Source organism: Hafnia sp. CBA7124, assembly GCF_002355555.1.
Taxonomy (GTDB): Bacteria; Pseudomonadota; Gammaproteobacteria; order Enterobacterales; family Enterobacteriaceae; genus Hafnia; species Hafnia alvei.
On record NZ_AP017469.1, the window covers coordinates 1,957,867 to 2,073,209 of the forward strand.

At 48.1% G+C, this 115,343-nt stretch carries 112 protein-coding genes, 2 tRNA genes and 1 other RNA gene (2 of these 115 only partly in view); 63 read left to right on the top strand and 52 right to left on the bottom strand.

Annotated elements, in window-relative coordinates; all coding sequences use genetic code 11:
• A protein-coding gene (locus CPY98_RS08965; RefSeq protein WP_096387425.1) for a VOC family protein crosses the window boundary here: on the top strand, positions 1-303 show its 3' portion. The gene continues 261 nt to the left of window position 1, outside the view; only the last 303 of its 564 coding nucleotides appear in the window; its start codon lies off the left edge, out of view; it ends in the stop codon at positions 301-303.
• 63 nt (positions 304-366) lie between these two features.
• Here CPY98_RS08965 and CPY98_RS08970 read toward each other — a convergent pair whose 3' ends face one another.
• Positions 367-1,509 (bottom strand): MalY/PatB family protein, encoded by a 1,143-nt coding sequence (locus CPY98_RS08970; RefSeq protein ID WP_096387428.1) that lies wholly within the window; start codon positions 1,507-1,509, stop codon positions 367-369.
• A gap of 273 nt (positions 1,510-1,782) precedes the next feature.
• Here CPY98_RS08970 and cutC point away from each other — a divergent pair, with 273 nt between their 5' ends.
• Positions 1,783-2,541, top strand: coding sequence for a copper homeostasis protein CutC (gene cutC / locus CPY98_RS08975; protein WP_025801903.1), 759 nt, complete (start codon positions 1,783-1,785; stop codon positions 2,539-2,541).
• Between the two features lie 110 nt (positions 2,542-2,651).
• Here cutC and cmoB read toward each other — a convergent pair whose 3' ends face one another.
• Entirely contained in the window at positions 2,652-3,623 is a 972-nt protein-coding gene (gene cmoB, locus CPY98_RS08980) for a tRNA 5-methoxyuridine(34)/uridine 5-oxyacetic acid(34) synthase CmoB (protein WP_046457724.1), read from the bottom strand.
• Positions 3,620-4,411: a carboxy-S-adenosyl-L-methionine synthase CmoA gene (gene cmoA / locus CPY98_RS08985; protein ID WP_043493328.1), complete on the bottom strand. Its 792-nt coding sequence runs from the start codon at positions 4,409-4,411 to the stop codon at positions 3,620-3,622. Before cmoA ends, cmoB begins: the two co-directional genes overlap by 4 nt.
• A 295-nt stretch (positions 4,412-4,706) precedes the next feature.
• On the opposite strand from cmoA, the gene CPY98_RS08990 reads away from it, so the two are divergent.
• Positions 4,707-6,065, top strand: coding sequence for an amino acid permease (locus CPY98_RS08990; RefSeq protein WP_043493014.1), 1,359 nt, complete (start codon positions 4,707-4,709; stop codon positions 6,063-6,065).
• A gap of 604 nt (positions 6,066-6,669) precedes the next feature.
• On the opposite strand, the gene CPY98_RS08995 is transcribed toward CPY98_RS08990, so the two are convergent.
• The 3 genes from CPY98_RS08995 to CPY98_RS09005 all read right to left on the bottom strand — a co-directional run bounded on the left by CPY98_RS08995 (position 6,670) and on the right by CPY98_RS09005 (position 9,263).
• Positions 6,670-7,065: an MAPEG family protein gene (locus CPY98_RS08995; protein ID WP_096387431.1), complete on the bottom strand. Its 396-nt coding sequence runs from the start codon at positions 7,063-7,065 to the stop codon at positions 6,670-6,672.
• 156 nt (positions 7,066-7,221) lie between these two features.
• On the bottom strand, positions 7,222-8,040 hold the full coding sequence (locus tag CPY98_RS09000; protein WP_096387433.1) for a DUF72 domain-containing protein: 819 nt from the start codon (positions 8,038-8,040) through the stop codon (positions 7,222-7,224).
• A gap of 116 nt (positions 8,041-8,156) precedes the next feature.
• Complete coding sequence (locus tag CPY98_RS09005; protein WP_043493016.1) at positions 8,157-9,263, bottom strand: SDR family oxidoreductase; 1,107 nt, start codon at positions 9,261-9,263, stop codon at positions 8,157-8,159.
• 820 nt (positions 9,264-10,083) lie between these two features.
• On the opposite strand from CPY98_RS09005, the gene CPY98_RS09010 reads away from it, so the two are divergent.
• From CPY98_RS09010 to ruvB, 7 genes are all read left to right on the top strand, one after another.
• A complete protein-coding gene (locus tag CPY98_RS09010; RefSeq protein ID WP_040045114.1) occupies positions 10,084-10,287 on the top strand; it encodes an FmdB family zinc ribbon protein in 204 nt (67 codons plus the stop codon).
• Positions 10,288-10,392: 105 nt separating this feature from the next.
• Positions 10,393-12,183, top strand: a complete 1,791-nt coding sequence (gene aspS, locus CPY98_RS09015; protein WP_043493017.1) for an aspartate--tRNA ligase — start codon at positions 10,393-10,395, stop codon at positions 12,181-12,183.
• Positions 12,183-12,617: a dihydroneopterin triphosphate diphosphatase gene (nudB, locus tag CPY98_RS09020; protein WP_025801922.1), complete on the top strand. Its 435-nt coding sequence runs from the start codon at positions 12,183-12,185 to the stop codon at positions 12,615-12,617. Before aspS ends, nudB begins: the two co-directional genes overlap by 1 nt.
• 119 nt (positions 12,618-12,736) lie before the next feature.
• The gene (locus CPY98_RS09025) at positions 12,737-13,483 is read left to right on the top strand and encodes a YebC/PmpR family DNA-binding transcriptional regulator (RefSeq protein WP_025801924.1); all 747 of its coding nucleotides are present in this window, start codon (positions 12,737-12,739) and stop codon (positions 13,481-13,483) included.
• A complete protein-coding gene (ruvC, locus tag CPY98_RS09030) occupies positions 13,480-14,001 on the top strand; it encodes a crossover junction endodeoxyribonuclease RuvC (protein WP_025801926.1) in 522 nt (173 codons plus the stop codon). The genes CPY98_RS09025 and ruvC overlap by 4 nt, the downstream gene beginning before the upstream one ends.
• A gap of 101 nt (positions 14,002-14,102) precedes the next feature.
• The gene (ruvA, locus tag CPY98_RS09035; protein WP_025801928.1) at positions 14,103-14,717 is read left to right on the top strand and encodes a Holliday junction branch migration protein RuvA; all 615 of its coding nucleotides are present in this window, start codon (positions 14,103-14,105) and stop codon (positions 14,715-14,717) included.
• 22 nt (positions 14,718-14,739) lie between these two features.
• Entirely contained in the window at positions 14,740-15,744 is a 1,005-nt protein-coding gene (gene ruvB, locus CPY98_RS09040; protein ID WP_025801930.1) for a Holliday junction branch migration DNA helicase RuvB, read from the top strand.
• Positions 15,745-15,833: 89 nt separating this feature from the next.
• Here the strand turns inward: ruvB and znuB are convergent, their stop codons facing one another.
• Both znuB and znuC read right to left on the bottom strand, forming a co-directional pair.
• Positions 15,834-16,619, bottom strand: coding sequence for a zinc ABC transporter permease subunit ZnuB (gene znuB / locus CPY98_RS09045; RefSeq protein WP_096387435.1), 786 nt, complete (start codon positions 16,617-16,619; stop codon positions 15,834-15,836).
• Positions 16,616-17,401 carry a zinc ABC transporter ATP-binding protein ZnuC gene (gene znuC / locus CPY98_RS09050; protein ID WP_025801934.1) on the bottom strand — a complete coding sequence of 262 codons (786 nt, stop codon included), beginning with the start codon at positions 17,399-17,401 and terminating at the stop codon, positions 16,616-16,618. Before znuC ends, znuB begins: the two co-directional genes overlap by 4 nt.
• A 73-nt stretch (positions 17,402-17,474) precedes the next feature.
• Between znuC and znuA the strand changes: the two genes are divergently transcribed.
• The 3 genes from znuA to lpxM all read left to right on the top strand — a co-directional run bounded on the left by znuA (position 17,475) and on the right by lpxM (position 20,952).
• Positions 17,475-18,485 (top strand): zinc ABC transporter substrate-binding protein ZnuA, encoded by a 1,011-nt coding sequence (gene znuA, locus CPY98_RS09055; RefSeq protein WP_040045182.1) that lies wholly within the window; start codon positions 17,475-17,477, stop codon positions 18,483-18,485.
• Positions 18,486-18,498: 13 nt separating this feature from the next.
• Positions 18,499-19,824, top strand: coding sequence for a murein DD-endopeptidase MepM (mepM, locus tag CPY98_RS09060; protein WP_043493021.1), 1,326 nt, complete (start codon positions 18,499-18,501; stop codon positions 19,822-19,824).
• Between the two features lie 165 nt (positions 19,825-19,989).
• A complete protein-coding gene (lpxM, locus tag CPY98_RS09065) occupies positions 19,990-20,952 on the top strand; it encodes a lauroyl-Kdo(2)-lipid IV(A) myristoyltransferase (protein WP_025801940.1) in 963 nt (320 codons plus the stop codon).
• An 84-nt stretch (positions 20,953-21,036) separates the two neighbouring features.
• Here lpxM and pyk read toward each other — a convergent pair whose 3' ends face one another.
• The gene (gene pyk, locus CPY98_RS09070) at positions 21,037-22,479 is read right to left on the bottom strand and encodes a pyruvate kinase (protein ID WP_096387437.1); all 1,443 of its coding nucleotides are present in this window, start codon (positions 22,477-22,479) and stop codon (positions 21,037-21,039) included.
• 315 nt (positions 22,480-22,794) lie between these two features.
• Positions 22,795-23,664, bottom strand: coding sequence for a MurR/RpiR family transcriptional regulator (locus CPY98_RS09075; RefSeq protein ID WP_025801944.1), 870 nt, complete (start codon positions 23,662-23,664; stop codon positions 22,795-22,797).
• A gap of 477 nt (positions 23,665-24,141) precedes the next feature.
• Between CPY98_RS09075 and zwf the strand changes: the two genes are divergently transcribed.
• From zwf to mdtI, 6 genes are all read left to right on the top strand, one after another.
• Entirely contained in the window at positions 24,142-25,617 is a 1,476-nt protein-coding gene (gene zwf, locus CPY98_RS09080) for a glucose-6-phosphate dehydrogenase (protein WP_025801946.1), read from the top strand.
• A gap of 143 nt (positions 25,618-25,760) precedes the next feature.
• Entirely contained in the window at positions 25,761-26,456 is a 696-nt protein-coding gene (gene pgl / locus CPY98_RS09085) for a 6-phosphogluconolactonase (RefSeq protein WP_096387439.1), read from the top strand.
• A gap of 7 nt (positions 26,457-26,463) precedes the next feature.
• On the top strand, positions 26,464-28,278 hold the full coding sequence (edd, locus tag CPY98_RS09090; RefSeq protein WP_025801950.1) for a phosphogluconate dehydratase: 1,815 nt from the start codon (positions 26,464-26,466) through the stop codon (positions 28,276-28,278).
• Between the two features lie 171 nt (positions 28,279-28,449).
• A complete protein-coding gene (locus tag CPY98_RS09095; RefSeq protein ID WP_025801952.1) occupies positions 28,450-29,091 on the top strand; it encodes a bifunctional 4-hydroxy-2-oxoglutarate aldolase/2-dehydro-3-deoxy-phosphogluconate aldolase in 642 nt (213 codons plus the stop codon).
• Positions 29,092-29,712: 621 nt separating this feature from the next.
• The gene (gene mdtJ / locus CPY98_RS09100) at positions 29,713-30,141 is read left to right on the top strand and encodes a multidrug/spermidine efflux SMR transporter subunit MdtJ (protein WP_043493029.1); all 429 of its coding nucleotides are present in this window, start codon (positions 29,713-29,715) and stop codon (positions 30,139-30,141) included.
• Complete coding sequence (gene mdtI / locus CPY98_RS09105) at positions 30,128-30,457, top strand: multidrug/spermidine efflux SMR transporter subunit MdtI (RefSeq protein WP_025801956.1); 330 nt, start codon at positions 30,128-30,130, stop codon at positions 30,455-30,457. The genes mdtJ and mdtI overlap by 14 nt, the downstream gene beginning before the upstream one ends.
• 60 nt (positions 30,458-30,517) lie before the next feature.
• Here the strand turns inward: mdtI and CPY98_RS09110 are convergent, their stop codons facing one another.
• Positions 30,518-30,862: a RidA family protein gene (locus CPY98_RS09110; protein ID WP_096387441.1), complete on the bottom strand. Its 345-nt coding sequence runs from the start codon at positions 30,860-30,862 to the stop codon at positions 30,518-30,520.
• A 137-nt stretch (positions 30,863-30,999) separates the two neighbouring features.
• On the opposite strand from CPY98_RS09110, the gene CPY98_RS09115 reads away from it, so the two are divergent.
• The 4 genes from CPY98_RS09115 (at position 31,000) to CPY98_RS09130 (ending at position 34,928) form a co-directional block, all read left to right on the top strand.
• On the top strand, positions 31,000-31,317 hold the full coding sequence (locus CPY98_RS09115) for a monooxygenase (protein ID WP_025801959.1): 318 nt from the start codon (positions 31,000-31,002) through the stop codon (positions 31,315-31,317).
• A 135-nt stretch (positions 31,318-31,452) separates the two neighbouring features.
• Positions 31,453-33,372: an ATP-dependent DNA helicase gene (locus CPY98_RS09120; protein WP_096387443.1), complete on the top strand. Its 1,920-nt coding sequence runs from the start codon at positions 31,453-31,455 to the stop codon at positions 33,370-33,372.
• Between the two features lie 176 nt (positions 33,373-33,548).
• On the top strand, positions 33,549-34,250 hold the full coding sequence (gene tsaB / locus CPY98_RS09125; RefSeq protein WP_043493332.1) for a tRNA (adenosine(37)-N6)-threonylcarbamoyltransferase complex dimerization subunit type 1 TsaB: 702 nt from the start codon (positions 33,549-33,551) through the stop codon (positions 34,248-34,250).
• Positions 34,251-34,316: 66 nt separating this feature from the next.
• Positions 34,317-34,928 (top strand): Slp family lipoprotein, encoded by a 612-nt coding sequence (locus tag CPY98_RS09130; RefSeq protein WP_043493031.1) that lies wholly within the window; start codon positions 34,317-34,319, stop codon positions 34,926-34,928.
• Positions 34,929-35,006: 78 nt separating this feature from the next.
• Here the strand turns inward: CPY98_RS09130 and rluF are convergent, their stop codons facing one another.
• The gene (gene rluF / locus CPY98_RS09135; RefSeq protein ID WP_046450201.1) at positions 35,007-35,885 is read right to left on the bottom strand and encodes a 23S rRNA pseudouridine(2604) synthase RluF; all 879 of its coding nucleotides are present in this window, start codon (positions 35,883-35,885) and stop codon (positions 35,007-35,009) included.
• A gap of 458 nt (positions 35,886-36,343) precedes the next feature.
• Between rluF and fadD the strand changes: the two genes are divergently transcribed.
• Entirely contained in the window at positions 36,344-38,029 is a 1,686-nt protein-coding gene (gene fadD / locus CPY98_RS09140) for a long-chain-fatty-acid--CoA ligase FadD (protein ID WP_025801968.1), read from the top strand.
• A 119-nt stretch (positions 38,030-38,148) separates the two neighbouring features.
• Positions 38,149-39,264, top strand: coding sequence for a ribonuclease D (gene rnd, locus CPY98_RS09145; protein ID WP_046450202.1), 1,116 nt, complete (start codon positions 38,149-38,151; stop codon positions 39,262-39,264).
• A gap of 267 nt (positions 39,265-39,531) precedes the next feature.
• Here the strand turns inward: rnd and minE are convergent, their stop codons facing one another.
• Genes minE through minC form a run of 3 tightly spaced genes read right to left on the bottom strand, consistent with a single transcriptional unit; the run spans position 39,532 to position 41,326 of the window.
• Positions 39,532-39,801, bottom strand: coding sequence for a cell division topological specificity factor MinE (gene minE / locus CPY98_RS09150; RefSeq protein WP_004090202.1), 270 nt, complete (start codon positions 39,799-39,801; stop codon positions 39,532-39,534).
• 3 nt (positions 39,802-39,804) lie between these two features.
• Positions 39,805-40,617, bottom strand: a complete 813-nt coding sequence (minD, locus tag CPY98_RS09155; RefSeq protein ID WP_025801973.1) for a septum site-determining protein MinD — start codon at positions 40,615-40,617, stop codon at positions 39,805-39,807.
• 25 nt (positions 40,618-40,642) lie between these two features.
• Positions 40,643-41,326, bottom strand: coding sequence for a septum site-determining protein MinC (gene minC / locus CPY98_RS09160; RefSeq protein ID WP_025801975.1), 684 nt, complete (start codon positions 41,324-41,326; stop codon positions 40,643-40,645).
• A 136-nt stretch (positions 41,327-41,462) separates the two neighbouring features.
• Here minC and CPY98_RS09165 point away from each other — a divergent pair, with 136 nt between their 5' ends.
• The 3 genes from CPY98_RS09165 (at position 41,463) to CPY98_RS09175 (ending at position 43,192) form a co-directional block, all read left to right on the top strand.
• Positions 41,463-41,747 (top strand): YcgL domain-containing protein, encoded by a 285-nt coding sequence (locus tag CPY98_RS09165; RefSeq protein WP_025801977.1) that lies wholly within the window; start codon positions 41,463-41,465, stop codon positions 41,745-41,747.
• A gap of 220 nt (positions 41,748-41,967) precedes the next feature.
• Positions 41,968-42,624, top strand: a complete 657-nt coding sequence (locus CPY98_RS09170) for a fumarylacetoacetate hydrolase family protein (RefSeq protein WP_096387445.1) — start codon at positions 41,968-41,970, stop codon at positions 42,622-42,624.
• 106 nt (positions 42,625-42,730) lie between these two features.
• Complete coding sequence (locus CPY98_RS09175) at positions 42,731-43,192, top strand: YcgN family cysteine cluster protein (protein ID WP_025801981.1); 462 nt, start codon at positions 42,731-42,733, stop codon at positions 43,190-43,192.
• Between the two features lie 3 nt (positions 43,193-43,195).
• Here the strand turns inward: CPY98_RS09175 and CPY98_RS09180 are convergent, their stop codons facing one another.
• Positions 43,196-43,828, bottom strand: coding sequence for a serine acetyltransferase (locus CPY98_RS09180; protein WP_080723940.1), 633 nt, complete (start codon positions 43,826-43,828; stop codon positions 43,196-43,198).
• Between the two features lie 609 nt (positions 43,829-44,437).
• Between CPY98_RS09180 and CPY98_RS09185 the strand changes: the two genes are divergently transcribed.
• Together CPY98_RS09185 and CPY98_RS09190 are read left to right on the top strand one after the other, a co-directional pair.
• A complete protein-coding gene (locus tag CPY98_RS09185; protein ID WP_040045101.1) occupies positions 44,438-44,953 on the top strand; it encodes a membrane protein in 516 nt (171 codons plus the stop codon).
• 12 nt (positions 44,954-44,965) lie between these two features.
• The gene (locus CPY98_RS09190) at positions 44,966-45,511 is read left to right on the top strand and encodes a DUF5384 family protein (protein WP_046359021.1); all 546 of its coding nucleotides are present in this window, start codon (positions 44,966-44,968) and stop codon (positions 45,509-45,511) included.
• 128 nt (positions 45,512-45,639) lie between these two features.
• Here the strand turns inward: CPY98_RS09190 and CPY98_RS09195 are convergent, their stop codons facing one another.
• The 3 genes from CPY98_RS09195 to nhaB form a co-directional block, all read right to left on the bottom strand.
• The gene (locus tag CPY98_RS09195; RefSeq protein ID WP_025801989.1) at positions 45,640-45,831 is read right to left on the bottom strand and encodes a hypothetical protein; all 192 of its coding nucleotides are present in this window, start codon (positions 45,829-45,831) and stop codon (positions 45,640-45,642) included.
• A gap of 182 nt (positions 45,832-46,013) precedes the next feature.
• Positions 46,014-46,544, bottom strand: a complete 531-nt coding sequence (gene dsbB, locus CPY98_RS09200) for a disulfide bond formation protein DsbB (RefSeq protein WP_025801991.1) — start codon at positions 46,542-46,544, stop codon at positions 46,014-46,016.
• Positions 46,545-46,654: 110 nt separating this feature from the next.
• Entirely contained in the window at positions 46,655-48,232 is a 1,578-nt protein-coding gene (gene nhaB, locus CPY98_RS09205; protein WP_096387447.1) for a sodium/proton antiporter NhaB, read from the bottom strand.
• Positions 48,233-48,478: 246 nt separating this feature from the next.
• Here nhaB and CPY98_RS21065 point away from each other — a divergent pair, with 246 nt between their 5' ends.
• Positions 48,479-48,610: a hypothetical protein gene (locus tag CPY98_RS21065; protein ID WP_004090179.1), complete on the top strand. Its 132-nt coding sequence runs from the start codon at positions 48,479-48,481 to the stop codon at positions 48,608-48,610.
• A 61-nt stretch (positions 48,611-48,671) separates the two neighbouring features.
• Here CPY98_RS21065 and CPY98_RS09210 read toward each other — a convergent pair whose 3' ends face one another.
• Positions 48,672-48,959, bottom strand: a complete 288-nt coding sequence (locus CPY98_RS09210; RefSeq protein WP_025801995.1) for a hypothetical protein — start codon at positions 48,957-48,959, stop codon at positions 48,672-48,674.
• 298 nt (positions 48,960-49,257) lie between these two features.
• Here CPY98_RS09210 and fadR point away from each other — a divergent pair, with 298 nt between their 5' ends.
• A complete protein-coding gene (fadR, locus tag CPY98_RS09215; protein WP_025801997.1) occupies positions 49,258-49,977 on the top strand; it encodes a fatty acid metabolism transcriptional regulator FadR in 720 nt (239 codons plus the stop codon).
• A gap of 74 nt (positions 49,978-50,051) precedes the next feature.
• On the opposite strand, the gene CPY98_RS09220 is transcribed toward fadR, so the two are convergent.
• Positions 50,052-51,587, bottom strand: coding sequence for a SpoVR family protein (locus CPY98_RS09220; protein WP_043493042.1), 1,536 nt, complete (start codon positions 51,585-51,587; stop codon positions 50,052-50,054).
• A 700-nt stretch (positions 51,588-52,287) separates the two neighbouring features.
• Here CPY98_RS09220 and CPY98_RS09225 point away from each other — a divergent pair.
• Positions 52,288-53,592 carry a D-amino acid dehydrogenase gene (locus CPY98_RS09225; RefSeq protein WP_096387449.1) on the top strand — a complete coding sequence of 435 codons (1,305 nt, stop codon included), beginning with the start codon at positions 52,288-52,290 and terminating at the stop codon, positions 53,590-53,592.
• An 89-nt stretch (positions 53,593-53,681) separates the two neighbouring features.
• Positions 53,682-54,752 carry a catabolic alanine racemase DadX gene (gene dadX / locus CPY98_RS09230; RefSeq protein WP_046450206.1) on the top strand — a complete coding sequence of 357 codons (1,071 nt, stop codon included), beginning with the start codon at positions 53,682-53,684 and terminating at the stop codon, positions 54,750-54,752.
• A gap of 22 nt (positions 54,753-54,774) precedes the next feature.
• On the opposite strand, the gene CPY98_RS09235 is transcribed toward dadX, so the two are convergent.
• From CPY98_RS09235 to CPY98_RS09245, 3 genes are all read right to left on the bottom strand, one after another.
• Positions 54,775-55,974 (bottom strand): multidrug effflux MFS transporter, encoded by a 1,200-nt coding sequence (locus CPY98_RS09235; RefSeq protein ID WP_096387451.1) that lies wholly within the window; start codon positions 55,972-55,974, stop codon positions 54,775-54,777.
• A gap of 74 nt (positions 55,975-56,048) precedes the next feature.
• The gene (locus tag CPY98_RS09240; RefSeq protein WP_096387453.1) at positions 56,049-56,618 is read right to left on the bottom strand and encodes a 3'-5' exonuclease; all 570 of its coding nucleotides are present in this window, start codon (positions 56,616-56,618) and stop codon (positions 56,049-56,051) included.
• Between the two features lie 86 nt (positions 56,619-56,704).
• On the bottom strand, positions 56,705-56,920 hold the full coding sequence (locus tag CPY98_RS09245) for a YccJ family protein (protein WP_025802010.1): 216 nt from the start codon (positions 56,918-56,920) through the stop codon (positions 56,705-56,707).
• Between the two features lie 224 nt (positions 56,921-57,144).
• Between CPY98_RS09245 and CPY98_RS09250 the strand changes: the two genes are divergently transcribed.
• Positions 57,145-57,387, top strand: coding sequence for a YceK/YidQ family lipoprotein (locus tag CPY98_RS09250; protein WP_043493050.1), 243 nt, complete (start codon positions 57,145-57,147; stop codon positions 57,385-57,387).
• Positions 57,388-57,411: 24 nt separating this feature from the next.
• Here the strand turns inward: CPY98_RS09250 and CPY98_RS09255 are convergent, their stop codons facing one another.
• Positions 57,412-57,666: a hypothetical protein gene (locus tag CPY98_RS09255; RefSeq protein ID WP_040045089.1), complete on the bottom strand. Its 255-nt coding sequence runs from the start codon at positions 57,664-57,666 to the stop codon at positions 57,412-57,414.
• Between the two features lie 419 nt (positions 57,667-58,085).
• Here CPY98_RS09255 and ompC point away from each other — a divergent pair, with 419 nt between their 5' ends.
• Complete coding sequence (ompC, locus tag CPY98_RS09260; RefSeq protein ID WP_025802016.1) at positions 58,086-59,189, top strand: porin OmpC; 1,104 nt, start codon at positions 58,086-58,088, stop codon at positions 59,187-59,189.
• Positions 59,190-59,267: 78 nt separating this feature from the next.
• On the opposite strand, the gene CPY98_RS09265 is transcribed toward ompC, so the two are convergent.
• From CPY98_RS09265 to CPY98_RS09275, 3 genes are all read right to left on the bottom strand, one after another.
• Positions 59,268-61,043, bottom strand: coding sequence for an ABC transporter ATP-binding protein/permease (locus tag CPY98_RS09265; protein WP_043493051.1), 1,776 nt, complete (start codon positions 61,041-61,043; stop codon positions 59,268-59,270).
• 185 nt (positions 61,044-61,228) lie between these two features.
• Positions 61,229-62,506 carry a YeaH/YhbH family protein gene (locus tag CPY98_RS09270; RefSeq protein WP_040045087.1) on the bottom strand — a complete coding sequence of 426 codons (1,278 nt, stop codon included), beginning with the start codon at positions 62,504-62,506 and terminating at the stop codon, positions 61,229-61,231.
• Between the two features lie 106 nt (positions 62,507-62,612).
• A complete protein-coding gene (locus CPY98_RS09275; protein WP_025802022.1) occupies positions 62,613-64,547 on the bottom strand; it encodes a PrkA family serine protein kinase in 1,935 nt (644 codons plus the stop codon).
• 474 nt (positions 64,548-65,021) lie between these two features.
• On the opposite strand from CPY98_RS09275, the gene CPY98_RS09280 reads away from it, so the two are divergent.
• The gene (locus CPY98_RS09280) at positions 65,022-65,765 is read left to right on the top strand and encodes a MipA/OmpV family protein (protein ID WP_025802023.1); all 744 of its coding nucleotides are present in this window, start codon (positions 65,022-65,024) and stop codon (positions 65,763-65,765) included.
• A gap of 82 nt (positions 65,766-65,847) precedes the next feature.
• Here the strand turns inward: CPY98_RS09280 and CPY98_RS09285 are convergent, their stop codons facing one another.
• Positions 65,848-66,720, bottom strand: a complete 873-nt coding sequence (locus tag CPY98_RS09285) for a D-hexose-6-phosphate mutarotase (protein ID WP_096388735.1) — start codon at positions 66,718-66,720, stop codon at positions 65,848-65,850.
• Between the two features lie 101 nt (positions 66,721-66,821).
• The gene (gene gapA / locus CPY98_RS09290; protein ID WP_038502170.1) at positions 66,822-67,817 is read right to left on the bottom strand and encodes a glyceraldehyde-3-phosphate dehydrogenase; all 996 of its coding nucleotides are present in this window, start codon (positions 67,815-67,817) and stop codon (positions 66,822-66,824) included.
• A 357-nt stretch (positions 67,818-68,174) separates the two neighbouring features.
• On the opposite strand from gapA, the gene msrB reads away from it, so the two are divergent.
• Both msrB and CPY98_RS09305 read left to right on the top strand, forming a co-directional pair.
• On the top strand, positions 68,175-68,588 hold the full coding sequence (gene msrB / locus CPY98_RS09300; protein WP_025802027.1) for a peptide-methionine (R)-S-oxide reductase MsrB: 414 nt from the start codon (positions 68,175-68,177) through the stop codon (positions 68,586-68,588).
• Positions 68,589-68,665: 77 nt separating this feature from the next.
• Positions 68,666-68,941, top strand: a complete 276-nt coding sequence (locus tag CPY98_RS09305) for a YeaC family protein (RefSeq protein WP_025802029.1) — start codon at positions 68,666-68,668, stop codon at positions 68,939-68,941.
• A gap of 103 nt (positions 68,942-69,044) precedes the next feature.
• Here the strand turns inward: CPY98_RS09305 and pncA are convergent, their stop codons facing one another.
• The 3 genes from pncA to sppA all read right to left on the bottom strand — a co-directional run bounded on the left by pncA (position 69,045) and on the right by sppA (position 72,745).
• Complete coding sequence (gene pncA, locus CPY98_RS09310) at positions 69,045-69,674, bottom strand: bifunctional nicotinamidase/pyrazinamidase (protein WP_043493053.1); 630 nt, start codon at positions 69,672-69,674, stop codon at positions 69,045-69,047.
• Between the two features lie 25 nt (positions 69,675-69,699).
• A complete protein-coding gene (ansA, locus tag CPY98_RS09315) occupies positions 69,700-70,716 on the bottom strand; it encodes an asparaginase (RefSeq protein ID WP_025802033.1) in 1,017 nt (338 codons plus the stop codon).
• A gap of 178 nt (positions 70,717-70,894) precedes the next feature.
• On the bottom strand, positions 70,895-72,745 hold the full coding sequence (sppA, locus tag CPY98_RS09320; RefSeq protein ID WP_096387456.1) for a signal peptide peptidase SppA: 1,851 nt from the start codon (positions 72,743-72,745) through the stop codon (positions 70,895-70,897).
• Positions 72,746-73,041: 296 nt separating this feature from the next.
• Here sppA and CPY98_RS09325 point away from each other — a divergent pair, with 296 nt between their 5' ends.
• The 5 genes from CPY98_RS09325 (at position 73,042) to CPY98_RS09345 (ending at position 78,208) form a co-directional block, all read left to right on the top strand.
• Entirely contained in the window at positions 73,042-73,590 is a 549-nt protein-coding gene (locus CPY98_RS09325; protein ID WP_043493056.1) for an NAD(P)H nitroreductase, read from the top strand.
• 223 nt (positions 73,591-73,813) lie between these two features.
• Complete coding sequence (selD, locus tag CPY98_RS09330; RefSeq protein ID WP_096387458.1) at positions 73,814-74,857, top strand: selenide, water dikinase SelD; 1,044 nt, start codon at positions 73,814-73,816, stop codon at positions 74,855-74,857.
• Positions 74,857-75,990 (top strand): tRNA 2-selenouridine(34) synthase MnmH, encoded by a 1,134-nt coding sequence (gene mnmH / locus CPY98_RS09335; RefSeq protein WP_096387460.1) that lies wholly within the window; start codon positions 74,857-74,859, stop codon positions 75,988-75,990. The genes selD and mnmH overlap by 1 nt, the downstream gene beginning before the upstream one ends.
• Positions 75,990-77,909 carry a DNA topoisomerase III gene (locus CPY98_RS09340; protein ID WP_025802043.1) on the top strand — a complete coding sequence of 640 codons (1,920 nt, stop codon included), beginning with the start codon at positions 75,990-75,992 and terminating at the stop codon, positions 77,907-77,909. The genes mnmH and CPY98_RS09340 overlap by 1 nt, the downstream gene beginning before the upstream one ends.
• The gene (locus tag CPY98_RS09345; protein WP_046450212.1) at positions 77,906-78,208 is read left to right on the top strand and encodes a DUF1496 domain-containing protein; all 303 of its coding nucleotides are present in this window, start codon (positions 77,906-77,908) and stop codon (positions 78,206-78,208) included. Before CPY98_RS09340 ends, CPY98_RS09345 begins: the two co-directional genes overlap by 4 nt.
• Before the next feature lie 100 nt (positions 78,209-78,308).
• On the opposite strand, the gene CPY98_RS09350 is transcribed toward CPY98_RS09345, so the two are convergent.
• The 8 genes from CPY98_RS09350 to CPY98_RS09385 all read right to left on the bottom strand — a co-directional run bounded on the left by CPY98_RS09350 (position 78,309) and on the right by CPY98_RS09385 (position 82,339).
• Positions 78,309-78,740, bottom strand: a complete 432-nt coding sequence (locus tag CPY98_RS09350; protein ID WP_038502171.1) for a pyrimidine (deoxy)nucleoside triphosphate diphosphatase — start codon at positions 78,738-78,740, stop codon at positions 78,309-78,311.
• Between the two features lie 5 nt (positions 78,741-78,745).
• Positions 78,746-79,555 carry an exodeoxyribonuclease III gene (gene xthA / locus CPY98_RS09355; RefSeq protein ID WP_096387462.1) on the bottom strand — a complete coding sequence of 270 codons (810 nt, stop codon included), beginning with the start codon at positions 79,553-79,555 and terminating at the stop codon, positions 78,746-78,748.
• A gap of 106 nt (positions 79,556-79,661) precedes the next feature.
• The gene (locus CPY98_RS09360; protein ID WP_043493061.1) at positions 79,662-80,231 is read right to left on the bottom strand and encodes a TIGR00730 family Rossman fold protein; all 570 of its coding nucleotides are present in this window, start codon (positions 80,229-80,231) and stop codon (positions 79,662-79,664) included.
• Between the two features lie 145 nt (positions 80,232-80,376).
• A non-coding RNA gene (locus tag CPY98_RS09365) (RtT sRNA) lies at positions 80,377-80,503 on the bottom strand.
• A gap of 40 nt (positions 80,504-80,543) precedes the next feature.
• Positions 80,544-80,628, bottom strand: a tRNA-Tyr gene (locus CPY98_RS09370).
• A gap of 85 nt (positions 80,629-80,713) precedes the next feature.
• Positions 80,714-80,798: transfer RNA gene (locus CPY98_RS09375), tRNA-Tyr, on the bottom strand.
• Between the two features lie 154 nt (positions 80,799-80,952).
• Complete coding sequence (gene purU, locus CPY98_RS09380; RefSeq protein ID WP_025801178.1) at positions 80,953-81,801, bottom strand: formyltetrahydrofolate deformylase; 849 nt, start codon at positions 81,799-81,801, stop codon at positions 80,953-80,955.
• Between the two features lie 43 nt (positions 81,802-81,844).
• Positions 81,845-82,339: a YchJ family protein gene (locus CPY98_RS09385; RefSeq protein WP_046359037.1), complete on the bottom strand. Its 495-nt coding sequence runs from the start codon at positions 82,337-82,339 to the stop codon at positions 81,845-81,847.
• Positions 82,340-82,583: 244 nt separating this feature from the next.
• On the opposite strand from CPY98_RS09385, the gene rssB reads away from it, so the two are divergent.
• Both rssB and galU read left to right on the top strand, forming a co-directional pair.
• Entirely contained in the window at positions 82,584-83,603 is a 1,020-nt protein-coding gene (gene rssB, locus CPY98_RS09390; protein WP_025801180.1) for a two-component system response regulator RssB, read from the top strand.
• A 214-nt stretch (positions 83,604-83,817) separates the two neighbouring features.
• Positions 83,818-84,729: a UTP--glucose-1-phosphate uridylyltransferase GalU gene (gene galU / locus CPY98_RS09395; protein ID WP_025801181.1), complete on the top strand. Its 912-nt coding sequence runs from the start codon at positions 83,818-83,820 to the stop codon at positions 84,727-84,729.
• A 798-nt stretch (positions 84,730-85,527) separates the two neighbouring features.
• Here the strand turns inward: galU and hns are convergent.
• On the bottom strand, positions 85,528-85,935 hold the full coding sequence (hns, locus tag CPY98_RS09400) for a histone-like nucleoid-structuring protein H-NS (protein WP_025801182.1): 408 nt from the start codon (positions 85,933-85,935) through the stop codon (positions 85,528-85,530).
• A gap of 611 nt (positions 85,936-86,546) precedes the next feature.
• On the opposite strand from hns, the gene CPY98_RS09405 reads away from it, so the two are divergent.
• Positions 86,547-87,122 (top strand): thymidine kinase, encoded by a 576-nt coding sequence (locus CPY98_RS09405; RefSeq protein WP_038502798.1) that lies wholly within the window; start codon positions 86,547-86,549, stop codon positions 87,120-87,122.
• Positions 87,123-87,537: 415 nt separating this feature from the next.
• Here the strand turns inward: CPY98_RS09405 and adhE are convergent, their stop codons facing one another.
• Entirely contained in the window at positions 87,538-90,207 is a 2,670-nt protein-coding gene (gene adhE / locus CPY98_RS09410) for a bifunctional acetaldehyde-CoA/alcohol dehydrogenase (RefSeq protein ID WP_025801183.1), read from the bottom strand.
• A gap of 594 nt (positions 90,208-90,801) precedes the next feature.
• Here adhE and CPY98_RS09415 point away from each other — a divergent pair.
• From CPY98_RS09415 to ycfP, 12 genes are all read left to right on the top strand, one after another.
• On the top strand, positions 90,802-91,446 hold the full coding sequence (locus CPY98_RS09415) for a YchE family NAAT transporter (RefSeq protein WP_025801184.1): 645 nt from the start codon (positions 90,802-90,804) through the stop codon (positions 91,444-91,446).
• Positions 91,447-92,196: 750 nt separating this feature from the next.
• Complete coding sequence (gene oppA, locus CPY98_RS09420) at positions 92,197-93,834, top strand: oligopeptide ABC transporter substrate-binding protein OppA (RefSeq protein ID WP_025801185.1); 1,638 nt, start codon at positions 92,197-92,199, stop codon at positions 93,832-93,834.
• 136 nt (positions 93,835-93,970) lie between these two features.
• Positions 93,971-94,891 carry an oligopeptide ABC transporter permease OppB gene (oppB, locus tag CPY98_RS09425; protein ID WP_025801186.1) on the top strand — a complete coding sequence of 307 codons (921 nt, stop codon included), beginning with the start codon at positions 93,971-93,973 and terminating at the stop codon, positions 94,889-94,891.
• Positions 94,892-94,906: 15 nt separating this feature from the next.
• Entirely contained in the window at positions 94,907-95,815 is a 909-nt protein-coding gene (oppC, locus tag CPY98_RS09430) for an oligopeptide ABC transporter permease OppC (protein ID WP_025801187.1), read from the top strand.
• 10 nt (positions 95,816-95,825) lie between these two features.
• Positions 95,826-96,815 carry an ABC transporter ATP-binding protein gene (locus CPY98_RS09435; protein WP_096387464.1) on the top strand — a complete coding sequence of 330 codons (990 nt, stop codon included), beginning with the start codon at positions 95,826-95,828 and terminating at the stop codon, positions 96,813-96,815.
• A complete protein-coding gene (oppF, locus tag CPY98_RS09440; protein WP_096387465.1) occupies positions 96,812-97,810 on the top strand; it encodes a murein tripeptide/oligopeptide ABC transporter ATP binding protein OppF in 999 nt (332 codons plus the stop codon). Before CPY98_RS09435 ends, oppF begins: the two co-directional genes overlap by 4 nt.
• A 189-nt stretch (positions 97,811-97,999) precedes the next feature.
• Positions 98,000-98,350, top strand: a complete 351-nt coding sequence (gene hinT, locus CPY98_RS09445) for a purine nucleoside phosphoramidase (RefSeq protein ID WP_025801190.1) — start codon at positions 98,000-98,002, stop codon at positions 98,348-98,350.
• 54 nt (positions 98,351-98,404) lie between these two features.
• Entirely contained in the window at positions 98,405-98,794 is a 390-nt protein-coding gene (locus CPY98_RS09450; protein WP_025801191.1) for a YcfL family protein, read from the top strand.
• Between the two features lie 30 nt (positions 98,795-98,824).
• On the top strand, positions 98,825-99,424 hold the full coding sequence (lpoB, locus tag CPY98_RS09455) for a penicillin-binding protein activator LpoB (protein WP_096387467.1): 600 nt from the start codon (positions 98,825-98,827) through the stop codon (positions 99,422-99,424).
• Between the two features lie 4 nt (positions 99,425-99,428).
• The gene (locus CPY98_RS09460) at positions 99,429-100,295 is read left to right on the top strand and encodes a phosphotransferase (protein WP_096387469.1); all 867 of its coding nucleotides are present in this window, start codon (positions 99,429-99,431) and stop codon (positions 100,293-100,295) included.
• A gap of 145 nt (positions 100,296-100,440) precedes the next feature.
• Positions 100,441-101,460, top strand: coding sequence for a beta-N-acetylhexosaminidase (gene nagZ / locus CPY98_RS09465; RefSeq protein ID WP_096387471.1), 1,020 nt, complete (start codon positions 100,441-100,443; stop codon positions 101,458-101,460).
• A gap of 68 nt (positions 101,461-101,528) precedes the next feature.
• A complete protein-coding gene (gene ycfP / locus CPY98_RS09470; RefSeq protein ID WP_025801195.1) occupies positions 101,529-102,071 on the top strand; it encodes an alpha/beta hydrolase YcfP in 543 nt (180 codons plus the stop codon).
• Between the two features lie 59 nt (positions 102,072-102,130).
• Here ycfP and potD read toward each other — a convergent pair whose 3' ends face one another.
• Positions 102,131-103,195, bottom strand: a complete 1,065-nt coding sequence (potD, locus tag CPY98_RS09475) for a spermidine/putrescine ABC transporter substrate-binding protein PotD (RefSeq protein WP_040045059.1) — start codon at positions 103,193-103,195, stop codon at positions 102,131-102,133.
• Positions 103,196-103,417: 222 nt separating this feature from the next.
• A complete protein-coding gene (cadB, locus tag CPY98_RS09485; protein ID WP_025801198.1) occupies positions 103,418-104,767 on the bottom strand; it encodes a cadaverine/lysine antiporter in 1,350 nt (449 codons plus the stop codon).
• Positions 104,768-105,100: 333 nt separating this feature from the next.
• On the opposite strand from cadB, the gene CPY98_RS09490 reads away from it, so the two are divergent.
• Both CPY98_RS09490 and CPY98_RS09495 read left to right on the top strand, forming a co-directional pair.
• Entirely contained in the window at positions 105,101-105,502 is a 402-nt protein-coding gene (locus tag CPY98_RS09490) for a MerR family transcriptional regulator (RefSeq protein ID WP_096387475.1), read from the top strand.
• A complete protein-coding gene (locus tag CPY98_RS09495) occupies positions 105,471-105,857 on the top strand; it encodes a carboxymuconolactone decarboxylase family protein (RefSeq protein WP_172863840.1) in 387 nt (128 codons plus the stop codon). The genes CPY98_RS09490 and CPY98_RS09495 overlap by 32 nt, the downstream gene beginning before the upstream one ends.
• A gap of 136 nt (positions 105,858-105,993) precedes the next feature.
• On the opposite strand, the gene potC is transcribed toward CPY98_RS09495, so the two are convergent.
• The 3 genes from potC to potA are packed head-to-tail and all read right to left on the bottom strand — an operon-like array spanning position 105,994 to position 108,753.
• Complete coding sequence (gene potC, locus CPY98_RS09500) at positions 105,994-106,773, bottom strand: spermidine/putrescine ABC transporter permease PotC (protein WP_025801202.1); 780 nt, start codon at positions 106,771-106,773, stop codon at positions 105,994-105,996.
• Complete coding sequence (gene potB / locus CPY98_RS09505; RefSeq protein ID WP_043493075.1) at positions 106,770-107,630, bottom strand: spermidine/putrescine ABC transporter permease PotB; 861 nt, start codon at positions 107,628-107,630, stop codon at positions 106,770-106,772. Before potB ends, potC begins: the two co-directional genes overlap by 4 nt.
• Positions 107,614-108,753: a spermidine/putrescine ABC transporter ATP-binding protein PotA gene (gene potA / locus CPY98_RS09510; RefSeq protein ID WP_043493077.1), complete on the bottom strand. Its 1,140-nt coding sequence runs from the start codon at positions 108,751-108,753 to the stop codon at positions 107,614-107,616. The genes potB and potA overlap by 17 nt, the downstream gene beginning before the upstream one ends.
• Positions 108,754-109,347: 594 nt before the next feature.
• Here potA and pepT point away from each other — a divergent pair.
• Complete coding sequence (gene pepT, locus CPY98_RS09515) at positions 109,348-110,580, top strand: peptidase T (protein WP_025801205.1); 1,233 nt, start codon at positions 109,348-109,350, stop codon at positions 110,578-110,580.
• Positions 110,581-110,652: 72 nt separating this feature from the next.
• Here pepT and CPY98_RS09520 read toward each other — a convergent pair whose 3' ends face one another.
• Both CPY98_RS09520 and CPY98_RS09525 read right to left on the bottom strand, forming a co-directional pair.
• Positions 110,653-110,967, bottom strand: a complete 315-nt coding sequence (locus CPY98_RS09520) for a putative quinol monooxygenase (protein WP_025801206.1) — start codon at positions 110,965-110,967, stop codon at positions 110,653-110,655.
• A 9-nt stretch (positions 110,968-110,976) separates the two neighbouring features.
• Positions 110,977-111,564: an NAD(P)H-dependent oxidoreductase gene (locus CPY98_RS09525; RefSeq protein ID WP_025801207.1), complete on the bottom strand. Its 588-nt coding sequence runs from the start codon at positions 111,562-111,564 to the stop codon at positions 110,977-110,979.
• A gap of 329 nt (positions 111,565-111,893) precedes the next feature.
• Here CPY98_RS09525 and dkgB point away from each other — a divergent pair, with 329 nt between their 5' ends.
• Positions 111,894-112,694, top strand: a complete 801-nt coding sequence (dkgB, locus tag CPY98_RS09530) for a 2,5-didehydrogluconate reductase DkgB (RefSeq protein ID WP_096388737.1) — start codon at positions 111,894-111,896, stop codon at positions 112,692-112,694.
• Between the two features lie 87 nt (positions 112,695-112,781).
• Here dkgB and CPY98_RS09535 read toward each other — a convergent pair whose 3' ends face one another.
• The gene (locus CPY98_RS09535) at positions 112,782-114,722 is read right to left on the bottom strand and encodes an exoribonuclease II (RefSeq protein ID WP_043493079.1); all 1,941 of its coding nucleotides are present in this window, start codon (positions 114,720-114,722) and stop codon (positions 112,782-112,784) included.
• A gap of 139 nt (positions 114,723-114,861) precedes the next feature.
• Positions 114,862-115,343 carry the end of a peroxidase gene (locus CPY98_RS09540; protein ID WP_096387477.1) on the bottom strand. Its footprint extends 631 nt past the window's final position, so the window shows 482 of its 1,113 coding nt (coding positions 632-1,113); the start codon falls outside the window, past its right edge; it ends in the stop codon at positions 114,862-114,864.

Consider the following 115,343-nt stretch of genomic DNA (forward strand, 5'->3'; position numbering starts at 1 on the left):
GTAGGCCCGTGGCTGGTTGACTGTGTGGAGCTGCCTTATCCGGGTGAGAAACGCTATCCACACGAAGGCTGGGAGCATGTTGAATTGGTGATTGGTGGCGATCCGGCAACGTTGCATCCGCGCGCTCTAGAATTGCTGTCAGACTCGGCACTGCTGGCGCCGGGCATCAAGTTGAAATTCAGCAGTCCCAAAGGGGAACAAGAACGTTTGCCAAACCCGACGTTGGCGGTCACTGACGGTGAAGTGACGATAAAATTCCATCCTCATTCTATTCGTGAAATTGTAGCGAGCGAACAGCAGTAAGCTGCAGTTCAACGTAAAAAAGCGCCATTCCGTTGCGGGATATGGCGCTTTTTTTATGGGAAATTACAGCGCGTTGATGGCATTTTCCATGCGGTCGAGCGCTTTGTTCAGCAGGTCGCGATGGCAGCCAAAATTGATGCGCACAAATTTAGCATCACCGAAATCCGCACCCGGTGACAGACCGACGCCGGCCTGTTCGAAGAAGGCATGTGGATTATCAACCGGCAGTTCGGATGCATCGACCCACGCTAAATAGGTGGCGGCGAGATTAACCGTAGACAGGCCTTTCATGGCATTAATGCGCTTCACCAGCAGGTCGCGGTTGCCACGCAGATAATCAAGCTGTGCGTCAAGCCACGGCTGCCCATCACGGTAGGCTGCTTCAGCGGCAACGTAGGCCAAAATATCCACATTAGGAACTAGCCCTGCGCGTTCTGTGTTGAAACGGTCGCGGAGGTTTTTATTCGGGATAATGGCAATAGTCGCGCCGAGTCCGGCAATGTTATAGGTTTTTGATGGTGCCATTAGCGTGATGCTGCGCTGGGCTGCATCGTCGCTCAGAGAGGCGATAGGAATATGTTTTACACCGGGCTCTAGCAGCAGATCGCAATGAATTTCATCAGAACAAATAACGAGATCGTGACGCTGAGCAAAGGCGAGCTGAGCTTCAAGTTCTTCACGTGTATAAACCGTGCCGCCTGGGTTATGCGGGTTGCATAGCATCATTAATTTTTCATTGCCAGTGAGCCGTTGCTCAGCGCTGTCTAAATCCATGACCCAGCGTTGATCGCGTAGCTTCACCGGAATTGACAGCTGTTGACGATGGGCAAAGCGGGATGATTTAACAAACGGCGGATAGATTGGGAAGGGGGCCAGCGTGTGCTGCTGAGGATCGGTAAAGGCACGAACGCTTAGGTTCAAGCCGCAAACCATACCCGGTAAGAAGACTAGCCATTCAGGTTTTACATCCCACTGATATAAATTGCGCATGCGCTCAATAAATATACTCACCAATTCTTGTGATGGATCACCGTAGCCAAATACGCCCTCAGCAACGCGTTTTTGCAGTGCATCAATAACAGCCGGTGGGGAACGGAAATCGGTATCAGCGACCCACATCGGAATGATGTCTTTGTTCGCATATTTGTTCCATTTCTGGCTATCACTGTGACTTCTGTCGACCCATTCATCAAAATTGAATGTCATAGTATTCATCCTTTAGTAGGCTTAGTTCCTGCCCCAGTAGGCAATAGTAAAACAGACGGTAAAAACGTCATGGCGATGATTAATGTGCGTTTTTCTGCCGGTTTGCATGAGTGTTCTTAAGCGTATCAAGAGTTCGTTACTGGGAACGATACTTATCACGTTTTTTTGTCAGCCTACGCGAGAAGGTTCCACTTTCTCAAGTGTCATTACGTTGGAATGAAAAGTTTTCACGTAACGTAGTCTGTTTTGGCGGTTTTTTTTGGAGGTTTTTTCATTATGAAATTGGAAATTTGTTGCTTCGGGGTGGAATGTGCCCTGACGGCGGAGCGCGCAGGTGCAGATCGTATCGAGCTTTGCGCAAGCCAGTTAGACGGTGGTTTAACGCCAAGCTACGGGACCTTGAAACTGGCTCGTGATAAGGTTTCTATTCCCGTACATCCGATTATTCGTCCGCGCGGCGGAGATTTTTGCTACAGCTATACTGAATTTGAAGTGATGAAAAATGACATGGCGATGATCCGCGATATGGGATTCCCCGGCGCTGTCATCGGCATGTTAGATGCTGAAGGGCATATTGATTTGCCAAGAATGCGTGAGCTGATGCAGCTGAGCGGTAATATGGCGATCACGTTCCATCGTGCTTTTGATATGTGCGTGAGCCCACTCGTTGCGTTGAGCCAGTTGACCGATTTAGGGATTGCGCGCATTCTGACATCGGGTCAGCAGCAAAGCGCAGAAGTTGGCTTACCGTTGCTTAAAGAGTTGCTGAATGAAACCCAAGGGCCGGTGATTATGGCGGGTGCTGGGGTGCGTTTAACTAACCTGCATAAATTCCAAGAGATTGGTTTGACTGAAGTACATAGTTCTGCGGGCCATATGGTGCCGTCAGAAATGCGCTACCGTAAAGCGGGAGTGACGATGTGCTCAGACAGTGAGTTTGATGAGTTTACGCATTATTGCGTCGATGGCGAAGTGGTCGAAGCAATGAAAACCGCGCTAAGTCTCGGTGAACCGTATCCACGTTCTGCATAACGCAGAGGTGTGTTGAGCAGTTCCAGTAGAAGTAGTACGAATTTTAGTGGATGTCTCACTAAACAGTATGGCCCCAACAATTGTTGTTGGGGCTTTTTTTCGTTTAATGCTTAGGGTTTACGCGCCACGATGACCGCACGGATAGGGGCAGGATAGCCTTCTACGGTTTTCGTCTGATCATTAGGGTCAAGGAACTCCGCCAATGATTCGCTGATCATCCAGTCGGTGCGGCGCTGCTCGTCCAGCGTAGTCACGCAAGAATCAACGATGCGGACATCCACAAAACCGCATTTTTCGAGCCATTTTACCAAGGCCTTTGCCGAAGGAATAAAATAGACGTTGCGCATTTGCGCGTAGCGGTCGCCGGGCACCAAGACCTGATTTTCATCGCCTTCGATGACCAATGTTTCAAGCACCAGTTCGCCATCTTTAACCAGCTGGTTTTTTAACTGATAGAGGTGATCAAGTGGGGAACGACGATGGTAGAGCACGCCCATCGAGAACACGGTGTCAAAGGCAGCCAACTCCGGCAGTTGTTCAATGCCAAGTGGGAGTAAGTGTGCCCGTTGATCGCCACCTAATAGTTTGCGCACAGCTTCAAACTGGCACAGGAAAAGCTGCATGGGATCGATGCCCACAGCAAAATGGGCACCGGCACCAATCATGCGCCACAGGTGATAGCCACTGCCGCAGCCAACATCAAGGATAGTGCGGCCTTCCAACGGGGAAATATGCGGCAAAACACGTTCCCATTTCCAATCAGAGCGCCATTCGGTATTGATATGAATGCCGTACAAATCGAATGGGCCCTTACGCCACGGCATTAGCGCGCGCAGCATTTTTTCGATGCCTTCTTTTTGCCCTGGGCCGAGCTCAGGTTCCGCTTGAGCACTGACGCCGTGAAGTAAATCTAAAGTATGAGGTGTGATTTCGGGAAGGCGATCGACGGCGTTAAACCAATCTTTAAATTTTCCGTGCAGCGACTCGCGCTGCCACGCGGCCAGCTGTGCCGGTAACACTTCCAGCCAGTGGCTGAGCGGACTATTGGCAATACGCTGATAAAAATTACCAAACTCGATCATGCGACGACGTCTCCTTTCACGGCTAACAAGGAGCCGAAGTTAAAGCATTGGAACCAGATTTCTGCGTGCTCAAATCCGGCCTGATTCAGGCGATTTTTATGGGTTTCTACCGAGTCTGTCAGCATCACATTTTCTAGCATGCTGCGCTTCTGGCTGATTTCTAGTTCGCTATAGCCGTTGGCACGTTTGAAGTCGTGGTGCATGTTAAATAGCAGTTCGCCGAGCGTTTTATCTTCAAAATTAAACTTCTCGGAGAGGACCAATACACCACCCGGCAATAGTCCCTGATAGATTTTATTCAGCAGCGATTGGCGCTCTTCGGGAGCTAAAAATTGCAGCGTGAAATTGAGAACCACCATCGAGGCGTTTTCAATATGAATATTTTGAATATCGGCTTCGATAACGTCGACGGGGGTCTGGGCGCGGAAAGCGTCTATATGGCGGCGGCAGCGCTCCACCATCGCAGGGGAGTTATCCACGGCGATAATCTGGCATCCTTCGGCGTGAATATTGCGTCGCATAGATAACGTCGCTGCGCCCAACGAACAGCCCAAGTCATACACGTTAGTATTTGGCTGTGCAAAACGTTCTGCCAACATCCCGATCATTGAGATGATGTTGGAATAACCCGGCACCGAGCGCTGGATCATATCGGGAAAAACTTCAGCGACGCGCTCGTCAAAAGTCCAATCGCCGAGCTTAGCAATCGGGGCCGAGAAAAGCGTATCGCGGTCAACGCCTTTCTTATCATCAAAAGTGTTATCAGAATGAGTATCGCGGTTTGACATAAACAGATGCATGCGGTTTCAACAAAGGGCGCACATTTTATCAGATAAACCCCTGCTAGGGCTATTCCCTTGCGAGGAAGAGGGTTGTGAGGGCGGCGATAGTGCATTGATAGCGTTAATAAGCGCGTTGACGAATGGATAAACTGGCAACAACCAGTTCGCTTAGCATGAACTTTGGCTTGATTGCAATAGGTCGGAAGTGATACAAAGCAGCCCGCAATGTAAATAAAATAATACGATGCGCCACGATTCAGCGTTCACACAGCGCGAATGACGCTATCGCACAGAGGATAAAATGGGCGATCTGCAACAAGAAGAAACCCTACAACGGGGATTAAAAAATAGACACATCCAACTGATTGCACTCGGAGGTGCGGTTGGTACGGGGCTATTTTTGGGTATTGCGCAAACCATTAAAATGGCAGGCCCGTCGGTGCTGCTGGGTTACGCTATTGGTGGCTTTATCGCATTTTTAATCATGCGCCAACTGGGTGAAATGGTGGTTGAAGAGCCAGTAGCAGGTTCATTTAGCCACTTTGCCTATAAGTACTGGGGAAGTTTTGCCGGTTTCTTAGCGGGCTGGAATTACTGGGTTATGTTCGTGCTGGTCGGAATGGCGGAACTAACTGCGGTGGGCATCTACATCCAATATTGGTGGCCGGATATTCCAACGTGGGTGTCGGCGGCTGGCTTCTTTGTGATCATCAATATCGTCAATTTGGTCAACGTTCGCGTATACGGTGAAACTGAGTTTTGGTTTGCGATCATCAAAGTCGGTGCAATTATTGGCATGATTGTCTTTGGTGCATGGATGTTAGCCTCCGGTTCTGGCGGCCCGCAGGCAAGCATCACTAACCTATGGACCCAAGGCGGCTTTTTACCGAATGGTTGGCATGGCTTAATCATGGCTATGGCGGTAATTATGTTCTCCTTTGGTGGTCTTGAGCTGGTAGGGATTACTGCCGCAGAGGCAAGCGAACCGCGCAAAAGCATTCCTAAAGCCACCAATCAGGTGGTCTACCGTATTCTGATTTTCTATATCGGCTCACTGACCGTTTTGCTGTCTCTCTATCCGTGGCAAAACGTTGTGCAGGGCGGAAGCCCGTTTGTCATGATTTTCCATGCGCTGGATAGCAACTGGGTAGCTACCGCGTTAAATATCGTGGTTCTTACCGCTGCGCTGTCTGTTTATAACAGCTGTGTGTATTCTAACAGCCGTATGCTGTTTGGATTAGCAAAGCAAGGTAATGCGCCAGCGGCATTGACGAAAGTGAACCGCCGTGGCGTACCGATTCTGTCAATTGGTCTTTCTGCCTTAACAACGTCAGCGGTAGTTTTGATTAACTATATTATGCCGGGTGAGGCTTTTGAACTGTTGATGGCGCTGGTGGTATCTACGCTGGTTATTAACTGGGTGATGATCTGTATGGCTCACCTCAAGTTCAAAGCGGTCAAAAATCAGCAGGGCGTAGCAACCGCGTTCAAAGCGCTTTGGTATCCGTATGGTAATTACTTATGTTTGGCTTTCTTGGGGCTAATTCTGGTGATCATGTATATGACACCGGGGATTCGGATTTCAGTGATCCTGCTTCCAATTTGGGTAGCTGTTCTGTGGATCGGATTCATGCTTTCTCGTAAGAAAAACAAAGCGTAACCTGCGAATCTCTGAGCAAAAGGCTATCTTCGGATGGCCTTTTTTGTTAAGTCATTTGGCTGAAAATAAAAAACCTCGCGGGTATGCGAGGTTTTTTATTTTGTGACTGCGGCTGGTGACCGCCGTGCACGTTAGTATTCTTCAACTACACAAATATAAGGCGGCAGAGCGAGCAAGTCAATTTATTGACGGTTACAACAAACTTAATAAATTTTACCATAAATACTGGTTGTATATACAGTGTCGTGGCATATAATCATTTCTGTTGGAATGAATAACGTGCTTTGAGCCGCAATCGGGCAACGAGTTTCAAGCCCTAGCCAATAGCGAGTGGTGTCGATTGGTGCCTTAACTCAAGGAAGCACGTTAGTATTTTTCAACAATCCGATGGCTGATAGGCAGCGGAAAGGCAAAGCCATCGTTAGTGCTCCTGACTAGGAGAGAGCGTATGAAATTTCTAGAACTTCTTACCGTTCTTGCAAAGTTCATGGTTGCTGCGTTGCAACTGCTTGAAACAGCATTGAGATTTATTAGCTGATTTGGGTCGCATCTAAGGAGGAGAGGGAACTCTCCTCCTTTAACAAAAATAGGTGACTGAGATGCCTTAATCTAAGGTAAGCATCTGATCCCACGGCAGATAAAACAGATTAGCGATCACCATCAGTACTAGAGATATATAGGTCGCACTCATTCCCGAGCGACGCCAGCGAATTTCACGGTGACGTAAACCGTAGGAATGCATTAGCCGACCCGCGATCAGTAAAATTCCGCATACGTGGATCATCCAAATCAGTGAACCATTCATTTCCATCATCACCAGCAGTATCGCGGCAATAGGAATGTATTCAACGGCATTGCCATGTACGCGAATTGCGGTTTGTAGCTCATAAAAACCGCCGTCACCGTAGGCAACGCGATACTGCATACGCAGTTTAACAACGTTCAAAGATAGCTTGATCAACAACAGTGCGCCGAGCACGACATAAAGCGCGCTTACCATTTTTAGCTCCATTGCCCAATAATTTACCTACGGATGAATAATAGCGGGCCCAAAGAGCATTGTCCTTAGGAAATATCGTTGTAAGTAAAATAGTTAGCTCGTTAAAGCATCAGTCAGTTTGGGGTTGTGATGCAGGTATTGAAAATTCGCCGCCGATCAAAACATATCTGCTTGCAAAGGCCAATCGGGTTGAGGCGGTAAATTGCGGATGTGTTTGGCAAGAAGTGGCCAAAGCGCTCGTGCCTGCTGTGGTGCATCGGTGCAGTCTGGTGTATGAATGAAAAGGTAGGGCGTATTGGTACTACTCCATTCCGCCAATTTATTTCCCCATTGATCCAACCAGCGACGATTGTCATCTAGCACATCGCCTCCGACAAAACGGATGAGCGGGTTTTCAGCCGTTAAAACAGCATGTACGGGAAGTTTTGGTTTCTTTTGCTGTGCATCACGAACTGCCGAAGTATGCGGTACGGCATGATGAACGGGTCTGCTATCTAACATCACGCGGTTTATTTTCCGCTCATAAAGCCCACGGTTAAGCGCACGCTCAGCATCGCCTTTAGCAAAGAAGTCGGGGTGACGAACTTCAACGCCGTAGGTGAACTCTGTTGGCAGTGAGTCTAAAAATTGCCATAGGCGGGGTAAAAATTGTGGCGAAAATGCAGCAGGAAGCTGTAACCAAAACTGCCCGATGCGCGAATGAACTGGAGAGAGGCTGCTAAAGAAATCCTGCAGATGGTCGTCACAATGGGTTAATGCGGCCTGATGGCTTATCGCGGATGGAAATTTGAAGCAAAACCGAAAATTATCCTGAGTCATATCGCGCCAGCGTCGTGATAGTTCCTGTTTGGGCAGCGCGTAAAACGTGGTGTTGCCTTCAACACAGTTGAAGTATTGGCTGTAATCCGCAAGATCGTTAAGCCCGATTTTATGCCAGGCTGCGTGTTGCCACTGTGGAAGGCCGATATATATCATGATGTCGATATCTCTCCAGAAGAAATGCTGGGGAAATATAACATAAAATGAATATTAGCGGGCTAGGCAAAAACGTAAATAGGCTTAATTATATAAGCCCATTTACAATGCGTGTATTATTTGAAATCTACGACCATTTGCTCAGGTATCGATTGATTTGCCGTGGTGGCAACGCATTTAGCCACATAGTCGGTAAATCGAGGCGGCGCAGATATTCCAAGCCCGAGTAATTTTTCGTTAGAAAAACGAACATTAAGAATTGAGAACTCACCATAGAGGCGCATCGCTCGCAACATCAATCGCTCGTTACATTGTCCAAATATACCTTTAAAGCTTTTTCTGGATTTAACTAATTCGATATATTCTACTTGTTCATAAGAGAGATTAACCGGTTTTGTTTCTGTTGCCTGGGCAATAGCACTGTCTATTTCACCGAAAGTGACACTGCCAGCTTCGCCCGCTGAAATATGAAATATTTTTTCATTCATATTCTCTTTTTGTAGGAGAAGAAGAAGGGCATCGGCACAGTAATCAACGGGAATAACATCAATCTTATCATCCATTGAACACATAAATTTGCCCAACATTAGCGCCATACGGAATACCCAGAATATGCTGGTGGACGGTTTACAGCCTTGCTCGCTGTGGCCAACAATAATGGAAGGCCTTGCAATCACTAACGGTAAATCAGGACACTCTGCCAGCATACGGTTTTCGATAACAGACTTTGAATAGGTGTACTGAACCAGATGTTCGTTTTCATCTTTTAACGTCAGGCTTTCGGTGACGACAGAGCCAGCCTCTGGCACACATGACATCGCAGTGCCAACATGAACGAATCGCTGGAGTTTCGCGTATTTAGACATGTGAGTGGCGAATTTTAATGTGCCTTCAACGTTTACTTTCCAAATGAGAGGGTTTTCGCCAAACGAAGCGATAGCTGCGCTATTAATAACGTGAGTTATATTGTTTAATCTTTCATCGTGAATAAAACCATCAGGGTCAGAAAGATCGCCGATGAGAATATTATCACTCGTTAATTTTTCTAATGTTTTTTCAGTGCAACCAAAATTAACCAGATTCTTTTTTATCCTAGCTAAAGCATTTTGCGAATTATCTGAGCGTACTAAAAGAAGAAGAGATACTGGCTTGTCATCAAGCAATACTTTTGCGAGTACGGCACCGCCTAAAAAGCCCGTTGCCCCAGTAATAAGTAGATTCATTTTTTCATTTCCAATGCTAGATAAGATATTCGAGAGTATTTTATTCCTGAATGGTTAAACGATTAGTAAATGAAAAAAGGGAGTCATTGCTATTTAATCTGAGTTTTATTTATTTTAATTAATTTTCTGTACACTTTTCAGTATATAAAAATATAAATATTTTATTTGTATTCGTTACTTACAAAATAATGTCGCGTTTGTTGGTTTTTGACATATCTATTTAACCTTGGTTGAACTATCTATCGGATTGAATCGGTAGGTGCCCTCTGCGTCATGTGATTAAGATGCACGCCTATTAGTGTGTCGATAAATTCGCTATTTTGATTTTTAGATCTATCGATGATGCATGCGGCTATGGGGTCTATGGATGCTATTCTATTTCAATGAAGTCATGCTGCTGGTCTTGTGGTGAGATCGCTTCGCGAATGAAAGTTTATTGTACTTATTTGATTCTTATCAAATCGTAGACCTCCATCATGGCGCAAAAATGGGAACTCGCTCATTATCAGTATGTAGAAATAGCCAGTAAAGCGGTGGCGGTGTAACAGGGTTTTAGCTCAAAGATAACGCGAACTAAGCCCATTAAACGTAACGGGATGTGGCTACGGCTCGGTAGCGATATTCTGTAATTCGTTAATTTAAAAAGAAAATGCATTGTATCAATAAGTTAACAAACAGTGCTGCATCGAATGCAGAGAATATAAACTGTTTTGATAAGGTGGCGAGAATCCGCGCAAAGTGCGCGTCTGCTCTTATCGCAGCGGCGAATTTCCTTTATAATAGCCGCCTTTTTTCATCGAACATGTAATCTATCACTGCTATGCCGATCTACGAATACGCTTGTAGCGAATGCAATCATCAGTTAGAGAAATTGCAAAAAATGGCCGATGCGCCGTTGGTTGATTGTCCGGCGTGTGGCAGACCGACGCTGAAAAAACGCGTTTCTGCTGCGGGTTTCCAACTCAAGGGAACCGGATGGTATGCCACTGACTTCAAGCCGAAGTCAGGAAAATCAGAGAATTAGCACGACTCGAGTTTAAAATTATAGGGCTGCACAGGCAGCACCCATCCGGGTATATGCTCGGATGTGGCATCGGTGAAGTACATAAGAAAGCCAAAGGATATCGTTATGCGTACTAATTATTGCGGGCAGTTGAATTTGTCCCATGAGGGTCAGGAAGTCACGCTTTGCGGTTGGGTACATCGCCGCCGCGATCTGGGTGGTTTAATCTTCATCGATCTGCGTGACCGTGAAGGCGTGGTACAGGTATTCTTCGATCCTGATCATAAAGAAGCGTTCCAGCAAGCTTCAGAGCTGCGTAACGAGTTCTGCGTGCAAATCACGGGTACCGTTCGTGCGCGTCCAGATAGCCAAAAAAATAAAGACATGTCCACCGGTGAAGTGGAAGTGTTTGGTCATGCTCTGACAATCATTAACCGTTCAGAACCCCTGCCGTTAGACTTCAACCAGACTAACAGCGAAGAAAACCGCCTGAAGTATCGTTATCTTGATCTGCGTCGCCCTGAGATGGCACAGCGTCTGAAAACGCGTGCGCGCATTACTGCGTTTGTGCGTCGTTTCATGGATAACCACGGTTTCCTAGATATCGAAACCCCGATGCTGACCAAGGCAACGCCTGAAGGTGCTCGTGATTATCTGGTACCAAGCCGCGTGCATAAAGGTAAATTCTACGCGCTGCCACAGTCTCCACAGCTGTTTAAACAGCTGCTGATGATGTCTGGCTTTGACCGTTATTATCAGATCGTTAAGTGCTTCCGTGATGAAGACCTGCGCGCTGACCGCCAGCCTGAATTCACCCAGATCGATGTGGAAACTTCTTTCATGAGCGCAGAACAAGTGCGTGAAGTGATGGAAGAACTCGCTCGTTCTCTGTGGCAGGAAATCAAAGGCGTCGATCTGGGTAAATTCCCTGTTATGACGTTTGCTGAAGCGATGCGTCGTTATGGCTCCGACAAACCAGACCTGCGCAACCCGCTGGAGCTGGTTGACGTTGCTGATTTGGTGAAGGACGTTGATTTTAAAGTCTTCTCCGGCCCAGCTAACGATCCTAAAGGTCGCGTCATTGCATTACGTGTACCGGGTGGCGCACACCTGACGCGTAAAATCATTGATGAATACGGCCAGTTTGTCGGTATCTATGGCGCTAAAGGTTTGGCATGGATGAAGGTCAATGACCGTACCGCAGGAATGGAAGGGGTTCAAAGCCCAATTGCTAAGTTCCTGAATGCTGAAGTTTTAGAATCCATTCTGGAACGTACCGGCGCACAAAATGAAGATATTCTGTTCTTCGGCGCAGATACTAGCAAGATAGCCACCGATGCTATGGGCGCGCTGCGTCTGAAAGTGGGTCGTGAGCTGAAAATCACTAACGAAAACAGCTGGGCACCGCTGTGGGTTGTTGATTTCCCAATGTTCGAAGACGATGGTGAAGGCGGTTTAGCTGCGATGCACCATCCGTTTACCGCGCCTCGCGATATCTCTCCAGCTGAGCTGAAAGCACATCCAGTTGGCGCTATTGCTAACGCCTATGACATGGTCATGAACGGCTATGAAGTGGGCGGTGGTTCTGTGCGTATTCATAACGGTGAAATGCAGGAAACCGTATTCGGTATTCTGGGGATTACCGAGCAGGAACAACGTGACAAGTTTGGCTTCCTGCTGGACGCGCTGAAATATGGTACGCCTCCACATGCAGGTCTGGCATTTGGTCTGGATCGTCTGGTGATGTTGTTAACCGGTACCGATAATATCCGTGATGTTATCGCATTCCCTAAAACAACGGCTGCAGCTGACCCGCTGACCGATGCGCCAAGCTTTGCAAATCCTGCATCGTTGCAGGAACTCTCTATCTCTGTGGTTGCCAAAAAAGGCAGCGCAGACGACGCAGAGAAAGCCTAATGGCATATAAGCGTCCTGAGTCGATTCTGGTGGTCATTTATGCCCGCCAGAGTGGTCGGGTGCTGATGTTACAGCGGCGCGACGATCCTGATTTCTGGCAGTCGGTGACCGGCAGTTTAGAAGAGGGTGAATCTGCGCCGCACGCCGCACAGCGTGAAGTAAAGGAAGAAGTCGGTATTGATATTTCAGGTGAAAGCCTGTCATTGATGGACTGTCAGCACTGTGTGGAGTTTGAGTTATTTGCGCATTTGCGCCATCGCTATGCACCCGGTGTAACGCGCAATTTGGAGCACTGGTTCTGTTTGGCGCTGCCGTCAGAGAGAGAAATTCCGCTGACGGAACATCTGGCTTATCAATGGCTAGACGTTGAGCAGGCTGCCCAGCTCACCAAATCGTGGAGCAACCGGCAGGCGATTGAAGAACTCGTTCATTGATTAAGTGCCTGTGTGGCAAGCCGTGTTGAGCCAATAAGCTTGGCGGTTTGTCACTATTCATCCTAACAGGCGTAAAGTTTGTCATTTTTAAAGCCCTACGGCTTTTACCGGAGAAACATATGGCAGGTCATAGTAAGTGGGCCAACACGAAACACCGTAAAGCTGCGCAGGATTCTAAGCGCGGTAAAATCTTCACCAAAATTATTCGCGAGCTGGTTACCGCCGCGAAATTAGGTGGTGGTGATCCGGGTGCGAACCCACGTCTGCGCGCAGCAATTGATAAAGCGCTGTCTAACAACATGACCCGCGATACGTTGAACCGTGCAATCGCGCGTGGTGTGGGCGGTGATGATGATACCAATATGGAAACCATCATCTATGAAGGTTACGGTCCTGGCGGTTCTGCGATTATGGTGGAATGTCTGAGTGACAACCGTAACCGTACCGTGGCTGAAGTGCGTCATGCCTTCACTAAAACCGGCGGTAACTTAGGCACTGACGGTTCAGTTTCTTATCTGTTTGCCAAAAAAGGTGTGATTTCCTACGCACCGGGCCTAGATGAAGATACCGTGATGGATGCCGCGCTGGAAGCTGGTGCTGATGACGTTGTCACCTATGACGACGGCGCTATCGACGTGTTCACTCCGTGGGAAACCTTCGGTGAAGTGAAAGATGCGTTAGATGCTGCCGGTCTGGTTGCCGAATCTGCTGAAGTTTCTATGATCCCTTCTACTAAGGCAGAAATGGACGAAGAAACCGCACCAAAACTGATGCGCCTGATCGACATGCTGGAAGATTGTGATGATGTGCAGGAAGTTTATCACAACGGTGAGGTTTCCGACGAGGTTGCGGCTACTCTGGAATGAGTATCATCCTCGGGATTGACCCTGGTTCGCGGATCACAGGCTATGGCGTGATCCGCCAAGTAGGGCGAAAGCTCGAATATCTCGGCAGCGGGTGCATCCGCACCTCTGTCGATGATTTACCTACACGTCTCAAGCTGGTGTATGCCGGCGTCAGCGAAATTATTGCTCAGTTCCAGCCCGATATTTTTGCCATTGAACAGGTCTTTATGGCTAAAAATGCCGATTCAGCCTTAAAGCTGGGTCAGGCTCGCGGCGCTGCTATTGTGGCCGCGGTGAACGTTGATTTGCCGGTGTTTGAATATGCGGCGCGACAAATCAAACAAACTGTGGTTGGAACGGGGGCGGCCGAGAAATCGCAGGTTCAGCATATGGTGCGTTCTTTGCTGAAGCTGTCGGCGAGCCCACAGGCCGATGCAGCCGATGCGCTGGCTGTGGCAATCACGCATTGTCATGTCAGCCAAAATGCGCTGAGAGCCAGCCCAACGCGCTTAAACTTAGCGCGCGGGCGTTTAAAGTAAATTAGGTATCGAACTCAATGGGCTGGATATTCATCCAGCCTTTTTTATGGTATAAGCTGTAAGCCATAATGAAAGAGTTAACATTTTAAGAGGAATTGCGCGTGATAGGTCGTCTCAGAGGTATTGTTCTGGAAAAACAGCCGCCGGAAGTGCTGCTGGAAGCCAACGGCGTAGGTTATGAAGTCCATATGCCGATGACCTGTTTTTATGAACTGCCTGATGTTGGTCAGGAAGCCATTATTTTCACCCATTTTGTGGTGCGTGAAGATGCGCAGTTGCTGTACGGATTTAATAATAAACAAGAGCGCGCATTGTTCCGCGAGCTGATTAAAGTCAATGGCGTTGGGCCAAAACTGGCGCTGGCCATTTTGTCCGGCATGTCAGCTCAGCAGTTTGTTACCGCCATCGAACGTGAAGAAGTTAGCACGCTGGTGAAATTACCCGGCGTGGGTAAGAAAACGGCGGAGCGTCTAGTGGTTGAAATGAAGGATCGCTTTAAAGGCTTAACCGGCGACCTGTTTAATAACCACAGTGAACTGCCAATGCCAGAAGCGAAGAAACCGGCCGCTGAAATTGATGCTGAAGGTGAAGCTGTTGCAGCGCTGATTGCGCTGGGCTATAAACCGCAAGAAGCGAGCCGGATGATCAGCAAAATTGCCAAACCAGATGCTGATAGCGAAACATTAATTCGTGATGCACTGCGCGCGGCGCTGTGATCGCCAGTGAGGTAAATGAAGGATGATTGAAGCTGACCGTCTGATTACTGCGGAAGTGCAAAGCGAAGAAGAAATTATCGATCGCGCTATCCGCCCCAAAAGCCTATCAGAATACGTTGGGCAACCACAGGTGCGTGGTCAGATGGAGATTTTCATCAAAGCGGCCAAACTGCGCGGCGATGCGCTCGATCACCTGTTGATCTTCGGCCCTCCAGGGTTGGGGAAAACCACCTTGGCTAATATTGTCGCCAATGAGATGGGCGTGAATTTGCGCACAACTTCTGGCCCCGTGTTAGAAAAAGCGGGCGATTTAGCCGCTATGCTAACGAACCTCGAGCCTCATGATGTTTTGTTTATCGATGAGATCCACCGTTTGTCTCCGGTGGTTGAGGAGATTTTGTATCCAGCGATGGAAGATTATCAGCTTGATATCATGATCGGCGAAGGGCCTGCGGCACGTTCTATTAAGATCGACCTACCTCCTTTCACGCTCGTGGGGGCAACGACGCGAGCGGGCTCACTAACCTCTCCGTTACGCGACCGATTCGGTATTGTGCAGCGCTTAGAGTTTTATCAGGTTGCCGATTTACAACATATCGTTGGCCGCAGCGCACAATGCCTCGGTTTGTCATTGACGGAAGAGGGCGCACATGAAGTGGCGCGTCGATCTCGCGGTACACCGCGTATTGCTAACCGTTTATTACGTCGTGTGAGGGACTACGCCGAAGTTTGCGCCGATGGCAATATCAATGGTGACGTGGCGACGCAGGCGCTCAATATGCTGGACGTTGATGCCGAAGGCTTCGACTACATGGATAGAAAGCTGCTGCTGGCGGTGATTGATAAATTTATGGGTGGGCCAGTGGGGCTCGACAACCTTGCGGCGGCTATCGGTGAAGAGCGTGAAACTATTGAAGACGTATTGGAGCCTTACCTCATTCAACAGGGTTTCTTACAGCGCACGCCGCGTGGCCGCATGGCGACCAACCACGCCTATAAACATTTTGGTCTGACCCGAGAAGAATAGCCGCTTTTAAAGCTCAGTTTCTTGCGTCGAAAAAAAAGCCCGAGCATATTGAGTGTCTCGGGCTTTTTTATACCTGCAACGTTAACGTTCTACACGCTCTGTTTTTTACTCAGGCTGAGAATGAACATTGCGGTTGCGCACAGCACCACGGACGGCCCAGCAGGCGTATCGTAGAAGGCGGAAAATGTGAGCCCGCCAGTCACGGCTAAAATACCGATGATAACGGCAATGCCGGCCATTTGCTCTGGCGTGCGTGAGAAACGGCGCGCTGTGGCAGCAGGGATAATCAGCAGTGAGGTGATGATTAATGCGCCCACGAATTTCATTGCCAAGCCGATGGTTAGCGCGGTAACTAGCATTAATATCATCCGTACACGTTCGAGGTTAACGCCGTCTACGTGGGCAAGTTCTGGGCTGATTGTTACCGAAAGCAGCGGTCGCCATTGCCACCATAAGATACCCAGTACGATGGCGACACCAATGGCAATCATAATAATATCGTCATAGGTGACGGAAAGTAGATCGCCGAATAAATACGCCATCAAATCTACGCGTACGTTTGACATTAAAGCGACAACTACCAAGCCCAGCGACAGCGCGCTGTGAGCCATGATACCGAGCAGGGTATCAACGCCGAGCGTCGGGCGTCGTTCCAGCCATACAAGGCCAATGGCCAGCAGCAGTGTCACGACGATAACGGCAAAGAAAGGATTCACGTTCAACAGTAGGCCAAACGCAACGCCTAGCAGGGACGCGTGCGCTAGCGTATCGCCAAAATATGACATACGGCGCCACACGACAAACGATCCCAGTGGGCCAGCGGTTAACGCCAGCAATGCGCCTGCGATCCAGCCGGGGAGAAGTAACTCAATCATTGCGGCTGGCTCCCATTACTTTTCAACACAATTTTTCCCTGTAGATCGTGACGATGATTATGATGATGGCGATAAATCGCGAGTTGTTCCGCACCGCGGTTGCCAAACATCGCGATAAACTCAGGGTGCATCGACACCACTTCTGGCGTTCCTGAACAGCAAATATGTTGGTTTAAACACAATACTTCGTCCGTTTTTGCCATCACTAAATGTAAATCGTGCGACACCATCAGTACTGAGCAATTAAGTTCTTGTCTTAGCTGGTTGATTAAATCGTACAGCGCCAGTTGCCCGTTAACGTCAACGCCAGCGGTAGGTTCATCCAATACCAATAAATCAGGCTTATTGAGCAACGCGCGCGCCAGCAAAACCCGCTGGTTTTCGCCGCCAGAGAGTTTTTGCATCGGTTGATTGAGCAGATGAGCGGCATGTACACGCTTCAATGCAGGCAATACATCTTCTTTTTTTACACCGGGACGCAAGCGCATGAATCGGCTGACGGTTAACGGCAGCGTTGCATCGAGATGCAGTTTTTGCGGCACATAGCCAATGGTGAGCTTTTCTGCGGTGGTAATCGTGCCTGAAGTGGGTTTTATCAACCCTAGCACGACGCGAACCAGCGTAGACTTTCCGGCACCATTAGGCCCCAGCAGCGTCAGAATGCGTCCGGGCTTGAGATCGAGAGATATGTGAGAAAGCACATTGCGAGCCCCGAAGCTCACCGTGATGTCTTTCAGCGATACCAAACTATTATTGTTTTGAACTGTATTTTGACTCGACATGTTTTTGCATATTGCAGAATGGATGAAATGTTATAATATAACGATCACCCAAATTGAAGAAGAGAATTTTGACATGATACACAAAAAAGCCTGGTTTAAGCGCACTATTATTGCTGCTGCACTGGTAACAAGCGCCGGGATCAGCTGCGCACAGGCTGCGGTATTAACCTCAATCCGTCCTTTAGGATTTATCGCTTCGGCAATTGCTGATGGGGTCACAACAACGGAAGTTTTGCTTCCAGATGGGGCGTCACCGCATGATTATGCACTCAAGCCATCCGACATCAAACGTTTGCGTGAAGCTGACTTAGTAGTATGGGTAGGGCCAGAAATGGAGGCTTTCCTGACAAAACCGGTTCAACAGCTCGAAAATAACAAGAATCTGATGCTGACAGGGCTGCCAGCCGTTCACAGCCTGCTCATGGCCGGTGATGATGATGACGATCATGACCATAAAGCGCATGCAGCAGAAAGCAATGTAGAAAAATCCGAAAAATCTGCTACACATAATGTTACAAATGGCGCTGAGACTGGTTCAGAAGAGCATCATGATCACGATCATGGGCAATATAACCTGCATATTTGGCTCTCTCCAGCCATTGCAAAACAGATAGCGATAGCGATACACGACAAATTATTGTTACAAAGCCCACAAAACAAAGACAAACTGGATGTCAACCTACGTAAATTCGAGGAACAACTAGAGCAGACAGAAAAAAATGTTGGTATGATGCTGCGGCCTGTGCAAGGTAAAGGGTATTTTGTTTTTCATGATGCCTATGGTTACTTCGAGAAAACCTTTGGTTTGACTCCTTTAGGTCACTTCACGGTCAATCCCGAGATTCAGCCTGGCGCACAGCGTTTACATCAAATTCGAACACAGTTGGTTGAGCAGAAAGCCGTTTGCGTTTTCGCTGAGCCACAGTTCAGGCCAGCAGTAATCTCAGCGGTTGCGCAGGGGACAAAAGTCCGCCAGGGAACCTTAGATCCCTTGGGTAGCGCGATCGCACTGGGTGCTGATAGTTACATGAGGTTCTTAACTCAGCTATCACAACAGTATTCAAGCTGCCTGAACGGAGATTAAGAGGAATATCCGAGTGCAGCAGATAGCGCGATCTATCGCCCTAGCGTATAACAACTTGCCCCGACCACATCGGGTTATGCTAGGGTCACTGACCGTCATCACGTTGGCCGTCTCTATTTGGCGGCCATTCGTTTACCAACCGAATATCGATAGCGATAGCGCCTCTGCCAAAATTGTCCCGTTGGATAATAAACAGTTGCGAACGCTCGTTCCTGAAGCCAGTGAGCCACTGGACCAACCCGCCCCAGAAGATGAAGTTCCTACCGACGAATTAGACGACAAAGCCGATAACGATTCGGGTACCCATGATTACGTGGTTTCTACCGGTGATACGCTTGGCAGCATTTTGACCCAGTTTGGCATTGATATGTCAGAGGTGTCCGCACTTGCTAAGCAAAATCCCGCACTGCGTAACCTCAAGATTGGCCAAACGCTTTCGTGGGTCGTCAATGATGCAGGCGAACTGCAACAGCTGACTTGGGAAGTGAATCGTCGCGAAACACGTACCTATAATCTGGTGAACGGCAACTTCAAAGAAGCCGTGGAGTCTCAGCAGGGTGAGTGGAAAAATAAAGTTGTCACGGGAACACTGAACGGAAGCTTCGTCAATAGCGCACGAGCCGCAGGCCTGAGCCGTTCAGAAGTGAATGCCGTGATCAAGGCGCTTCAGTGGCAGATGGATTTCCGTAAATTGCAGAAGGGCGATCAATTTTCCGTGCTGATGTCGCGTGAAGAGTTGAATGGCCGCAGTGAGCAGAGCCAACTACTGGGGGTAAGAATGCGCTCCGGTGGTAAAGATTATTACGCCGTGCGCGCAGATGATGGCAAATTCTATGATCGTCAGGGCAGTGGTTTAGCGAAAGGCTTTATGCGTTTCCCAACCACCAAACAATTCCGCGTATCCTCTAACTTTAATCCGCGCCGTGTGAATCCGGTAACAGGACGTGTTGCTCCACACAAAGGTGTAGATTTCGCGATGCCGGTGGGAACACCTGTATTAGCCGTTGGTGATGGTGAAGTGGTTATCGCTAAACGCAGCGGCGCGGCGGGCAACTACGTGGTTATCCGTCACGGTCGCCAATATACGACGCGCTTTATGCACCTGAAAAAAATTCTGGTTAAGCCGGGGCAAAAAGTAAAACGCGGCGACCGCATCGCGCTGTCGGGCAATACCGGACGTTCTACTGGGCCGCACCTGCATTATGAATTCTGGCTGAATAATCAGGCAGTGAATCCATTAACGGCGCAGCTTCCTCGCTCTGATGGACTGTCTGGCAAAGATCGCCGTGAGTACTTAGCTCAGGTTCGTCAGGTTGTTCCGCAACTCCAGCTAGATTAAGATTAGGAATCGTTTATAACAGCCGGCTATAACCGGCTGTTTTTCTTTGTGCTATTTATTTATGCGCAAATTTTTATCGGTTGTTCTATGTCCAAGACTTATATCAAGCCGTATTGAAACCACTTGGGTATATAATTAGCTGATATTTTATTAAAGAGCTTTTGTATGGAAAAAGAACAACGTTCAAATGTGGAGTTTATCCCGCAGTTTGAAAAAAGCTTCCTACTGCCTAAATACTGGGGTGCGTGGGTAGGCGTTGGTACGATGGTCGCGATGGCCTATTTGCCGGTGCGTCTGAGAGATCCGATCCTTGCTACCGTTGGGCGCTGGGCTGGAAAACTCGCAGGTGGAGCACGACGTCGTGCAAGAATTAACCTGTTGTACTGCTTTCCAGAATTAACCGAAGCTCAGCGTGAAGACATTATCGATCGAATGTTCGAACGCGCAGGGCAGTCTATGTTTTTAATGGCCGAACTGACGCTGCGCGACCCACAACGCGTGCTAAAACGCACTCGCTGGCATGGCATGGAGCATATCGAAGCCCTGCGTGAGAGCGGTAAGAATGCCATCTTTTTAGTGCCACACGGTTGGGCCGTTGATATCCCCGCGATGTTGCTAGCTGCACAGGGCCAGCCTATGGCCGCAATGTTCCATAATCAAAAGAATAAGATGGTGGACTGGCTGTGGAATACCTGTCGTCGGCGTTTTGGTGGGCGTATGCACGCGCGCGACGACGGCATTAAGCCTTTCATCAGCTCGGTGCGGCATGGTTACTGGGGCTATTATCTGCCAGACCAAGATCATGGTGCGGAACATAGCGAGTTTGTCGATTTCTTCGCTACGTATAAAGCTACGCTGCCTGCGATTGGGCGTTTGATGAAGCTTTGTCGTGCTCAGGTTATTCCTCTTTTCCCGGTGTATGACGGCAAAACAAGCATGTTGGATATCTATATCCGTCCACCGATGGATGATATTGCTGATATGAATGAGCACGATATGGCTCGCCGCATGAACGAAGAAGTTGAGTTACTGATGGGGCCGCATCCGGAGCAATATACGTGGATCCTGAAGCTGCTAAAAACCCGCAAGCCGGGAGAAATTGAGCCGTACAAGCGAAAAGACTTATAAGTTTCGCCTAAGTTTTATAAGTTGAACCCAAAAGAAAAGGGGCGCAATTGAATTGCGCCCCTTCGTTATTTCTTTTATCGCGCTTTATTCAACGCGCAGGATTCGGCTGGTATTGGTGCTGCCGATGGTGCCCATCACATCACCTTGGGTCACGATAACGAGATCGCCCGAAACCAAGAAGCCCTTATCACGCAGCAGATTTGCTGCATGCTGAGCTGCCGCCACGCCGTCGCTGATACTGTCGAAGTAAACGGGCGTTACCCCGCGATACAGCGCTGTCAGGTTCAAGGTGCGTTCGCGATGAGACATGGCAAAGATTGGCAAGCCAGAACTGATGCGAGACATCATCAGCGCCGTACGGCCTGATTCGGTCATGGCGATGATCGCGGTAACGCCCTTCAGGTGGTTAGCCGCGTACATGCTAGACATCGCAATCGCTTCTTCGATATTGTCGAACTGTACGTCTAAACGGTGCTTAGAAACGTTAATGCTAGGGATTTTTTCAGCACCCAAACATACGCGCGCCATGGCAGCAACTGTTTCAGCAGGGTATTGCCCCGCTGCCGTTTCTGCCGACAGCATGACCGCATCAGTACCGTCCAGCACGGCGTTAGCCACGTCCATGACCTCAGCGCGTGTAGGCATTGGGTTGGTGATCATCGACTCCATCATTTGGGTCGCAGTGATAACGGAGCGGTTTAATTTGCGTGCGCGGCGGATCAGCTGTTTTTGAATGCCTACCAGCTCTGGATCGCCAATTTCGACGCCCAAGTCGCCACGAGCAACCATCACGACGTCGGAGGCTAAGATGATGTCATCCATCGCTTCTTCACTGCATACCGCTTCGGCACGTTCAACTTTAGCCACGATCTTGGCATCACAACCAGCATCGCGTGCAAGGCGGCGCGCGTAGTTAATGTCTTCGCCGGTGCGAGGGAAAGAAACTGCCAGATAATCGACAGAAATTTTTGCCGCAGTAGCGATATCAGCGATGTCTTTTTCGGTTAAGGCTTCAGCAGACAGACCGCCGCCTAATTTGTTGATCCCTTTGTTATTGGAGAGAGGGCCACCGACGGTCACTTCGGTAAACACTTTGCTGCCTTTAACTTCGAGGACTTTGAGCTGCACGCGACCATCGTCGAGCAACAGAATGTCGCCGGGAACCACGTCTTCCGGCAGGCGTTTGTAGTCGATGCCGACTTTCTCTTTATCGCCTTCACCGGTGGTGAGATCGGCGTCGAGTAGGAATTTGTCGCCGATGTTAAGGAATACTTTGCCTTCTTTGAAGGTGGATACGCGGATTTTCGGACCCTGTAGGTCTCCGAGGATGGCAACATGTCGTCCTAGTTTTGCTGCAATTTCACGGACTTTATTGGCGCGAGCAAGATGATCTTCAGCTGTACCATGAGAGAAATTGAGACGTACGACGTTAGCACCAGCTGAAATAATCTTCTCTAGATTATTATCGCGGTCGGTTGCTGGGCCTAAGGTTGTTACGATCTTGGTTCTTCTGAGCCGTCTGGACATGTGTAACTCCGTTGACATGTGAAGCATTGGTGTTGGTGCCAATACAACGAACAGGCAGTTGATTACGCATCCACGTAACCCGATTATCTTAAGCTGGCGTCGCTGTTAACTCGTAGCAGCGACGTTCTTATGCTTAAAAATCACTGGGTAGATCAACTCATCAAGCCTGCTCGCATGAAACCGCAAAAGAAAGCATGCGGTTGATAAATACCCGTCTCTTCATTATCTAGCAGAAAATGACAGGTTGTTTTTATGTTTTGGTGCCTGATTGACGTAAAACGCGTACTTTATATCTTGGCCTAGCCGATCACCGATTTAATCAAAATGGTGGGGCAGCGCCAGTCCCTTATCAAAGCGCGATTCTTTCAGCGCTTCTTTGACTCGCTTCAAGTTATCTCTGAATTTTGCGCCTCTGCGCAAGGTAAAGCCAGTTGCCAGTGCATCGATCAGCGTCAATTGAGCAATTCTCGACACCATTGGCATGTAGACATCGGTGTCTTCTGGCACATCCAGAATTAAGGGTAGGGTAGCTTCCAGAGCAAGCGGCGTGTCGCGAGAGGTAATGGCAATCACGGTGGCGTCATTTTCGCGTGCTAAATGTGCCATTTCGACCAAACTTTTGGTACGGCCTGTGTGGGAGATAAGCACCACAACATCGCCTTCGTTCGAATTCATGCAGCTCATTCTTTGCATGACGATGTCATCAAAATAAACCACAGGAATGTTAAACCGAAAGAATTTATTCATGGCATCATGAGCAACGGCGGCGGATGCACCTAGACCAAAGAACGAGATTTTCTTGGCCTGAGTGAGCAGATCAACGGCGCGATTAACCGCGGCCATATCAAGGTTATTCTTGGCCATTTCAAGGCTAGCCATCGCAGATTCGAATATTTTGCTGGTATAAGCATCAACGCTGTCAGTCTCTTCTACGTTTCGATTGACATACGGCGTCCCATTAGCAAGGCTCTGTGCGAGATGAAGTTTAAAATCGGGGAAGCCTTTGGTTTCTAAACGACGACAAAAACGGTTTACCGTGGGTTCACTGACATCAGCCATTTTCGCCAGCGTCGCAATGCTCGAGTGAATTGCGGTCTGCGGTGCAGCCAAGATAACCTCGGCAACTTTGCGCTCGGATTTACTGAGTTGGTCCAGGTTGGCCTGAATTTTGTCCAGCGTATTCATATACACATTCACTCATGGATTGTATGCCCGTCATCTTTCAAATTGCAGGTGTGTTGGCTGCTCTCGTGCGCCCTAATCCCTTACTCCGGTAAGCTCATTGGGTGTTTTTCACTCGCCGCTTTCCTGCATTTTGACATCTATTGAGCAAAACGATTTCAAAGAAAGGAGAAATCTATGATTGTTTGATGAAAATATACTACGAGCCACAACTGCTTTGCAGCGAGATGATGCCGCTTCGTGGGCTTTTTTTACCAGAGTATGACGTGTGTCTAACTTTCGATATGGTAATATTGCTTCAGTTTTGACGGAAAATTACATAATGTATCTGTCATTACGCGGTCTGCGGCGGGATCAACGAAAATTTCATACCATTTATGGTTGTTTTTTCGGCAAAAAAGCATGTTTACTGGCTATAGTCAAAAATAGTACATTAATTATGTAATAAAATTACAAGCATCCTGCAACGAGGAGATGAACATGGCGGTTACGTCAACAGCACAGGCCTGTGACCTGGTCATTTTCGGCGCCAAGGGCGATTTAGCCCGCCGTAAACTGCTGCCTTCCCTGTACCAATTAGAAAAAGCCGGTCATATCCATCCGGACACTCGTATCATCGGCGTAGGTCGCGCTGATTGGGATAAAGACGCCTACACTAAGGTCGTCCGTGAAGCTCTGGACACCTTCTTGAAGGAAAAGGTTGATGAAGAACTGTGGACGACGCTCAGCGCGCGTCTGGATTTCTGTAACCTTGACGTCAATGACACTCAGCACTTCAAAAATCTGGCAAAAATGCTGGATCAGAAGAAACGCGTCACCATCAACTACTTTGCGATGCCACCAAGTACTTTCGGCGCTATCTGCCAAGGTTTGGGTGCATCCGGTCTGAATAAAGATCCAAGCCGCATCGTGATGGAAAAGCCTCTCGGTACGGATTTGGAATCCTCACGCGCCATCAATAATCAGGTGGCTGAATTCTTCGACGAGTCACAGGTTTACCGTATTGACCACTATTTGGGCAAAGAAACGGTGCTTAACCTGCTGGCGCTGCGTTTTGCTAACTCCCTGTTTGCGAATAACTGGGACAACAGCATGATCGACAGCGTGCAGATCACCGTCGCGGAAGAAGTGGGCATTGAAGGTCGCTGGGGCTACTTTGATAAAGCGGGCCAGATGCGCGACATGATTCAAAACCATCTGTTGCAAATTTTGACCATGATTGCCATGTCACCACCGGCGGATCTCTCTACTGACCGCATTCGTGATGAAAAGGTCAAAGTGCTGCGTTCACTACGTCGTATCAACCATTCTAACGTGCGTGATACCACGGTGCGTGGCCAATATACCGCAGGCTTTGTTCAAGGCAAAAAAGTACCAGGATATCTGGAGGAAGAAGGGGCGAACAAAACCAGTAATACGGAAACCTTCGTCTCTATTCGCGTTGATATCGATAACTGGCGCTGGGCTGGCGTTCCGTTCTATCTACGTACCGGTAAACGTCTGCCATCAAAATGTTCTGAAGTGGTTATTTACTTTAAGAACCCGCCTCTCAACCTGTTCAGCGACTCTTACCAAGAGCTGCCGCAGAACAAACTGACGATCCGCTTACAGCCTGATGAAGGCGTACAGATTGACATCCTGAACAAGGTGCCTGGTCTGGAACATAAGCATCGTTTGCAAACCACTAAACTGGATCTGAGCTTCTCCGATACTTTCCATCAAGAGCATTTAGCCGATGCCTATGAGCGTTTGCTGTTGGAAACCATGCGTGGGATCCAAGCACTGTTCGTGCGTCGCGATGAAGTAGAAGAAGCCTGGAAGTGGGTCGACTCCATTATGGAAGCGTGGGCCGCTGATAATGAATCTCCTAAACCATACCAAGCCGGTACCTGGGGCCCTGTTGCCTCTGTTGCGATGATCAGTCGCGATGGCCGTGCATGGAATGAATTCGAATAACGTTACAACGTTATTTGATCGCAAAGCATCACGGAGGGAACGCCCTCCGTGTGTTGAGATTCATACCCGGCATATTTGAAGTCGCACCGGTGTTGGCTGCACTCCAATTATTTTGGGTATAGAACAGTTTAGGAGAGGTTGAAATGGCACAGTTTAAAGAATTTACGAGCGCACAGGCGCTCAACGAACAGTTTGCTGAGGAAATAGCCGCAGCTCTGAGCCACAGCATTAGCGCTCAGGGAGAAGCCAGTCTAGTCGTGTCGGGTGGTCGTACACCACTAGGACTGTTCGAGGCGTTAACTCAGCAAGCCATTGAGTGGAGCAAGGTCAGCATCACCTTAGCGGATGAGCGTTGGGTCGAGGCAAATGATGATTCCAGTAACGAAAAGCTGGTTCGAGAACATTTGCTGAAGGGCCACGCCGCAACCGCGAAGTTTGTTGGTTTGAAGAATAGTCATGCCACCCCGTTTGCCGGAGCCGCAGACACCGAACGTGCGTTGCAATCTATTGCTCGTCCGTTTGACGTTGTGATCCTCGGCATGGGTGATGATGGCCATACCGCTTCACTCTTCCCTGGGGCAGAGAATCTGTTCCCAGCTCTCGCGATGGATTCTGGCCGAGTCTGCATGGGGATGACCCCGCTGACCGCGCCACTCGATCGTATCACCCTAACACTTCCGGCTCTGCTCAATAGCCGCCATATCTACCTGCATGTGGTAGGTGGCAGCAAGCGTGATGTTTATCAGCGCGCAATTCAGGGTACGGATGTGAATGAGATGCCGATCCGCGCAGTGTTACATCAAACACAAACGCCGGTCGACGTCTACTGGACGGCATGAGGCAGCAATGAACCCAACAGTATCCCGAGTTACTCAACGCATTATTGAACGCTCCCGCGACAGCCGTGCGGCCTATCTGGCCAAAATCGAAAAAGCGCGCAGCAAGAAGGTACATCGTTCTCAGTTAGCCTGCGGCAACTTGGCACACGGTTTCGCCGCTTGTGGTCAGGATGATAAAGCGTCTCTGACCAGCATGATCAAGAGCAATATCGGTATCGTGACCTCGTATAACGATATGCTTTCGGCGCACCAACCCTATGAAACCTACCCAGAGCAGATCAAAGCTGCGCTGCATTCGGTTGGAGCAGTAGGGCAAGTGGCCGCTGGCGTACCTGCGATGTGCGATGGTGTAACTCAGGGACAGGACGGCATGGAGCTCTCATTAATGAGCCGCGAAGTGATTGCCATGTCCGCCGCTGTGGGTCTTTCGCACAATATGTTTGACGGCGCGCTGTATCTTGGCGTGTGCGACAAAATTGTGCCGGGTCTGTTTATGGCCGCGATGTCTTTCGGCCATTTACCGACCCTGTTCGTGCCAGCCGGTCCAATGCCGAGCGGTTTGCCTAACAAAGAAAAGGTTCGTGTTCGCCAACTGTACGCAGAAGGCAAGCTGGGCCGTGATGCGCTGCTTGAAGCTGAAGCAGCGTCTTACCATGCGCCAGGCACCTGTACTTTTTATGGTACGGCGAACTCCAACCAGATGGTGATTGAAGTGATGGGCCTGCATTTGCCGGGTTCATCTTTCGTTCAGCCAGATATGCCATTACGCGCCGCATTAACCGATGCGGCAGCGCGTCAGGTGACTCGCATGACGGAGACAAGCGGCAATTACATGCCTGTTGGCCGCATGGTTGACGAGAAAGTCATCGTGAACGGCATTATCGCTCTGCTAGCAACCGGTGGTTCTACCAACCACACCATGCATTTGGTGGCGATGGCGCGTGCTGCAGGCATTCATATTAATTGGGATGATTTCTCTGACCTGTCTGACGTGGTGCCATTGATGTGCCGCATCTATCCAAACGGTCCAGCAGATATCAACCATTTCCAAGCGGCAGGCGGCGTGCCTGTGCTGGTCAAAGAGCTGTTGAAAGGCGGCTTGCTGCATGAAGATGTTGAAACCGTTGCTGGCCACGGTTTAAGCCGTTATACCCAGGAGCCTTTCTTGGAAGAGGGCAAGCTGGTATATCGTCCAGGTCCTGAAAAATCCCACGACAGCAATGTCATTGCTAGCTTCGCATCACCGTTTGAATCCCACGGTGGTACAAAAGTGCTGACGGGTAACTTAGGCCGCGCCGTGATGAAAACCTCCGCCGTGCCTGCAGATAATCAAATCATTGAAGCCCCTGCGGTGGTATTCCATAGCCAGCACGACGTGGTTCCTGCGTTTGAAGCCGGTAAACTGGACAAAGACTGTGTGGTCGTGGTGCGTTATCAAGGCCCACGCGCTATCGGTATGCCTGAACTGCACAAGCTGATGCCACCATTGGGCGTTCTGATGGATCGCGGGCTGAAAGTGGCATTAGTCACCGATGGCCGTTTGTCTGGCGCTTCTGGCAAAGTCCCATCAGCCATCCATGTTACCCCTGAGGCCTATTCAGGTGGTCTGCTGGCGAAAGTCCGTGACGGCGATATGGTTCGCGTTAACGGCAAAACCGGCGAGCTCACTTTGCTGGTGGATGAGGCTGAATTGGCGAGTCGTGAACTGGTTCATCCTGATTTGTCTGAGCTGCACGATGGCTCAGGTCGTGAGATGTTTGCCGCGCTGCGTGAACAGCTCTCCGGTGCCGAAGAAGGCGCTAGCTGCATTAAATTCTATTAATTCTATGACGCGGGCTTAATGCGAGCTCGCGTTAATGATTCTTTTTGGCGTTGTGTACCTTAGATTATGCGTTCCGCATCAAGAAAGAGGGGTAGGGCAAGGTTTTCCTGTTTGAAAACAACAACGCCAGCCATAAACCATGCCGCAAGGCACCATGGAGATAATAAGCAGATGAAAAACTGGAAAGTAAGCGCCGAGTCAATCATGACAGCCGGCCCGGTTGTACCTGTAATCGTTATTAAAAAAATTGAGCAGGCTGTGCCTTTGGCTAAAGCGCTGGTTGCCGGTGGCGTTCGTGTGCTGGAAGTGACCCTGCGTACTGAGTGTGCGGTTGAGGCTATTCGCCTGATCGCCAAAGAAGTTCCAGAAGCTATCGTAGGCGCGGGTACCGTTACCAACGCTAAGCAGCTGGCTGACGTCACCGAAGCCGGTGCTCAGTTTGCTATCAGCCCTGGCCTAACCGCTGATCTGCTGAAAGCAGCAACTGCCGGTTCAATCCCACTGATCCCAGGTATTAGCACCGTTTCAGAACTGATGCTGGGTATGGATCACGGCTTGAAAGAATTCAAATTCTTCCCAGCTGAAGCCAACGGCGGCGTTAAAGCATTGCAGGCTATCGCAGGCCCATTCTCTCACGTCCGTTTCTGCCCAACCGGTGGTATCAACCCACAAAACTATCGTGACTATCTGGCACTGAAAAGCGTGCTGTGCATCGGTGGTTCTTGGTTGATCCCTAACGATGCGTTGGACAACGGCGACTACGCACGTATCACTGAACTGGCTAAAGAAGCGGTTGCAGGCGCGAAAGCGTAAAATATTTTGACCATTTTTTGTGAGCACAAAAAGCGTTGTTTTATGCACGCTGCATAATAGTTAAGCAAAGCTAACTCGTTGAGGCTCCACAGAAGTCAAGCCATCCATTTAGGGTGGCTTTCTTTTTTAATTACCTAACTTGCTTATTTATATTCATTTTTCTGTGAAAACTTGCAAAAAGGCGGTTTGCTTAATAAAATTGCCTATGATACAAATAATGCAGTTAATTAAACCTGATGAGGACACTGAACAAACCGTATGGTAGGGAGTAGGTACGGGGGGAAGATGTAAACTATTATGAAAACTCACAATCGCTTGATGATTAAAACTTCTACATATCTCTTATTCATTTCTACAACGCTTTCTAGTGAACATCACTGGTGTAGCGAGCTTTAGCTTCTTTCTCCACTTACGGTAGCTGATAAAACCAGCGACTCAGCCAGATGTTGTCTGCGTTTATCCTAACCGAATAATTCTTACCGATCCGTATTTAACATCGGAACGCCAATAATGGTTTTCTGCAATGTTATTTAGCCTTACTGCGCCTATTTACGAGCCTGATTGGGTTAAATATTAAAAAATAACGGGTCGAATAAAAAATAAAACTCTGTGGAGAGAAAAATGATTTATTGGATCTTTTTGGCATGTGCCATCGCGGCCGAAATTATCGGTACGCTATCAATGAAGTGGGCGAGTCTGAGCGGCGGCATGACGGGAAATATCGTTATGCTAGTTATGATCACCATCTCTTATATCTTACTTTCTTTTGCGGTGAAGCGTGTTGCCTTAGGCGTTGCTTATGCCCTGTGGGAAGGTATCGGTATTCTGTTTATTACCTTGTTCAGCGTACTGTGGTTTGACGAAAGTATGTCCCTGATGAAATTGATGGGCTTGGTTACGCTGATTGCGGGTATCGCGCTGGTTAAATCGGGTACGGTAAAAACTAAAAAACCATCTGCCAAAACAGGTGAACAGAAAAGCGCCGTAGCGATGAAGAACAAACCTGCGCAAACAAAAACTAACGTAGGAGGCAATCATGCAACAGCTTGAGTGGTTCCATATCGCGTGGTTAGCATTTGCTGTCGTATTAGAAATTTTAGCTAATATCTTCCTGAAATGGTCAGACGGTTTCCGCCGTATTTGGATGGGGTTGCTGTCGTTGGCCGCGGTGTTAGGTGCATTTAGCTCCTTGTCACAGGCGGTAAAAGGTATCGAACTGTCCGTAGCATATGCGCTGTGGGGCGGTTTTGGTATCGCGGCCACGGTGGCTGCCGGCTGGATACTGTTCGGTCAGCGTTTGAATAAAAAAGGTTGGGCGGGGTTAACCCTGCTGCTGGCTGGCATGATTATGATTAAGCTGGCGTAACGACAGATTAGCCATACAAAAAAGCCGCTCAATATGCTGAGCGGCTTTTTTTTGCGCGCATTAACGTGCCGCGACAATCTTGATTTCAACTTTGTATTTAGGGTTCATCAATTTGGCCTGAACGGTACAGCGCACTGGCGCTTTGCCTGCGGGCACCCAAGCATCCCACGCGGCGTTCATCGCCTGAAAATCGTCGCCATCAGCCAAGAAAATGGTGGCATCAAGAATGCGGGTTTTATCCGTGCCCAGCTGATTCAAGATCATATCAATAGCGGCTAATGCGTTGGCGGTCTGTGACGTTGCATCATCGTCCAGATTTTCAGGAACGCTGGTGTAATAGATAGTGTCGTTGAAGACAGTGGCGTCAGACCAGCGCTTTTCTGGATTGATACGTTCGATAGACATTAGTAACTCCTTGTAGGTTCTACAACATGACAATCCGTTGAGTATATAGAAAACGGATGAAAAACACTGCTTTCAGTGGCAAGTATGTGGCATTCTCAAAGAGAGAGACAGGAACTGAAAAACATAAGGAGTCACAGATGACCGTATTATTGCAAATCGATTTTAAAATGCCGGGAGAAATGCTAGGTGATCGCTTGGCCGAAATGGCAACGCCGTTGGCGCAGAGCATCACGCAAGAGCCGGGTTTTATCTCAAAAATCTGGACTGAAAATGTAGATGCCGGTGAAGCCGGTGGTATTTACCTGTTCAGCGACAAAACGAGCGCAGAGCAATACGCAGCTATGCACATCAAACGTGTGGCACAGATGGGCGCGACCGATATTCGCAGCCGCATTTTTGATATTAACGTTCCTCTGACGCATATCACGCGTGGCAATCTTAAACCGGCAAGCTAAGCGATATTCGTATTGATGTGTCTATCAAGGCCGCCTTTGGGCGGCCTTAGTCATATAGAGGCTGCGTCAAAGTAGGTGGTTGTTACTGCCAACACTTGGCATAATCACGCCTTCACAAAAAGAAAGAGAGGCTGTGTGACAGACGATTTCGCGCCCGATGGCATCCTAACTAAAGCGATACGGGGTTTTAAACCGCGTGAAGCACAACAACATATGGCCGAAGCTGTCACCAAAGCGATTCAATTCAAAGAAGAGTTAGTGGTTGAAGCGGGAACCGGAACTGGGAAAACCTATGCTTATTTGGTTCCCGCCCTGCGTTCTGGCGCAAAGGTGATTATCTCTACCGGTTCTAAAGCGCTACAGGATCAGCTCTATGCCCGCGATTTGCCCACCGTTCGTGATGCGTTAAAGTTCACGGGAAAACTGGCTTTACTGAAAGGGCGTTCGAACTATTTGTGTCTTGAACGTTTAGAACAGCAATCAATGGTTGGCGGCGAACTGGCTTCCGATGCGTTATCCGATCTTATGCACCTGCGCGGATGGTCAATCCAAACGGAAGACGGTGACGTGAGTAACTGCCATGGCGTATCGGAAGACAGTACGATATGGCCGCTCGTCACCAGCACTAATGACAACTGTTTGGGCAGCGACTGTCCACAATACAAAGATTGTTTCGTCGTTAAAGCGCGTCGTCGCGCGATGGATGCTGACATCATCGTGGTTAACCATCATCTATTTTTAGCCGATCTGGTGGTGAAAGAAACCGGATTTGGCGAGCTTATCCCCGACGCTGATGTCATGATCTTCGATGAAGCCCATCAGCTACCTGATATCGCCAGCCAGTATTTCGGCCAGCAACTGACCAGCCGCCAACTGATGGATTTGGCCAAAGACATTACGATTGCCTACCGCACGGAAGTCCGCGACACCGCACAGCTGCAAAAATGTGCCGACAGATTAAGCCAGAGCGCCCAAGATTTTCGCTTGGCGTTGGGCGATCCCGGCTATCGCGGGAATTTACGCGAGGCTTTAGCATTGCCAGAAGTGCAGCGTGCGCTGGTGTTGCTCGATGATGCTTTAGAGCTCTGCTATGACGTAGTGAAAATGTCCCTCGGTCGTTCAGCGTTACTCGATGCCGCTTTTGAGCGAGCCACGCTGTATCGTAACCGCTTGAAGCGCCTGCGCGATGTGTCGATTCCGGGCTATAGCTATTGGTATGAATGCAACTCACGCCATTTTGTCATGGCGCTCACGCCGCTCACCGTGGCGGAAAAATTCAGTGAAGTCATGAAAGAGAAGCCAGGTTCCTGGATCTTCACCTCTGCAACGCTGGCGGTGAACGACGATGTTTCTCATTTCACGGCGCGGCTAGGTTTAAATAAAGCCAAAAGCTTATTACTACCGAGCCCGTTTGATTACGCCAACCAAGCGATGCTGTGTGTGCCTCGCTTTTTACCCACGCCGAATCAGCGCGGTGCGTCGCGACAACTGGCGCGAATGTTAAGGCCGGTAATTGAGGCTAACGAAGGGCGCTGCTTCTTCTTGTGTACGTCACACGCCATGATGCGTGATTTAGCCGAAGAGTTTCGAGCGACTATGACGCTGCCAGTACTATTGCAAGGTGAAACCAGTAAGCCTCGTTTACTGGCCGAGTTCGTTGCTGCGGGAAACGCATTGTTAGTTGCCACCAGCAGTTTCTGGGAAGGTGTGGACGTGCGCGGTGATACATTATCCTGCGTCATTATCGATAAGCTCCCGTTTACCTCACCGGACGATCCGTTGCTCAAAGCGCGAATCGAAGACTGCCGTATTCGCGGCGGCGATCCTTTTGCTGAAGTGCAATTGCCTGATGCGGTAATAACGCTCAAACAGGGGGTGGGGCGTTTAATTCGCGATACCAGCGATCGTGGCGTAGTGATTATTTGCGATAACCGCTTAGTCATGCGCCCCTATGGTGAAGTTTTCCTGAATAGCTTACCGCCTGCGCCGCGAACGCGAGATCTGAATAAGGTGATTACGTTCCTTAAAGCCGGTAGCCAACCCGCGGCCGATTAACATTTCTCAATGAGATGGAGCACCGTGAGGTGTTTCATCTCTGTTCCGCAGCGAGCTTTTTGCTCATCTCGATTTATTCAGCGCAGCAAACCCTTCAGAAGCATCAAAACACAGGCTGTGCTATGATCCGCATCCTGATTTTTCTTTATTCATTTACTGTCCCGCCCGAGGTTGGCATGTCCACGCGAATTTTAGCGATCGATACGGCAACAGAAGCCTGTTCTGTTGCACTCTGGAATAATGGCGAAAAACATGCGCTGTTTGAAATCTGTCCACGCGAGCATACGCAGCGTATTTTGCCCATGGTGCAGCAGGTGTTGGCTGAATCAGGCGTTACGCTGAATCAGCTGGACGCATTGGCTTTTGGCCGTGGTCCGGGCAGTTTTACCGGCGTGCGTATTGGTATCGGCATTGCTCAAGGGTTAGCGATGGGGGCTGAACTGCCGATGATTGGCGTTTCCACTCTGGCCACCATGGCGCAGGGCGCGTTTCGCGTAACCGGCGCCACTCAGGTATTAGCCGCTATTGATGCCCGCATGGGTGAAGTCTATTGGGGACAATACCAGCGACAAGATAATGGTGTGTGGGTAGGAGAGAGCACCGAAGCCGTGCTAACGCCCGATCGTGCACAGCAGAATATCATGGCGCTAAGCGGCGACTGGGCACACGTTGGAACCGGTTGGGGTACTTATCCTGATATGGCTTCTGATACCGCCATTCGCTTGATTGACGGTCAAATGTTGCTTCCACAGGCTGAAGATATGCTACCTCTTGCGCTGGCCGATTTTGCCTCAGGCAACGTCACCGCGGTAGAAAATGCACAGCCAACTTATTTACGTAATGAAGTGACATGGAAAAAACTACCGGGGCGTGAATAATTCAGGCAACTTCTGTCTAAACTAATAGTCATAAGAACAAGATAGTGAGTTTTTGGAGAATAAAATATGCCTGCAATGCAATGGGTTCGTCGGTTAGTCAGCGTGGCGATCGTTTGTAGCCCGCTGTTGTTGTCTGGGTGTGTCACGATCCCGGACTCAATCAAAGGCACGTCGGCCACGCCGCAGCAGAATTTCGTTGCGGTTCATAACGCGCCGGATTTGTATGTTGGGCAGGAATCACGCTTTGGCGGTACCGTGGTTAACGTGATTAACCAGAAAGACGCCACGATGTTAGAGATTGCGGTGATGCCATTGGACGACACCGCAAGGCCTATCCTGAACCAGCCTTCGGTTGGGCGTTTGATTGCCAAAAGTGCCACATTCTTGGATCCGGTTGATTTCAAAGGTCAGCTAGTGACGGTCGTTGGGCCGCTTACCGGCAGCGTCGACGGTAAAATAGGCAAGACGCCGTATACCTTTGTTACGATGGACGTGCAGGGCTATCAGCGCTGGCATGTCACTCAGGAAATCGTGATGCCGCCACAGCCGTTTGGACCGTGGGATTATGGTTATGGTGCCTACGGTCGCGGTGGCTTCTGGGGGCCCGGCTTTGGTCCCGGCTGGGGTTGGTATAACCCAGGCCCTGCCAGAGTGCAAAGCGTGGTAACAGAGAATTAATCTGCTCACGCGTTTAACCCTCTACGGATTAAAACAAAGCCCCGATTTCGGGGCTTTGTCATTTTAGGTGCTTGCTGATTAACGGCCTTTTTTCTTACGCCCAGGCTGGGTAAAGCGCTTACGTGAAGCGGCATCTCCCGCACCTTTCGCGGCGGTTTTTGGCCCTTTAGCCGGGGCGCTTTTAGCTGCCGCGGGTTTTGCCTTCGGTTTCGCTTTCTTCGCTGGTTTGGCTTCAGAAGAAGAGTCTTCAATAGACTTAAACAGTTCGATAAGTTCATCGTCGGTCAAGTCTCGCCATTCGCCCAGTGGCAGGCCAGCAAGGCTGACGTTCATGATTCGGGTACGTTCGAGCTTGGTAACCTCGAAGCCAAAATGTTCACACATCCGGCGAATTTGGCGGTTCAAGCCCTGAACTAAGGTGATACGAAACACAAAGGGCGCTTCTTTTTTCACTTTGCACTTCTTCGTTACCGTACCGAGAATCGGTACTCCCGCGCCCATGCCACGAATAAATTCATCGGTTACCGGTTTATTCACGGTGACCAGATACTCTTTTTCATGATCATTACCGGCGCGCAGAATTTTATTGACTAGATCGCCGTGGTTGGTGAGGAAGATGATGCCCTGTGAATCTTTGTCTAAGCGACCAATGGGAAAAACGCGGGTGCTGTGATTGACGTAATCCACGATATTATCTTTCTCACCGTTCTCCGTGGTGCTCACAATGCCAACGGGTTTGTTGAGCGCAATGAGAACAAGGTCGTCGGCGTCACGGGGTTCAATCAACTGGCCATTAACTTTCACGACGTCACCCGCGAAAACCTGATCGCCAATTCCGGCACGTTTACCGTTAATAAAAACATGCCCTTGTTCAATGTAGCGATCGGCGTCGCGTCGTGAGCAAATGCCACTTTCACTGATGTATTTGTTCAGACGAGTCGATGAGTTGGTCAGCATGGTTCCCTCCGATAAAAAGCGGAATATACATGAGTTGAGCTCCGATACGAACCGTGATTTATCACTTCTTGAAATAATGAGTGTTGCATTGATCACCGTCGCCATCTAGGTAAGCAATTACAGCGGAAAAAATAAGCTAATTGGTGTTTTCTTGGACTAAAAAATTCGCTAATTTTACAAAAAGTTACTCTTTTTGGTATTATATCCACAGCGGCCATGAGGCCGCTTTTTGCTTTTATAGCGGCTAGCCGATCTCAATATATGCTGGGTAAGACCGGGGCGAGGCCATTTTAGTGATGCATATCGCAACCTGAAAATTGTTTACACATGAACTGGTACGCTGAGTTAAAATTTTGTTAAACATTAGATATTGTTCTGTTGTTTCTCATGGCTAACGGTTCGGGTGTGCGATGCAAACGATGCTTAAACAAGATAACAATAATTACGGGAGAACGACCTTGGAAAAGGTTTGGCTGAAACGATATCCGGCAGATGTCCCTGCGGAAATCGATCCTGATCAATACACCTCTCTGGTGGAGATGTTCGAGCAGTCGGTGGCGCGTTTTGCTGACCAGCCTGCGTTCATCAACATGGGGCAGGTGATGACCTTCCGTAAGCTTGAAGAGCGCAGCCGTGCATTTGCGGCCTATTTGCAAAATGAGCTAGGGCTGAAGAAGGGCGACCGCGTTGCGCTGATGATGCCTAATCTGCTGCAATATCCGATCGCGCTGTTTGGTGTGCTACGCGCCGGAATGGTTGTGGTTAACGTTAACCCGCTTTACACCCCGCGAGAATTAGAACATCAGCTGAATGACAGCGGTGCGAGCGCGATTGTGATCGTCTCTAACTTTGCGCATACGCTGGAGAAAGTCGTCTTTAATACGCAGGTGAAGCATGTCATTTTGACCCGTATGGGCGATCAGCTGTCGGCGGCAAAAGGGACGTTGGTAAACTTTGTGGTGAAGTATATTAAGCGGCTGGTGCCCAAATATAACTTGCCCGATGCGATTTCTTTCCGCTCGGCGTTACAACGTGGGCGGCGCCAACAGTACATCAAGCCAGATATCACCAATAATGACCTCGCATTTTTGCAATACACCGGCGGTACTACCGGCGTTGCGAAAGGCGCGATGCTAACGCATCGAAATATGCAGGCTAATCTGATCCAATCGCGTGCGGCATATGGCCCATTGCTGAATGAAGGCCATGAGTTGGTGGTGACGGCGCTGCCGCTTTACCACATTTTTGCTTTAACCGTGAACTGCCTGCTGTTTATTGAGATGGGTGGCTGCAATCTGATGATCACCAACCCACGCGATATTCCTGCCGTGGTGAAAGAGCTCAGCCGCTATCCATTTACGGCGTTAACGGGTGTGAATACGCTGTTTAATGCGTTGCTGAATAACGAAGATTTCCGCGAATTGGATTTCTCCACGTTACGCTTGTCTGTCGGCGGCGGGATGTCAGTTCAGCGTTCGGTAGCCGAAAAGTGGGAAAAATTAACCGGACGCCATTTGCTGGAAGGATATGGATTAACGGAGTGCGCGCCATTGGTTTCTGGCAATCCGTACGACTTGAAGCACTATAGCGGCAGCATAGGCCTTCCGGTTCCTTCTACCGATGTGCGTTTGGTCGATGATAATGGCAATGAAGTCCCACACGGTGAAGCAGGGGAACTGCAGGTGAAAGGGCCACAGGTTATGCTTGGTTACTGGCAGCGTCCTGAGGCGACCGACGAAATTCTTAAAGACGGTTGGCTATCTACCGGCGATGTTGTCACCATTGATGACGAGGGCTTCTTACGCATTGTCGATCGCAAAAAAGATATGATATTAGTATCTGGTTTCAATGTTTATCCGAATGAAATCGAAGAAGTGGTCTCAATGCATGATAAAGTGCTTGAGTGCGCGGCAATCGGTGTTCCAAACGGGGCTTCTGGCGAGATGGTTAAAATCTGCGTTGTGAAGAAAGATCCCTCTCTGACTCGCGATGAGCTGATTGCACACTGTCGTAAGCATCTCACGGGCTATAAAGTTCCTAAGAAGGTGGAGTTTTACGATGAGTTGCCAAAGTCTAACGTAGGGAAAATCCTACGCAGAAAATTGCGTGAGGAGCAAGCGGCCTCGCAGGAAAGCGCCGTATAGCTTCTCATTATTCTGAGCCGATAAACGTTGACGCCGGTTGTTACCGGCGTCGTTGTTTGTACCGACTAACTCGGCTGGCGTTGTGATGATGCCAGAAATATGAAAATGAGAATGATGTTTTGAATTATCAGTTGATTACCACCAGTAGCGAACTTAAGCAGGTTTGCGAGCAAGCAAGCCGCCACACTTACATTGCGCTAGACACCGAATTTGTCCGTACCCGCACCTACTATCCTCAGTTAGGCCTAATTCAGCTTTTTGATGGCGAAACGCTGTCGCTGATCGACCCGTTGCCAATTACCGACTGGCAGCCCTTCGTTGAACTGCTGAAAAATCCAGACGTCACAAAGTTACTGCATGCGGGTAGCGAAGATCTGGAGGTTTTTATCCATGATTTTCAGACGCTGCCAACGCCAATGATTGATACGCAGATTTTAGCTGCCTTTACGGGTCGCCCGCTTTCCTGTGGGTTTGCCGCGATGGTGAATGAGTATTTACAGGTTGAATTAGACAAAAGCGAATCCCGCACTGACTGGTTAGCGCGTCCACTAACCGAGCGCCAATGTGAGTACGCTGCCGCTGATGTGTTCTATCTGTTGCCGCTTGCACATAAGCTTATTGCGGAAGTGGCTGAGGCTGGCTGGACGGATGCCGCAAATGACGAATGCTTGGCCCTGTGTCGTCGTCGCCAAGAAGTAGTGGATCCTACCTTAGCCTATCGTGATATTACTAACGCTTGGCAGCTGCGTACGCGTCAGCTAGCGTGTTTACAGAAACTGGCTGAGTGGCGTATCAATCAAGCTAGACAGCGTGACATGGCGGTTAATTTCGTGGTACGTGAAGAGAACCTGTGGCAGGTTGCGCGCTATCTACCGACCTCTCAAGGCGAACTAGGCGAGCTGGGGTTGAGTGGCCCTGAGATCCGTTTCCACGGTAAAACGCTGGTGGCTATGGTAGCTGAGTCTGCCAATATCCCTGAGTCTGAATGGCCACAGCCGGTTGAACGATTGGTTGATCACAGTGGCTATAAGCATGCGTTTAAAGAGCTAAAAGCCGTAGTGCAAAACGCGGCTGAACGTAGCGGATTAACGGCGGAGCTGATCGCTTCGCGTAGACAAATAAACGCACTGCTAAGCTGGCACTGGAAGCTGAAAGAAGAACAGCCAGATTTACTTCAAGGCTGGAGAGCGGATTTGCTTGGCGAGCAGGTTAGGGCCATTTTGGCTACCTTGTGATCGTCTTGGTAGTCGAACAATATAAATAAAGACAGCTATTAGCTGTCTTTATTTTTTACGAACATATCAGAAAATGAATCAATAATATAAAAACAAAACTTATAGAAAGTAGTCTATGTGAATATTCTCAATATTCATTGGTGCATTAATTAATATTAGGAATAATCTTGATAATAGCTATTTTTGAGATAATTACTTATTAAAAGGTCTGTTTATATATACAGGCGTTCCCTTATATTTCTATAAGAGAACGTCAGAATGATAAAATCATTTAGCTGCTTCTTCTGCTTCAGGCAAGGTAACATTAAGCTCTAATACCGAAATATCATCGCCTTTTTGTTCAAACTGTACCGTCAGCATTTCTGGATCTATCTGCACGTATTTGCAGATTACAGCCAAGATATCTCGTTTTAACTGGGGCAAATATTGTGGCTCACTATCACCGCGACGTCGCTCCGCAACAATAATTTGCAGCCGTTCCTTGGCTATATTGGCTGTCGGCTTTTTGCGCGACAGGAAGAAATCAAGTAATGCCATGTTTTATCCCCCGAACAGGCGTTTCAGGAAGCCTTTTTTCTCTTCTTCAACAAATCGGAATGCACGTTCTTCGCCCAGCAAGCGATCGACCATGTCTTGGTAAGCCTGACCGGCGTCTGACTCTTTATCCAGTATAACAGGTTCGCCTTGGTTTGATGCGCGCAGTACGGATGGGCTTTCTGGGATCACGCCAACCAACGGGATGCGCAGAATATCTAACACATCTTCCATGCTCAGCATGTCACCACGGCTCACGCGGCCTGGGTTGTAGCGAGTCAGCAGCAGATGCTCTTTGATTGGATCTTCGCCTTTTTCTGCACGGCGAGATTTTGACGCCAAAATGCCGAGGATGCGGTCAGAGTCACGTACAGACGACACTTCTGGGTTAGTGGTAATGATGGCTTCATCAGCGAAATACAGCGCCATTAGTGCGCCAGTTTCGATACCTGCTGGTGAATCACAGACGATAAAGTCAAAGTCCATCGTGCCGAGATCGTTTAAGACCTTCTCAACGCCTTCGTGCGTTAAGGCATCTTTGTCGCGAGTTTGTGAGGCCGGGAGAATGTAGAGGTTTTCTGTACGCTTATCTTTGATTAACGCCTGATTCAGAGTGGCATCACCTTGAATCACGTTAACAAAATCATACACCACACGACGCTCACAGCCCATGATCAGGTCTAGATTACGCAGACCGATATCAAAGTCGATAACAACGGTCTTTTTACCTTTTTGGGCCAAACCGGTAGCGATGGCTGCGCTAGATGTGGTTTTACCAACGCCCCCTTTACCGGATGTAACAACAATAATGCGTGCCATGTATATGGGTTCCTTGTCGAAGGGCCTAGAATAGAGGTTGTATAGTTAAGGCACTGTCACTCAAATTGAGTCTGGCAGCTTGCCCATAAAAAGCTTCAGGGATTTGATCGCTCAGCCAGTACTGACCGGCGATAGACACCAGTTCAGCGGCAAGGTGAGCACAAAAAATCTGACTGGATGTATCTCCGCTGGCTCCAGCAAGGGCGCGTCCGCGCATCATGCCGTAAATATGGATATTGCCATCGGCGATCACTTCGGCACCCGCGCTGACGCTGCTGGTGACAATCAAATCACAGTCTCGTGCATATATCTGCTGTCCAGACCGAACCGGCGTACTCACAATACGGGTTTTAACCGGTGCGGGTGGCTCGGGTAACGCGACGGGCGCACTTTTCTTAATACCTTTCCCTTCACTCAGCAAAGGCAAGCCTGCACGCGTTACAGCACGTTTAAGCCCTTCATCGGTGCAACCACTTACGCCAATGACATGCAGCCCAGCTTCGGTAATGGCCTGTTGTAATTTCTGCCAGCTTGCGCCTTCAGGGACGTTAGCAATATTAATAACAACAGGGGCATTTTTCAAAAAAGCGGGCGCTTGCTCGACTTTTTCGATTAATGCCTCACGTATTACCTCCGGTTGCGAATTATGCAAATGAACAACCGAAAGGGTAAAACTGCTGCCTTTTAGTTCTATTGGCGATTGTGACATCTATCCTGACTCAGTTTCAGCAACTTTAAATCCCCGGAATAACCACACAGGGGGTAATATTCCGATGTACATTAAGCATGTTATAGTCAGTGCTATATCTAGGCAAGTCGCCGTCTGAATTAATTAGAGTGAAAAAATGATTTGTACCATTTACAGAAGTTCAAAACGCGATCAGACCTATCTTTATGTCGAAAAAAGAGACGATTTCTCATCGGTGCCTGAAGAACTGATGAAAAGTTTTGGCCAACCACAATTAGCCATGGTGATCGATTTAGAGAGTAAAAAGAAACTGGGCTCAGCCGACATTGAAAAAGTCAAAAGCGCTTTAAAAGAGCAAGGGTATTATTTACAGCTGCCTCCTCCGCCCGAAAGTTTGCTAAAAATGCATTTCGAACAAACTAAAAAATCTTCGGATGAATGAATTGTGTGATGTTATTCACATAAACATAGAGCGCCGAGCTATCTCGGCGCAAATCCATTGAAGTGTTGATGATTGCGGCTGTAGTTTCATAACTAGTTTTATATAAGAAGGGCAGGAAGCTCAGATGCCGTTGGCGTCTCGATTCTCGCTTCAGATTATGTATGCCCCTTGGAATAACGTGGCGATAGCATCGCGTTGTGTATAACCACAGGAGAAGTCTATGTATCAACATCGTGATTGGCAGGGTGCTTTGCTAGAGCTTCCTGTCAGTAAAGTGGTTTGCGTTGGCAGTAACTACGGCGATCACATCAAAGAAATGGGCGGAACGCAGGCACCAGAGCCGGTCTTATTTATCAAACCGGAAACGGCGCTTTGTGATATTCGCCAGCCTGTTGCCATCCCGAAAGATTTTGGTTCTGTTCATCATGAGATTGAGCTGGCCATCCTGATTGGCACACCGCTGAAGCAGGCTAATGAAGATCGTGTGGCACGCGCTATTGCAGGTTACGGAGTTGCCTTAGATCTTACGCTGCGTGATATTCAGGCTGAATGCAAAAAAGCAGGGCGCCCTTGGGAAAAGGCGAAAGCCTTCGATGGTTCTTGCCCCATTTCTGGATTTATCCCTGAATCTGAGTTTGGCGACCCGCAAAATGCTGAACTAAGCTTAAGCATCAATGGCGCTATTCGTCAGCAAGGCAACACGCGTGACATGATTACGCCGATTCTGCCGCTGATAAGCTATATGAGCCGCTACTTTACTCTGCGTGCGGGCGACATTATTTTGACCGGAACCCCACAGGGCGTCGGACCTTTAGTCTCTGGCGATATGCTAACGTTATCCATCAATGGTAACTCATTGAGTACTCGCATTATCTAGCCAGTAGCGTCCTTACTAAGCACAGTTTTAGTAAGGACAAAACTTGCATCTCATCGCCAAAGCGTCTATATAGTGCAGCCCAACTGTAATTATCGGACACACAAGCATGACAACTCTCCCTTTCTGGCAAGAAAAAACATTAGCTGAAATGAGCAATGATGAATGGGAATCACTTTGTGATGGTTGTGGGCAGTGCTGCTTGCATAAGCTGCAAGACGAAGATACTGACGAAATCTACTTCACCAACGTTGCATGCAACCTACTCAACATCAAAACGTGCCAATGTCGTCATTATGAGCGTCGTTTTGAGTATGAAGAAGACTGTATCAAGCTAACGCGCGAAAACCTTGAAACCTTCGAATGGCTTCCTCCTACCTGCGCCTATCGGATGGTTCACGAAGGCAAAGACTTGCCAGAATGGCATCCCCTCAAAGTGGGCTCTAAGAAAGCAATGCACGCGGAGCGGATCTCGGTACGCTACATTGCCGTACGCGAGAGTGAAGTCAGCGATTGGGAAGATCACATTATGAATAAACCTTTCTGGGCAACCAATGGGTCTGATTCTTAAGGACTAATTCACGTCGTATGGGGTAAACACTGAGGTCTTACGTGTAATGTAAACCCCATTTGCAGGAATGTCCTTATTCACGAATGACATCGCCCCAACCTTAACGTTATCACCAATGGTTATTGGGCCAATCAGGCAACAGTTAGCGCCAATATCGACATTGTTTCCAATCTTAATGATTGAGTTTGGCGGCATATCTTGCACTGCACCGATCGTGGTATTTTGGCGAATAATAAAATTAGAGCCGATTCGAGCATGCTTGGATATAACAATTCCTGCGTGATGTGGCATGTGTAAGCCAGGTCCAATCACAGCGCCCAATTCAACATCTGCTGCATAGCGAGTCTTTAGCTTGTCGCAGATTCTTGATGCGATTTTTTGATGGCGCTTTGAACCGTGTTTGTCCATTTCGCTAGCGAGACGCCACCAAAACAGAAAATTACGGCGTCGGTTGGATTTATTGGTCAACAGTCTTCGCCAAGAAAATTTGTCTTTCCGTACAATCTCTATTCGCCAAAACTCTCGAAGATCTTTAGCATCCTTAGACAGTGCAAATATCAAGCAAGTGAGTAATTTAATGTGTCGTGTCCTGTGATGGTTTGCCGTATGTTTGGCGGATTTAAATTTTATGGTCATTATACATTCATTGAAATTATTAATGCGAGAGAGAATCCACGCTAATCGTGTGGTGACGAGCGCTAGCAGAGCGGGATCATATGCATAGGCCGATTGACTGCAATCAGCGGTCCACTCACGTGACTATAGACTTAGTGCATACGCGTATTGCTTATTCTGTGAGAAGAGGGCATCAGAAAAGTACGGTGTTTATAACAATTAATGATTTATAAGTTTGTTAATTATTTTATTCGTTTGAATTTGATATTTTCAATGGCGGTGTTATATTTTTGAGTAAATTTTAAGCTAAGATAAAATTAACCTAAATTATCCACACTCAAAATCTAAATTTAAAGAATGGATTTTTGAAAATATAAATGTTGATATAACTAGACCCGTTGTGTTGATTTTATGTAAACATAATAAAAAAGTAATCTCTTTCTAATTATCTTATGAAGCGGGTTTTAAGCCTGTTTTTTAAATTTTTGAAATATTAAATAAATGACTTAATAAGTTATCAAGTTTTTATTTGATTGATTATGCGTTATTTATTTTAATGTATGACATTTACAATAAAATAATAAATCAGTATTATCGCCAGCACTTTTTCCTTTGGGGTTATATAATTAAATGAATAAAAAATATGCTTTATTAATTTCTTCTTTGGTTTCTGTACTGGCGTTGACTGGTTGCCAATCAAATGCTGATAGCTACGCGGCCGATGTTTATGAAACCAGTAACTTGAATGGAAAACAGGAAACGAAAACCGTTAATCTGATTTCAATTTTGCCTGCGAAAATCTCTGTTGATAATACAGAAAATAAAAAAGCAGCCCAAACGTTTGGTGCCATTCTTGGTGCCGTAGCCGGTGGTGTAGCTGGGCATAATGTGGGTACTGGCTCAGCATTAGGTACCGGCGCTGGTGCTGTCGGCGGCGGTGCTGTCGGCGCGGCGGCTGGGTCTTTGGTGAAAGATAAAGTATTGGTTGAAGGCGTATCTTTGACTTACAAAGAAGGCACTAAAATCTATACATCGACTCAGGTTGGTAAGGCTTGTCAGTTCACTACAGGTTTAGCTGTGGTTATTTCTACTAAAGAAAATGAAACGCGTATTCAACCAAATACAACTTGCCCAGTTAAGAAATAAGGATTTCTTACGATGCGTAAAGTATTGTTTTATATTTTGACGTCGTTGCTGATTTCCCCTGCATTCGTTCATGCCGCCTCCTTACAGGATCAACTTTCAGCAGTTGCACAAGCTGAAAGTCAAGGCAAAGCGCAAGAAAGTCGAGAGGCCGATTTAAGGCAGGCTCAATATGAGCGTGAATTAAGAAATGAGCAATCTCGACGAGCTAAAGCTAATGCTTTGGCTGAAAAGAAGCGTCAGGAAAAAGCTGCTGTTAATGCTGCAGAAAGAAAACAGCGCTTGGAAGTAGCGAATGCTGATAAAAAGAGAGATCAGTCGTACGAAGATGAATTGAGGCAGCTAGAAATCCAGTCTAGAAAATTAGAATTGGAACGACAGGCTGCCCGTGCGAAGAGAGAAAATGATTTTATCGATCAGGATTTAAAATCTCAGGCGGCGAAAACTGACGTTATTCAATCTGAAGCAGATGTGAATCGCAATCTCTCTATTGGTGGTAAAGAGCTGATGCAGAGCGAAGGGAAGTCACGCGAGAAAAAAGCCAGTAGCTGGTTTAATTAATAATAGACTTTAAATATTATTAGTTGTGCGAGTCCTCCTGAAAGATAAAAAGCCTGATAGATTTCTTCGAGTTTTATTCGTTGATAATCTTCAGGCTTTTTTCGTTAAATTTTCTTTAAATGATTAACTTAAAGATGCTGTAACCGCTCAACCGAGAGTATATGCAGGTCTTTCGCACTGGCGCTAAGGTATTGCGCCACGTCAATCAGCGCGGCCTCTAAAACCTCGCCATCCTCCTTACTCAATGTGGCTTGCCCGTTCATGATGAAATCATGCACTTCGTTGTTTGATCTGTAGATAACTTTGAATTGATGCATCATAGATTAGTTCTCTGAATGTTGGATTTCATAACTCAAGATTAGAGGGCTGAAGCAAGGGATTCAAGGATATGAAGATAAATAGACAGGCAACAGTGACTATTTAGCTGATTTACGCGGATTTGATTCCATTGGGGTATAAAAAAAGCACCGATTAAGGTGCTTTTTTTATTTCAAAGAGATCGTTAGCGGCCAAACAAATCGCGGCGTTTTGGCTTCACAAACTGCGCAATGAACACCAATGCGGCAACCAACAAGAACGCAGCAAAAATGCCGACTAACCATTGTGGCATCTCTAACGTCAGAAACTCCCACTGACGCACTGAACAGTCACCTGATGCCGAGAAAATGCCCGGAGCCCATTTGTCTAACGGTAACCACGAAGGGAAGGAGACAAAGAAATCACAGGTGACAAACGGGGATGGATGTAGCTGAATCATGGTGTGCTTCCACGCCAGCATCAAGCCCTCATAGGCGCTATAAATCCAGATTAGGATCGCAATCCAACGTAGCGGCGTTTTAGGCGCAATGGCGCCAACAATGCCTGCGCCCATAATGCCAAACAATGCACAGCGCTCATAAATGCATAATACGCAAGGCTTTAATAGCATGACATGCTGGAAATACAGCGCGACCAACTCAAATATTAACGCGGTGATGGCTAAAAGTGCCCAAGCTCCGCGACCACGAGAACAACCATTTAAAAATTGCAACATATCAGATCCATTCCATGCCACAGCTAGATGTGCGCAGTGTAAACGATATTGTCTTACCTGCCAGCTATTAGATTGAAAAACTAGTCATTGTTTAAGTATTAATGATATTGCTAATTAACACTCGACAATACCTCATTGACCGGCGGTAAAGACAGCCAATGCCACTGGTAAAACAGCTGAGTCACCGGTTCTAATGTGAACTGGACGCAGGCTAACCCAACAAGTGTCATTACAACGGTATAAGGCAGAGCCATCCACACCATCCGTCCATATGATAAACGAATAAGCGGGGAGAGCGCTGACGTTAATAAGAACAAGAACGCGGCTTGACCGTTTGGCGTTGCCACCGATGGCAAATTCGTGCCGGTATTGATCGCAACGGCCAGCATCTCAAACTGTTTTAGTGAGATCGCGCCAGATTCCAATGCCGCTTTCGCCTCATGAATATACACCGTACCCACGAACACGTTGTCTGAAATAGACGAAAGTAGACCATTAAACAGATAAAAAAGCGTTAATTGATGTTCAGGTGAGGCCTGAAGCACAAAATGGATGACCGGTGAGAATAGCTGCTGGTCGATAATAACGGCGACGACCGCAAAAAATACGGTCAGCAGCGCGGTAAAAGGCAGTGACTCCTGAAAGGCCTTGCCGATGGCATGTTCATCGGTAACGCCGCAAAATGCCGTGGCTAATACGATAACACTCAGGCCAATCAAACCGACCTCGGCCAGATGGAACGCTAGCGCGGCGATCAGCCAGATACCAATTAATGCCTGAATAAACAGTTTTTGGCGTTCCTGACGGGTGCGCTTGCGCGTAGCGTTTTGATCGTATTCACGCAGAACTTGGCGAACGCGCTTTGGCAAACGGGTGCCGTAGCCAAATACGTGAAAACGCTCAACCAGATAGCAGGTCAAGATCCCACAAATAAACACGGGTACGGTGACGGGAGCCATACGCAATAGAAAGGAAACAAAATCCCAGTCGGCGCTTTTAGCAATAATCAGGTTTTGTGGCTCACCGACCATCGTCATGACGCCGCCGAGCGCGGTACCCACGCCTGCATGCATCATGAGGCTACGTAAGAAAGATCTAAACTGATTTAAGATCGCGCGTCGGCCCGCATTTTGAAGATGACTGTCATCATTAAGTGCCAATGATTCATCTATGCCTGAAGCGACTTTATGGTAGATGCCGTAGAACCCAACGGCGACGCTGATCACCACTGCGATAACCGTCAATGCATCAAGAAACGCAGATAGAAAGGCAGAAGCAATACAAAAAGCCAGCGAGAGTGCGATTTTTGAACGGATGTTAAGCAGTAGCTTGGTAAATACAAACAGCAGTAGCTGTTTCATGAAATAGATGCCCGCTACCATGAAAATAAGCAGCAGCACGACTTCGATATTAGCGGCCACCTCGTGCTTAACTTTTTCAGCCGTGGTCATTCCTATGAGGACGGCTTCAAAAGCGAGTAGTCCGCCAGGAAGCAGGGGATAGCACTTTAGCGCCATGGCAAGGGTGAAGATGAACTCAGCAACCAGAAGCCACCCAGCCATAAACGGGCTGACAAAAAAGAATACCAGTGGATTCACCAGTAAAAAGATCAGAATGGCGATTTTGTACCAGTCTGGTGCGTTACCTAGAAAATTTTTGCTGAAAGCCTGAGAAAATGTGGTGTTCATAACAACTCTGCACCCAAAATTTGAACAAACAGATAGAATATTTTAATGCGAAGCTCAGACTATACTCTTTTTGTTCTGTGACGTAAAAGTAGACGGAAATAAAATAACTCCTTTAAAATCATTTTATTATTATGGTTTTTTATCTCGGGAATTTATCTCTGTACAGAATATGAACGTGAGCGAGGGGTTTTACCTGCGTGAATAACGCCGTTATACTGCGTTTATTGATCTAGCGAGGTATTCTGTATGAACGAAGATATTTTTGATTTTGACATTGACGCTCAGCTTGAGCAGGCTGAAAAGCGTGCGCAGGAAAAAGCCAATGAAGTCCCTGTTGAGCTGAATGATGAAGCCGACTGTGAAGGCTGTAAAATCTAGTAGCAGTGAACATAAAAAAACCGCCGTTTCGGCGGTTTTTTTATATGCACATCACAATAGCCTAATAGGCTTCTCTGATATCGCCAATCACGGTTTGTGTCACCGGCAATGCAATATTGAGATCGCCCATGGCGCTCATTGCTGGCAGGGAGATATTGAGATCGCCAACGTCAGGGGATTTTCCATCCTCTAAAGCGGAAGCTTCAACTGACTGTTGATAATGTGGTTCAGACTTAGGCTGAGGTTTCCGGAAAAAACGCGGCATACCGCTGCCGCCATAGACCGTCACCAGTAGGGCGGAAGTCGTCAACACACAGGATGCGCTAATCAAAATACCTGCAAGATCCATACTGTCCTCTGAACTCGATTGATAACGATTGTCATTTTAACTCTCATATCTATCAGCAATCCAGATCTAATTGAGTTTTATTCTTATTTGCTAATAAGGTGTTAATTGATGAAGGCGTCTTTTACATAGAAATGCAGGTGTGTAACATAATTACCGCATAAAATTGAGGTTATTTTTGTGATGGGTGATCTATTGTTTCGCGCAATCCCGAGCATCAGCGCTATATCAGCCATAGGCGATCTGGTATGATGAGCGCCATGTTATTAGTGGAATATCGTCGTTACGGAACGTCAACAATATGGTTATTAAGGCGCAGAGTCCAGCAGGGTTTGCAGAAGAGTATATCATTGAAAGCATTTGGAATAATCGCTTTGCACCTGGATCAATCTTACCGGCAGAGCGTGAGCTGTCTGAGCTCATTGGTGTCACGCGCACCACGCTACGTGAGGTTCTACAGCGATTGGCTCGAGATGGTTGGTTAACTATTCAGCATGGTAAACCAACGAAAGTGAATAATTTCTGGGAAACCTCGGGTTTAAATATTCTGGAAACATTAGCTCGTCTCGATCACGATAGTGTTCCGCAGCTTATCGATAATCTGTTATCTGTGCGTACCAATATTGCCTCTATCTTTATTCGTACCGCGGTGCGTCAGCATCCAGATAAAGTGCAAGAGATCTTGGCTCAAGCAGAGACTGTGGACGATCACGCAGAAGCTTTCACGGATTTGGACTATGGAATTTTCCGTGGGCTCGCCTTTGCGTCTGGGAATCCTATCTATGGTTTGATCCTCAACGGTCTGAAAGGCTTGTATACCCGCGTTGGGCGCTATTACTTCTCAAATCCCGAAGCGCGCAAATTGGCGTTAACCTTTTATGCCAAGCTGAGCCAGCTGTGCCACGAGCAGAACTATGAGAAAGTTATGGAATACGTGCGCAACTATGGTAAAGACAGCGGCGCTATTTGGCATAGCATGCAAGGATCCATTCCAAGCGATTTGGCGGAAGGCCGTCGCTAGTTGATTGGGTCGCAAAGAGAATAAAACAAAGGGCGCATGATGCGCCCTTTTTGCGTTCTATGATAAGGAAACTGTCAAAGCTGATTGGGGCGAGCAGGGCAGCGCTCCAGCAGTTCGACATTACCATCTTCATTAAGCTGTTCTAAATACACATCGAATCCCCATAGACGATGCAGATGCTTTAACACTTCGCGGCGGCCTTTATCCAGCGGAGCACGATTATGCGGCACATAACGCAGCGTTAATGAGCGGTCTCCACGCAAAGCGACATTCCATACCTGAATATTCGGTTCGTGGTTACTCAAATTATACTGCGCTGACAGTTGCTCACGGATGCGGCGATAGCCTTCCTCATTATGAATCGCATCGATTTCCAGATAGTTATTCCTGTCATCATCTAATACCGTGAAAAGCCTAAAATCACGCATCAGCTTCGGTGATAAGAACTGGCTGATAAAGCTTTCATCTTTAAAATCACGCATGGCGAAATGCAGCGTATCTAGCCAATCCGTACCGGCGATGGCAGGGAACCAATGACGATCCTCTTCGGTCGGGTTTTGGCAAATTCGTTTAATATCTTGGAACATGGCAAAGCCCAACGCATAGGGGTTAATGCCATTGTAATAAGGGCTGTTGTATGCGGGCTGGTACACCACGTTGGTATGGCTGTGCAAAAATTCCAGCATAAAACGGTCACTGACCAGATTTTCATCATAGAGATGATTCAAAATTGTGTAGTGCCAGAAGGTGGCCCAACCCTCATTCATCACCTGAGTCTGTTTTTGCGGATAAAAATACTGGCTCACTTTACGCACGATGCGCACGATCTCTCTCTGCCAAGGCTCTAGCAACGGGGCGTTTTTCTCTAAGAAATAGAGAATATTTTCCTGCGGCTCGCTGGGAAAACGGGCGGCTTCAACCGCGTGCTCTTCGCGCTCGCGGCGCGGCAATGTTTTCCACAGCTCGTTAACTTGGCTTTGCAGATACTCTTCGCGTGATTTCTGGCGCGCAATTTCATCCTCCATGGATATTTTTTGCGGACGTTTATAGCGGTCGACGCCGTAGTTCATCAGCGCATGGCATGAGTCCAGTAGGCGCTCAACCTCATCAACGCCGTAGCGCTCTTCACATTGAGTAATGTAATGGCGAGCAAAGAGCAGATAATCCACAATCGAACTCGCATCTGTCCAACTACGAAAGAGATAGTTGTTCTTAAAAAATGAGTTATGCCCATAGCAGGCATGTGCCATCACCAGCGCCTGCATAGTGATGGTGTTTTCTTCCATCAAATAAGCGATGCAAGGATTCGAGTTGATGACAATTTCATACGCTAGGCCTTGCTGACCATGCTTATACAGCTGCTCGGTTTCGATAAACTTTTTACCGAAAGACCAATGGGTATAGTTGATAGGCATACCCACGCTGGAATAGGCGTCCATCATCTGTTCGGCGGTGATCACCTCAATCTGATGCGGATAGGTGTCCAGTCGGTAGTGTTTAGCAACCCGATCGATTTGATCTAGATAATCCTGTAGCAACGGAAATGTCCAATCAGGACCATCACTTAATGTGGTGGCTTCCCGTGCCTGCTTACGAGTTGAAATAGTCATTAGCGCATCTCCCGACGAAACATGATTGTCAGTGGACTTTTTGTCAGTGGATCTGTCAGACATGCAGACCCTGTAACAAGCGTAGCTCAAGGGAGAAAAAGCGAGATGTTTTGTCGTGCTACCAATCACTTAAAGTGACAAAAACGCATTATTAGAAAGGTTTTTTGCTGGCTGAAAACCGCTTAATTGGTGGTTTTTAACTCTGCAAATATCGCCTTAAGTCAGTATTAAATTTTACTCATCTCGCTGCTCCTAGTGACGAAGTGACGAGGTCAGTCGCCATGCAGTCGCTCAGTTAATTTTGTAGATAACGAAATGAAAATCGCCACTTTATGCTGCTATCTCGTTTTCAAGTAGATGTATGTGGCCATTTGATAGCCGCAAAACAAAAGAAGTCCCTGTGAGTCACATTTATACAACATAAAGTAAAGCTTAGCGTCCAGCAGGGCTATTTAGAATGTCATATGCTTAATACTAATGTTACAAATGTGTAAATTAAATAATGATGCAGGCTTATAAATTTCAATGGGTTAGTGATAGTCATGGCAATGCAGGAAAATGAGGTCCATTCCCTGTGCTCTATGAATAATCGTGATTTCATTCACACTTGCGCCAAGATATGTTGGATAGGTTTTTATATTTAGTTATTTTTATGTAACCAGAATATTGTGCTTTTAACCATCGGGATATGGAGTCGTCTATGCGTGTTATCGTGCTGGGTAGTGGAGTCGTCGGCGTAGCGAGCGCTTGGTATCTGGCGCAGGCAGGCCATGATGTTGTGGTGTTAGACCGTCAAGATGGCCCCGCGCTGGAAACCAGTGCGGCAAACGCAGGGCAAATCTCTCCGGGCTATGCGGCTCCTTGGGCTGCGCCAGGCGTTCCGTTGAAAGCAATCAAATGGATGTTCCAGCGCCATGCGCCGCTGGCGATCCGTTTGGACGGCACTAGCGATCAGCTGCGCTGGATGTGGCAAATGCTGCGTAACTGCGACAGCTCTCACTACGCGCTCAATAAATCTCGCATGGTGCGTTTGTCTGAGTACAGCCGTGATTGCCTAAAAGCATTAAGGGCGGAAACCAACATCCATTATGAAGGCCGCCAAAAAGGGACTCTGCAATTGTTCCGAACCGCGCAGCAATTTGAGAATGCGGCGCGTGATATTGAAGTGCTGAAGGAGGCTGGTGTTCCTTATCGTTTGATGGAAGCGAGTGAGTTAGGCTCGGTTGAACCGGCACTCGCGCAGGTTCAGCATAAACTCAGCGGTGGTTTGCAGCTACCCAATGATGAAACCGGCGACTGCCAGCTGTTTACTCAGCAATTGGCCGCCATGGCGCAGCGTGCAGGCGTAGAGTTCCGTTTTAATATATCAATTGATCGTTTGCTGAAAGAGGGCAACCAGATCACCGGCATTCAGTGTGGAAACGAGGTTATTACCGGTGACGCCTATGTGGTGGCATTAGGTTCTTATTCGACCGCTTTGTTACATGACATGTTGGCAATCCCGGTTTATCCGTTGAAAGGCTACTCGCTGACCATCCCTATCACCAACCCTGATGGCGCGCCGGTATCTACCGTACTCGATGAGACTTATAAGATTGCGATTACTCGTTTCGACCAGCGTATTCGTGTAGGGGGAATGGCGGAAATCGTTGGCTTTAATACTAACCTCTTGGATGCGCGCCGAAAGACGTTGGAAATGGTGGTTCGCGATCTTTATCCAAACGGTGGGAATATCGAGCAGGCTAAATTCTGGACGGGTCTACGCCCGATGACGCCAGACGGAACGCCAATGGTCGGCAAAACGCCGATCAAAAATCTGTATTTAAACACCGGACATGGAACATTAGGCTGGACGATGGCCTGTGGTTCAGGGCAGCTGCTGGCTGATATTATTTCAGGTATCACTCCGGCTATCCCTTCGGAAGATCTTTCTGTTGCCCGCTATGACAAACGTTTTCATCAGCAAAGCGGCCGTAGCTTAAGCGATATTCATACCGCACATTAATAAAAAATAGAGCGTTTATGGGGGCTGTTTATGCGCTCATAAACGCTGCGGTTCACCTGCATCTTGCTTTAATCTCACAGGAGAGGGCTATGCCTCGCCCCATTCACGCTACGGTACATCTATCGGCGCTGACCCATAATTTGCGTCAGATACGCCAGCAAACTCGCGGTGCTAAGATTTGGTCAGTGGTTAAAGCCAACGCTTACGGTCATGGCCTCGGTCGAGTATGGCCTGCGTTAAAAGAAACGGATGGCTTTGCGTTATTGGATATCGACGAAGCGATCCTGCTACGTAAGCAGGGCTGGGAAGGGCCAATACTGCTGCTGGAAGGCTTTTTCCATGCGCAGGATTTAGCGCTTATCGATCAATATCGACTGACTACGGTGATTCACTGTGAGCATCAGTTGCAGATGTTACAGCACGCACAGCTGAGCCAACCGCTCGATATCTATCTCAAAGTTAATTCGGGCATGCATCGACTTGGTTTCATGCCTGAGGATTTGATGGCGGCTTATCATTCTGCCCGTGCGTTACCTCATGTGGGGCAAGTTACTTTGATGACCCATTTTGCCAATGCTGATAATCATCTTGGCGTAGAGCCACAGCTCGCAGCGTTTAACGCCGCTTGCGCAGATATATCAGCCCCACGCTGTTTAGCCAATTCGGCAGCCGTGCTTTGGCATCCACATACCCATGCAGACTGGGTTAGGCCAGGCATTGTTTTATATGGCGCATCGCCAACCGGACGTTGGCAGGATATCGCCGATGCCAATCTACGGCCGGCCATGAGCTTAAACAGTGAAATTATTGCGATTCAAAATATGGCGACTGGCGATGCGATTGGATACGGTAGCCGTTATCAGGCTAATCAGCCGCAGAGAATCGGTATTGTGGCGTGTGGCTATGCCGATGGTTACCCAAGGCATGCGCCATCAGGAACGCCGGTGTGGGTAAATGGGACACGTACTTCATTGTTGGGCGCGGTATCTATGGATATGCTCGCGGTAGATTTAAGCGAGCTACCCGATGCGCAAATTGGCACGCCCGTTGAGCTATGGGGACAAAATCTGCCGGTGGACGATGTTGCTCAGTCTGCGGGAACGATTGGCTATGAACTTCTCTGTGCCGTGGCACAGAGAGTTCCGGTGATCATACGCTGATAGTACAAGAGCCGTAATCGACTTAGGCCTGATTAATCGACTTCACGCGGCCTTTAAGCTTGCTACTCAGCAATCGGGCGGATAAGGCCAATAGACCACCGAGCAACATAACAATCGCCAGTGCAGGCTTCGCTGACATCGGCAACGCAATGGCGATTAACGCAATACTTGAACCGATCGCCATTTGCACAAAACCAACCAAGGCGGAAGCAATGCCCGCTTCGTCGGAATAAGGCTCCAGCGCATAGCTGGTGGCGGGCCCCATAATAAACGCTAATCCCGCACAGGCGCTGGCGACAGGTAACATATAACTTAGCCAGTGTTGGCTTGCCGCCTCGGGTAACAAGTGCATGCCAGCAAATAGGCCTACACAACCTAACCCCATCAGAATGGTGCCCAGCATCAGACAGAATGGGCGACCCGCGCGTTGAATCACTTTATTTGCCAACAGACTGACCAGCAAAATCCAGAAACCATTACCGCCAAAGATAAGTGAGAAAGTCAGCGGTGAAAGCTGACCTTCGGTCATCAAAACGGTGGGCGCAAAGGAGACATAGGTGATTGCCATCCCCATTGCGCCCGCATTCACTAAGGCAAAGCGCAAAAAACGACCGTTGCTGAGAATGCGTGCATATTGTTTTAGCGGTAAACCTTTGACCGGTTTGGTATCCGCAGGGCGAGTTTCAGGTAGCCAGATGGCCATAATGATGAAAACCACTACGGCATACAGCACCAAGAACCAGAACGGTGCGCGCCAGTTAAATAACTCCGCCAATATGCCGCCTAGCAGCGGGGCCAATGCCGGCACAATGTTGAGCGTTCCGTTGAGAAAGCCATAGGCTTTTGCCGCCTCGTTGCCGCTTAGGCGGTCGCGAACACCGCTGAAACACACTACGCCGGTACAGCAAACGGCACAGCCTTGAACCACGCGGGCAATAACGAAAATATCGGAAGAGGTGGAAAGCGCTGCCAAAATCGAGCCCACGATATAGAGCGCAATGCCCACCAGCGCGATAGGGCGACGACCAAATTTATCCACCAACGGGCCCGCAATTAGCTGACCTAGCCCCATCACTAATAAAAATAGGGAAATGGTGGATTGAATAACTTCGTTCTTAACCTGAAAATCAGCGGCAATGGCTGGAATAGTCGGCAGGAAAAGATCGATCCCCAAAGGACCAAACAGAACAAGCGTAAGCAGTAGCAGAATATAGTTTCGCATAATAATTTTTTTAATGGTGATTGGCAGTTAAGCAGGTGTTTCTCATCCGTATTTTCGGAAGCGTCCCGATATGTTTACTGATGATTTTCAAGCGCAGACGGTATCACACGTAGCGAACGGAAGATATCTGAGACATAGCGAGCCTGATGCCGAGCATCGTCCAACGGCAAATGCGGTACGCCTTCAAATGGCCGCGTTTTTTTGGGATCAAAACCAAGCGTGCGCGCCAGTGTGACCAAGGTGCGCACATCCTGCGTGCGCCAAAAATCCCACGGACAGGCCATCTCAAGCTGACTATAGGCATGTTCCAGAATCGAACAATCGAACTCTTTTCCATTGCCCCATACGTGGACTTTGTCCGTAGTGTTGATCTGAATAAAGCGGCTGAACTGAGTCAGTGTTTTCTTTAGCGTTTCGGTACCGGAAAAGGCCTCTTTACGTGCTGCATCAGACTGCTGCGCCCACCATGCGACCGTATCTGCGCTGATGGTGCGATGTGGCTGTGGCTTCTGTGGGCTGACCTGAGCGGTAAAACTTTCGCCCAGTTCACCCGTCATCGGGTCAAAAAATATGGCTGCTACGGAGAGGATCACCGCACTTGGCGTGGTATCCAACGTTTCAATATCTAGCATCAAATGGTGCATAGCGTAGCCTTTAACGACAAAAAGAGTGAAAAAAAGAGACAAAAATGCCCGCGGTTACGGGCATGGTCTGAAAGGGATGAGGCGCGTTACACGTTGGCGCGGAAGATGGTTTCTTCACCCCAGTACAGCTCATCTTTATCTGTTTTAGAGAATGCTAATGGCAAGACTTCGTCGCTGCCTTCTTCCCAAATTTTTTCAGCTAATACTTCATCATTCTTAGCTAATTCGAAAATTGCGTGTGCGATTTCGACAGATGTCTGACGTAGACGCGCCCAATCGGCGATGTGATGTGGATCTGACATAACAGTCTCCTTAAAAACGAACGAAGTAAGCTGATCTAGTATGAACTTGTTTTCGCTATTGGGTTAGTTTTGAGTGCGCAAGTGTTATAAATTTAATCACTTACCGCGGAGCGTCAGCTCGAAAATCAACCGTAACGGCTTAATCTTCACCTTACCGCAGGTGTCAGCGTCTAGCCACTGATATATACTCCAAAATTGTTCCATTGCGTCAATATGAGAAAAGTATGAAGACAGAACTATGGTCAAAATGGGTTTTGCTTGCGACCTGTGTGATGCTGCTCAGCGGCTGCGGGAGCATCATTAGCCGAACTGCGGGGAAAGGGCACGGATATCAATATTATCCAGGCGTACAGTGGGATCTCCGCGATAGCCCTTGGCGTTATGTCACTGCGTTAGACGTGCCATTTTCTTTAATCGCCGATACGTTTATGCTGCCGTTTGATGCTAAGCATGGCCCTTATAATTGAACATGGTTAAGCATAACTGACAGATCATTTCGTTTGTAAAAGTCGTTTGCGGCGCAGCAAGTTTTCATCGCCGATAAGTCGGTCGATTGCGCTTAATAGCAACGTTTTGCGTTCTAGGCTGGTTTCTTGATCGGCAGAGTGGGCTAACGAGTTAATTAATTTACCATAAACAATATCGCCTTCGCGCCCGACTAAATCACTGACGGCCTCGCCGATAATTTTAGAAACTTCATTGCGAAATAAATTTTGGGCGACATCATCAATTAATAAACTATTCATCAGTCATTTCCTATACACAGGCCAATCTACGTCAGGTATTGAGGATGCACTTGAACAGTGCAAAAAAGTAAAACCTCAGAAGTATAGCCTTGTTTTCAGCCTGCCCACGGTAAAAGAGTTTGATGATAATTAGAAAAATGTTAGCAAACATTTTGATATTTTACACAATGATCTGAAGTATTAGTAACTCTTATCAATTCCAGCTCGAGGCATATTACCCCAGATTCTTGTAGGTATTTAATTAACCGGATTTTTTCTAAAATTAAGCCCTGTTTTTTATAGGTCTACTTCATTGTCATCAAAAGTATTTTTTGTGCAATAAAACTTTCATCTTCATTCGGTAAAACATCTGCGCCTCCAGAAATAGGCAAAGCATAAAAAATACGTAATTGCAGATAACAATATTGATGGATGAGACAATGAAAAAAAGTGCGTTGGCAATGATGATGACATTGGCTGTTGCTTCTCTGGCAACATCTGTTTCGCAGGCAGCAGAAGTTTACAATAAAGACGGCAACAAGCTCGATATGTATGGTCGAGTGAAGGCTGAGCATTATCTTTCTGACAATAATGCGGTGGATGGTGATCAATCCTACGTGCGCTTCGGATTCAAAGGCGTCACGCAGATTAACGATATGATGCAGGGCTTTGGTCAGTGGGAGTATCAAATTGCGGCCAACCGTGCGGAAAGCGATGGCGCGACAGGAACGAAAACACGTTTAGGTTTTGCAGGACTAAAGTTTAGCGAGTTTGGCTCGTTCGACTATGGACGTAACTACGGCGCTCTGTATGACGTTGAAGCGTGGACGGATATGATCCCAGAGTTTGGTGGCGACAGCTATACCAAAGCCGATAACTTTATGACGGGGCGTAGCACCGGTCTCGCAACCTACCGAAATCGTGATTTCTTTGGTTTGGTTGATGGTTTGAATTTTGCGCTGCAGTATCAAGGCAAAAATGAAAACGATCGCGACATTACCAAACAGAATGGCGATGGTTACTCTTTATCGACAACCTATGAAATCGTTGACGGCATTTCTATCGGTGGCGCGTATGCCTCTTCAGACCGCACGCGTGCGCAGCAGGCATCCGCATTTGGTCATGGCGATAAAGCCGATGCTTGGACCGGTGGCTTAAAATACGATGCTAATAATGTTTACTTGGCTGCTATGTATGCAGAAACACGCAATATGACCCCAATATCGGGGACGTCTGTGATTAATGGGGTTAATACCAGCGTGAAAGGGCTGGCTAATAAAACGCAAAACGTCGAAGTAATTGCCCAATATCAATTCGATTTTGGTCTGCGTCCGTCACTGGGGTATATCCAATCCAAAGGTAAGGATATTGAGGGCGTGGGCGATGCTGATTTAGTGAAATATATTGATGTGGCAGCCACTTATTACTTCAATAAAAATATGTCGGCGTTTGTAGACTACAAAATAAACCAGCTAAACGACAACAACCCGTTGAATTTGAATACGGATGACGTGGTGGCGTTAGGGCTGGTTTATCAGTTCTAATAAATAGAACACCAAGGACTAACGTGTTCTTGGATTGAATAAACCCCGCGTACTGAAAGCCAGCACGCGGGGTTTGTTTTAGTGATTAAGCGAGCTAATTTCAATCACGGATGGGGCAGAGTAATAAATCTCTTCTTGGTCGGCATCGGCCTGCTTAACAAATTTCCAGCGAATATTGTGGAAAGGTGCCACGCTGCTACGGTGTGCGACGCTGATCAAGGTTGTGTCGGGCAGCATTTGGTTGATCAGCTGATAAACACGCTGTTCGGTTTCTTCATCCAGTGCGCTGGTGGCTTCATCCAGATACAGCACGTCGGGTTTTATCACTAATGCACGGGCAAATGACAAACGCTGTTGCTCACCAGGGGATAGCTGATGAGTCCAGTTAGCGCGAATGTCTAATGCCTGATGTAGATGATGTAAACGGCAGGCTTTTAAAACCTGCTGTAATTCTTCGTCACTATAACCGGCTGAGCTTTGCGGATAGCACAATGCATCGCGCAGTGTACCAATCGGCAAATAACTGCGTTGAGGCAAAAACAGCACGGTGCGTTGGTCTGCCGGAGGTTGTGAAATCTCCCCGTGACCATAAGGCCAGACGCCTGCAATGGCTCGTAGCAACGTGGATTTCCCGCAGCCAGAAGGACCTGTGATTAAGATTTTATCTCCGCGGCGTGCGTGGAGATTGGCATGGCTGAATAGTTCGCGCCCTTGATGCAAGCTCAAGGTGAGATCGCGCGTAACTAATGAATCATCACGGTCGGCGCAGGTCGTGTGGGAAAGATTATTTGGATGCTGCTCAATTGCGGTTATGGCAGCGTTAAAACCCGCCAAACGGTTTACACAGGCTTTCCACGAGGCCAAATCGGTGAATGCACCAATGAACCAAGACAGGGCACCCTGTACCTGTCCAAATGCGGAAGCAACCTGCATCAATGTGCCGAGCTGAATGGCGTTGGAGAAATAGCGCGGTGACGCCACCAGAATAGGGAAAATATTGGCAAATTGGTCGTAAAAGGTAGAGGCCACATTCAGGCGCTTCGTTAAGCGCATGATTGACCACCAGTTGCCGCGAATGTTTTCAAACTGGCCGCTGAGCTGATTTTTTTCCTGTTGTTCACCGTGATACAGCGCAATGGGATCGGCATTGTCACGGATTCGAATCAAACCAAAACGAAAGTTTGCTTCGAAACGTTCTTGATCGAAACTTAATCCCACCAGCGGGCGCCCAATCCACCAAATTAAAATTGACCCCATACCGGCATAGAGCAGGGCGAACCACACCATATAACCCGGTATAACAAACTGGTGGTCGTTCAACATGAATGAGATGGATCCGCTGACCGTCCACAATATGGCGACAAACGAAAATAGCGTCACTAGGCTGGAGAGTAGGCCTAGGCTTAAAGAGAGCGTTCCGTTGGTGAGCGCGTTGAGGTCCTGCGAAATACGCTGATCGGGGTTATCAATGGTCTGTTGAATTTCCGTGTGGTAATAGGCCTGATGTGAAAGCCATTTACTCATGTATTTTTCGGTCATCCAACGACGCCAGAGCATCTGTAAGCCCTGAGTCAGATAGATACGATAAATAGCGATAACAATAAAAATGACCGCCAGATAGCTAAAGCGTATTAGCTGCGCTTTAAACACGTCGTAATTACGGTTTTGCAGCGCATCGTAGAAAACACGATTCCATTCGTTAAACAAAACATTGATATACACGCCAGCGAGCGTGAGGGCGATGATCGCGATAAGGCGAGTCCAGGCGCTGACTTTTTCTTCTGAAACCCAATAAGGTTTAATCAATTGCCACACTTCTGACCAGTGTGTTGTTCTGTGAAGAGGTTGCTGCATAAGACGGTATTCCTGATGCAATAGTGACAATAAAAGTAATAAACAAAGCGACAAAAAAACTGTTGTCTAGATTGTGACAGACAGCACAATCCTACAAATGTTCAGTTGTAAATGAAGGTGTCAGCACGAAGAGAATAAAAAACCGCCGGCGGACAGAGATCCCGCTGGCGGTTGAGGGTGTTTGCTTAGTTTTTGTTAACTTGGGCCTGAAACAGTTCTCTAAACACCGGGTAGATATCATCAGGCTCACGGATATGCTGCATCGCAAAGTTCTCAAACCGTTGTTTGAGCCCTTCGTATTCACGCCATAGCGTCTGATGCGCACGGCGGGTAATTTCAATGTAGCTATAGTAGCGTACCTGTGGCAGGAGCTTATTGGCTAATAACTCAGAGCACAGAGGTGAGTCATCGGCCCAGTTATCGCCGTCGGAAGCCTGCGCGGCATAAACGTTCCACTCTGCCGAGTTGTAACGTTCACGCACAATTTCATCCATGAGCTTAAGCGCGCTAGACACAATGGTGCCGCCTGTTTCCTGCGAGTAGAAGAACTCCTGTTCATCAACTTCTTTGGCTTGTGTGTGGTGACGGATATACACCACGTCGACGTTTTTGTACGTTCTGCTCAAGAAGAGATAGAGCAGAATATAAAAACGTTTAGCCATATCCTTAGTGGCTTGATCCATTGAGCCTGAAACGTCCATCAAGCAGAACATCACCGCTTGGCTGGAAGGTTCAGGGCGGCGTTCATAGTTCTTGTAACGCAGATCGAAAGTGTCAATAAATGGAACTCTATCGATGCGTTGGCGCAGCTCCGCAATTTCTTTACGGATACGCTCTTCTTCCAGCAGCTGTGCCGGTTCACTGTGGCGTAGCTCTTCAAGTACGTTTTCGAGCTCATGCAGTTCACGCCGTTTCCCCGCGGTCATTGCCGTACGGCGCGCCAGAGAGTTTTGCAGCGAACGAACCACGCTAATATTGGCGGGCACGCCGTTCGAGGTAAAACCCGAACGATGGGTTTTATACTCGGTCAGCTGTTTGTATTGGTTTTTGCGCAGGTTTGGCAGCGCTAAATCTTCGAACAAAAGATCGAGATATTCATCTTTCGATATCTGGAAGACAAATTCATCTTCACCTTCGCCGTCTTTACTGGCCTCACCTTGACCACTTCCGCCGCCCCCTCCGCCGCCTTGTGGGCGTTCGATGCGGTCGTTTTGCACAAAGTGATCGTTGCCCGGATGGACACGATGACGCTCGCCGCCGCGTCCCTGATGAAACATCGGTTCACTGATGTCTTCATTGGGAATCGAGACAGACTCACCGCTTTCGACGTCGGTCACCGAACGTTTATTAATGGCGTCGGCGATAGAATGCTTTATTTGCGACTTATAGCGGCGTAAAAAGCGCTGGCGGTTAACCATGCTTTTATTCTTGCCGTTTAGTCGCCGATCAATGAAATAGGCCATATTTCCCCCAAACGACGTTACCGTCTGAAATACGCCGTAAATTCCCGTATGCCAACTCGGGTAAACCGCGCCAACGACTGGGTCGACGCGGTTTTGGTTACGCGCATTATGATGATTTTCTAACTCGCAGATACCATTCGCACAGCAGACGAACCTGCTTGCGGGTATAGCCTTTTTCCATCATACGGTCGACAAAATCGTCGTGTTTTTTCTGTTCATCGGTCGAGGTTTTGGCATTAAACGAAATAACCGGCAGCAGTTCCTCGGTATTCGAGAACATTTTCTTCTCGATCACGGTGCGCAGTTTTTCGTAGCTCGTCCAGTTCGGGTTATGTCCGTTGTGATTAGCGCGGGCACGCAGCACGAAGTTAACGATTTCATTACGGAAATCTTTCGGGTTGCTAATGCCTGCCGGTTTTTCAATTTTCTCCAGTTCCGCATTTAAGGATTCGCGATCGAATAGCTGACCGGTTTCAGGATCGCGATATTCTTGATCCTGGATCCAGAAGTCGGCATACGTGACATAGCGGTCAAAGATATTTTGTCCGTACTCAGAATAAGATTCTAAGTAGGCGGTTTGGATTTCTTTGCCGATAAACTCCACGTATTTCGGGATCAGATAGCCTTTCAGATGCTCCAGATATTTTTCTGCAACGTCCTGAGGGAACTGTTCGCGCTCAACCTGCTGTTCCAACACATAGAACAGATGAACCGGGTTAGCCGCCACTTCGCTATGATCGAAGTTGAAAACGCGTGACAGAATTTTGAACGCGAAACGGGTCGATAGCCCGTTCATGCCTTCATCAACGCCAGCGTAATCGCGGTATTCCTGATAGGACTTGGCTTTCGGATCGGTATCTTTCAGGCTCTCGCCGTCGTATACCCGCATTTTTGAATAGATGCTGGAGTTTTCCGGCTCTTTCAGGCGAGACAAAATAGAGAAGCGTGACAGCGTTTCCAGCGTACCCGGCGCGCACGGTGCGTGGTCCAGTTCGCTGTTGCGCAGCAGCTTGTCGTAGATTTTCATCTCTTCAGACACGCGCAGGCAATAAGGCACTTTGACGATGTAAACACGGTCAAGGAAGGCCTCATTATTTTTGTTATTACGGAACGTCACCCATTCCGACTCGTTGGAGTGCGCCAAAATGATGCCACTGAAAGGCAGGGCGGAAATCCCTTCGGTACCGTTATAGTTGCCTTCCTGCGTTGCGGTTAGCAACGGATGCAGCACTTTGATTGGCGCCTTAAACATTTCCACGAACTCCATCATCCCCTGGTTTGCACGGCACAGTGCGCCGGAGTAACCATAGGCATCAGGATCGTTTTGGGCATGATTTTCGAGTTTACGAATATCCACCTTACCCACCAGCGCAGAGATATCTTGGTTATTCTCGTCGCCCGGTTCGGTTTTAGCGATGGCAATCTGTTCAAGAATAGATGGCCATACTTTAACCACTTTGAACTTGGTAATGTCTCCACCAAAATCATGCAGGCGTTTGGCCGCCCACGGTGACATGATGGTGCCGAGATAGCGCGGAGGAATGCCGTATTCTTTATTCAGAATATTGGCATCTTCCTGTGGATTGAACAGGCAAAGCGGATGATCGTTAACCGGGCTACGTTCACCGTTGGCGCTGAGAACATAGATAGGCACGCGCTGCATTAATGCTTTTAGGCGTTCCGCCAGCGATGATTTACCACCGCCGACCGGCCCCAGCAGATACAGGATTTGTTTTTTCTCTTCCAGACCTTGCGCGGCGTGTTTGAGGTACGCCACGATTTGTTCGATGGCTTCTTCCATGCCATAGAATTCTTCAAAAGCAGGGTAGCGGGCTATGACCCGGTTCGAGAACAAACGCGACATGCGTGATTCAAGCGCGGTGTCGATCATGGCAGGCTCGCCGATAGCCATAAGCAGACGCTCAGCGGCGTTCGCGTAGGCGCTACGATCCTGACGGCAGATAGCAAGGAAATCCTGCAGTGTGAACTCTTCGTCCTTGGCAGCTTCATAACGCTGGCGATAGTGGTCAAATATGTTCATAGCGATGCCCGTCCTGATAAAATGGTTGGGAACAAAAAAAGTAACAGTCTTCATTTTGGGGGTTAAAATTTTGAAACTGTTACCATATTGTTATGAGCGGCTTTCATCAGTTGGTCAAGTTACCGGCAGGTAAGATTGGTATAAAATTTATCGGCATTATGAAAAGCATTTAGATATAAATGCTGAGGAAGAGTGGTGTAAAAGCGATAAATCTACCATTTGTGCTAAAAAACATCTCTCGCTGCCAATATTTTCGCCGAATTCACTACAACAAATATTTATTAAAGGCATTTGTACAACGACAGATGTTGAAGCTGAAGCGTAAAAAATAGTGGTGTTTCGGCACAGCCTGTTTGACAGATGTAAAGATTCCGAAACTGCCTGAAAAATTGTAAAAAATCGACTTAAAACAAGTTTTTGGTCTACAATCAGCGCGTTGTTTATAGACTATTTAGTTAGGGACAAAACATAAACGTGAAAACTTTAAAATTAACTACGCTAGGGCTGCTCGTCTTGGCTGCTACAAGTGCCGCTCAGGCCGGAACGTGGTCTTTGGGGGCTTCTGCGTTAGTCAGCCCAGACCCTTATCGCGGTAATAACGATCGCGTATATCCTGTTCCAATCATTAACTATGAAGGCGATGACTTTTATTTCCGCAGCCTGACCGCTGGCTATTACCTGTGGAAGGATGAGCAGAACCAACTGAGCGTGATGGCTTTTTATAACCCATTGCACTTCAAGGCGAGCGATAGCGACGATCGCCACATGAAGCAGTTGAGCAACCGTCATTCCACCGTGATGGCCGGTGTTGCTTACACTCACAAGGAAGATTGGGGCTCCATTCGTACCTCTTTCGCCGGTGATATTTTGGATAACAGCAACGGCCTAATCGCCGATGCCGCTTATTTGTTCCCAATTACCGCTGGAGACTGGTCATTTACACCAGGCGCGGGTGTGACTTGGAACAGCTCTAACCAAAATGATTACTACTTTGGCGTGAGCGGCAGCGAATCAAACCGCAGTGGTTACAAACGCTATACCGCAAGCGACAGCTGGAATCCGTATGTTGAGTTAACGGCTCGCTACCAGATTAATAGCAGTTGGAATGCGTTCTTCACCGGGCGTTATATCCGCCTGAGCGATGAAGTGAAAGATAGTCCAATGATTGATAAGAGCTACACTGGCTTGCTGTGGACCGGTGTGACTTACACCTTCTAAGCATTGGCTGGGTTGTTGAAAATGAGGGACGCATAAGCGTCCCTTTTTTATACGCTTAAATTAGCGCTAAGCGGCAGCGAGATTAGCGCAGAGGGCGCGCACGCAGCGTGACGGAAAGTCGTGACGGGGTATTCGCGGAGGCTTTCATCGGGCTGGTGACATGCGCGGTTTCAACGCAAACCATGGTCTTATAGCCATCGTTTGGCATATCGGCCATGCTCACAGAAAGCTCAGACCACGGGTTCCATGCAACCACATCAGTATTGTTATGGTGATGCACCTCAATCACTCGCTGTAACGCTTTGTCCGTGATGACGCTAAATGGTTCAGGCTTGGTATAGATACGGTCTGTGCGCGTTGCAAAGGTCAAATTGCCTTGCTGTTCGCCGGTGCCTGGGTTGACTTTATCAATGTATGGCGAGCCCAAACCACTGACGTCAATCTGGGTGATGTCACCGATATTGAAATAGGTATGAAGTGCGGCGGTGTATTCGTATTCACCGTGAGACTCCAATTCCATTTCGCATACTTCGCCGAGCTTGAAGCGTGCAATCAGGCAGAAGTCATGCGGCCAATGTTTTTTGCTTTCAGCGCTTTGTTCGAGGGTGAACGTTAAGATCACGCCGCTTTCATCTTCATCATGCGCGGTAAGTGTCCAAGGCAGATTACGGGCAAAACCATGCGCGGGCTGACCGGCAGGGCCAAACCAAGGCCAACAAATAGGAATTCCGCCGCGAATTGCCACGCCGTTTTTGAATGCGGTTTCGCTGCTCAACCACAGTACGGGTTTCTCACCAGAAGGCTGCCAAGTGAGTAAATGCGCGCCTTGCAGGGTGACAGCAGCGCGAACTTTGGGATGATTAACTACGACAACAGGAAGTTCGTCTATTTGGCGTTGAGAAATGTATGGGGTGATTTGTTCTTGAACGGGCAGGGTAAAGATTTTTTCAGACAAATTTTGTTGTGACATCAGATTGGCCTTCATATGCTAGGTGCAAAAAACCAAAAAAAAGGGCGACATAAATGTCGCCCTCTCATCAACTTCTCATCGCTAAATTATTTAGAGATGTGAGCGATCAGATCCAGAACTTTGTTTGAGTAGCCAGTTTCGTTATCGTACCAAGAAACCAGTTTCACAAAGTTGTCGTTCAGCGCGATACCAGCTTTAGCATCGAATACTGAAGTGCAAACTTCACCGTTGAAGTCAGTAGAAACTACGTCATCTTCGGTGTAACCCAGTACGCCTTTCAGCTCGCCTTCAGACGCAGCTTTCATTGCAGCACAGATTTCTTTGTAAGTTGCTTTCTTCTCGATACGAGCAGTCAGGTCAACAACAGAAACGTTAGGGGTAGGAACGCGGAACGCCATACCAGTCAGTTTGCCGTTCAGTTCTGGGATTACTTTACCTACAGCTTTAGCAGCACCGGTAGATGAAGGAATGATGTTCTGGGATGCGCCGCGGCCGCCGCGCCAGTCTTTGTGAGACGGGCCATCAACGGTTTTCTGAGTTGCGGTAGTCGCATGAACGGTAGTCATCAGTGCTTCAACGATACCGAACTTGTCGTTCAGAACTTTAGCCAGTGGAGCCAGGCAGTTAGTGGTGCAAGATGCGTTAGAAACGATATCTTGGCCAGCATAAGTCTTATCGTTAACACCCATTACGAACATTGGGGTGTTGTCTTTAGAAGGACCAGTCAGAACGACTTTCTTAGCACCAGCAGCGATGTGCTTACGTGCAGTTTCGTCAGTCAGGAACAGACCAGTTGCTTCAGCAACAACGTCAACGTTGACTTCGTTCCATTTCAGGTTAGCCGGATCACGTTCTGCGGTAACACGGATTGTTTTGCCGTTAACGACCAGATGGCCATCTTTAACTTCAACAGTGCCGTTGAAACGACCGTGAGTAGAGTCGTACTTCAGCATGTAAGCCATATACTCAGCGTCTAACAGGTCGTTGATTGCAACGATTTCGATGTCAGAACGTTCTTGAGCAGCACGGAAAACAATACGGCCGATACGGCCAAAACCGTTGATACCTACTTTGATAGTCATATATTCCACCAGCTATTGGTTAGTGAATAAAAGGTTGCTTGTAAAATTACAAAAACCTTATAAAGCGTCAAGCGGAATCGTGTCAATTATTGCTGTAAATCAAAGCGAAGCCTTGGCTGAGCACATATCACACGCTTCCATTTAACACTCTGTTTCGGATTATACATGGGGGCAGTCATCTGAGTCTCAAGCCATCTCGACTTTCATTTGTGATGCTCATCACAAAAATGAGGCTGCCGCCGATTCGCTAAACAGTTTAGACCAAAATTGGCTGAACCGTTGTTAACTGTTTGTTATAATTAATCGCCAAAAAAAGTGATCAATGATAATCAAAAACAACTCTTCGAGAACGCACAAATGGCTAAAGACGATTTCTCTGCACAACACCCGAATGACTTAACTGAGATGCAACGCTACGTTACACAACAGCGGGGTACTGAACCGCCTTTTAGCGGAAAACTGCTACACAATAAACAAGAAGGCATTTATCACTGTCTGTGTTGTAACAGCCCACTGTTCTACTCTAACAGCAAATACGATTCTGGCTGCGGCTGGCCTAGCTTCTACCAGCCCGTGAGTGCGGAGGCTATCCGCTACCTTGAAGACAATTCACACGGCATGCAGCGTACTGAAATTCGCTGCGCTCACTGTGATGCGCATCTTGGCCACGTTTTCCCTGATGGACCACAGCCTACCGGCGACCGCTATTGCGTGAACTCTGCATCGCTTAGCTTCACCGATGAAGACTCTGGTAAACAGACTCAGGGCTAACAATAAACTCTTTTCTATGTGCTTATTATAGCGCAGAAGAAACGATTCAGCAAAGTGCATCTTAAACGAGGTTTAAAATGGAACTAGACGATTTGCTGTCGGTGATGACGCCAGAAATTTATCAACGCTTGGCAACCGCAGTCGAACTCGGAAAATGGCCAGACGGCGTGAGTTTGACGCCAGAGCAAAAAGAAAACAGCCTGCAAATGGTGATGCTATGGCAGTCGCGCCATAACACCGATCCTCAGCACATGAGCATCAATACGCAGGGTCAAATTGAAATGAAAAGTAAGCAGGACTTTAAAAAAGGCTTCGAGCGCGATGCCATCATTCGTCTAAAGCCTGAAGCATAACGCTTTATTCAGGCAGCATTTTTCAGGTGGCACTGTGTCGTGGCTTGAGAGCGGTAGGGCGGAAGCGTTGATTGCCATCCGTCCTATGCAAGAGAATAAAGGTTTAAAATCTAACATCGCTTAACGTCATTAACGTTGCGCCTAGCGTTTGCATCTGCTGGAGCGCAATTTTGCTGTCTTCAGGCTTGATATTGACGCCCCGGCAACCGTCGGTAATCACCACCACGCGATAACCCAGATGCAGCGCATCCATCACCGAGTATTTTACGCAATAATCCGTGGCTAGCCCCATCATGTAGAGCGTGTCGATTTGATGCCTTTGCAGCCAGCTATGCAACTCCGTTGAGGCTCTGCGGCCATTGTCAAAAAACGCGCTGTAGCTATCGATTGTGGCATCGGTGCCTTTGTGCACGATGTGATCGAAATAGGCGGCATTCAGCTGTGGATGAAACTCAGCGCCTTCTGAACCTTGAATACAGTGATCGGGCCACCAAATTTGTTCTAAGCCTGCCAGCTCGCCCATTTCACCGATTTTTCCCCCAGACTGGCTGGCAAAACTACCGTGATACGCGGGATGCCAATCTTGAGTCGCAATAACCGGCACGCTGTTTTGCTGTGCCTGTTTAATCGCATTCAAAGCGATAGGAATTACTCGATCGCCTTCGGAGACTGCCAGTGCGCCCTGCGGGCAAAAGTCATTCTGTAAATCGATAAGCAATAATGCGGCTGACATTGGCAGTTCCTTTTTTTAATTTTTCTTAGTCGGTGATGCTCAACTCTCCGCGAAGATCCTGTTTCATCAATTCGCGAATTTGCTCAGGGTTGAGATTTTGGCACAACAGATAGTGCAGTTTTGTTAGCGCCGCTTCAACCGTCATGTCGAAACCGCTGATTACGCCCGCATGCGCCAGCGCATTTCCCGTGGCGTAACCTTCCATATTCACGCGGCCTGAAATGCATTGGGTCAGGTTAACCACCACGATCCCACGATCGGAGGCTTCCTGCAATTCTGCCAGCAAATCGGCTTTTTGCGGAGCGTTGCCCACGCCGTAAGAACGCAAGATCAGTGCCTTGACCGGCTGGCGCAAGAAGTTACGCACCACATCGGCGGAAATTCCGGGGTAAATCGTCACCACGCCAATCGGCTGCGGTGTAATTTGATGCACCTTGAGCGGCGCATTATGCAACTGAGTCATCAGTGGCGCGATACGACGGATATTAATTCCGACCTCAAGCAACATCGGGTAGTTAGGTGACGCAAAAGCATCAAAACCGTCGGCGTGCGCTTTGGTGGTGCGGTTGCCGCGAAACAGCTTGTTGTTGAAGAACAGCGAAACTTCGTTAATCGGATAGTTGGCGGCTAGATACAACGCATTGAGCAAATTGATTTGCCCATCTGAGCGTAGCTCAGCCAGCGGGATCTGCGAGCCAGTAACGATAACCGGCTTCGCGAGATTTTCGAGCATAAACGACAGCGCAGAAGCGGTGAACGCCATGGTGTCGGTGCCATGCAGGATCACGAAACCATCATATTTGTCGTAGTTGGCTTCAATGTCATTCGCAATATGTTGCCAATCTTCTGGCGTCATATCTGAGGAATCGATCAACGGCTCGTAGGCATGAAGCGTGAAGTCAGGCATTTCAGGACGATGGAACTCCGGCATCAAGGCCAATTGGCGCTGCAAGTGGCCCGAAACAGGAATGTAGCCATTCTCTGAACGCTGCATGCCGATGGTACCGCCGGTGTAGGCTACGTAAATAGATTTCTTCTGCATGGCTTAGGATTCTGTGTGGCGAGATTTTCGCGGTGGATTAAGCGCAATGGCCTAGAGATGGAGTGGATTATAGGGCGAACGCCAAATAAAAAAAGCCCACCAAGCCGATAAACCAGAATTATGGCTTTATCAATTTGGTGGGCCCGCATTTTACTTTTCTGTTTTTACTTCTCTGTTTTTACTTCACATCACCGCAGCTCATGCATAGCGCATAGCGATTTTGTGGATCGTTCAAGGTGGCCATCCAGTCGGTTTTATCCTTCAGCAGCGCAGAAATACGCACCAAAGACTCTGGTAGCATGGCACGTACGGCGGAAGGTAACGCCGCTTGTACCGAACCGGTTAACTGACCTAACACCATCTGTCCAAAGCTTGGATCTTCAACAAACCAGTTCAGTTGGTAAGTTTTCAGCTTGGCAAGCTCTGCCGCTTTGGCGACGGCATCGTCGAAATCACCCAGTTGGTCAACTAAACCGTTCTTCTTCGCATCAGTACCCAACCACACGCGGCCCTGAGCGATAGCATCAACTTGTTCTGGGGTTTTGTTGCGCGCTTTGGCTACCAGCGTGATGAAGTTTTTATAGCCGTTCTCGATGTTGATTTGCATCATCTGCGAGAAAGCTTCAGGCAGCGCCTTGGTGACTGTGAGGTCTGCCAATGGTGATGTCGCCACGCCGTCGGTATGAACGCCAATGCTATCGAGCGTATTTTCGAAGGTGTTAATTACGCCGAAAATACCGATAGAACCGGTTAACGTGCTTGGGCTTGCGACGATGTAGTTAGCCGGTGTGGAGATCCAGTAACCGCCAGAAGCGGCGAGGCCACCCATAGAGACGACAATCGGTTTACCTGCAGCGCGTGTAGCTGCCAGCTCAGAGCGAATGACCTCAGAGGCAGAAACGCTACCGCCAGGGCTGTTTACGCGTAGAACAATGGCTTTAATTTTAGGATTTAAACGTGCATCGCGGATCTGACTTGCGGTGGTATCGCCACCCACGTTACCTGGCGTTGCTTGGCCATCCATAATGGCACCATCGGCAAAGATAACGGCGATTTCACTTCCGCTTTTCTTCTCAGCCGGTGGGGTATAGTCATACATGCTGATGGCGCTGAAATCTTTAGTGGTTTTATTCCAGCCAAAGGCTTTGGTAAACAGATTTTCAACGTCTGAACGCGAAGCCAACCCATCAACCAGTTTATTATCGAGCGCATATTTGGCGGTATCGCCGCCCGCAGCCTGTAGGCCTTTCAATACAGCTTCTGCGCCAGGGAAGAGCTGTTCCGCTGTGATCTGACGGTTTGCAGCAACGGTTGCGACGTAGTTGTTCCACATACCGCTCAGCCACTCGTTATCCGCATCGCGTGCCGCGGGTGACATATCGTCGCGGATCATCGGCTCAACCGCAGATTTATATGTACCAACGCGGAAAATGTGCGTGCTGACCTTAAGCTTATCGAGCAAGGTTTTGTAGTAAAGGTTATTGGTCGCCATGCCGTGCAGATCGACCACGCCCTGCGGTGACAGATAGATTTTGTTGGCATAGCTCGCCAAATAGTACTGGGCTTGGCTATAGCTATCGGCAGTGGCAAAAATTGGTTTACCACTGTCACGGAACTCACGCAGCGCTTTACCCATATATTGCAGCGAAGGCTGATCCGCGCCCGCAAAATCATTAAGCGACAGCACCATACCGGTGATATTTGGGTCGGTCTTGGCCTGACGGATCATATCGACCACGTCAAACAGTGAGTTTTCCTGTAGACGATTGCTACTTGCACCCAGCAACTCTCTGCCTATCTGGCTAAATTTGTTGCTGATGGCAGGGTTATCGACAACAACGCCGGTCAGGTTAACCAGCAGGGCGCCTTTAACCGGTTCAACGGGTTTGGTTTGCATCTGGAAATAAATTCCCATACAAACCAAAATCAGTAGGATCAGGAATACGTTCAAAATAAACTCGCGGATAAAATTCAGTATCCGCCAAGTCCATCGAAATACACCTGAAATGCATCTCCACAAAAAGTGCATGTGCTCTCCATATAAAATTGTGTTGTCTTATGTTTTGCTTATAGCCGCATTTTTTTAAGAATATCAGTTTTTAAAAACATCAGCATTTTGCGATTCTCGCACTATGCCAGAGTTAGGGTTGTCGCGCCGTATTTTACTGTAACAAGCATAAATGGTTCTTATAGCTTTTGCTTTTCATATGGGTGAACGCTGAAAGCGCAGCTAATGATGCAAAAACGATAATGTCTAGGTTAACAAATCGTGATAATGTTGATAACAATTATCAATTAGAAAACAGCATAATTTCGGAGATCGTTATGGATGCGCTGGAAATATTATTACAACGCCGTTCGGCTTCACGTTTGACCGCACCGGCACCTACCGGTGATGCGTTAGAAGCCATTTACCAAGCGGGCTTACGTGCGCCAGACCACGGAACATTGCAGCCGTGGCGCTTTATCACCGTTGAAGGTGAAGGTCAGGAGCGTTTAAGCGCGTTATTACATGGCATAGCCGTGGAAGAACAATTAGATGAAAAGGGCATTGAGAAAGCGAAAAATGCGCCGTTCCGTGCGCCGTTGATTATTACCGTCGTGGCTCACTGTAATACGGAAACCAAGGTTCCACATTGGGAACAGGTGGCTTCAGCCTGTTGTGCCGTTATGGCCATGCAAATGGCGGCGCAGGCACAAGGATTTAACGGTATTTGGCGTACCGGAAAGTGGACGAGCGATGAGAAAGTTCGTGAGGCCTTTGGCTGCCGGGAGCAAGATGAGATCGTTGGATTCCTGTATCTCGGAACGCCACAGCTTAAGTCTCCGCGTGTCGCGCCACTCGACAGTAGCCAATTTGTCAGCGCCTTCTAAATGCTAGCCAGTTTCACTCTGCCGCGCAGCGAATGGCTCGCCGCAGAGTGAAAGTTATCTTGTCATACCCACCAAAAATCTTAAGCAGAAAACTATTTTGCTGGTTTACTGCGCAATCACGCGATTTATTCCACAGATCTTTCCGGTATTTCCTTCACTCCCTTACTAAGTTCGGCTTCAAGCGCTAACATAGCAGCCATAAATTAGATGGAAAGGAGTAGATATGACTGCGCCAGCCATTCGTTTGACTCAGTACAGCCATGGGGCGGGATGTGGATGTAAGATCTCCCCTAAAGTGTTAGAAACCATTCTGCACAGCGAACACGCTAAATTTGTTGACCCGAACCTGTTGGTCGGTAACGAAACGCGTGACGATGCCGCTGTTTATGACATCGGTAACGGGGTCGGGATCATCAGCACCACCGACTTCTTTATGCCGATCGTTGACGATCCCTTTGATTTTGGTCGTATAGCCGCCACCAACGCGATTAGTGATATTTATGCAATGGGCGGAAAACCGATTATGGCGATTGCGATTCTCGGTTGGCCGGTCGATAAGCTTGCACCAGAAATCGCCCAGCAGGTGATTGAAGGTGGGCGCTTTGTTTGCCAACAGGCGGGCATTTCACTGGCTGGTGGTCACTCGATTGATGCGCCGGAGCCGATTTTTGGCTTAGCCGTTACCGGCATGGTAAGCACCGATCGCGTGAAGAAAAACAGCGCGGCGCAGGCGGGCTGTAAACTCTATCTGACCAAACCGCTCGGTATCGGTGTGTTAACCACCGCTGAGAAGAAAAGCAAGCTGCGTCCAGAACATCAGGGCGTTGCCACTGAGACTATGTGCCAGCTCAATAAACCAGGTGCAGATTTTGCCGATATTGCGGGCGTCACGGCGATGACCGATGTGACCGGTTTTGGTCTTCTGGGCCATCTGAGTGAAATTTGCCAAGGTTCAGATTTACAAGCCACTGTCTGGTTTGATCAAATACCGAAACTGCCTGATGTCGAAAGCTACATCAATGAAGGCTGCGTGCCGGGCGGTACAGGTCGTAACTTTGAAAGCTACGGCCATCTGGCGGGTGAAATGACGGATATGCAGCGCAAATTGTTGTGCGATCCACAAACCTCCGGTGGCTTATTGCTGGCTGTTTTACCCGAAGCTGAAGCTCAGATCCAAGATGTAGCCAATCGCTTTGGACTGACGCTAACGGCCATCGGTGAGCTCCATCCGCGCCAGCCAGAACAGCCTCTGATTGAGGTGCAGTAATGGTTTTGCCGTCTAATCCACGCGTTAACTCGCGAGCCAACGGCGTGGATTACCATCGTATTCTGGTTGATGATATCCCGTTAATTGATGTTCGTGCTCCCGTTGAGTTCGCTCAGGGGGCATTTCCCTGCGCGCAAAATCTGCCGCTTATGTTAGACAGCGAGCGCGAAGCCGTTGGTATCTGTTACAAGCAGCACGGTCAGGACGCCGCGATAAAGCTGGGTAATGAACTGGTTTATGGTGCGGTGCGCGATGCTCGTCTAGCTGCATGGCGCGAACAATGTGCTCGTCACCCCGAAGGCTATATTTATTGTTTTCGCGGTGGATTGCGTTCACACATTGTTCAGCAGTGGCTGCATGAAAGCGGGATGGACTATCCTCTTATTGAGGGCGGTTATAAAGCCTTGCGCACCTTTGCGATGAACGCCACCGAGCAAGCATCACTGCTGCCAATGGTACTTATTGGTGGCAATACTGGCAGTGGTAAGACCCGTATGCTGCGTGAGCTGGCGGCGGGTATCGATTTAGAAGGTGTTGCCCATCATCGTGGTTCATCGTTTGGCCGCACCTTGGTCAAACAAAGCAGTCAGATCGATTTTGAAAACCGTCTGGCTGTGGATTTACTCAAAAAACAAGATCAAGGCATACGTCACTGGTTCCTTGAAGATGAAGGGCGGATTATTGGCTCAAATCATCTGCCGATCTGTTTTTATGATCGAATGCAACAAGCGCCGGTTGCGGTGGTGGACGATCCTTTTGAAACACGCATCGTCCGATTGCAGGAAGAGTACATTGACCTGATGCGCGTTGAGTTTGAACGTGCCTACGGCCGAGAATTAGGTTGGGATAATTACGTTGAATACCTGCATCACGGTTTGTTTGCGATCCGCAAACGCTTGGGCATGGAACGTTATACTAAACTTAAACTCTATCTAGAGCAGGCGCTTATTCAGCAGCGTGAAACGCGTATCAGCGATGGGCATCTCGCGTGGCTGGTGCCGTTGCTGCAAGAATATTATGACCCGATGTACCGCTATCAACTGGAAAAGAAAGCGGAGCGTATTGTCTTCCGAGGCAATTATTCGGAAGTTAAGGACTATTTATTGGCGACCAGCCAGACTTACGGTGACTGATGCGTCTGTTTATTGCGGAAAAACCAAGCCTGGCGCGCGCGATTGCCGACGTGCTGCCAAAACCTCACCGACGTGGTGACGGGTATATCTCTTGTGGTTCAGGTGACACTGTCACGTGGTGCATTGGCCATTTGCTTGAACAAGCGGAGCCAGATGCCTACGACACGCGCTACGCGCGCTGGAACTTAGCCGATCTGCCGATTGTGCCTGAGAAATGGCAGCTAAAGCCTAAACCCTCTGTTGCCAAACAGCTCAACGTGATTAAACGGTTGTTGGTTGACGCCCAGCAGGTTATCCATGCGGGTGACCCCGATCGTGAAGGGCAACTGCTGGTGGACGAGGTGTTAGATTACCTAGAGCTCGCGCCTGAAAAGCGTCAAACCGTGCAGCGCTGCCTGATTAATGACCTAAACCCACAGGCGGTAGAGCGTGCGGTTTCGCGGTTGCGTGATAACCGTGAGTTTATCCCGCTGTGCGTGTCGGCGCTGGCCCGTTCACGGGCGGATTGGCTATACGGCATCAATATGACCCGTGCGTATACCATTTTAGGCCGCAATGCGGGCTATAACGGCGTGCTGTCGGTGGGCCGTGTGCAGACGCCGGTATTAGGCTTGGTGGTGCGCCGTGACGAAGAGATTGAAAACTTCGTCAGCAAGGATTTCTATGAGGTTAAAGCTCATATCGTAACGCCTGCGGAAGAGCGTTTTACGGCGATGTGGATACCGAGTGAATCATGCGAACCTCATCAGGATGAAGAGGGGCGTTTGCTGAATAAGGCACTGGCTGAGCACGTTATCAAACGGATTGAAGGCCAGCCAGCCCTTGTCACCGGTTATAATGATAAACGGGAATCAGAAACCGCACCGTTGCCATTCTCGCTTTCGGCTTTGCAAATCGAGGCCGCTAAGCGTTTTAACCTAAGTGCTCAACAGGTGCTGGATCTTTGTCAGCGCCTGTATGAAACCCACAAACTGATTACCTATCCTCGTTCCGATAGCCGCTATTTGCCTGAAGAGCATTTTGCTGGACGTCATGCTGTGATGAACGCTATCGCTTCACATGTCCCAGATTTACAACAGGTTGCTGCTGTTGATCCCGACAGACGCAATCGTTGCTGGGATGATAAAAAGGTTGATGCTCACCATGCGATTATCCCGACCGCGCGTGCTGGCAATATCAATTTAAGCGACGATGAACGCAAAATTTATACCTTGGTGGCGCGTCAATATCTGATGCAGTTTTGTCCGGATGCTATGTACCGTAAATGTGTTATCGATTTAGATATTGCCAACGGTAAATTTGTTGCCAAAGCGCGTTTCCTCGCTGAAGCAGGCTGGCGAGCGTTGCTGGGTGCCAAAGAGCGAGATGATGAGGACGAAGGTTCTCCGCTGCCGGTGGTTGCTAAGGGAGATGAGCTGCTGTGTGAGAAAGGCGAGCTGATGGAACGTCAAACTCAGCCCCCGCGTCCATTCACCGATGCAACGTTATTATCGGCCATGACGGGTATTGCGCGTTTTGTGCAAGATAAAGAGCTAAAGAAAATCCTACGAGCGACCGATGGTTTAGGGACTGAAGCTACGCGTGCTGGAATTATAGAATTATTGTTCCGGCGTACATTTTTGTACAAAAAGGGTCGCTATATACATTCGTCAGAGGCGGGAAGAGCGCTGATCCACTGTTTGCCTGAAATTGCAGCAAGGCCGGATATGACCGCAGATTGGGAAGCCACGCTGACCCAAATCAGTGAAAAAAATCGACGCTATCAGGACTTTATGCAGCCGCTGGTGGGCACTCTGTATCAGCTTATCGATCAGGCGAGAAGCAATCGAAATCCTCAGGCGTTTCGCGGTTTACCTCCGGCGGCTGAAAAAAGCGCCAAGCGAAAATATAAGCCAAAAGCAAAGGAGAACAAGGCATGAAAAAGAGTGCGATAGGATTCTGGGTATTGCCGTTGGTATTGCTCAGCCCCACGACGATGGCAAATCGCAACAATGGTATTGATGTCGTTGTGCCAGTTTCTCCCGAAATCCTGAATAACAGCGGTGGCTATAGTAATAACGACAGCAATGTGAACTGCCCACGTTGTTGTATTTATGATAACCGTAGCTATTCAGAAGGCGCGGTGGTGAAGGCTGAAGGGGTATTGTTGCAGTGCTCAGCGGATAAAAATGTATTGAGCACCAATAATCTCAAATGGGTTGTATTGAAAAAAGGTTAATGTACAACGTTAACAAGCCGTTGCAAAAAGCCCAAGGTTATTTAGATTCGGGCAATTGAAAGTAAAAAGGCCAGCGCTTAGCACGGGCCTTTTTACTTATTTACGCCTCATCATCTTGTTGCGATAACCGCGCTAGCTTCTGTTGATAGGCGTGTAGCAGGGGAATATCAGCCGGTGCCAAATCATAAGACTCGGCTTGCTGCGGAGTTACCCATACCAATGCTGCATGCTCGTTGGCGATGAATTCACCCTCAGTATGCTGCACACGCCAAGCATGTAGATGGATAGTTTTGTTCTCAAGCCTCAGCGTGCTGCTGGCGACATAATCCGCCACGCTGCATCTTACCGACAACTCTTCTGCCAGTTCACGGCACAGCGCTTCAGGCTGAGTTTCACCCATCTCAACCTTACCGCCGGGAAATTCCCACAAACCAGCCTGATCTTTATTCGCCCCTCGTTGGGCTAATAAGATTTTGCCTCGCGATTCAATAATGGCGGCAACGACATCGATCGTATTATGAGGTGCGGTCATTTCTATCACGCCAGCTTAAACTCAGCCCAAATTGGCGCATGATCGGAAGGCTTTTCCATTCCGCGAATTTCGTAATCGATACCGGTGTCGATGCATTTTTCAGCGAGCGGTTGGCTTGCCAAAACTAAATCTATGCGCAGACCACGGTTGTCATCAAAGCCTTTTGAGCGGTAGTCAAACCATGAGAACTGATCGTTACGCTCAGGGTTAGCTTGGCGATAGGTATCAATGAGTCCCCAATTTTTCAGGCGATCCATCCATTCGCGCTCTTCGGGTAAGAATGAACATTTCCCGGTGCGTAACCAACGCTTACGGTTTTCTTCGCCAATACCAATATCATCATCGGTTGGGCTAATGTTTACGTCACCCATCACGATCACTTGTCCCGCAGGGGTCTGTTCAGACTTAAGATAGTTCTGCAAATCTTGATAGAACTTAGTTTTTGCTGGGAATTTGATAGGGTGGTCACGGCTTTCGCCCTGAGGAAAATAACCGTTGATAACCGTGAGCACGCCGGTCGGCGTAGCAATATCGGCCATAATGATACGACGCTGCGCATCTTCTTCATCGGTTGGAAAGCCTTTGCGTACGGCCAGTGGTTTTTCCTTCGTCAGCAATGCAACGCCGTAATGTCCTTTCTGACCATGATAGAAAATGTGATATCCCAGATGCTCTAAATCAGCCAGCGGGAACATATCATCGTGAACTTTGGTTTCTTGCAGGCCAATCACATCAGGCTGATGTTTTGCGATGATGGCTTCAAGTTGATGTGGACGGGCGCGCAGTCCATTGATATTAAAAGAGATAAATTTCATAAGTGCAGGCCATATTGAAGCGTTCTGGTTAACAAAGCGTTGTTAAACAACAGTTGTGAATGAATAGTAGCAGAAAGCCTACCAATTCAAAAATCACGCTCAGTCACTATGCCCAGCGGTTCAAATTATGGGGGTGATAGTGGTCGAATTCTTTTAGGATTACCGCCGGATCTTCTAAACAGACCAACGTATCGACATACTGCTGACGAACAAAGCCTTGCTGGGCGCTGTAGCGTAGAAATTCGATCAGCTTTTGGTAATAGCCTGCAACGTCCATGAGTGCGATAGGTTTATTGTGATAGCCGATTTGGCTCCACGTCCAGATTTCGAATAATTCTTCTAAGGTTCCGATCCCGCCGGGCAGGGCAATAAATCCATCCGATAGCTCGGCCATACGAGCCTTGCGAGTATGCATATCGGGAACAATATCTAAAGAGGTTAAGCCGTAGTGCGCGGTTTCCGCTTCCACTAAACGCTGTGGTATGACGCCATGCACTTCACCGCCCGCGTCAAGTACCGCATTGGCTAACACGCCCATGAGCCCTTTGCTGCCGCCGCCATAGATTAATTGACGGCCTTGCTGAGCAAGTGTACGGCCAAGCAATTTAGCTGCATCGGAATAGGCTGGATTAGTGCCTTCACTGGCGCCGCAAAAAACGCAGATGTTGTTACGCATGACATATCCTACTGCTGAAGAGAAAAGCAGTGGTATAGCGGATTGATGCTAGGAATTCAAGGAGATGATGGAGAACAGGAAATTATAGTGAAATGGGGAATATGTGATTTTTATATTTGTTTGGGATTGTGAAGCTAAGAAAGGATGGTGGTGGGGAAGGATGACTCATCGCTGCGCTCTTCGCCCTGCGGGCCGTCGCAAGCGACGTTGTTTCGCTACGCTCAACTCGAGCCTTAATCGAAGGTTCTCGACCTTCCCCGTGGGGAATATGCGATTTTTATATTTGTTTGGGATTGTGAAGCTAAGAAAGGATGGTGGTGGGGGAAGGATTCGAACCTTCGAAGTCTGAGACGGCAGATTTACAGTCTGCTCCCTTTGGCCGCTCGGGAACCCCACCACGAAATTCGTGGTTACGAATTGTTGCCCGGTTTTCTCCGGAAAGCTGCGGCTAACAGCTTTTTTATCTCATCAGGAAGAAGAGATGGTGGTGGGGGAAGGATTCGAACCTTCGAAGTCTGAGACGGCAGATTTACAGTCTGCTCCCTTTGGCCGCTCGGGAACCCCACCAGATTTTTAATCGCTCCGTTATCACCGGAAGCGGGGCGCATAATAACAAATCGCGCCGCGCTGTAAAGCATTGGGAGGTAAAAAATATTTTGTTTGCCGTTTTTTTGCACTTAACGCCTTTTGTGTGAACAAAAAGCAGAGAAAAAGTCGTCAATCAGAATATAACTGTACGATTCCCATAAACAAATACTCGCTGTGCCAGCACGCGATACAGCGCTCGGCTGAGCACATTTTTTTCAACGTCGCGCCCCGCACGCATCATTTCATCGGCGGTATAAGTATGGTCGACGTTAATAACGTCTTGCATGATGATTGGGCCTTCATCCAGATCGTTATTAACGAAGTGCGCGGTTGCGCCAATAATCTTCACGCCGCGCTCATAGGCTTGGTGATAAGGGCGCGCGCCAATGAATGCGGGAAGGAAGGAGTGGTGAATATTAATAATCTGATTAGGGAAATGACTGATAAATTCAGGCGTTAATATGCGCATGTATTTCGCTAATACCACGTAGTCTGGCGTATGTTTTTTAATTTCAGCCACCATGGCTGCGTCATGTTCTTCGCGTGAGAGGCCTTCATGACTGACCAACGTGAAGGGAATATCGAAACGCTCAACCAGCGATTGCAACGTCGAGTGGTTGCCAATGACCGCCGCAATTTCAACGTCTAAGCCCCCAAAGGCGCTTTTCATCAGCAGGTCGCCAAGGCAATGTGCCTCTTTGGTGACAAGCACCACAATGCGTTGACGGCCTGATACCGTAAGCTCGCGCTCAGAACCTGAAGGGAGTGCGCCATCCAGATCGGCCAGTAGTGTTTCATCGTTGAAAATACCCTCCAGCTCGGTACGCATGAAAAAGCGACCGGTGAGATGGTCAACGAATTCATTATTCTGAATGATATTGAGCTGGTGTTTGTAGCAAATGTTGGTGATCTTGGCGATCAGCCCTTTCGCATCAGGGCAGATGGTGCGGAGAACTTTACGTTGAATAACGGGTTGTGACATGTGTTGGTTTCCTGTCTAGATATTTTTATTATTGCGGATGATCTTATTGACCACAGCATTTCTTATATTTTTTGCCAGAACCACAAGGGCAGGGATCGTTTCTGCCTACTTGCGGTTTGGTTCCATCCACATAATACCAACGTTGATCCAGACGAATAAAGCGCGAACATTCATGAATCGAATTATTTTGATTTTCGGCCTCAGAATGGTAGCGCGCGAAGAATTCAACAAAGCCTTCATCGCTGTTCTTACCGCTGGCAGTTTTAACAATTGTTAACCCTAGCCACTCGGTGTCCGCAAAACTTTCTTCAATCGCGGCGCGTTGCTTATCCATTCCACATTCTGGGTGCCAAGTTTCCACCAGATAATCGACGTTGCGCACCACATAGGCGGTATAGCGTGAGCGCATCAGTTGTTCAGGTTCAGCGGCTATACGCTGTCCGCTAATAATAGGTTCGCAGCATTGGGCAAACATATTACCGCTTTGGCATGGGCAAGGTGAGCGGCTATCAGGCGGTGTGTGCGGTGCAGATATCATGGCAGTTGAACCTTATCGAAAGACGAATTGAGGCTATGGTATCGAATCCTTATCTCAGCCGCTACGAGGGCGTGACGCTGAGATAATATTCTGAATCATCAGCTAATAAATAATTGTAACGAATAGGCCTTTTAGTTAAATGTGCGTAATGGCGCGCAAAACGCGTCATTCCAGAAATATCTATGCAGCACAAGGCGGCATATTGAGCCAAAATAGAAGGAGCACTAGTGAAAGGAGGTTCTTAATGGCGCTGCCACTGGAAAGTAAGCGAGTAATGATCGTTGAAGACGATCCTGTCTTTCGCTGTGTACTTGCCGGATACCTCCAATCCCAAGGCGCTTTGATTCAGGAAGCAGCCAATGGAATAGAGGCCTTAAGTTTATTGGATGAGTTCACTCCAGACGCAATTCTTTGTGATCTTGCGATGCCAAAAATGGGCGGGATCGAGTTTATTAAACGATTCAGAGAACGGGGTTTCCAAACGCCGGTCGTCGTGATTTCTGCGACTGAAGAAATGGCTGACGTTGCAAATGCGATGCGTCTTGGCGTGCGTGATGTATTGCTCAAGCCCATAACCGACCTCAGGAGATTGCAGGAAACGCTTTTATCCTGCTTTTATCCCGATCTATTCGAATCTCCGGCCTTAGAGAAAGATGAGTTTATCCATGATTGGGAGCTATTGAGCCAAGATCCTGAATATGCTGCGCGTTTGCTTAAACAGTTACAGCCACCGGTTCAACAAACCATTTGTGGTTGTAAGGTAAATTATCGACAACTCACTTCGCTGAATAATTCAGGCTTGGTGTTAGATATCGCGCCGTTATCCAGTAATGATCTCGCATTCTATTGTTTAGATGTTTCGCGGGCGGGAGAGAATGGCATTTTGGCAGCACTAATGGTAAGGGCGATTTTTAACGGGTTACTGCAAGAACAGCTGGCTCACCAAGAGTTGCGCTTGCCTCAAATGTCTACCATCCTTAAACAGGTTAATCACCTGTTGCGTCAGGCAAATCTTGATGGGCAGTTTCCTTTGCTGGCTGGGTATTATCATGTCCAGCAACAGAATCTCATCCTTGTTTCTGCTGGTTTGCATGCCAAGATTCATGCAGGTGATAACCTGATTCAGCTTAATAGCGGTGTACCTTTAGGCACAATGGGCTCAATTCACATCAATCAGGTTAGTCAGCGGTGTAGCCATTGGCAGAGCCAAATCTGGGGCGCGGGTGGGCATCTACGTTTAATGCTGACGTCACCGCAACACTGATTTTTTTCAGTTTTATCTGCTTTTTAATTTAATCAGTTAATGAGTCGTTATTTCTCTAAAAGGCCGGTTGCTTGTAATATCTTCAATCGGTCTGTAATTACTTTGAATTTAATGCGCACAAATTACTAACTGGTATACTCGCGCTGGAAATTAGCATTCATATCCGCCAAATAAAATGGATATGAACACGGAGCTAAACGATTAGAGAGGTTGTATGTCAACGTCAGTAAGAAAAATCAGAAAAGCTGTTATACCTGTCGCAGGGCTAGGAACACGTATGTTGCCAGCCACCAAAGCCATTCCGAAAGAAATGTTGCCGTTGGTGGATAAGCCACTGATTCAATATGTTGTGAATGAGTGTATTGCTGCAGGGATTAACGAGATTATTCTGGTTACACATTCTTCAAAAAACTCTATCGAAAACCATTTCGACACCAGTTTTGAATTAGAAGCAATGCTGGAAAAACGCGTTAAGCGTCAGCTTCTGGCTGAAGTGCAGTCTATTTGTCCTAAGCATGTCACCATCATGCAAGTTCGTCAGGGATTAGCGAAAGGCTTAGGCCATGCGATCCTGTGCGCACATCCACTGGTTGGTGATGAGCCATTTGCCGTTATCCTGCCTGATGTTATTTTGGATGAGTACACCTCCGACCTGAGCAAAGATAATTTGAGTGAGATGCTGTCTCGCTACGAAGCAACAGGCCATAGCCAGATTATGGTTGAGCCAGTACCGATGGAAGATGTTTCTAACTATGGCGTTGCAGATTGCAGCGGCGTTGAGCTGAAGGCGGGTGAGAGCACTCCGATGAAAGCGGTCGTTGAGAAGCCTGCACGCGATAAAGCACCTTCAAACTTGTCAATTGTAGGTCGCTATGTACTCTCTCCAGAGATCTGGCCACTGCTGTCTAAAACACCTCCTGGTGCTGGTGAAGAAATCCAATTAACAGATGCGATTGCTATGTTAATGAAGAAAGAAACCGTTGAAGCTTATCACCTGAAAGGTCTGAGCCATGACTGCGGGAATAAAATGGGTTACATGCAGGCATTCGTTGAATATGGCATGCGCCACGCATCGTTAGGTAAAGAATTCACCACGTGGTTGAAGTCGTTAGATTTGAACGACTAAAAGCCGCTGTGTTTAAAAAACTCTGTAAAGGATGCCTCGGCATCCTTTTTTTTATGCAAGTTATCTTAAAGATTCGCGTAAAGGTACGAGGAAGCTTAAATACTTGTCTAAGTAAATAATGACTAAATGTATGACCTCTTTGATTTAAATTCCATCTCCATCGCTTTGCAATACTCAATCTGCCTAAAGCAATGCCCTGAAAGGATCAAAAGATAAGTCTTTTTTAATAATGGCGTCTCGCCTAGCGGGATTTCTCTTGAATTAAGGCTATACGGGAACAATCCCATACCTTGTTTGTGGTATATATTGGGGTGTAAATCAAAAAAATATTAACTTTGCTGAAGATTGGTTATATCAATATAACCATAGTTACTGTTGTTTATTACTCAGATGTTTACTATCAATTTAAGGTATTTTAAATGCATGGTTATCAGCTGTTCCTATGCCTATTGCAACGGTAGAAATTAATCTAGAACCCGTCCATTCCTGGAAATTCCACAGCGTGAAAGATAAGTCCTACAGAAGCGTAGGAGTGTCGTTGTACACTCACAGAAGAGGGTATGCCGCAGTGGCGTGGTTTTCTTCATCCATTATGCAAATGGGCACAGTATCTTGCCGTATGGACTCTCGTGACATGCTATTCGAAATGGATTTTAAAAATCGAATTTATTTGCGTGCATAGAATGAATTGCTATACGTAAGGGTTTAGATGCATAAGCCCATTAGTAAAATATGGATAAAAAAATAGCCTCATAAGAGGCTATTTATACAGATTTAGTTGTAATGTTCAGAAGAAAATTACAGCAGGAAATCGTCCAGAGACTTACCTTGTTCTTCGATAGCTTGCTTAATCACAGCTGGAGTACGGCCTTGGCCAGTCCAGGTTTTAGTTTCGCCATTTTCGTCAACATACTGGTATTTAGCAGGACGCGCAGCGCGTTTTGCTTTACCTGCTACTTTACCAGCAGCCATGGTCTGCAGCAGTTCATTAGGATCGATACCGTCAGCAATCAGCATTTCGCGGTATTGCTGTAATTTACGAGTACGTTCTTCGATCTCAGCTTGTGCCTGACTATCTTCTTCACGACGTTCGTTTACAACAACTTCCAATTTCTCCAGCATTTCTTCCAGAGTTTCTAAAGTGCATTCTCTAGCCTGAGCACGAAGAGTACGGATGTTGTTCAGAATTTTTAATGCTTCGCTCATTGTCCTAATCTCAAATTATATTGGTGGGGGGCGTCTCGATTATAATAGAGTGCCAGTTTATTTAACGCAATAGTGAATTTTGTAAGATTAGCAAAATATTTCGTAATATAAGCAAATAATGCTTCTTTAAACACTATAACGAATATAGCTACTTGTTATTCAGATTACAACATGGAGTTCAAAGCAGCTAAAGCACCAAACCGAAGTCTATTAAAATATAATCGTATTGACGGCGTTGTTATGTTTCAAGGCGGATATTTTTTGTTGATTAAATCTACAGATCTTTAAGCGCTGTCACACTCCACATTGCTAATATAAGGCAAAAGCTGGTGAGAATTATCGGAAAAACTAGGGTGCTAAATCCCTTTATAGTAACAATCCCATCAATTAGCAAAATCAGAGTTTGGTGTGACATCATTTCTTAACAGAGTGTTGTGTCCCTCGCATTTTTAGACAAAATATTGTTTTATCAGATATTGATATAGATTCAGGCTTTAAGAATAACGCGATTGGTTAGGCATTTTTTTTCATAACTTTATGCCATCATCGGTGCGTTGGCTGTGATAAAATCCGGTCAGTTACGCGATTCTATATGGGGCTTAGAGCAGGTTGTGGCACAACTATATTTTTATTATTCAGCGATGAATGCGGGAAAATCAACGGCGTTACTTCAATCTTCCTATAACTATCAGGAACGAGGAATGCGTACGCTGGTGTTTACCGCAGAAATTGACAATCGTTTTGGTGTGGGAAAAGTGAGCTCACGTATTGGTCTGAGTTCACAGGCTCAACTTTATAATAGCGAAACACCTCTGTTCGATATGATTCGGCAGGAAAATGATGTTTTGCCGGTCAACTGCGTGTTAGTGGATGAGTGTCAATTCCTGACCAAAGATCAGGTTAATCAACTTTCTGATGTTGTGGATAACTTGGATATCCCGGTATTGTGCTACGGATTAAGAACTGATTTTCGCGGCGAGTTGTTTGGGGGAAGCCAATACCTATTAGCCTGGGCAGATAAATTGGTTGAGCTTAAAACGATTTGCCACTGCGGACGCAAAGCGAATATGGTGCTACGTCTAGACGAGCACGGTAAAGCATTAAAAGACGGCGAGCAGGTTGTGATTGGTGGCAATGAAAGCTACGTCTCAGTCTGCCGTAAGCACTATAAAGACGCGTTAGCGTGATACTTGTTGTTCGTTGCTGCTGAACATCAGCAGAGTATAGATAATGAGGCACACGTCTTCTCAGGGCGTGTGTCGAAAGATAAACACATTCCCCAGTTTCCCCTGTTTCCCCAGTTCAAGTTTGCGCATTGCATAATCGCATACATTCTATATACCCATCTGTTACCGATGCACTGACATTGATCTTTAACGTCTTCTATATTTCTTCCTCCTTAAATCATTAATCTGTAGCCAGACTTGTGATGATGGACGAATATTGCCGCATAGGGCACGGGGATTGTATGTTTGGTTTCGTACTCGTTTATATGTCTTTCCCATCTTCTGATGATAGAGAAGCATTGAGTGAATAGGGAGATACAATAGGCATAAAAAAACCCGCCAGCGGCGGGTTTTATATTTATATAAGGGAATCTAATTATTTCTTAGATTTTTTCTCAGCTTTAGCAGCAGGTGCTTTTACGGCTTCAACTTCGTGTGATTCGCTGAACTCACGACCGTAGAAAGTATCCATCAGAATTTGCTTCAGTTCTGAGATCAGTGGGTAGCGCGGGTTCGCACCGGTACACTGGTCATCGAACGCATCTTCAGACAGTTTGTCCACTTTAGCCAAGAAGTCTGCTTCTTGAACGCCAGCTTCACGGATAGATGCTGGAATGCCCAGATCTGCCTTGATGCTATCCAACCATGCTAACAGTTTTTCAATCTTCGCAGCAGTACGGTCGCCCGGTGCGCTCAGACCTAAATGATCTGCAATTTCAGCATAACGACGACGAGCCTGAGGGCGGTCATACTGGCTGAAAGCAGTCTGTTTAGTTGGGTTATCGTTCGCGTTATAGCGGATAACGTTAGAAATCAGCAGGGCGTTTGCTAAGCCGTGTGGGATATGGAACTCAGAACCCAGTTTGTGGGCCATGGAGTGACATACACCCAAGAAGGCGTTGGCAAATGCGATACCAGCGATAGTTGCCGCGTTGTGAACACGTTCACGAGCAACAGGGTTTTTCGCCCCTTCGTGGTAGCTTGCTGGCAGGTTTTCTTTCAGCAGTTTCAGCGCTTGCAGAGCCTGACCGTCAGAGTATTCGTTAGCCAGAACAGAAACGTAAGCTTCTAAAGCATGGGTCACGGCATCCAAACCACCGAACGCACACAGTGATTTAGGCATATTCATGACTAAGTTAGCATCAACGATCGCCATGTCTGGTGTTAATGCATAGTCAGCCAGTGGATATTTCTGACCTGTTGCATCATCGGTTACCACAGCAAACGGAGTGACTTCTGAACCGGTACCTGAAGTGGTGGTGACGGCGATCATTTTCGCTTTCACACCCATTTTAGGGAACTTGTAGATACGCTTACGGATATCCATGAAGCGCAGAGCCAGTTCTTCAAAGTGAGTTTCAGGATGTTCGTACATCACCCACATAATTTTGGCTGCGTCCATTGGTGAACCACCACCCAGCGCGATAATCACGTCTGGTTTGAAGGAGTTCATCAGCTCTGCACCTTTACGTACGATGCTCAGCGTTGGGTCAGCTTCAACTTCGAAGAAGACTTCAGTTTCGATACCGTGACCTTTCAGAACTTTGGTGATCTGATCGGCATAACCGTTGTTGAACAGGAAGCGGTCAGTCACGATGAAGGCACGTTTTGCACCATCAGAGGCTACTTCATCCAGCGCGATTGGCAGAGAGCCACGGCGGAAGTAGATAGATTTCGGAAGTTTATGCCACAACATGTTTTCTGCTCGCTTCGCCACGGTTTTTTTGTTCATCAGGTGTTTAGGCCCGACGTTTTCAGAGATGGAGTTACCACCCCAAGAACCACAACCCAGAGTCAAAGATGGAGCAAGTTTGAAGTTATACAGGTCACCGATACCACCCTGAGAAGCAGGGGTGTTGATCAGGATACGTGCAGTCTTCATTTTTTCGCCGAAGTAGTTCACACGCTCAGGTTGGTTATCCTGATCGGTATACAGGCAAGAGGTATGGCCGATACCACCCATCTCAACCAGTTTCTCAGCTTTAGTGACAGCTTCTTCAAAGTTTTTAGCGCGGTACATTGCCAGCGTTGGAGACAGTTTTTCATGAGCGAATGGTTCAGACTCATCAACAACTTTCACTTCACCAATCAGGATTTTGGTGGTTGCTGGAACAGTGATGCCGGCCATTTTTGCAATTTCAGTGGCTGGCTGGCCTACGATAGCCGCATTCAGGCCACCGTTTTTCAGGATGATATCCTGAACGGCTTTCAATTCTTTACCTTGCAGCATATAGCCGCCGTGAGTCGCAAAACGCTCACGCACTGCGTCATACACGGAGTCAACTACGATAACGGACTGTTCTGAAGCACAGATCACGCCGTTGTCGAAGGTTTTAGACATCAGGATAGAAGCAACAACACGTTTGATGTCGGCAGTTTCGTCAACAACAACCGGTGTGTTACCAGCACCAACGCCGATAGCAGGTTTACCTGAGCTATACGCTGCTTTAACCATGCCTGGGCCACCGGTGGCCAGAATCAGGTTAATGTCTGGGTGATGCATCAGTTGGTTAGACAGTTCAACGCTAGGCTGATCGATCCAGCCGATGATGTCTTTTGGTGCGCCAGCTGCGATAGCAGCCTGCAAAACGATATCCGCGGCTTTGTTCGTGGCGTTTTTGGCACGAGGATGCGGAGAGAAGATGATGCCGTTACGGGTTTTCAGGCTGATTAACGCCTTGAAGATGGCCGTAGAGGTTGGGTTAGTGGTCGGTACGATACCGCAGATGATACCGATAGGTTCAGCGATAGTGATAGTACCGAAAGTGTCGTCCTGAGACAGGATGCCACAGGTTTTTTCATCTTTGTAGGCGTTATAGATATATTCGGATGCAAAGTGGTTTTTAATCACTTTGTCTTCCACGATACCCATACCTGATTCCTCAACGGCTAATTTAGCCAATGGGATACGGGCATCAGCAGCAGCCAGAGCGGCGGCGCGGAAGATTTTATCTACTTGTTCTTGAGTGTAATTGGCAAACTCACGCTGGGCTTTTTTAACACGTGCTACTAACGCATCTAGTTCAGCGATATTGGTTACAGCCATAATGCTCTCCTGATAATGTTAAACTTTTTTAGTCAATGAGCCGCACAAGCAACAAGTATAGACAGATAAATGTGCTCTCTTTCAGAAACTTCACTTACTGAAAAGTTCCCGTTGGCTGATTTGCTAAAACAGCTTAGCTAGCAGTGGAGAAGTAAAGCCTGTGTTAAACATGAACGGTTTGGCTTTCTGCTAATCAGTGGGCCAGACGATAATAGCAGGCCTTTACTGTGACTCTGAGCTTACCCATTCTTAGGTAGTTGTTTTGTGATTTAGCTCACAAAAATGTCAAGCTGACACCTTTCAGCAGTGCGGTATTGAGAGCTTTTATCATTAACAACTAAAAGCGCCGTATTTTGCAGCGAAGTATCGATAAAATAAAACATTTTTGCAACAATGAGCCTCTTTTTGCGCTTCCCGTTAAATGCAGTAAGAAATTCGTACATTGAGCATAGATCGGGGCCACTATTTCCATTACATTACGCCGCAAGAACGTATCACTCTATCGTGATTTGCTAACATTGTTCACCACGCTGATTTGCTCGTGACAATGTTAAGAATGACAGTCGCGTTAATAACATGGTTTTGGAGAGCATGGTGAGCCAGTCTTTGCTGGATTTATCTGGTTACATTAAGTTTTTTGTTGGTCTCTTCGCATTGGTCAATCCGGTGGGTATTCTGCCGGTGTTTATCAGTATGACGAGCTATCAGGCGGTTGCAGCGCGCAACAAAACCAACCTGACGGCTAACACGTCGGTTGCCATCATTTTGATCTCTTCTTTATTGCTGGGTGATTCAATACTGATGTTCTTTGGCATCTCGATTGATTCCTTCCGTATTGCGGGTGGGATCTTGGTGGTGACGATTGCGATGTCGATGATTAGCGGGAAGTTGGGCGAGGATAAGCAGAACAAACAAGAAAAATCAGAAACTGCAATCCGAGAAAACGTGGGAGTTGTGCCGCTGGCATTGCCATTAATGGCAGGTCCCGGCGCCATCAGCTCAACGATAGTGTGGAGCTCTCGCTATCATGGCTGGCAAAACCTGCTCGGTTTTTCTCTGGCTATTATTCTGTTTGCGTTTTGTTGTTGGCTACTGTTTAGGGCCGCACCGCTGCTGGTTCGCCTGTTAGGTCAAACGGGTATTAACGTCATCACGCGAATTATGGGTCTGCTATTAATGGCGTTAGGCATTGAATTTATTGTTACGGGATTACGATCGATTTTCCCCGGCCTGTTATAACTCTTCAAATATTGCGACCTGATGAAACCGCTGTCGGCAATGCCGATGGCGGTTTTTTTAACTGGGCCACCTATTTGCCTTGATCGCTCACTATTCCTCATTTCAGCGATAAACCTGCGCTATTTCAATAAGTTTGTTTTACTTACGTGATGATTTATTGACGTAATAAGCACAAATTTTGTTCAGAAAATCACATCATAACATTCTGTTGAAACCCGTTATTAGTGGGCTTATCGAACGCTCATAAGATCATCAATGGTTGAATCTGCTTACATTTGTTAATTTAACGATGTATTACTTCATGACTTTCCTTAAGACTGAATGATTCGCTTTATAACATAGCTTCAAGAAAAGATATTATGTTATATCAGCGAGTTATCATTGATCTTTCCCCTCCCTCAGTGCAGTCTGTCAGAACGTCATCGTTTCAATAAAGAGAATTGCGTAACATTTCTATAAAAATAATTAGCAGTGATTTTAACCATCTGTTAGCTTCTGGGCATAATCACTACGCTTAGCGTTGATGAGAAAACTTTGTGCTGAAGTATTAATAGAAAAGTTTCGCTGAATATTTTGACGTCTGATCTGAGTCAAAGAGTGTTGTCAGTAAAAGTTCTAGATCTGAAAGGATAATGACGTTTTAAAACCACCTATCGTATCGACAACTTCGTTCCTTGTCGGTGCGGCCATAAAGCTAACAAAAGTTGGCATGTCCTCATGGACATCTTATTAAAGGGGAGTGGGTATACAATGAGCAAACACATCAAAAAGAATTTACTGGCCGTAAGCGTTATGGCGGCGTTGGGCATGTTTAGCATTGCGCAAGTGCAGGCGGCGGATGTTCCTGCCGGTGTAAAACTGGCCGATAAGCAGGAGCTGGTTAAAAATAACGGCTCTGAAGTTCAGTCATTAGACCCGCATAAAATTGAAGGCGTACCTGAAAACAACGTCACTAATGACTTGATGGAAGGTTTAACCCAGCATGATCCGCAGGGTAAAACGATCCCTGGCACGGCGGTGAGTTGGGATAATAAAGATTTTAAAGTATGGACTTTCCATATTCGCCCAGATGCTAAATGGTCAAATGGCCAGCCTGTTACCGCAGAAGATTTTGTGTATAGCTGGCAGCGTATTGTTGATCCTAAAACCGCATCGCCTTATGCCAGTTATCTGCAATACGCTCACGTTGAAAACGTAGATGACATTATTGCGGGCAAAAAAGATAAATCAACGCTAGGCGTGAAAGCGCTTGATGATAAAACTTTCCAAATTACGTTAACCGAGCCCGTACCGTATTTAGCGGAAATGACGTCGCATTACGCGATGAAACCGGTCAACAAAGCCGTGGTGGAGAAATTTGGCGACAAATGGACGCTGCCAGAAAACTATGTCAGCAACGGCGCTTATAAATTAAAAGATTGGGTTGTTAACGAGCGTATTGTTTTAGAGCGTAACCCTGAATATTGGGACAATGCAAAAACCATAATTAATAAAGTCACGTTCCTGCCTATTGCTTCAGAAGTCACCGACGTTAACCGCTATCGTACCGGCGAAATTGATGTCACCTATAATAATATGCCGATCGAACTATTCCAGAAGTTGAAAAAAGAGATCCCACAGGAAGTTAAAGCCGATCCGTATTTATGTACTTACTATTATGAAATAAATAACCAGAAGCCACCGTTTAACGATGAGCGTGTGCGTGAGGCGCTCAAGTTAGGGATGGATCGCGATATCATCGTCAATAAAGTCAAAAATCAAGGCGACCTGCCAGCTTACAGTTTCACTCCTCCCTATACCGATGGCGCTAAGTTAACACCGCCAGAGTGGTTTGGCTGGTCACAGGCAAAACGTAATGAAGAAGCCAAAAAGCTGCTCGCCGCTGCGGGCTATGGCCCAGATAAGCCACTGACGTTTAACCTGTTGTACAACACTTCCGATCTGCACAAAAAATTGGCGATTGCCGCAGCGTCCATCTGGAAGAAAAATCTGGGCGTGAACGTGAAACTGGAAAACCAAGAGTGGAAAACCTTCTTGGATACTCGCCATCAGGGCACTTACGATGTTTCGCGCGCGGGCTGGTGTGCTGATTACAACGAGCCAAGTTCATTCCTGAACATGATGCTGTCTGACAGCAGCAGTAACACCCCGCACTATAAGAGCGCGGCCTTTGATAAAATCATGGCTGGCGCACTGCAAACCAGCAGCAAAGAGGCGCGAGCCGCCGTTTATCAACAGGCTGAACAGCAGCTTGATAAAGATTCTGCCATTGTCCCTGTCTATTACTACGTCAATGCGCGTCTGGTGAAACCCTATGTAGGCGGTTATACCGGTAAAGATCCGCAAGATAACGTATACGATAAAAACTTGTACATTATTCAGCACTAATATATCTAAACTTATCAACGCCGTAGCAAATAAGGCTGCGGTGTTGATAATTGATATAGAAGTAGCAGTGGCGAGATAATCTCGCCGCTTTTCAAAAATATAATCAGCCATAAGGCTGAAGTGCAGGGCTAGGGCAATGTTAAAATTTATCTTTCGGCGCTTGCTTGAAGCGATACCGACGCTATTTATCCTGATCACCATCTCATTTTTCATGATGCGCTTAGCGCCGGGTAGCCCATTTACCGGTGAACGCGCTTTGCCGCCTGAGGTTCTGGCTAATATCGAAGCGAAATATCACCTTAACGATCCTATCTGGAAACAATACGGACATTATTTAGTCCAATTAGGCCACGGTGATTTCGGCCCTTCGTTTAAATATAAAGATTATTCGGTTAATGATTTAGTGAGTGCTTCATTTCCTGTTTCTGCCAAATTAGGTTTTGCCGCATTTTTATTGGCGGTGGTTTTTGGCGTAACGGCGGGCGTGCTGGCTGCGCTCAAACAAAATAGCAAATGGGATTATGCGGTTATGGGGGTGGCCATGACCGGTATTGTCATACCCAGTTTCGTGGTTGCGCCGTTATTGGTGTTAATTTTTGCCATTCAGCTGAAATGGCTACCGGGAGGCGGATGGAACGGTGGAGCGCTCAAATTTATGATTTTGCCGATGGTGGCACTCTCATTGGCTTATATTGCCAGCATCGCGCGTATTACCCGCGGCTCCATGATTGAAGTTCTACATTCCAACTTTATTCGTACCGCACGGGCGAAAGGCTTACCGATGCGTCGCATTATTTTGCGCCATGCATTGAAGCCTGCGCTGTTGCCGGTTCTCTCTTATTTAGGCCCAGCCTTTGTCGGCATTATTACGGGCTCGATGGTTATTGAAACTATTTATGGATTGCCGGGCATTGGCCAGCTGTTTGTCAACGGCGCGCTGAACCGTGACTATTCCCTGGTGCTGAGCCTAACCATTCTGGTTGGCGCGCTGACCATCCTGTTTAACGCGATTGTCGATGTGCTTTATGCCGTCATCGATCCGAAAATCCGTTACTGATTCGGGAGATCGCAGATGTTACTGAATAAAAAAAATGCGCAGGTGGTCGAAAACTTCGGTGAACAGCTGGAAGTGGAAGGGCGTAGCCTGTGGCAGGATGCGCGCCGTCGTTTCGTTCATAACCGCGCCGCGTTGGCGAGCCTGTTTGTACTTAGCCTGATCGCGCTATTTGTGATTTTTGCCCCTATGCTGTCGCAGTTTGCCTATGACGATACCGATTGGGGAATGATGTCATCGGCGCCAGATATGGAATCAGGACATTACTTTGGTACTGACTCATCAGGGCGTGATTTGCTGGTGCGGGTCGCGATTGGTGGCCGTATTTCGTTAATGGTAGGAATTGCGGCGGCGCTGGTTGCCGTGGTCGTTGGAACCTTGTATGGCGCGATGGCCGGTTACGTGGGTGGCAAAACCGACTCGGTGATGATGCGCCTGCTTGAGATCCTCAACTCCTTCCCATTCATGTTCTTCGTGATTTTGCTGGTGACCTTCTTTGGGCAAAACATCCTGCTGATCTTTGTGGCGATCGGCATGGTGTCGTGGTTGGACATGGCGCGTATCGTGCGTGGACAAACGTTGAGTTTGAAACGTAAAGAGTTTATTGAAGCCGCGCTGGTGGGCGGCGTATCCACACGCAAAATCGTCACTCGGCACATTGTTCCCAACGTGCTGGGCGTGGTGGTGGTGTATGCGTCTTTATTGGTGCCAAGCATGATTTTGTTTGAATCCTTCCTCAGCTTCTTAGGGCTAGGGACTCAAGAACCGTTAAGCAGTTGGGGCGCGTTGTTAAGCGATGGCGCCAACTCGATGGAAGTCTCTCCGTGGCTGCTGATGTATCCCGCTGCGTTTCTGGTTGTAACGCTATTCTGTTTCAACTTTATCGGCGATGGCCTGCGTGATGCCCTCGACCCGAAAGATCGTTAAGGAGTTTACGATGATGACAACAGATAAAAGCGCAGAGCGACTGCTGGCGGTAAAAGATCTCCGCGTCACCTTTACCACCAACGACGGTGATGTCACGGCGGTCAACGATTTAAACTTCTCGCTGCGTGCGGGTGAAACGCTCGGTATCGTTGGCGAGTCGGGGTCAGGGAAATCACAAACGGCGTTTGCGCTGATGGGATTATTAGCACAAAACGGTCGCATCGGTGGCTCCGCGCTGTTCAACGGGCGTGAAATACTCAATCTACCGGAGAAGCAGCTTAATAAACTGCGTGCCGAAGAGATTGCGATGATCTTCCAAGATCCGATGACGTCGCTGAATCCTTACATGCGCGTCGGTGAACAGCTGATGGAAGTGCTGATGCTGCATAAAGGCATGAGCAAAGCACAGGCATTTGAAGAGTCTGTGCGTATGCTTGATGCAGTAAAAATGCCGGAAGCGCGTAAACGCATGCGCATGTTCCCACATGAATTCTCCGGCGGTATGCGCCAACGCGTGATGATAGCCATGGCGCTGCTATGTCGGCCTAAACTTTTGATCGCCGATGAACCCACGACCGCGTTGGACGTTACGGTTCAGGCACAAATAATGACGCTGCTCAATGAGCTTAAAAGCGAGTTTAATACCGCAATTATCATGATCACTCACGATCTGGGCGTGGTTGCGGGCATCTGTGACAAAGTTCTGGTGATGTATGCGGGCCGCACCATGGAGTACGGTCAAGCGCGTGACGTGTTCTATTCGCCTAGCCATCCGTATTCGATTGGCCTGCTAAACGCCGTACCGCGTTTAGACGGCGAAAATGAATCCCTGCTGACCATCCCCGGCAATCCACCTAATCTGTTGCGCTTGCCGAAAGGTTGCCCATTCCAACCGCGTTGTCCTCACTCCACTGAGCAGTGTATGCAAATGCCGCCGTTGGAGTCGTTTGGTGAAGGGCGTTTACGCGCCTGCTTTAGAACCGTGGGGGAGTTGGCATGAGCAGCGAAGACAAAAAAGTATTGCTTGAAGTCGCCGATCTGAAGGTTCACTTCGAGATAAAAGACAACAAGGCGTGGTTCTGGCAGCCAGCCAAAACGTTGAAAGCGGTCGACGGCGTGACGCTGCGTCTGTATGAAGGCGAAACCTTAGGCGTGGTCGGTGAATCGGGCTGCGGTAAATCAACGCTGGCGCGTGCATTAATCGGTTTAGTGAAAGCCACCGATGGCCGTGTGGCGTGGCTCGGTAAGAATCTGCTGGGTATGGATGCCAAACACTGGCACGAAGTTCGCCACGACATCCAGATGATCTTCCAAGATCCGCTGGCGTCGCTGAACCCACGCATGACCATCGGTGAAATCATTGCGGAGCCGCTGCGGACATATCATCCCAAGATGGCGCGCAGCGAGGTGAAAGAACGTGTCAGAAACATGATGATGAAAGTGGGGTTATTGCCGAACCTGATTAACCGCTATCCTCATGAATTCTCCGGCGGTCAGTGCCAGCGCATCGGAATTGCCCGCGCGCTGATTTTGGAACCCAAGCTGATTATTTGTGACGAGCCGGTCTCCGCGCTCGATGTGTCTATTCAGGCGCAGGTGGTTAACCTACTGCAACAGCTTCAGCGAGAAATGGGGCTGTCACTGATCTTTATCGCGCACGATCTTGCCGTGGTAAAACATATTTCCGACCGCGTTTTGGTGATGTATCTCGGCCATGCCGTTGAGCTGGGCACCTATGATGAGGTGTACCATAATCCTCAGCATCCTTATACCAAAGCGCTGATGTCTGCGGTGCCGGTTCCCGATCCCGATTTAGAGCGCAACAAAAAAATTCAGCTATTGGAAGGGGAACTGCCTTCGCCGATCAATCCACCATCAGGCTGCGTGTTTCGCACTCGTTGCCCGATTGCTGGGCCTGAGTGTGCACAAACACGGCCTTTGATGGAGGGGAGTTTCCGTCATGCGGTTTCGTGTTTGAAGGTCGATCCGCTTTAGAAAGATAGCGCCAGGGGCACAAGGAGGTGTCCCTCTAATATTACTTATCGCGAGAAAGACCGCGCTATTTCGGCTGATTTTCCCTCACTTGATGATTTGTCTCCCTCTCAGGCTTGAAAGCCGAGCTCGCTCTACTCATACTGCAAGCACAAGATTTTTATCTCAATTGATTGCTAAAGGATATTCGTCATGGCAGAAGAAACTATTTTCAGCAAAATTATTCGTCGTGAGATCCCGTCTGATATCGTTTATCAGGACGACTTAGTGACTGCATTCCGTGATATTTCTCCACAGGCACCTAGCCATATTCTGATTATCCCTAACCAGCTGATCCCAACGGTGAATGACGTTAAGCCAGAAGATGAAGCGGCGCTGGGCCGAATGGTCACGGTGGCGGCAAAAATTGCGCAGCAGGAAGGCATTGCCGAAGACGGCTATCGCCTGATTATCAACTGCAACCGTCATGCGGGGCAGGAGGTTTATCATATCCACATGCATCTGCTGGGCGGTCGTTCACTCGGTCCTTTGCTCGCTCGTTAATCTTATTTTGCCTCGTTTTGCTCGGCAGAAAATATTCAGTTGGAGTTCACCGTTATGCGATTCTCATTATCCAGATGTACATTGACGGTGATCTTGCCGCTGGCATTACTCGCAGGCTGTAGTTCGCCGAGCCACATCGCCGTGAGCGATGGGCAGCGGGTGGTGATGGATCCTTCGGTACTCACGGCGGGCGTGACGGCGGATAACCCAACCGTATCATCGGGGGATATCTATCCTGTGGCCCGCGCGGTCGTGAACTATGGTGAAGAGCAACAGCCTGTCACGCTGAACTACCGTTTTTATTGGTATGACGCCAAAGGCCTCGATATCTTCCCCCATGAACCACCGCGGACGATTAAGCTAAACCCAGGTCAAGAAGTGCGTCTGGAATCAACAAGCGCGAATACCCGAGCAAAACAGGTACGCCTCTACCTCTATCTATAAATTAAGCCATAACCTCATGGGAGAGGGATGATGAAGAAGCTTTTAGGTGTGACATTCGCGGCGATGGTGCTGGCGGGCTGTCAAACGATCACGCATCAAGGCAGTGAAACCACGACTGAGCCAGAAAAGCCGACGCAAACACAGCCGCCGGTGACGGTGCCGACCACGCCGCCGGAACAGCCACCGGTGACTACGGTGCCAACGCCGCCAAAAGTGCAAAGCTTCAACTGGAGCGCCAGTTTAACGCCGCTGATTAATCAGATGCTAGGCTCGCCAGACGTCACCGCTGGCAGCGTTTTGCTGGTGGATAACGTGCAAAACCAAACCAATGGTAGCTTGCAGGTAGCAAACGCGACGGCTGAATTGAAAAAGGCGCTGCAACAGGGTAATAAATTTACGCTGGTTCCCGCCAATCAGGTCACCAGTGCCAAACAGTCACTGGGCTTATCTGCCGAAGATAGCTTAGGTTCACGCCGCAAAGCGATTGGTTTGGCGCGCATCGTTAACGCTCAATATGTGCTGTATAGCACGGTAGAGGGCGATGTGCAGTCACCTAAAGTGGCGATGCAGCTGATGTTAGTGCAGACCGGTGAGATTATTTGGTCTGGCAATGGGGCCGTGACACGCTGATTCTATGTCGAATGCTTTTCATCCCTCGTTGATGTCTGTGCGGGCCGTTCTGGCCCGCTGTTTTTCATCTGTAGCACCGCATCAGTGGCAGCTTTCACCGGTTGAAGGTTTGACCGGCATCAATTGGAAAGCGCAATTGAGTGACGGTGTCACTTATTTAATCCGTCCTCAAACGATTGAAAAAACGCAGTTAGGTATTGAGCGCAAACGTGAGGCTCATGCATTACAGCTAGCGGCCGCCTATGATCTCGCACCGCAAAGCTTAGGGCTGCACGATGGATGGTTAGTCACTGAATGGCTATCGGGCGACGTGCTCAACGAAACAACCTATCAGCCACACCTGCGAGATTTAGCCGAAAAAATCGTTATGCTGCATAACATAAAGCCCTGCGGACAGGCGCGAGATTTTCACCGTCATTGCCAATCCTACCGCCAGCTAAGCTCCCACCAGCGAATGACACCGCAAGGATTAAAGATTCATCAATACTGGCAGTCTCGCCAGGTTCCTCAGCCGTTGAAAGTCGCTTTGCTGCACATGGATATCCATCCGGGCAACATCGTTTTGACGTGTCACGGGCTGCGCTTGATTGATTGGGAGTATGCCGCAGTGGGTGATATTGCGTTGGATCTGGCCGCTATGTACCGTAGTTTCGGCTGGGAGTATGCACAGCGGCGCGATTTTACTCAGCGATACGTACAGGCCGGAGGCTATTGCGATGCGAAAAAATTGCAACAGCATGTTGAGCAATGGCTGCCGCGCGTCGATTATATGGCGTGGTTATGGTATGAAGTGCGTTGGCAACAATCAAAACAGAATTCATTTCGTGAGACCGCCAATCTATTGCTTTCACAGCTAAAAATGGGAAGGTAGCACAGATGCGGTATACGCGATAAAAACACTGACGGCGTGAACTCACGCCATCACGCAAAAATATAGCTAATACATACACCCTGAATAATTGGCGTAGCCAACACGGATGCAGCTTCAAGTATGACGGGTATAAAGGAGAATCCCTGTGGGTCCTGTAATGTTGGATGTGGCAGCCTATGAACTGGATGCCGAAGAGCGTGAAATTTTGCAGCATCCGCTGGTAGGCGGCCTGATTTTATTTACTCGAAACTTCCATGATGCCGAGCAGCTTCGCGAACTGGTGCGCCAGATCCGTGCGGCGTCACGCAATCGTCTGGTGATTGCGGTGGATCAGGAAGGGGGCCGAGTGCAGCGCTTCCGCGAAGGCTTTACGCGCCTGCCTGCCGCGCAGTCTTTTGCCGCAATAAATAGCGATGCACAAGGGCGCAGATTAGCACAGGAAGCGGGCTGGTTGATGGCCAACGAAATGATGGCGATGGATATCGATATCAGTTTTGCGCCTGTTCTAGATCTTGGTCACGGCAGCGCCGCCATTGGTGAACGTTCTTTCCATGAAGATCCGCAAATTGCGATTCGGATGGCGGAAAGCTTCATCGATGGTATGCATGAAGCGGGCATGAAAACCACGGGTAAGCATTTCCCTGGACACGGCGCAGTCACCGCTGACTCACATAAAGAAACGCCAATTGATCCACGTCCGCTGGAAGAAATCATTAATCATGATATGGTTATTTTTAACCAACTGAATTCACGTGCCAAGCTCGATGCGATTATGCCTGCTCATGTGATTTACCCTGCGGCGGATAGCCTGCCAGCCAGTGGTTCGCCATATTGGTTGAAGCAGGTGTTACGTCAGCAGCTCGGCTTTAACGGCGTGATCTTCTCTGATGACCTGTCAATGGAAGGTGCTGCGGTAATGGGTAGCTACGCCGAACGTGGGCAGGCCTCGCTGGATGCGGGCTGCGATATGGTTCTAGTGTGTAATCATCGCGCAGGCGCGGTAAGCGTGTTAGATAATTTGGCGCCGATCACCGCAGAACGCGTTAGCGCCCTGTATCATAATGGTAAATTTACACGTGAAGAGTTAATGGCTTCACCGCGCTGGAAAGCAGCGCATCAAGAGCTGGAGCAACTTCATCTGCGTTGGGAAGAGAGCAAAGCATAAGCTCGACGCTCAAATGACAATAACGCAAAGCGGCTGAGGGTTAGCCGCTTTTTGGGAGCAGTGAGAACATGATTATTTATCTTCACGGTTTTGATTCCACCAGTCCGGGCAATCACGAAAAAGTGATGCAGCTGCAGTTCATCGATCCCGACGTGCGTTTAATTAGCTACAGCACCCGTCATCCTCGCCACGATATGCAGCATCTGCTGAAAGAAGTCGATAAAGTGGTTCAGCAGGCCGGTGATAGCCATGCGCTGATTTGCGGCGTTGGCCTTGGCGGTTTTTGGGCTGAGCGTATTGGCTATCTGTGCGGTATTCGACAGGTGATGTTCAATCCTAATTTGTTCCCGCAGGAAAATATGGTGGGTAAGATTGACCGTCCAGAAGAGTATTTGGATATTGCGACCAAGTGCGTGGAAAACTTCCGTGAGAAGAATCGCGAACGCTGTTTAGCGGTGCTTTCTCGCAGCGATGAAGTGCTAGACAGCCAGCGTAGCGCTGAATATTTGCAGCCGTTCTATGAAATTATCTGGGATGAGCAGCAAACGCATAAATTTAAAAGTTTGTCGCAGCACCTACAAAAAATCCGCGCGTTTAAAACGGTTTCTTGAGGATTTTTGTTGTTGGATAATTCCCGGCATCCACACAGGGAGGCCGGGAAAGAGAGAGATTAACGACCTGCTTTCAGCTTCTGGAAGTAATTTTCGTAAATTTCACTGGCGCTGCCCACGTCATTTTGCCATTCGCCATGGGCGATGGTTTCTGCGTCAGGATACAGTGATTTATCGCCAGAAATTGATTTAGGCAACATCTTCTGAGCGGCTAAGTTCGGCGTTGGATAACCGATGGTTTTCGCCACCTGTACCGCGATTTCAGGGCGGAGCAGGAAGTTAATGAGCTTCATCGCACCTTCTGGATTTTTCGCATTTGCCGGAATCGACAGGCTATCCATCCAGAAAATCCCACCTTCTTTTGGCCAAATAACCTCTAGCGGCGTTCCAGCTTCACGAGCGACAAACGCTGAACCGTTCCAAACCATGCCCAGATTTACTTCGCCTTCCATATACGGGTTGGCTGGGTTATCTGAGTTGAAGGCCAGCACGTTAGGCATCAGCTTTTTCAGCTCTTCATAAGCGGCTTCAATCTGTTTGGGATCGGTGGTGTTGCCTGAATATCCAAGCTTCAACAGCGCCATCTGAAACACTTCGCGTGCGTCATCGGTTAACAGCAGGCTGCCTTTATATTCCGGCTTCCACAGATCGGCCCAGCTGGTCACGCTTTTTGGATCAATGGCATCGGAATTAACGCCGATGGCCGTCGCACCCCAGATATACGGAATGGAATAATCATTTTCCGGATCGAAAGGTTTGTGCAGCAGGTTTGGATCTAAGTTATGGAAATTGGTCAGCTTAGATTTGTCGATCTTTTGCAGCATACCTTCTTTACTCATTTTGGAAACAAAGTAAGTGGAAGGTACAACTAAGTCATATGCGCCGCTTTTATAGGTCTTCAGCTTGGCATACATAGTTTCGTTGGACTCGTAGGTGGAATAAATCACCTTAATGCCGGTTTCCTTGGTGAACTGCTCAAGCAGTCCCGGCGGCACATATTCAGTCCAGTTGTAGAAATAGACAGTGTTATTGTCATTTTCCGTTTTCGGCGCATCGGCAGCGATTGCGGCATTTACTCCCAAAGCCAACAAACCTGCGGCTACCAGAGGTGACCACTTTTTCATTCAGCGTATCCCTATAGTGAAGGTCGAAATAAAGAGAAAATCTCTATGAGTCCTGAATGGAACGCTTCAACAAGAACAAAATGTTTTTATGGGAGTCGCGCCACCAGGGCGGTCATTATAGGAGCCGTGGGAGTAGGGGTAAAGGTAAAGCGGGAGGAGGAAGACATTCGCGCCGCCAATCAAAAAAATGTAGCGGCGCAGCTAATCGAGCCAAATAAATGCTTAGCCTAAGTTATCATCAGGCGGTGGATTTTTCTTGAGTTGAACCGCATAGGCTTTTTCATGTTCCCCTTGCTTGCGGGCATAGAACATCAAAATGCTTAAGCTAATGATAAAGGTCGCGGTTAGCTTGATATTTTCTGCGCCTGACAAGGCGATAAAGCAGAAGATACAGCCTAACGTTGCGGCCATCACGCTCACAATATTTCTCAGCGAAGCGCCTTCCATACGAATCAACGCCACGCAGGAGTAGAAATACGGCAGCATGGTGAGCAGAACCGCGATCCCAATGAGTTCGCCAAAAATATCGGATGAGTTACTGCCTTTCGAGCTCATAAAGGTCATGAATGCCATCAGTAACGTCATTTTGATGGCTGACAAAATAATCCCTTTACGCGGTACGCCGTGGCTATCGACCTCGCCGTAAATTTTAGGGAAGTTGCCGTCGCGCGCGGCGCGTACGCCAGCCTGACCGACCAACATCATCCAAGAACCTAACGCCGCGAGGCAGGCAAATGCAGTAAAGGCAGACACCACCGGTGCGGCCCAACTGCCGACCATCAATGAGGTACTGGCGGCAAACGGTGCGCCGGTTTTCGCCATCACATCGGCAGGGAACATGCCGCTCATCACCTGTGTGGCTAAGATATAGACGATACCCGCCAGCGCAGTACCTAGCATGGTGGCGATAGGCACGGTACGCTGCGGGTTTTTAACTAACCCTGAACTGACTGCGGCCGACTCCACGCCGACAAACGCCCACAGACAAATCAAAATGCTGTGCATAACGGCTTTGCTATCGGTTTGGGTTGAGGTATTCCAGTTCGCCTGATAAAGCGCAGGATCAAACCAATGCCAGCCAGCAACGGCGGTACCAATCACGGGCACCAGAACCAGAATTAATCCCAGCGTGGTTAAGCGACTGACCCAGTTACCGCCCATCATATTCACCAACGCCATGATCCAGATAATCACAATGCTCGCGATACCTGCGGGAATAGGGTGATTGAGCGCAGGGAAAAAGACCGAGAGATACGCTACACCAGCCAAACAGTCGGCAAGGTTACCAATCCAGTTAGCGTGGTAGTAAAGAACGGCAGTTTGAAAACCGAACGCAGGGCCTAAACGGCCTGCATAGGCGATTGGCCCACCGACCTGTGGGTCGCGAGTCGTCAAACGCGCAAAGACATACGCCAAAGACATGGCCCCAATTAAAGTAATGAGCCAGCCGAAGAGTGCAATAGAACCAATTTTGGCGAGGTTCGCAGGCAGGAGCGCGATACCACTCCCCATCATGTTTCCCGCGACGATACCGGTACAGGCAATGAGCCCGATTTTTTTAGAAGACGCCATGTTAGCCCCGTTAACATCAAGCATTTGCTGTGTTCCGTCACGGCATGCTGTCGTTTTATCGAAAGAAATCCTGGGTGAATTATATGACAAATTGAGATGTTGATCACATTTGCCCCGCTGTTAACGACAATGCTTTGAGCTAAAACAGTTTTGTATAGTAATTGCTGTAGGAATAGACAATAACTATAGATCGCAGTGACGAGAAAGCGAATTAACGAGTGATGGTCTCATTAGCGTAAGGACACTTATCAATATTCCTCTAGCAACGGAGTTATTGCTTGACTTAGAGTTAACTCTAAGCCGTAAGGTATTGGTATCAAGCGAGGATGAGCAATGAAAATTGGTGAGTTAGCTAGGCGTACCGGCTTTAGCGCACATACGCTGCGTTATTATGAGCAGATCGGACTATTGCCGAAAATTAGTAAAGACACATCAGGACAGCGCAATTACGAACTAAGTGCGTTGGTGTGGTTAGGCTTTGTCCGTAAATTACGTGAAACCGGCATGCCTATACGTGAAATGGTTCGCTATGCAGAATTGCGTAATTTAGGGGATGGCACTGCTTCGGAACGTAAGATGATACTAATGGCGCATCGCCAAGAGGTTCAGTTGCAAATTGAGTTGTTACAAACTCATCTCCTCGCTATTGATGAAAAAGTTGCCTTTTACACGGCGAATTATCCAGATATTGAGGAAAATACCAATGACCAAACTTCAGCACGAAGATCGTTATAGCCGAGGCTTGCTGGCTCTGAGCCGTATTGATGGATCTGCGGGGGAAAACGTAGTGAAATCACTGGAAGATATTGCGCCAGATTTTGCCCGTTATCTGATCGAGTTTCCCTTTGGTGACATTTATTCAAGACCAGAGCTCGATTTACGAAGCCGAGAAATTGCGACAATCGCTGCGCTTACCGCTTTAGGTAATGCAACTGCGCAGTTGAAAGTTCATATTGAGGCGGGACTCAATGTAGGATTAACTAAGCAAGAAATTGTAGAGGTTATTATCCAGATGGCTGTATATGCTGGCTTCCCTGCCTCTCTGAACAGTTTGTTCACCGCAAAGCAGGTTTTTACTGAGCTATCATGAAATAGATGACTTAATTAACTAGCCTGATACAAATGCCAGCCACTTGAAGTGGCCGGCATGGTACTAAAGAAGATATGTTGAACTAGCCGCCCATTTTCAGTGGATGCTTTTTCAATGAATCGTATATTTGCAAATGCTACTTACTGGCCGTTCTATCACGCAAAATAAGCTGGCTGCCGAGAACCAACACCAACGAAAGTACCAACAGTATGGTTGCCAAGGCGTTCACTTCCGGCGACACACCCACTTTCACCATCGAGTAGATTTTCAGCGGTAAAATTTCATAGCTTGGGCCAGTGACGAATGATGAAACCACCACGTCATCCATGGATAGGGTAAAGCTCAGCAGCCAACCCGCCGCCACTGCAGGCATCGCCAACGGCAGGAGGATTTTCCGCAGGATCGTCACTTCACCCGCGCCCAAATCTTTTGCCGCTTCAAGCATTCGCACGTCGAAACCTTTTAAACGCGAATACACGGTGACGACCACAAAGGGTAGGCAGAAGGTGATGTGTGAAAACAGCAACGACCAAAAACCCAATGAAACGCCCAGCAGCATAAACAGGACTAACAGTGAAATTGCCATCACGATATCGGGCGACATCATCACCACAAAAAGCATGCCGCTAACGAAAGGTTTGCCGCGGAATCGGTAACGGAAAAGCGCCACTGCCGTTAGCGAACCAATCAGCGTGGCAAAAGTGGCAGAAAGGACGGCCATGGTGATGGAATGCCCAGCCGCTTGCAGCAGGCTGTCATTGTTCATCAACGTGCTGTACCAATCAAAGGTGAAGCCTTTCCAATTGATACCAAAACGCGAACTATTAAACGAGTTAGCGATCAGAATAATAATAGGGATATATAAATAGGCGTAGACGATGGACATAAATCCACCGCGCAGCAGGCGTCCGATCATTCCAGTTCCACCTTTTTATTCATCAGTTTCCCAACGCGGTAATAGATATACAGCAAGATGCCCATGACCAGTGTCAAACAGATGCTAGTGGCCGCGCCGAATGGCCAGTCACGGATATTCAGGAACTGGCTTTTAATCACGTTGCCAATCAGCAGGTTCTTCGCGCCGCCCAGCAGGTCGGAAACGTAAAACAGCCCCAGAGACGGCAGCATGACCAGCAACGAGCCCGCCACAATACCGGGCATGGTGAGAGGAACAATAATCCGAATAAACGTTTGGAATTTATTTGCCCCTAAATCACGTGCGGCCTCTAATACCGACTTATCCAGCTTCTCGATGCTGGAATACAGCGGCATCACCATAAACGGCAGCAGAATATAGATAAGCCCAAGGATCACGGCTTCGGGCGTATACATGATGCGCAGCGGCTTATCGATAATCCCAATCCACAGCAGAACCTCGTTTAAATAACCTCGGGTACTGAGGAATAGTTTCAGGCCATAAATACGGATCAGTGAGTTGGTCCAGAAAGGCACAATCAGTAAAAACAGCAGAAGAGGGCGAACTTTTTCCGGTAGCCGCGCCAGAATAAAGGCAAAAGGATACCCGATCACCAAACAACATAGCGTGGCGATGATAGCCATATTCAGCGAGTGCAGAAGCACTTCGGCATACAATGGATCAAATAAGCGAGTGTAATTATCGAAGGAAAACACCATCTTTATCAGATGGGTGTCATCACGCGTCAGGAAGCTGGTGCCGATAATCATCAGATTCGGCATAAAGACAAACAGCACCAGCCAGGCGACCACGGTTGTGATCACCACGTTTTGAAAATACTTACGCGACTTCTTCATTAGCCAGCACCACCTCCCAGCTTTCGACCCAAGTCACGGCCATTTTCTGATCTAACGAATGATCGACGTCGGGATCGTCTTCGTTAAAGAATTCGCTCACCAGCACCATCTTACCGTTCTCTAATTCAACGGTAGATTCCAACGTCATGCCTTTATAGTTGCGCTCGCGCACGTATCCTATGATGCCATCAACCTGTCCGGCATCGTGGATCTCTTCGACTCGCACATCTTCGGGGCGCAGTAGCACATTCAGCTTATCGCCCGGCTGCACGTCCATTTCAGCATTGACGTAAATATTGCACTCGCGGCCTTCGACGTTGGCACGAACGCGATGTTCGTCCACGCGATACAGAACCTCGGCGTCAAAAATATTGATCTCGCCAATAAAGCTGGCAACAAACAGGTTCTTAGGTTCTTCGTAGATTTCGCGCGGTGTACCGTCTTGCTCAATCTTACCATCACGCATCACCACGATGCGGTCTGACATGGTCAGCGCTTCTTCTTGGTCGTGGGTGACGAAAATAAAGGTAATACCCAGCTTACGCTGCAAGGCCTTGAGCTCATTTTGCATCTGTTTGCGCAGCTTATAATCCAGCGCAGACAGCGATTCATCCAGCAAAAGCACCTTGGGTTTATTCACAACCGCACGCGCAATGGCCACGCGCTGCTGTTGTCCGCCAGACAGCTGATGCGGCCGACGTTGAGCAAACTCCTCTAACTGCACCATACGCAGCGCTTCATGGGCGCGAGGAATAATTTCGGCTTCTGGTCGTTTCTGCATGCGCAAGCCAAAGGCGACGTTGTCCAGCACGGTCATGTGCGGGAACAGCGCGTAGCTTTGGAACACGGTATTAACGCAGCGATTCTCGGCTGGGACGTGAGTGATATCATCGCCGTCCAAAATAACGCGGCCATCATCAACGTCTTCCAAACCGGCAATAAGACGCAAAACGGTGGTTTTCCCGCAGCCAGAGGGGCCGAGAATGGTTAAGAACTCGCCATGATTAATAGTAAGGTCAAGATCGGTGATGATGTCTTTATCATCAAAAGACTTACGGATACCTGTCAAACGAACAACAGGCTGTAATGCTGCGTTGGAACCCAGAGAAGATATCTCAGTCATTTATTTGCTACTCTATCCCGTTACGTGTTGCAGATAGAACCGCCGCTGAAAAAAAAGACTGTAGGAGCAGAAGACTCAAAGTAAATCAATGAGTCAGGTAGCTCAAAACCAGCGGCGCCACTCAAAAAATAAGGCGCGAATGATAGACTGAGTGAACCTTAATTAAAAGCCAGCCAGCCAAGAAAACCCGATTTTCTCGCCTTGGTTTAACTATGATGCACTAATTTACCCCAAATGGGGCAGAAATCCTGTGAAACGGCTATTTTTATCCGGTATTACTTTCCTTACTTTCTTTAACTTTAGCTAAAAATGACCTGACGCAATATTTCCGTTTTGAGCCCTACGCATAATGTAAAACCTATGGCGAGGGCATAGGGGATTTTTCATAATATGAGACAGATCACATGATTATGAAGAGATACCCTTGCAAAGCCCCCACTTGACGTTGTCAGGCTAGCCCATTAGTCGATTTTTTAAACCCGACATAAAATTTAGGGTTATTTATCTAATGCGGCACTTGTCCTTCATTCTTAACCATCGATTATGGGGATGATGTGGACTGCGACGAATAACGAATCATTGCGAGACACTTTTATGAATAACTTACTCGATCGCTTTTTTAATTATGTTTCTTTCGACACACAGTCCAAAGCAGGTGTACGTCAGGTTCCTAGCACAGATGGCCAGATGAAGTTGGCGCGGGCGCTACAGGCTGAATTAGTTGAGCTCGGCTTCGAGCAAGTCACGTTAAGCGATCATGGCTGTGTGATGGCAACGCTACCGTCTAATGTCAGTTGGAAAGCGCCGACAATCGGTTTTATCTCGCATTTGGATACCGCCCCCGACGCCAGCGGTAAAAATGTGAATCCGCAGATCGTGGAAAACTATCGCGGTGGTGATATTGCTTTAGGCATTGGTGATGAGGTTCTCTCGCCGGTGATGTTCCCCGTATTACACCAGCTGTTAGGCCAAACGCTGATTACTACCGATGGCAAAACGCTGCTCGGTGCCGACGATAAAGCCGGTATCGCCGAAATTGTGACCGCTATGCTGCGTCTCAAACACAACAACATTCCACACGGCGATATTCGCATTGCGTTTACACCGGATGAGGAAGTCGGCAAGGGGGCTCAATTCTTTGATGTTGAAGCCTTTGACGCGGAATGGGCCTATACCGTTGATGGTGGTGGCGTCGGCGAGTTGGAGTGTGAAAACTTCAACGCGGCATCGGTGACGATTAAGATCGTGGGTAACAACGTGCATCCGGGCACGGCGAAAGGCGTGATGGTTAACGCGCTGTCACTTGCTGCGCGTATTCACAATGAATTACCGCCAGAGCAAACGCCTGAACACACGGAAGGTTATGAAGGTTTCTATCATCTTGCCTCGATGAAAGGCACGGTTGAGAAAGCAGAAATGCATTATATCGTGCGTGATTTCAGCCGTGAGGGCTTTGAAGCTCGCAAGAAAAACATCATGGATATCGCAAAGAAAGTGGGCAAAGGTTTGCACCGTGACTGCTATATCGAAGTGACGTTAGATGACAGCTACTACAACATGCGTGATGAAGTGGCAAAACACCCACATATCATTGAATTGGCACAGCAGGCGATGCACGACGTCGGCATTGAGCCGATTATGTGCCCAATTCGCGGGGGGACAGACGGCGCGCAGCTTTCATTCCGCGGTCTGCCTTGCCCGAATCTGTTTACCGGAGGCTATAATTTCCACGGCAAACATGAATTCATTACCTTGGAAGGCATGGAAAAAGCGGTATCGGTGATTATGCGGATCGCCGAACTGACCGCGCTGAAAGCTAAAGGCTAAGCGATTAACGACATAAAAAAGCCGCTGAAATATCAGCGGCTAAAGCAATAGACACAGTGGCAATAAAAACGGTTAGCAAACAGAATGATCGGTCAAGATGCGCAGGGTAACGGATTCGACCTGATCCTGCGTTTCTTCATGGTGGCGAACCATGTGTACCGTTTTCAGATGGGCATCCAAATGCGCGTGAGATTCCCAACGTTCAACCATGAAAAGCGTGTCAGCGGCTAAACTCTGACGCTCAATAGCGGGCAAGGTATCCGTGAGCGGCGTGTACTGATAGCAACCTTCCTCCGCCAGCACTTCTGCTTGCAAAGCCTGAAAGCGCTTAACGATAGCGTCTAAATGCCCCGCACGAACTTTAATTTCGGCAATAACAGTAATCATCGCAATCTCTTATTTGTTAGCAAACACGGTCGCCAAATGGTCGCGGTAGCATGCAATGTTATGCTCCACATTTGGATTTTTGATCACGTCGGTGCACAGGAAAGTTGGCAGACGAGTCATACCCAAGAATTCGTTGGCTTTATGGAAATGCATGTACAGACCATCAACGCCCTGACCGTGGAAGAACTGTTCTGGATCGTCGAAAGCTTCCTGTGGCGCATTCCAAGTCAGAGACAACATGTGCTGTTTACCCTGAATCAAGCCGCCAGAACCGTATTTTTTGCTCGCGTCTGAACGGGTACGACCATCGCTCGCGTACAGACGGCCATGACCTTCGGTGAACACTTCGTCGATATATTTTTTAACGATCCACGGCTCACCCATCCACCAACCTGGCATCTGGTAAATAACCACGTCGGCCCACAGATAGTTTTGAATTTCTTGTTCGATTTCGTAACCGTGGTCAATCGTAGTTTCACGCAGTTCGTGGCCCATCGCAGCCAATGTTTCTTTAGCGACGTCATGCAGAGTGGTATTCAGCTGGCCCTTAGAGTGGCCAAACGCTTTCATACCGTTGATCAGGAAAATCTTACTCATAATGAAGCTCCTCATGCGGCGCAGAATAGGGCGTGGCGCCGTGTTGTGATTCGATAATGTAATTAGCGACTGATGCAATTATCACACTATTTATTTTCATAAAATAGGCGATCTGAATCACAACACCTTTGCGTTTGAGTCAATAATTGAAGGCGGAATAAGATTAGTCTGGGCATTTGTGATTCTTGAACACAATACATTTGCAATTAACGCTATTTTAAACAAAAAAACTTCCCCACATACTCACTCTCAGCAACAGGGCAACGCTTTGCCCAACATCACTCTGTTACCACACAAAATCAAAAGGATATAAAATGAGCAACACCAAAATGATGATGCCAAAACTGGGGCTAGGAACGTTTCGCCTGAAAGAGCAGGTCGTGATTGATTCTGTGCGCAATGGGTTGGCGCTGGGGTATCGTCATATCGATACCGCGCAGATCTATGGCAATGAAGCTGAGGTTGGACAAGCTATTGAAGAAAGCGGTGTACCGCGTGATGAACTGTTTGTTACCACGAAAATTTGGCTGGAAAATCTCGCGCCTGAAAAGCTGATTGAAAGCATGCAAGAAAGCCTGAAAAAACTGCGACTGGCGCAGGTCGATTTAACCCTGATCCACTGGCCAACGTGTGATGCATCGCCAACCATTGCTGAGAGCATGCAGGCCTTGTATCAGGCTCAGCAGATGGGTTTAACCAAAGCGATAGGGATCTCTAATTTTACTATCGAACAAATGAAGCAGGCCATCGACGCGGTGGGTGCGCAGAATATTGCTAGCCAGCAAATTGAGATCCATCCGTTCCTGCAAAATGAAAAAGTGGCTGAGTTTGCTGCCTCTCAGGGCATTCCGGTAACTGCCTATATGCCTCTAGCCTATGGCAAGGTGTTAACAGACGTCGTCATTACCCAAATTGCGCAGGCGCATGGTGTGAGCACCGCACAGGTGGCTTTGGCGTGGTCGTTACAAAAGGGTTACACGGTGATCCCTTCGTCCACCAAACGTGAGAATTTAGCCAGCAACTTAGACGCATTGAAGATTGTTTTAAGCGATGCGGAAATGAAGCAGATTGCAGAACTTGAACGCAACGAACGTTTAGTCAGCCCTGAGTTTGCGCCAGATTGGGATTGATTTGAAAAACGTCTGTTGATCTCACATTGCGCGCTTAAACGATTGAGGAGCACGGGGCGAGTACCCCATGCCCCTCAATATTTCAGATTAAGCAACTGGCTTGGCAATAATACTGCGTGTTTCTAAGCGCACTTCAACCAGATAAACCTGTAGGGCATCGCCCGTCTGATAAACGGTTTCGCCTTTGATCTGAATGGAGCCCGTCTCTTGGCTACATACCAGTTCATCACGCACGGCGTGAATAAACGAGGATGGAATAAACGCCATCGCACCGTTATCAACCAAACGCACGCGCATACCGCCACGCGAAATATCAACGATTTCAGCGTTAAAATGAACGGCTGGATCCGCTTTATCTTTCAGGAAGCGCGCATATAACCAATCACCAACATCACGCTCGGCCATACGATTCAGGCGGCGGCGATCTGCCATCTGAACGGTAATGGCTTCATCCGGGCGTTCGGCCGGTTTATTCGCAATTAGCGCTTTCAGCAGGCGATGATTCACCATGTCACCGTATTTACGGATCGGCGAAGTCCAGGTTGCGTAGGCCTCTAAGCCTAAACCGTAATGCGGGCCCGGTTCGGTGCTGATTTCAGCAAAGGTCTGGAAACGGCGCACGCGACTATCAAGGAACGTCGTTGGCAACGAATCTAAGTGACGACGCAGTTCGCAGAAGCCCTGCAAGGTTAATAATGCTTCTGCGTTGGCAGATACATCGTTGGCTTGCAGAATGCTCACGGCCTGTTCAACCAGCGCCGGATCGAAACCGGAGTGGATGTTATAAACACCGAAGCCTAAACGGTCACGCAGCACGATGGCAGCACAGACGTTAGCGGTGATCATACACTCTTCCACGATACGGTTTGCCACACGGCGATGCTCGGCAATGATATCAACCACGCTGCCTTTTTCGCCTAAAACAAAGCGATAATCTGGGCGATCTTTAAATACCAAGGCGTGGTGCTGACGCCAATCAGAGCGGGAATCGGCTAAGCGATGCAACAGGCGAACCTGCTGTTCGATTTGGGCATTTTCCGGTTTCCAACTGCCAACGCCTTCCAGATAGTCTGAAACTTCGTCGTAAACCAGCTTGGCTTTGGATTCAATCCAGCCAGCAAAGAAGCGAATATCGTCAGAAATAGCGCCGTCTTTCTGTATGGTGACGCGGCATAGCAACGCTGGACGGCGTTCATTAGGGCGCAGTGAGCACAGATCGTCAGACAAATCGCGCGGCAACATTGGAATGTTGAAACCAGGCAAATAAGTCGTGAAAGCACGCACCCGAGCAATTTTATCCAGCTCGGAGTCTGGCTCAACGTAGGCCGTTGGATCGGCAATGGCGATGGTTAATGCCAGAGAACCGTCTTCGTTCTCCTGCACATACAACGCATCATCCATATCTTCGGTGCTGGCGCTGTCAATGGTGACGAATGGCAGAGCGGTGAGGTCTTCACGCTCCAAGCCTTCTTCATGCATTTCGCTACCAGACCATTCTGGTGCCGTGCGATCCAGTCCGTGACGGGAAAGGGTGACCCACCATGGTGCAAAATCATCATCCGCGTCGGTAATAAACGTGGTGATATTGGCAAAGAAAGTGCGGTCGCCTTTCAGCGGGTGCCGATTCATTTCAGCAACGGCCCAGTCGCCTTGCTTAAACTCATGCGTGACGTTGTTGTCCGCTCTGCATGGGATGGCATCTTTCAGCAATGGATGGTCGGGGATGATGGAAAGGCGGTTATCACCGTCTTTTTTCTGTACCCGGCCAACGAATCTTGTTAGGAAAGGCTCAACCAGCTCTTCCGGCTCAACGACTTCACGATCTTTCTCAGTGTGAACAGCAGCCAGAACGCGGTCACCATGCATGACTTTTTTCATGTACGGTGGCGGGATGAAATAGCTTTTCTGGGCGTCAACTTCCAAGAAGCCAAAACCTTTGTCGGTCCCTTTAACCACGCCTTCAACGCGTGGAGTCTGGGAGTGCAGTTGCTGTTTTAGCTGCGCGAGCAGCGGGTTATCCTGAAACATAGTATTGAAACGTAGATTCCGGCAGGTGGATGAAGTGAATGACCTCAAGAGCGGTTCACATTTTTACGCGAATCAGTGCCTGTGAGCAAGCCCATGATGCGACTGGGGATGAAATGATCGGCAAATGGTGTAAATCTGTTCATTCCCCCAGCGAAACGAGTAGCCGCTGGCTCCACGCGCCGGTTGCTAGGGCAATGATAAGCTCAAGAATTTCTGCGGCTGACAGCCCCGACTGAGTTAAAGACGTGATGTGTGCGGGAGAAAATAAGCAGGGGGTTTGCGTGAGGGTCAGACTGGCTTGAATAATAGCCTGTTCACGGCGGCTGCATTGCGCAAGTGCGGTCACGGGATCGGCGAGTACTGCGTCGGCCTGCTGGCGATGTTTACTCAGCAGCAAAAAACGGCGTGCGTGATGTTGGCTACTGCGATGACAGCCGAGAAGCCTAGCGCTAACTAAAAAGGCCAGTTCACGCAGTGGTTGGCGCAGCAGATCGCTACAGTTGTAGCCGTCGCTAAAAATTTCACTGCTTGTATCAGCGCCTTCACCGTCATGCATGTTGATCAACATTAAGACGATGGCGAGCCCCGACGGTGCACCGCATATTGCCACCGGTGCCAGCG

Coding starts and splice junctions, on each gene's coding strand:
- CPY98_RS08970 (WP_096387428.1), bottom strand. CDS start 1,509: ATGACATTCAATTTTGATGAATGGGTCGACAGAAGTCACAGTGATAGC.
- cmoB (WP_046457724.1), bottom strand. CDS start 3,623: ATGATCGAGTTTGGTAATTTTTATCAGCGTATTGCCAATAGTCCGCTC.
- cmoA (WP_043493328.1), bottom strand. CDS start 4,411: ATGTCAAACCGCGATACTCATTCTGATAACACTTTTGATGATAAGAAA.
- CPY98_RS08990 (WP_043493014.1), top strand. CDS start 4,707: ATGGGCGATCTGCAACAAGAAGAAACCCTACAACGGGGATTAAAAAAT.
- CPY98_RS08995 (WP_096387431.1), bottom strand. CDS start 7,065: ATGGTAAGCGCGCTTTATGTCGTGCTCGGCGCACTGTTGTTGATCAAG.
- CPY98_RS09000 (WP_096387433.1), bottom strand. CDS start 8,040: ATGATATATATCGGCCTTCCACAGTGGCAACACGCAGCCTGGCATAAA.
- CPY98_RS09005 (WP_043493016.1), bottom strand. CDS start 9,263: ATGAATCTACTTATTACTGGGGCAACGGGCTTTTTAGGCGGTGCCGTA.
- CPY98_RS09010 (WP_040045114.1), top strand. CDS start 10,084: ATGCCGATCTACGAATACGCTTGTAGCGAATGCAATCATCAGTTAGAG.
- aspS (WP_043493017.1), top strand. CDS start 10,393: ATGCGTACTAATTATTGCGGGCAGTTGAATTTGTCCCATGAGGGTCAG.
- nudB (WP_025801922.1), top strand. CDS start 12,183: ATGGCATATAAGCGTCCTGAGTCGATTCTGGTGGTCATTTATGCCCGC.
- CPY98_RS09025 (WP_025801924.1), top strand. CDS start 12,737: ATGGCAGGTCATAGTAAGTGGGCCAACACGAAACACCGTAAAGCTGCG.
- ruvC (WP_025801926.1), top strand. CDS start 13,480: ATGAGTATCATCCTCGGGATTGACCCTGGTTCGCGGATCACAGGCTAT.
- ruvB (WP_025801930.1), top strand. CDS start 14,740: ATGATTGAAGCTGACCGTCTGATTACTGCGGAAGTGCAAAGCGAAGAA.
- znuB (WP_096387435.1), bottom strand. CDS start 16,619: ATGATTGAGTTACTTCTCCCCGGCTGGATCGCAGGCGCATTGCTGGCG.
- znuC (WP_025801934.1), bottom strand. CDS start 17,401: ATGTCGAGTCAAAATACAGTTCAAAACAATAATAGTTTGGTATCGCTG.
- znuA (WP_040045182.1), top strand. CDS start 17,475: ATGATACACAAAAAAGCCTGGTTTAAGCGCACTATTATTGCTGCTGCA.
- lpxM (WP_025801940.1), top strand. CDS start 19,990: ATGGAAAAAGAACAACGTTCAAATGTGGAGTTTATCCCGCAGTTTGAA.
- pyk (WP_096387437.1), bottom strand. CDS start 22,479: ATGTCCAGACGGCTCAGAAGAACCAAGATCGTAACAACCTTAGGCCCA.
- CPY98_RS09075 (WP_025801944.1), bottom strand. CDS start 23,664: ATGAATACGCTGGACAAAATTCAGGCCAACCTGGACCAACTCAGTAAA.
- zwf (WP_025801946.1), top strand. CDS start 24,142: ATGGCGGTTACGTCAACAGCACAGGCCTGTGACCTGGTCATTTTCGGC.
- pgl (WP_096387439.1), top strand. CDS start 25,761: ATGGCACAGTTTAAAGAATTTACGAGCGCACAGGCGCTCAACGAACAG.
- edd (WP_025801950.1), top strand. CDS start 26,464: ATGAACCCAACAGTATCCCGAGTTACTCAACGCATTATTGAACGCTCC.
- CPY98_RS09095 (WP_025801952.1), top strand. CDS start 28,450: ATGAAAAACTGGAAAGTAAGCGCCGAGTCAATCATGACAGCCGGCCCG.
- mdtJ (WP_043493029.1), top strand. CDS start 29,713: ATGATTTATTGGATCTTTTTGGCATGTGCCATCGCGGCCGAAATTATC.
- mdtI (WP_025801956.1), top strand. CDS start 30,128: ATGCAACAGCTTGAGTGGTTCCATATCGCGTGGTTAGCATTTGCTGTC.
- CPY98_RS09110 (WP_096387441.1), bottom strand. CDS start 30,862: ATGTCTATCGAACGTATCAATCCAGAAAAGCGCTGGTCTGACGCCACT.
- CPY98_RS09115 (WP_025801959.1), top strand. CDS start 31,000: ATGACCGTATTATTGCAAATCGATTTTAAAATGCCGGGAGAAATGCTA.
- tsaB (WP_043493332.1), top strand. CDS start 33,549: ATGTCCACGCGAATTTTAGCGATCGATACGGCAACAGAAGCCTGTTCT.
- CPY98_RS09130 (WP_043493031.1), top strand. CDS start 34,317: ATGCCTGCAATGCAATGGGTTCGTCGGTTAGTCAGCGTGGCGATCGTT.
- rluF (WP_046450201.1), bottom strand. CDS start 35,885: ATGCTGACCAACTCATCGACTCGTCTGAACAAATACATCAGTGAAAGT.
- minE (WP_004090202.1), bottom strand. CDS start 39,801: ATGGCATTACTTGATTTCTTCCTGTCGCGCAAAAAGCCGACAGCCAAT.
- minD (WP_025801973.1), bottom strand. CDS start 40,617: ATGGCACGCATTATTGTTGTTACATCCGGTAAAGGGGGCGTTGGTAAA.
- minC (WP_025801975.1), bottom strand. CDS start 41,326: ATGTCACAATCGCCAATAGAACTAAAAGGCAGCAGTTTTACCCTTTCG.
- CPY98_RS09165 (WP_025801977.1), top strand. CDS start 41,463: ATGATTTGTACCATTTACAGAAGTTCAAAACGCGATCAGACCTATCTT.
- CPY98_RS09170 (WP_096387445.1), top strand. CDS start 41,968: ATGTATCAACATCGTGATTGGCAGGGTGCTTTGCTAGAGCTTCCTGTC.
- CPY98_RS09175 (WP_025801981.1), top strand. CDS start 42,731: ATGACAACTCTCCCTTTCTGGCAAGAAAAAACATTAGCTGAAATGAGC.
- CPY98_RS09180 (WP_080723940.1), bottom strand. CDS start 43,828: ATGACCATAAAATTTAAATCCGCCAAACATACGGCAAACCATCACAGG.
- CPY98_RS09185 (WP_040045101.1), top strand. CDS start 44,438: ATGAATAAAAAATATGCTTTATTAATTTCTTCTTTGGTTTCTGTACTG.
- CPY98_RS09190 (WP_046359021.1), top strand. CDS start 44,966: ATGCGTAAAGTATTGTTTTATATTTTGACGTCGTTGCTGATTTCCCCT.
- CPY98_RS09195 (WP_025801989.1), bottom strand. CDS start 45,831: ATGATGCATCAATTCAAAGTTATCTACAGATCAAACAACGAAGTGCAT.
- dsbB (WP_025801991.1), bottom strand. CDS start 46,544: ATGTTGCAATTTTTAAATGGTTGTTCTCGTGGTCGCGGAGCTTGGGCA.
- nhaB (WP_096387447.1), bottom strand. CDS start 48,232: ATGAACACCACATTTTCTCAGGCTTTCAGCAAAAATTTTCTAGGTAAC.
- CPY98_RS21065 (WP_004090179.1), top strand. CDS start 48,479: ATGAACGAAGATATTTTTGATTTTGACATTGACGCTCAGCTTGAGCAG.
- CPY98_RS09210 (WP_025801995.1), bottom strand. CDS start 48,959: ATGGATCTTGCAGGTATTTTGATTAGCGCATCCTGTGTGTTGACGACT.
- fadR (WP_025801997.1), top strand. CDS start 49,258: ATGGTTATTAAGGCGCAGAGTCCAGCAGGGTTTGCAGAAGAGTATATC.
- CPY98_RS09220 (WP_043493042.1), bottom strand. CDS start 51,587: ATGACTATTTCAACTCGTAAGCAGGCACGGGAAGCCACCACATTAAGT.
- CPY98_RS09225 (WP_096387449.1), top strand. CDS start 52,288: ATGCGTGTTATCGTGCTGGGTAGTGGAGTCGTCGGCGTAGCGAGCGCT.
- dadX (WP_046450206.1), top strand. CDS start 53,682: ATGCCTCGCCCCATTCACGCTACGGTACATCTATCGGCGCTGACCCAT.
- CPY98_RS09235 (WP_096387451.1), bottom strand. CDS start 55,974: ATGCGAAACTATATTCTGCTACTGCTTACGCTTGTTCTGTTTGGTCCT.
- CPY98_RS09240 (WP_096387453.1), bottom strand. CDS start 56,618: ATGCACCATTTGATGCTAGATATTGAAACGTTGGATACCACGCCAAGT.
- CPY98_RS09245 (WP_025802010.1), bottom strand. CDS start 56,920: ATGTCAGATCCACATCACATCGCCGATTGGGCGCGTCTACGTCAGACA.
- CPY98_RS09250 (WP_043493050.1), top strand. CDS start 57,145: ATGAAGACAGAACTATGGTCAAAATGGGTTTTGCTTGCGACCTGTGTG.
- CPY98_RS09255 (WP_040045089.1), bottom strand. CDS start 57,666: ATGAATAGTTTATTAATTGATGATGTCGCCCAAAATTTATTTCGCAAT.
- ompC (WP_025802016.1), top strand. CDS start 58,086: ATGAAAAAAAGTGCGTTGGCAATGATGATGACATTGGCTGTTGCTTCT.
- CPY98_RS09265 (WP_043493051.1), bottom strand. CDS start 61,043: ATGCAGCAACCTCTTCACAGAACAACACACTGGTCAGAAGTGTGGCAA.
- CPY98_RS09270 (WP_040045087.1), bottom strand. CDS start 62,506: ATGGCCTATTTCATTGATCGGCGACTAAACGGCAAGAATAAAAGCATG.
- CPY98_RS09275 (WP_025802022.1), bottom strand. CDS start 64,547: ATGAACATATTTGACCACTATCGCCAGCGTTATGAAGCTGCCAAGGAC.
- gapA (WP_038502170.1), bottom strand. CDS start 67,817: ATGACTATCAAAGTAGGTATCAACGGTTTTGGCCGTATCGGCCGTATT.
- msrB (WP_025802027.1), top strand. CDS start 68,175: ATGGCTAAAGACGATTTCTCTGCACAACACCCGAATGACTTAACTGAG.
- CPY98_RS09305 (WP_025802029.1), top strand. CDS start 68,666: ATGGAACTAGACGATTTGCTGTCGGTGATGACGCCAGAAATTTATCAA.
- pncA (WP_043493053.1), bottom strand. CDS start 69,674: ATGTCAGCCGCATTATTGCTTATCGATTTACAGAATGACTTTTGCCCG.
- ansA (WP_025802033.1), bottom strand. CDS start 70,716: ATGCAGAAGAAATCTATTTACGTAGCCTACACCGGCGGTACCATCGGC.
- sppA (WP_096387456.1), bottom strand. CDS start 72,745: ATGCACTTTTTGTGGAGATGCATTTCAGGTGTATTTCGATGGACTTGG.
- CPY98_RS09325 (WP_043493056.1), top strand. CDS start 73,042: ATGGATGCGCTGGAAATATTATTACAACGCCGTTCGGCTTCACGTTTG.
- selD (WP_096387458.1), top strand. CDS start 73,814: ATGACTGCGCCAGCCATTCGTTTGACTCAGTACAGCCATGGGGCGGGA.
- mnmH (WP_096387460.1), top strand. CDS start 74,857: ATGGTTTTGCCGTCTAATCCACGCGTTAACTCGCGAGCCAACGGCGTG.
- CPY98_RS09340 (WP_025802043.1), top strand. CDS start 75,990: ATGCGTCTGTTTATTGCGGAAAAACCAAGCCTGGCGCGCGCGATTGCC.
- CPY98_RS09345 (WP_046450212.1), top strand. CDS start 77,906: ATGAAAAAGAGTGCGATAGGATTCTGGGTATTGCCGTTGGTATTGCTC.
- CPY98_RS09350 (WP_038502171.1), bottom strand. CDS start 78,740: ATGACCGCACCTCATAATACGATCGATGTCGTTGCCGCCATTATTGAA.
- xthA (WP_096387462.1), bottom strand. CDS start 79,555: ATGAAATTTATCTCTTTTAATATCAATGGACTGCGCGCCCGTCCACAT.
- CPY98_RS09360 (WP_043493061.1), bottom strand. CDS start 80,231: ATGCGTAACAACATCTGCGTTTTTTGCGGCGCCAGTGAAGGCACTAAT.
- purU (WP_025801178.1), bottom strand. CDS start 81,801: ATGTCACAACCCGTTATTCAACGTAAAGTTCTCCGCACCATCTGCCCT.
- CPY98_RS09385 (WP_046359037.1), bottom strand. CDS start 82,339: ATGATATCTGCACCGCACACACCGCCTGATAGCCGCTCACCTTGCCCA.
- rssB (WP_025801180.1), top strand. CDS start 82,584: ATGGCGCTGCCACTGGAAAGTAAGCGAGTAATGATCGTTGAAGACGAT.
- galU (WP_025801181.1), top strand. CDS start 83,818: ATGTCAACGTCAGTAAGAAAAATCAGAAAAGCTGTTATACCTGTCGCA.
- hns (WP_025801182.1), bottom strand. CDS start 85,935: ATGAGCGAAGCATTAAAAATTCTGAACAACATCCGTACTCTTCGTGCT.
- adhE (WP_025801183.1), bottom strand. CDS start 90,207: ATGGCTGTAACCAATATCGCTGAACTAGATGCGTTAGTAGCACGTGTT.
- oppA (WP_025801185.1), top strand. CDS start 92,197: ATGAGCAAACACATCAAAAAGAATTTACTGGCCGTAAGCGTTATGGCG.
- oppB (WP_025801186.1), top strand. CDS start 93,971: ATGTTAAAATTTATCTTTCGGCGCTTGCTTGAAGCGATACCGACGCTA.
- oppC (WP_025801187.1), top strand. CDS start 94,907: ATGTTACTGAATAAAAAAAATGCGCAGGTGGTCGAAAACTTCGGTGAA.
- CPY98_RS09435 (WP_096387464.1), top strand. CDS start 95,826: ATGATGACAACAGATAAAAGCGCAGAGCGACTGCTGGCGGTAAAAGAT.
- oppF (WP_096387465.1), top strand. CDS start 96,812: ATGAGCAGCGAAGACAAAAAAGTATTGCTTGAAGTCGCCGATCTGAAG.
- hinT (WP_025801190.1), top strand. CDS start 98,000: ATGGCAGAAGAAACTATTTTCAGCAAAATTATTCGTCGTGAGATCCCG.
- CPY98_RS09450 (WP_025801191.1), top strand. CDS start 98,405: ATGCGATTCTCATTATCCAGATGTACATTGACGGTGATCTTGCCGCTG.
- lpoB (WP_096387467.1), top strand. CDS start 98,825: ATGAAGAAGCTTTTAGGTGTGACATTCGCGGCGATGGTGCTGGCGGGC.
- CPY98_RS09460 (WP_096387469.1), top strand. CDS start 99,429: ATGTCGAATGCTTTTCATCCCTCGTTGATGTCTGTGCGGGCCGTTCTG.
- ycfP (WP_025801195.1), top strand. CDS start 101,529: ATGATTATTTATCTTCACGGTTTTGATTCCACCAGTCCGGGCAATCAC.
- potD (WP_040045059.1), bottom strand. CDS start 103,195: ATGAAAAAGTGGTCACCTCTGGTAGCCGCAGGTTTGTTGGCTTTGGGA.
- cadB (WP_025801198.1), bottom strand. CDS start 104,767: ATGGCGTCTTCTAAAAAAATCGGGCTCATTGCCTGTACCGGTATCGTC.
- CPY98_RS09490 (WP_096387475.1), top strand. CDS start 105,101: ATGAAAATTGGTGAGTTAGCTAGGCGTACCGGCTTTAGCGCACATACG.
- CPY98_RS09495 (WP_172863840.1), top strand. CDS start 105,471: ATGACCAAACTTCAGCACGAAGATCGTTATAGCCGAGGCTTGCTGGCT.
- potC (WP_025801202.1), bottom strand. CDS start 106,773: ATGATCGGACGCCTGCTGCGCGGTGGATTTATGTCCATCGTCTACGCC.
- potB (WP_043493075.1), bottom strand. CDS start 107,630: ATGAAGAAGTCGCGTAAGTATTTTCAAAACGTGGTGATCACAACCGTG.
- potA (WP_043493077.1), bottom strand. CDS start 108,753: ATGACTGAGATATCTTCTCTGGGTTCCAACGCAGCATTACAGCCTGTT.
- pepT (WP_025801205.1), top strand. CDS start 109,348: ATGAATAACTTACTCGATCGCTTTTTTAATTATGTTTCTTTCGACACA.
- CPY98_RS09520 (WP_025801206.1), bottom strand. CDS start 110,967: ATGATTACTGTTATTGCCGAAATTAAAGTTCGTGCGGGGCATTTAGAC.
- CPY98_RS09525 (WP_025801207.1), bottom strand. CDS start 111,564: ATGAGTAAGATTTTCCTGATCAACGGTATGAAAGCGTTTGGCCACTCT.
- dkgB (WP_096388737.1), top strand. CDS start 111,894: ATGATGATGCCAAAACTGGGGCTAGGAACGTTTCGCCTGAAAGAGCAG.
- CPY98_RS09535 (WP_043493079.1), bottom strand. CDS start 114,722: ATGTTTCAGGATAACCCGCTGCTCGCGCAGCTAAAACAGCAACTGCAC.